A 112,371-nucleotide genomic window follows, 5' to 3' on the forward strand; every position below is an offset into this window, starting at 1 on the left:
TGACCGCAACGGCTTCTTCTACGTGCTGGACCGCACCAACGGCAAGTTCATCCGCGGCTTCCCCTTCGTCGACAAGATCACCTGGGCCACCGGCCTGGACAAGGACGGCCGGCCGATCTACAACGAGGCCAGCCGGCCGGGGGCGCCGGGTAGCGAGGCCAAGGGCAGCTCGGTGTTCGTGGCGCCGGCGTTCCTCGGTGCCAAGAACTGGATGCCGATGGCCTACAACAAGGACACCGGGCTGTTCTACGTGCCGTCCAACGAGTGGGGCATGGACATCTGGAACGAAGGCATCGCCTACAAGAAGGGCGCGGCGTTCCTTGGCGCCGGCTTCACCATCAAGCCGCTCAACGAAGACTACATCGGCGTGCTGCGCGCCATCGACCCGGTCAGCGGCAAGGAAGTATGGCGCCACAAGAACTTCGCGCCGCTGTGGGGCGGGGTGCTGACCACCAAGGGCAACCTGGTGTTCACCGGCACGCCGGAAGGCTTCCTGCAGGCGTTCAACGCCAAGACCGGCGACAAGGTCTGGGAGTTCCAGACCGGCTCCGGCGTGCTCGGCTCGCCAGTGACCTGGGAAATGGACGGCGAACAGTACGTTTCGGTGGTTTCCGGCTGGGGCGGCGCGGTGCCGCTGTGGGGCGGCGAAGTGGCCAAGCGGGTCAAGGACTTCAACCAGGGCGGCATGCTCTGGACCTTCAAGCTGCCCAAGCAGCTGCAAACGGCAAGCGCCAGTCGCTAAGCCGATAACCCGCCGCTTGCTGCAGCAGACCCTGCGGCAGGCATCCCTACTACCAAATGACGAGAGCCCCGCTGCCAACGATGCATTCGCCCGGCAGGCGGGGCTTTTTACCATCGGCCCATCGCCTGTCGCCGGACAGGCATCGACCCCCGCAGAGGCTCAGCATGATCTACGCACAACCCGGAACCCCAGGCGCCATCGTGTCCTTCAAGCCACGCTACGGCAACTTCATCAACGGTGAATTCGTGCCGCCGCTGGGCGGCCAGTATTTCACCAACAGCTCGCCGGTCAACGGCCAGCCGATTGCCGAGTTCCCGCGCTCCGGCGCCCAGGACATCGAGCAGGCCCTGGACGCCGCGCATGCCGCTGCCGAGGCCTGGGGCAAGACCTCGGTGCAGGACCGCGCCCTGGTGCTGCTGAAGATTGCCGACCGCATCGAACAGAACCTCGAAGTACTGGCCGTTACCGAAAGCTGGGACAACGGCAAGGCCGTGCGCGAAACCCTCAACGCCGATGTGCCGCTGGCGGCGGACCACTTCCGCTATTTCGCCGGCTGCATCCGTGCCCAGGAAGGCGGCGCCGCCGAGATCAACGAAGGCACCGTGGCCTACCATATCCACGAGCCGCTGGGTGTGGTCGGGCAAATCATCCCGTGGAACTTCCCGCTGCTGATGGCCGCCTGGAAGCTCGCCCCGGCCCTGGCCGCCGGCAACTGCGTGGTGCTCAAGCCGGCGGAGCAGACGCCACTGTCGATCACCATTTTCGCCGAGCTGATCGCCGACCTGCTGCCGGCAGGCGTGCTGAACATCGTCCAGGGCTTTGGCCGCGAAGCCGGCGAAACCCTGGCCACCAGCAAGCGCATCGCCAAGATCGCCTTCACCGGTTCCACCCCAGTGGGCTCGCACATCATGAAGTGCGCGGCCGAGAACATCATCCCGTCCACCGTCGAACTGGGCGGCAAGTCGCCGAACATCTTCTTCGAAGACATCATGCAGGCCGAGCCCGCGTTCATCGAAAAGGCAGCCGAAGGCCTGGTGCTGGCGTTCTTCAACCAGGGCGAAGTGTGCACCTGCCCGTCGCGGGCGCTGATCCAGGAGTCGATCTACGAGCCGTTCATGGCCGAAGTGATGAAGAAGATCGCCAGGATTACCCGTGGCAACCCGCTGGACACCGCGACCATGGTCGGTGCCCAGGCATCGGAGCAGCAATACGACAAGATCCTTTCCTACCTGCAGGTTGCCCGGGAGGAGGGCGCGCAGCTGCTCACCGGTGGCGCTGCCGAACGGCTCGACGGCGACCTGGCCAGCGGTTACTACATCCAGCCGACCTTGCTCAAGGGCAACAACAAGATGCGCGTGTTCCAGGAGGAGATCTTCGGCCCGGTGGTGGGCGTGACCACCTTCAAGGACGAAGCCGAAGCCCTGGCGATCGCCAACGACAGCGAGTTTGGCCTGGGCGCGGGGCTGTGGACCCGTGACATCAACCGTGCCTACCGCATGGGCCGTGGGATCAAGGCCGGGCGCGTGTGGACCAACTGCTACCACCTGTACCCGGCGCATGCCGCGTTCGGTGGCTACAAGAAGTCCGGGGTGGGCCGCGAGACGCACAAGATGATGCTCGATCACTACCAGCAGACCAAGAACCTGCTGGTGAGCTACGACATCAACCCGTTGGGCTTCTTCTAAACCAAGGATCAGCTTGACGCGATCAGCTGTAGGAGCGGCCTTGCGTCGCGAAAGGGCTGCAAGGCAGCCCCAGGTTTTCGGCCATGTGGCACAGATTGCTGGGGCCGCCATGCGGCCCTTTCGCGACGCAAGGCCGCTCCTACAGGTATCGCGCAAGCTTTTGGGTTTTTTGCTCCCCCTACCAACGCACCCCGCAAACCTGTCCCAAAGTAGCATTCGGCCCCGCCGCCGCCCGTGCATTAATGCCTCTACCGGAATCGCCCGGCACCAAGAAGAGGAATGCCCCATGTGGACTAAACCCGCCTTTACCGACCTGCGCATCGGCTTCGAAGTGACGATGTACTTCGCCAATCGTTGATGCCTGTCCGGCCATCACCGCGATGGCCGGGTCTTCACTGAGCAAACCTGTTGTGAACCTGATCGATCGTGAACAAGCCCTGGCCTTGCGCAAGGGCTTTCGCCTGCGCTGGGAGCCGCGCCAGGCGTGCCATGTGCTGCTGTACCCCGAGGGCATCATCGAGCTCAATGCCAGTGCCGGCTGGGTGCTCGAGTTGCTGGACGGCCAGCGCAGCGTGGCGGCTGTCATCGACCGCCTGGCACAGCGCTTCCCTGGTGTGCCGGGGCTCGACGAGGACATCCTGGCGTTCCTGGAGGTGGCCCGTGCCAAGTACTGGATCGAATGAGCCGTGGTCACGCTTTGGTCTGGTTGCTTTCGCTACGGGATGCTTTACGCTGGCGGTTACCTTCCAGAACAATAAGAACAGGCTTCCCGATGAGCCAGAGTTTCAGCCCGCTTCGCAAGTTCGTTTCACCCGAGATCATCTTTGGTGCCGGCTGCCGGCACAATGTTGCCAATTACGCCAAGACCTTCGGTGCGCGCAAGGTGCTGGTGGTCAGCGACCCCGGTGTGATTGCCGCCGGTTGGGTGGCGGACGTGGAGGCCAGCCTGCAGGCCCAGGGCATCGACTACTGCCTGTACAGCGCCGTATCACCCAACCCACGGGTCGAAGAGGTGATGCTCGGTGCCGAGATCTACCGGCAGAACCACTGTGATGTGATCGTCGCGGTCGGCGGCGGCAGCCCGATGGATTGCGGCAAGGCCATCGGCATCGTGGTCGCCCACGGGCGCAGCATCCTCGAATTCGAAGGCGTAGACATGATCCGCGTGCCCAGCCCGCCGCTGATCCTGATCCCGACCACGGCCGGCACTTCGGCGGACGTGTCGCAGTTCGTGATCATTTCCAACCAGCAGGAGCGCATGAAGTTCTCCATCGTCAGCAAGGCGGTGGTGCCGGACGTGTCGCTGATCGACCCGCAAACCACCCTGAGCATGGACCCGTTCCTGTCGGCCTGCACCGGTATCGATGCGCTGGTGCATGCCATCGAAGCCTTCGTTTCCACCGGCCACGGCCCGCTGACCGACCCCCATGCGCTGGAGGCCATGCGCCTGATCAACGGCAACCTGGTGGAAATGATCGCCAACCCCACCGATATCGCCCTGCGCGAGAAGATCATGCTGGGCAGCATGCAGGCGGGGCTGGCGTTTTCCAATGCGATCCTGGGTGCGGTCCACGCCATGTCGCACAGCCTGGGCGGGTTCCTCGACCTGCCGCATGGCCTGTGCAATGCGGTGCTGGTGGAGCACGTGGTGGCGTTCAACTACAGCTCGGCACCGGAGCGTTTCAAGGTGATTGCCGAAGTGCTGGGTATCGACTGCCGCGGCCTCAACCACCGGCAGATCTGTGCGCGTCTGGTCGAGCACCTGATCGCCCTGAAGCATGCCATCGGCTTCCACGAAACCCTGGGCCTGCACGGGGTGCGCACGGCCGATATCCCGTTCCTGTCGCAACATGCGATGGATGACCCGTGCATCCTCACCAACCCGCGTGCGTCGAGCCAGCGTGATGTCGAGGTGGTCTATGGCGAAGCCCTCTGACGAGCAGCAACGGGCGCTGGCCGGGCTGCTGGGGCTGGGCGACCACTCGGCGCGCAAGAGCCATTACCCGGAGCTGGCGGCGCGCCTGGACGAGCTGGAGGCCGAACGCAACCGCTACAAGTGGCTGTTCGAAAACGCCGTGCACGGGATTTTCCAGGCCAGCCTGCAAGACGGCATGCGTGCCGCCAACCCGGCGTTGGCACGCATGCTCGGTTACGACAACCCGCAAGCGTTGCTGTTTCCGCTGACGGACCTTGCCGACAACCTGTTTGTCGGCGGGGCCGAAGAATTGCACGCCATCACCGCGACCCTCGCCCGTGAACGCAGCCTGCACGGCTATGAAACCCGCTTGCGGCGCAAGGATGGCAGCCACCTCGATGTGCTGATGAACCTGTTGCTCAAGCCCGGCCAGGAAGGGCTGGTGGAAGGGTTTGTCGCCGACATCACCGAACGCAAGCTGGCCCAGCAGCGCCTGCAGCAACTGAATGACGAACTCGAGCAACGGGTGGCCGCCCGCACCGATGAACTGCTGGAGGCCAACCGCAATCTGCAACAGCAGATCGCCGAGCGCAAACAGATTGCCCGCGCCCTGCGCGATGCCCGCGACGCCGCGGAAACCGCCAACCGCAGCAAGGACAAGTACCTCGCTGCCGCCAGCCATGACCTGCTGCAACCGCTGAATGCCGCGCGGCTGCTGATCTCGACCTTGCGCGAAAGGCCATTGCCAGACGCGGAAAAGGTGCTGGTGGAGCGTACCCACCAGGCCCTGGAGGGTGCCGAAGACCTGCTGACCGACCTGCTGGACATTTCCCGGCTCGACCAGGCGGCGGTCAAGCCGGACGTGGCGCTGTATCGCCTCGACGAACTGTTCGGGCCACTGGTCTCGGAGTTTCGCACGGTGGCCGATGCGGCAGGCCTGAAGCTGCGCGCGCGCATTGGCGACTACGCCATCAGTACCGACCTGCGGCTGATGACGCGTATCCTGCGCAACTTTCTCAGCAACGCCTGCCGTTATACCGACGAGGGCAGGATCCTGCTGGGGGCCAGGCGCCGCGGCGATCACTTGCGCCTGGAGGTGTGGGATACCGGGCGTGGCATCGCGGCGGATCGGCTGCAGGCCATCTTCCTCGAGTTCAACCAACTGGACGTAGGCCGCGCCGCCGACCGCAAGGGCGTGGGCCTGGGGCTGGCCATCGTCGAGCGGATCGCCAAGATTCTCGGCTACCGCATCGAGGTGCGTTCGTGGCCGGGGCGTGGCTCGATGTTCAGCATCGACGTGCCGATCGGCGAAGCCATGCCGCTGCCTATCCACCAGGCCGCGCCGCAGCCGGGCGCCGGCAACCCGTTGCCGGGCCGCCGCCTGCTGGTACTGGACAACGAAGTGAGCATCCTCGAGAGCATGGGCGCGCTGCTCGGGCAGTGGGGCTGCGAAGTGGTTACCGCGACGGACCAGGCCGGGGCCTTGCTGGCCTTGCAGGGGCGGGCACCGGAATTGATCCTGGCGGACTTTCACCTGGACCACGGTGTTGTCGGCTGCGAGGTGGTCAGGCACTTGCGTGAACATTTCGGCGCCGCCATTCCCGCGGTGATCATCACCGCCGACCGCAGTGATCAGTGCCGACGCTCCTTGAACAAGCTCGGTGCGCCGTTGCTGAACAAGCCCGTCAAACCGGGGAAGTTGCGTGCGGTATTGAGCCAGTTGCTGGGCTGAAGCCTCAATCCCATGGCCTTGCGCGACAGATAACTGAATTCGCAAGCGATCCTCGTACCCTGTGGGAGCGGCTTTAGCCGCGAAGAATCCAACGCGGTGCATGGCACCGGCTGCGCCGGTGTTCGCGGCTAAAGCCGCTCCCACAGGGGCCCTGCTAATTCAATGAGTCATGTGCAGTTCTATGAGCGCAGCCTTGTGCTGCTCCTACAGGGGGGCGCGCAGTGCCAGGTGGCTGTTCCTGAAATGGGACTCTGTGTTGCGGATGTCAGCCTGTCACGGCTCTGCCTGGCTGGTTATCTTACCGGGGCGCCATTGTTTGGGCGAAGTCATACCAAACGCATCCAACCCGAGTAAGGAAAACATCATGGCCTTTCAATACAAGCGACTGGACAAGAATAACGCCGCCGTACTGCTGGTGGATCACCAGACGGGTTTGCTCTCTTTGGTAAGGGATATCGAACCCGACCGTTTCAAGAACAATGTGCTGGCCCTGTCGGACCTGGCCAAGTACTTCAAGTTGCCGACCATCCTCACCACCAGCTTCGAGAACGGCCCAAATGGCCCGCTGGTGCCCGAACTCAAGGAGCAGTTCCCTGACGCGCCGTACATCGCGCGCCCGGGCAACATCAATGCCTGGGACAACGAAGACTTCGTCAAGGCGGTCAAGGCCACCGGCAAGAAGCAGCTGATCATCGCCGGCGTGGTGACCGAGGTTTGCGTGGCCTTCCCGGCACTGTCGGCCCTGGAGGAAGGCTTCGATGTGTTCGTGGTCACCGATGCCTCCGGCACCTTCAACGAACTGACCCGTGATTCGGCCTGGCGCCGGATGGAAGCCGCCGGCGCGCAACTGATGACCTGGTTCGGCGTGGCCTGCGAGCTGCACCGCGACTGGCGCAACGACATCGAGGGCCTGGGCACGCTGTTCTCCAACCACATCCCGGACTACCGTAACCTGATGACCAGCTTCAGCAAGCTGTCGAAGTAATCCGGCCGGGGCGCCATGCGCGTGCATGGCTCCCCGATCGCTTGTGTCACACGTCAGTTTTGTGCCGCCGGTGCCTGCGCCTCGAGCAGGGCGGTACCCAACCTGTCGTCAGTTAATCTGCTTATATATCTTACGGTTGCTCGACTCGCGCACTTGAACGGTAATGTGAGTGTGCTCGCGGATGCGCAGAGACGCCTCCAGCTCATGAATCAACCCGGCCCGGAATGCCATGCGCCCATGCGCGGCTCCCTGGCCGTGTCCCGAGGTGCCGGATGGCTCCACTGATTTCCTATTTCAAGATGGCCTTGAACCCTGGCCGTGTGGTGCTGTTCTTCGCGCTGCGTACCATCGTTGCAGGCCTGTTGTGCCTCTACCTGGCGTTCATCTTCGACCTGGAACAACCGAAGTGGGCGCTGATGACCGTGATCATCATCAGCCTGCCGTTGGCCGGCATGACCCTCAAGCGCAGTTTCGCCCAGGTAGTGGGTACCGCAGCGGGGGCGGCCATGGCGGTGGTGATCATGGCCTTGTTCCCCCAGGCGCCAATGCCTTTCATCGTCTGCCTGGCCCTGTGGCTGGCGTTCTGCACGGCGGGCGGCACGCTGCTGCGCTATACCGACTCGCATGCCTTCGTCCTCAGCGGGTTTACCGCTGTGGTGGTCGCGATGCTGGCCGTGCCGGAACCGGACGGCATCCTCCTGCTGGCCATCACCCGGTTGACCGAAACCCTGCTGGCGGTGGCCTGCGTGGCCGTGGTCAGTTTGTTGAGCGCGCGCCCACAGGCAGTGGCGCAGGGCTACTTCAGCAAGGTCGATAGCCTGGTCAAGCTGATCGCCCGGCACGCCGCCGAGGTGGTGCGCAGCGAAGAGGACGAAGCCGCGCTGCACCAGCGGCAGGCGCAATTGATCAGCGAGATCAGTGCGCTGGAAGGCCTGCGCCGTCATCTCTATTTCGATGCGCCGCACCTGCGCAACGCCGATGGGCTGGTGCAGCTGCTGGCCAACCAACTGGTGCTGCTGGTGTCGCGCCTGCTGGTACTGCGCCAACAGCGGCAGTTGATCAAGCAGCACTGGCAAGGGCCGTTGCCAGAAGAAATCCAGCTGTTGCGCCAGGACGAGCTGGACAACCTGGAGGCACTGGCCCGTGACGGCGTGAAGTTGTCGGCGCAGCGCCGCGAAGCGATCCACCACCTGTACCAGCGCTTCGACGCCGCCGCTGACCGGGTCGAGTTTCTCGACGAGCCCTTGCCCCCGCGCATGCGCTCGCTGGCCTGGGCCCTGCGCTGGGAGCAGGCGCGCCTGCTGCAGCAGCTGAACGAACTGATCGAGCTCAACGAGGCGATCCAGCAGGGCAGGGGCGCCAGTTGCCCCCATGCCCAAGGGCAGGCCAGCGCGCTGCATCTGGACTTCCGCCTGGCCGGCATGAACGCCGTGCGGGCGTTCCTGGCGTTGTTTCTCGCCGGTTGGTTGTGGATCGAAACGGCCTGGGACGGCGCGCGTTCCGGGGTGATCCTGATCGGTGTCATGTGCTCGCTGATGGCGACGCTGCCGCGGCCGTTGCTGGCCAGCCAGAACTACAACCGCGGCCTGCTGGTCGCGCTGCTGTTGTCCGCCGTGTACCAGTTTGCCCTGCTGCCGATGTTCACCGATTTCGAAATGCTTGCCGTGTGCCTGGTGCCGTTGCTGTACCTGGCGGCCGTCGGCCTGGCCAGCCCCATGACCGCCGGCATCGGCATGGGCATCGGGTTGATCAGCCTGTTGATGATCGGGCCGCAGAATGTCGGCGCCTACCACAACAGTGCCATGCAGTGGTTCGAGTTTGCCGGCGGCTATGCGGCGGCTGGCGGGCTGGCGATGGTGGTGTTCGCCCTGGTGTTCCCGTTCAACCCGCAAAAGCGCATGGCCCGGCTGTTCCGCCAGACCCGCGAAGATGTGCATGAGTACGTGACGGCACCTGCCAGCGTGGCGCGTCAGTTCGATTTCGAGAGCCGCATGCTGGACCGCCTTTCGGCAATGATAGGCCTGTTGCCCGCCGCCACTGATGCGCGCTCCCGGGAGTTGTTCGATTGCAGCCTGGTGTGCCCGGCGCTGGCCATTGCGCTGGGCCAGGCGCATGCCCAGTGCGTCAACCTCACGGTGTTGCCTGAAGGCACGAGGGCGCGTTTGCGCCTAGGGTTGCAGGAGATGGCGGATCTGATCGGCGCACGCCGGCGGGTGGATGTGGACGGGCTGTTGCGCGAGCTGGCCGAGCTTGCCGAAACCCTGGATGCGCTGCACCAGGCACACGCCGAGGCGGGCCGCGAGACGCTGCGGCAGTTGTTCATCCTGCGGGTCGCGCTATCGGTTGCCGGCCAGTTGTTGCAGCGCTATCGACTGGTGCTGGCAGCGCAGACGTTGCCTGAGGAGGAGGGCGCCTATGCCCGTTGATTTCGAGTTTGGCGGGGTCTACCTGCCGCCGATTGCCCAGGCGTTGTTGCTGGGGTTGCCGTTGTTCCTGGTGCTGGACGCCCTGTTGCGGCGCAGTGGCGTGCTGGCGCGTGTGTGGCACCCGGCGCTGTTGCAGGGCGCCTTGTATGCCGCGATCTGCGCGGCGCTGGTGTTGTCGATGGGAGTGAGTGCCTGAATATGCCTGTGTTGAAACCTGTTCTTGCCAAGGCCGTGACCCTGGCAGTGCTGGCGCTTGCGGTGGTGCTGGGCTGGTTTGCCTGGGACTACTACACCCGTGCGCCCTGGACCCGTGATGCCCGTGTGCGGGCCGATGTGGTGACCCTGTCGGCCGAGGTGGCAGGGCGCATCATCGAGCTGCCGGTGCAGGACAACCAGTTCGTCAGGCAGGGCGACCTGCTGCTGCAGATCGACCCGGCGCGCTACGAGCTGGCCGTGCTGCATGCTGTGCGAGCCGTCGAAGTCGCGCGTGCGGCGCTGGGCCAGTCGCAGGCCGCCATCGTCGCCAACGAGGCGCAGCTCAAGCAGCGGCGCAGCGAAGAGCAACGCCGACGCAAGCTGCAATCGATGTTGGCAATCTCTGCCGAAGAATGGGAAAAGGCCGGCACCGACGTGGCCGTGGCCCAGGCCGACCTGCTGCGCGAACAGTCCAACCTCGGCCTGGCACAAGCCAACGTGCAACTCGCCGAGGCCACGCTGCAGCAGGCCCGGCTCGACCTGGAACGCACCCGGGTCAGCGCCCCGGTCAGCGGTTACGTGACCAACCTGCTGACCCGCCAGGGCGACTATGCCCAGCCGGGCATGCCGCTGCTGGCGCTGGTCGACAGTTCGTCGTTCCACGTCAGTGGCTATTTCGAGGAAACCAAGTTGCCGAAAATCAAGGTGGGCAGCCGTGCGCGCATCGCCCTGATGAGTGGCGAGGTGCTGGAGGGCACGGTAGAGAGCATTGCCTATGCCATTACCGACCGCGAGAACCAGCCGGGCAACCGCCTGCTGGCCAACGTCAACCCGAGCTACACCTGGGTCAAGCTTGCCCAGCGGATCCCGGTACGGCTGCGCCTGGAGCGCAGTGCCGATGCGCCACCCTTGCGTGCGGGTACCACTGCCACCGTGACCATTCTCGAATAGCTGGGGGTGGGCGATGAGCATGATGTTCGATTTGAATGAGCTGTACCTGTATACCAAGGTGGTCGAGTGTGGCGGTTTCGCATCGGCCGGGCGCGCGCTCGGCTTGCCCAAGTCGCGGCTGAGCCGGCGAGTCGCCAATCTGGAGGACCGCCTGGGAGTGCGCCTGATCCAGCGCTCCACCCGGCAGTTCGCGGTCACCGAAGTGGGGCTGGAGTACTACCATCACTGTATGTCGATGGTCGATCGGGCATTTGCTGCCGAGGACGCGATCCAGCGCAGCCGCGCGGTGCCCAGCGGCATTGTCCGGCTGGCCTGCAGCACCTCGCTGCTGGATGCACGCCTGGCGCCGATGCTTGGGCAGTTCATGGTGCAATGCCCGGCGGTGGAGTTGCTGGTGAAGAGCTACAACCGGCGGGTCGATGTGATCGGCGAGGGCTTCGACCTGGTCCTGAGCGTGCGCCATCAACCGCTGGAAAGCAGCGAGCTGGTGATGCGCAAACTGGCGCAGAGCCGCCAGTGCCTGGTGGCTTCGCCCGGCTTGCTGGCGCAGTACGACCGCCCTCTGCAGCCTGCCGACCTGTTTGAACTGCCCAGCCTTGGCTGGGGGGCGAATGTTCAGGAGTACGTCTGGGACCTGGACGGCCCCGAAGGCGGGGTGGCGTCCATTCGCTTCCGCCCACGGTTGGTCTCCGACGATATCGCGGTGCTGTACCAGGGCGCGCTCGCGGGCGTGGGCGTGGTGCTGCTGCCAGCGGATATGGTGAAGGATGACCTGGCCGCCGGGCGTTTGCTGAACGTGCTGGAGAGCTGGGTACCCAGGATGGGCGAGGTAATCGCCCTGTTTCCTTCGCGGCGGGGGCTGACGCCAGCGGTGCGGGAGTTGATCGACTTTCTTGCGGTGGCGTTCGAGCGGTCGGCTTAGCGCCTTTGACGGAGCGGCAGCGTTCACCAGGCAGAACGCTGCGGCGCATTTCATCACCTACCGTCCGTTGCGTCGTGCACCTATCATTCAAGCTTTGCAGCCTGTGCAGCAGGGTGGCCACAGGCAATCGTCAATCGGGAGTTTCAATGTCAGAGCGGCGCAGCGTTGCGCCTGCCGGCTGCCGGTTAGAGGAGCAGCACATGAGTACATGCGCTAACTATCCCTTGGCGGGCATGAGGTGCACGGCGATGGCGACCCTCGACGCGAATCGGCGCCTGCTGCTTTGCCCGTTGGGGCTTGGCCTGGTGCTTGCGGCGCCTGCCCAGGCTGACAACGCCCTGGGCCAGAAGGACAACATCTTCACCGGTGTCAATGACCGGCAGGCCGTGGAACTGGGCATCCCGCCCGGTCTGGTCGAAGGCGCGCGCCTGGATGCGCTGGTGAGGAACTACTATTTCCAGCGCGATAACCACTCTGACCTGGTACCCCGCGACCCGACCGAATGGGCCCAGGGTTTTCTGTTTTCGTTCCGCTCGGGCTTCACCGATACGCCTGTCGGGTTGGGCGTGGATGCGCACGCCTTCCTCGGCATCAAGCTCGATGGCGGCGGTGGAAGTGGCGGCGCTGGCTTGCTCCCGCTGGACTCATCGCTCAAGCCGGGTGACACGTTTTCCAGTGCCGGCGCGGCGCTCAAGCTGAGGTACCTCGACACGTTAGTGAAGGCCGGCGACCAATTGGTCGAGAACCCGGTGGTGGCGAGCGGCACAAGCCGCCTGTTCCCGCAGACGTATCGTGGCGTCACCCTGAAGAACCATGGCATCGACGACCTGTGGCTGGATGCCGGGTTCGTGGAATCTACCCGGCTGCGCAACCAGAGCGGCCACTCCCACCTGGTCACCGCCTATGGCGCGCGCAACAGCGCGGGTGTGGCGGCGGACCGCGAAAGCCCTCATATCGGCTGGCTTGGCGCGGTGTATGGCCGGCCGCAAGGGCTGCAGCTGACCGTTTATGGCGGCCAGCTGGAAGACATCTGGAATCAGTATTACCTGGGGGTTTCGCAGGTGTTTCGGGTCAATGATGCGCTACTGCTCAAACCCTACCTGCACTATTTCAAGACCCGGGACCAAGGGCGCAGCCAGCTGGGTGACATCGATAACGACACCTACAGCGCCGGTATCTCCGCGACAGCCTATGGCCAGACCCTGACCTTGGGCTTGCAGAAGGTCGACGGCCGAACGCCGTTCGACTACATCACGCAGAACGACCGTGTCTTCCTTTACCTGAGCAACTCCCAGCAATTTGCCGATTTCAACGGCCCCGGTGAAAAGTCCTGGCGCCTGCAGTACGAAACCAGCCTGGCGCCGCTGGGGGCGCCTGCGCTGCAGTTCATCGCGGCCTACACCCGGGGCGAGGCCGACCTCACCCGGGTCGACCCAGCAAGCGTCGGTTATGGCTATATCTACAACCCGGACGGCAAGCACGCCAAGCACTGGGAACGTGACCTTGCCCTCAAGTACCAGGTGCCAGCCGGCCCGGCGAAGGACCTGTCGTTGACCCTGCGCTGGGCAACGCACCGCGAGGGTGATGGCTATACCGCGCCCGGCAATACCCGCGGCAACTCCAGTGCCGATGAGTACCGCCTGATCGTCGATTACCCGATCAGCCTGTTCTGATTGCGTGATGTGCGTTGGCCACGACGCACAGGCCCGCTGAAGGGATGATGCTTGGTCATGCAAGCCAGCTCTCCTAGAACTGCACATAACTCGTTGAATTAGCAGGGCCCCTGTGGGAGCGGCTTTAGCCGCGAACACCGGCGTAGCCGGTGCCATGCACCGCGTTGGATTCTTCGCGGCTAAAGCCGCTCCCACAGGGTGACGCGGACTGCTTGCGAATTCAGTTCTCTACGCGACAGCGCAGCCGTACTTGTGGGAGCGGGCGTGCCCGCGAAGGGCCGCAAGGCGGCCCCGGCCTGACATCGGCCAGGCGCCGGCATAGCGCCGGTCATTCCCAGATATGTTCGGCCAGAAAGTCGATCAGGCTGCGCACTGAGGGCAACAGGCCGCGGCGGGAAGGGAACACCGCATGGACGATGCCGCAGCGCGGTTCCCATTGCGGGTTGAGCTCCACCAAGCGGCCGTTATCCAGGTCCTGGTCAACCACCATGAACGGCAATTGCACGATGCCTACACCGTCAAGCGCCGCCTGCCGCAGTGCGCTCATGTCATCGGTGATGTAGCGCGGCGTGTGGCGGATTTCGGCATGCGCGCCGTCGGGCCCTTCAAGTTGCCAGATGTGGTCCCTGGGTGGCCCCCAATCCAGGCTCGGCTGCTCACCCAGGTGCTCTGGTTCGACGGGCAGCTGCAGCGCCAGCCGCTCCACCAGCGAGGGGCTCGCGACCAGCCGCTGTGGGCTCCTGGCCAGTGTGCGCATGACCAGGTCGCTGTCCTCCAGCGGCGGGAAGCGCACCCGCAGCGCCAGGTCGAGGCCTTCGCCCAATACATCCACACGGCGGTTGGTGGGTTCCAGGTGCACCTTCACTTTCGGGTTTTCGGCCATGAATCGACTGACCAGCCCGCCAACCCGGTAATGCAGCAGGGTTGTCGGGCAGCTCATGCGGACGGTGCCCTGGGGCTCGGCGCGGGTGCGTTCGACCACCCATCGGGCCGCTTCCGCTTCCACCAGCATGGCCCTGCAATGCTGGAAGAACTCCTGGCCCGTCTCGGTCACCGAAAAGTGTCGGGTGGAACGCTGGAGCAGGCGTACGCCCAGGCGCTCCTCCAGCTGCAGGACGCGCCGGCTGAGTGTTGATTTCGGAATGTTCAGTGCCCGCCCGGCCGGCGCGAAACCGCCGTGCTCGACGACTTGGGCGAAGTAATACAGGTCGTTCAGGTCTTCCATGTTCGATCGTTCACCAGATGGAACTCTGTGACCAATCTATCAGCTCTATCGCATGCAGGGTGAGAGCACTAACGTTTCCAGATTGGCGTTGAAACATGAATGCCCACAGGAGACCTGGATGAGGCCTTACAGAAAGTCCGCTGCACTGTTGTCGCTGGCGACGGCACTGGGCAGCGCAGAAGTCGTGGCCGATGCTGTCAGCCTGCCGCCGTTGCCGCTGGGCAACACCAGCTTCCTGGATGGCGTCGTACGGCCAGGCATGCTGTTCGAACTGCCGATCCAGCACTATCGCGCCCAGGACGCCACGGACAGCCACGGCAGTGCGGTGCCGGGGCGTCAGAAAGTGCACAGCACCACGGTGCTGCCGCACCTGGCCTACATCACCGAGCACAAGCTGCTGGGCGCCAACTACGGTATGGAAGTGCTGTTGCCGCTGGTGCACCTGGAAGTCGATATCGACAACGGCCCGGACGGTTCACGCACGCGCCAGGGCGACCTGATCTTCAGCCCGTTGCTCCTGCAATGGGCGCCGGTGCAGCTGTTCGGGCGCCCGTACTGGCAGCGTTTGAACCTGGTAATCACCGCGCCCACCGGGGATTACGACCGTGATGCCAGCATCAACGTCGGCAGCAACCTGTGGGTGGTCAGCCCGCATTACGCATTTACCTGGGAGCTGACCGACCGGCTCGAGGTCAGTGGGCGCCTTCATTACGCCTGGTCGAGCCGCAACGAAGACCCGGCCAGGCATTTGCAGGCCGACGATATCCAGCCCGGCGAGGCGGTGCACAGCAACTTCTCGGTGTCCTACGCAATCTCCGATGCCTGGCGGGTGGGCCTTGCCGGTTATGACCTGGGGCAGATATCGGCCGACCGGATCGACGGCCACCGGCAGTCAGCGTCCAAGGAGCGCGTGCTGGCCCTGGGGCCTGGCGTGATGTACAGCAGAGGCAAGCAGGCGTTCTACGCCAACTTCTATGTCGAGCAAGGTGCAAGGAACCGGTCCGAGGGCAATCAGCTGACGTTGCGCTACCTGTTGCCCTTCTAGATCGGCACTGGTACGCCCGAATGAAAACCTGTGGGAGCGGGCAAGCCCGCGAAGGGCCGCAAAGCGGCCCCAATTGCCTAAACGACCGGCATTAGGCTACAGCCCGACTGCGTCAGCAACGGTAGGCGATACGCGCAGCTTGCAGAACCGCGCCTGGCGCAAGGCTTGCGCTGTACCTAATGAAATGGTCCTCCCAGGACTCCCCAGTGAAAGCTTAAGCTTTCACTGGGGGATCTAACTGGAGATCGCCGTTATGAATACTCAGAATCTTGCTCTTACCAGCTTGGATCTAGGCAAAAATTGTTTCCATTTCCACGGCCAGGATAGCCGTGGTCAGTACCTGTTCCGTAGCAAGATTTCTCGCAGCAAGGTTTTTTCCTACATCGCTCAACTACCACCCTGCACCTTGGCCATGGAGGCCTGTGGAGGCGCTCATTTCATGGCTCGATTCGCAGCCAGCTGTGGTCATCAACCCAAATTGATTGCCGCGCAGCATGTACGACCTTATGTCAAAAGTAACAAGAACGACTACACCGACGCCGAAGCCATTGGTGAAGCAGCCAGTCGTTCGGCGATGCGATTTGTTGCAATCAAAAGCGAAGCCCAGCAAGCGCTGAGCATGCTCAACATGACCCGTGAAGCTTTCATTCGGGACCGCACAGCGACGGTCAATCGAATCCATGCATTCCTGCTTGAGTGGGGCGTTAGCCTGGCGCCAACCTTCAAGTCGGTCAGAGAGTTACCGGAAACCTTGGAAAAACTTCATGCTCCTGGCTCGGTCATTCGCCTTTTCGAACAGTTTCATGCGCACTTCAACTACCTCGACGAACAGGTCAAGGCACTCACCAAAGAGCTGGAGAGCCAGGTCGCTGGAGATGATCTGGCAACCCGTTTGATGACCATACCGTGTATTGGACCGATCACCTCCAGCGCCCTGGCTGCAGAATTAGGTGACGGTAAGCAGTTCAAACGAGGACGTGACTATTCGGCCTCGATAGGCCTGGTGCCCAAGCAGCTGACCACCGGCGGGAAACCGCGCTTGCTGGGTATCAGCAAACGCGGTGATCGCAATCAGCGACGGCTACTGGTGCAGTGCAGCCATACCTTCATCAACCACCTGGATAAGCAATCTGGGCGATTGGCTGACTGGGTGAGAGTGTTGCTGACTCGTCATCACCCGAATGTGGTTGTGTGTGCCTTGGCGAACCGGTTAGCACGGATAGCTTGGGCAATCGCACATAGCCATGGCATTTATGAAGCAGGGCCAAGCGCACAGAACGCTTGACCCTGCGCTACCAAGCACCACCCAACGGTTTTTGCGATGCTGGATAACAGATGACGTAAACGGCCAACCGACCTGACGAAAAACCTGGGCTCCCACGCGGCTCTAAAGCCGATTTACCTAATCAGGATCGTCAGGCGCGATTTTCATCAAGGCGCGAACCTTAACCCTTCGACGCCGAATAGATTGCGGCAAGCCAACTACGCATCCAGATTCAGTATTGCAGAAACTGGGAGGACCATAGATGTGGGAGCGGCTTCAGCCGCGAACACCGGCCAAGCCGGTGCCAGACACCGCGGTTGCGCAATGCCTCACTGCACCTCGCACGCTTCCTGCGAAGGCACACCGTAGGACACGTAGTACGCCAACCCCACGAAGATCGCCCCACCCACCGCATTCCCCAGGAACACGGCCACCAGGTTCTCCACCAACTGCCCCCAGCTCAGGTAGCCGGCAAAGATCGCTGCGGGAATCAGGAACATGTTGGCAACCACGTGCTGGAAACCGATGGCGACGAACGCCATGATCGGGAACCAGATGCCGAGAATCTTGCCGCTCATTTCACGGCTGGCATACGACAGCCACACTGCCAGGCACACCAGCCAGTTGCAGCCGATTCCGGACACGAAGGCGTGGAGGAAGTCGGCGTTGGTCTTGCTGGTCGCAGCCGCCAACATCTTGTTCAGGTAGGCCCCCTCGGTCAGGCCCAGCAAGTGACCGAAGCACCCGGCAACGAACAGTGCACCGAACAGGTTGGCGACGGTCACCAGCAGCCAGTTGCGCGCCACGGCGCCTGGGCCGATACGCCGGGCGAACATCGCCAAGGGCAGGCTCATCATGTTGCCGGTGAGCAGTTCGCCACCGGCCAGGATCACCAGGATCAGGCCGATGGGAAATACCGCGGCGCCCAGCAGTGTGCCGAACGAGGCCCACTGTACCGGGATCATGGTGCTGACGTGGATAGCCAGGAGAAACCCCAGCGAAATGAATGCACCTGCGAGAAACCCCAGGACCAGTGTCGCATGGGTGGATAGATGGGCTTTTTTGACGCCGCTCTCGATGACGAGCTCGGTGATACGGGTGGGGCTATTGACGGACATTTCGCAAACTCGAACACAGTGACGGCGACGCAACTGGCAGGCACGCCGTGGTGGGGCTTGATCAGTACGGGTAGGCTGCGCAGCTGGCGCAAAGGTGTAACGCGCACCTTTGGGCCAGCGGCGAAGAGGGCGGCAAGCTACATGAGGCAATTTGACGCGGTCAAATCGATGGAATGGATGAGCTGATAGACCGCGTCGATGAGGCCCGCAGGTCAGCGCGCGTAGATCAGCTTCCCGGCAAACCAGGTCTGCAGCACTTGGGTATCGCGCAGCGTTTCGGCATCGACGTCGAGCACGTCGCGGTCAACCACGATCATGTCGGCTTGCTTGCCGACCTTGAGCGAACCGATCTGCTGCTCCAGGCGCATGGTGCGGGCGGCGTTGAGTGTATAAGCCTGGAACATCACCTGACGGTCGATGGCTTCAGCAGCGTTGAGCACACCTTTGGGCCCCTTGCGGCTGATGGCCTGGTAGATCGCCTGCCAAGGGTCCGGTGTGGTGATCGGCCAGTCGCTGGCGCCGGCAAGGGTGGCGCCATGCTTGAGCAGCGAACGGGCCGGGAAGGTGTGCATGAAGGCCATGGCGTTCACGTACGGCTTGACCAGCTCCATGTTCGATTGGTCGGCGCTGGCCCAGTACAGCTGCATTGCTGCAATCACGTCGAGCTGCTTGAAGCGGGCGTATTCCGTGGGGTTGACCATCTGCAAGTGGGTGATGGAATGGGGGATGCCGCTGTGGCGATCACGCCGTGCCTGCTCGATGCCGTTGAGCGCCTCGCGCACGGCGCGGTCGCCGATGGCATGCACGTGCACCAGCCAGCCACGGGCGTCGGCGGCACTGACCAGCTCGCCAAAGTGCTTCGGGTCCAGCAGCAGTTCGCCGTGCTTGCCAGAGTTGCTGTAGGGATCGAGCATCGCCGCCGTTTGCGCTGGCGCTTCGGCAACGCCGTCGGCAAACACCTTGATGCCTGGCAGGGTGAGGTTGTGCACGCCGAGAAATTGCCGGCGTACCTTGTCCAGTTCGTCCAGGTCGGCGGGGCGTGCCCTGGAATCGGCCATCAGCAGGGCGGCGACGTGGGCGGTCAGCTCGCCGCGCGCGGAGAGGTCCTTGTACACCGGCAGCACGCCCAGCGAATGGTTGTTCACATCGGCCCCCGGCAGCTCGTTGGCCAGCGGGTCCATCCAGCCGGTGATGCCCAGCTGCTTGTAATGGTCAAGGGCCATGCGCCCTGCGCTCAGCAGGGTGGCATGGGGCAGCGCGGGCAGCAGGTCGGTCACCGGGTAGTAGCTGGCATCGGCGAGGAAACCGTTTGGTGTTCCGTCCGGGTGTTGGCCGATGGTGTTGCGTGCCTCGGCAGGCAGGGCAGCGATGGTGTCGGCATCGATTGCGGCGCGCTTGAGCATGGCCTGGTTGGCCCAGCCGGTGTGCATGTCGTTGGCGGCGAACAGGATCGGTTGCTCGGCCCATTCGCCGTGGTTGAAGCGCTGTTCCAGCGCCGGAATGTCATTCCAGTAGGTGCCCGGTACACCACCGACGACAAGGAACTCGCCGCGCACGGCCTTGCCGTCGCTGCGCCACTGGCGCAGGCGCCGTTCCAGTTCGTCCAGGGCAACCTGCTCGCCGGCGAGGTCGGCCAGCACCAGTTGCAGGCCACCCTTTATGGCATGCGAGTGGGCGTCGAGCATGCCCGGCATCAGCACCTTGCCACCCAGGTCGATGACCCGGGTGCCTTCGGCCCTAAGGCGTAGCACGGCCTGGTCGGAACCTACCGCGACGATTTTCTCGCCCTCGACAGCCACGGCCTGCTGCAAGGGCTGGCCGGGCTCGGCGGTGTAGACCTTGGCGTTGTGCAGGATCAGGTCCACTGCCGCGAAACCCGGCATGCAGGTGCAGGCCAGGCCGGCGCTGATTGCCATCTTCAGGAGCTGCTTCATGCTGTGCCTCGTTCTTGTCGTGATGGCGCCGCAGCCTAGCCAGGGGGCCAGGGCGGATAAAGGCGAGGGCAGGCACAACTTTTTTCGTGATGAGGAAAGAATCCCGAGCCCGTATTTGCCAGGCTGCAAGCAGCGGACCTTGCCGTGCCTATTCAAATCGCCGGCATTTGCGGGTTTGATAGGAGGGGCAGATACTCGCCACCCTCGCATCACTCCCACCGTTTGTGCCGAACAGGAAGAAACCATGGACAAGATGATGGCCCTGACCATCTTCGTCGCTGCCGCCGAGCACGGCAGCTTCAGCCGTGCGGCCGAGCAACTGGGCAAGACGCCGTCTGCCATCACCAAGGCTGTTGCGCACCTGGAGAGCGAACTGGGCGTGCGCCTGTTCGAACGCACCACCCGGCGCATGGCGCTGACCGAGGCCGGTACCTTGTACCTGGAAGGCGCGCGCCAGGCGTTGATGCACCTGCAACGGGTGACCGAGGAAGTGGAGCAGTTGCAGCACGCGCTGCGCGGTACCCTGCGCATTACCGCGCCACCGTCGTTCGGCCCCGCGTTTCTCAACCAGGTGTGTTGCCGCTTCATGCGCGAGCATCCGCAGGTGCGCCTGGAGGTCAACCTCAACGATGCCAACGAAGACCTGATCGATGGCGGCTACGACCTGTCGCTGCGCGACGGCCCCACCGATCAGCCGGAGCTGATCGCCCAGCCGCTGATCGAGAACCGCGTGATCCTTTGCGCCAGCCCTGCCTACCTGGCCCAAAAAGGCGAGGCGATCACTCTGGAGAACTATGCCCAACACGACTGGCTGCTGTTGCGCCACCCGCTGCTCAACCGCAGCTTCTGGTGGATCGAACACGGCGGCCAGACGCTGCGTGTGCGTCAGCCCACCCCTCGACTGGTGAGCGACAACTTCGACTTCCTGCTGGCCTGCCTGCTCGATGGGCAGGGCTTGCAGTTCGTACCCACCTGGTGTGCCGCCCCCTACCTGGCCAACGGGCAGCTGGTGGAGGTGATGCCCGACTACTGGCGGGCGCTGAGCGCGTTCGGCCCGTGGGTGCACGTGCTGTATCTGCCGCACCGGCGCAATACCCGCAAGGTGCAGGCGTTCATTGCCTTGCTGCATGAGCACCTGCACGGGCAGGGCGCGCAGGCGCTGGCACGGAGCTGAGTTTTTCCATCGGGGCACAAAAGTTGTGCGGGTTGTGGCGATGATCGATTGGGGGAGGCCTCGTTAGGCTAGCGGTGCTTGCCTGACCACCGCGGCCTGTACCAGGAGTTCCCCGCCTTGAAGATCCACACCCATGTCAGCGACATCCGCAACCCCCTCGAGCGTGGCCACCAGATTGGCGCGCGCTTCGCCGAGCAGATCCGTACCACCACTGCACTGTACCTGGGCTTTTTCCCGCGGGTTGGCGTGCCCTTGAGTGAGGCGCAGCGCATCGGCGAAAACAGCTTGGCAGCCCTGGAAGCCTGGAGCCCGGGCCTGGCCGCTGAAGTGGCCGGCATGGCCAGCGGTGCCGAGCTGCCGCTATGGCAGCTGGCGAGCCTGAACGCCCGCACTGAAGTACTGGCGGCCCGAACCCGCCACAGCGAATGCTCCACCACCGTGCATGCACCCCGTGGCGCACGTGCGCCGCGGACCCTGCAGACCTGGGATTGGCATGACAGCCTGTGCCCCCATGGCCTGATGCTGGCGCTGCACACCGAGCGCGGCATGAACGTCAAGCTGTTCTGCGAGTTCGGCATGCTCGCCAAGCTTGGTGTGAACAGCGCGGGCCTCGGCCTGCACTTCAATATCCTCCACCACGCCAGTGACAACGACAGTGGTGGTGTGCCGGTGCACGCCATCGCCCGGCGTCTGCTGGAGGAGGCCAGCAGTGTCGAGGAGGCCATCGAGCTTGCCCGTTCGGCGCGGGTCAGTGCCTCCACCGTGCTGACAGTGTTCTCCCGCCAGGACCGCAGCCCGCGCGCGGCCAGCATCGAATTGAGCCCCGCGCGCACCGCCTTGGTCCTGCCACGGGAAGACGGCTGGCTGCTGCACACCAATCACTTCCTCGACCCAGAGCTGGGCCTGGGCGAGCAGGTCGCCGACCGTGCCGATACCCAATGCCGCCTGGGCCACCTCGAGCAGGTGGTCGGTCAGATGACCAGCGCTGACCTGCGTGCCCGGGCCGAGGCCATGTGCGGCGCCGAGGGCGACAGGGCGCCGATCTGCTTCCACCCGGACATGGCCATGCCCGATACCGAGCGCTGGGAAACCTTGCTCAGCGTCGGCATCGACACCGAACGCTGTGCCCTGCAGTACGTGGCCGGCACGCCTGTGCAACTGGCCAAGGCCGGCTTCGACACTTTCTGAGCCAACCCGGTGCCGCCAGCTCAAGGCGGCGCCGCTGAACGAGAACAACAACAATGCATGCGCAACATTCCCGCCCTGCGTCATCCCGTTCCGCCTTGCGAACCTTCTGCGTCTCCGGACTGGGGACGGCGCTGGAGTTCTATGACTTCATCATCTACGGCACCGCCGCCGCACTGGTGTTTCCCCAGGTGTTCTTCCCGCAGATGGACCACTTGACAGCCACGTTGGTGGCCTTCAGTGCTTTCGGTGCGGGCTTTCTTGCCCGACCGTTGGGTGGCCTGGTGTTCGGCCACTTCGGTGACCGCATCGGCCGGCAGAAGGTACTGGTTGCCACCTTGCTGTTGATGGGCATGAGCACCTTCCTCATCGGCTGCCTGCCCGGCCATGCCAGCGTCGGTGTGGCCGCGCCGATCCTGCTGGTGCTGCTGCGCCTGGTCCAGGGCTTTGCGGCTGGCGGGGAGTGGGGTGGTGCCGCGCTGTTCGGCATCGAGGCTGCGCCACCGGGGCGACGCGGGCTGTGGGGTAGCTTCACAAGCATGGGGATTGGCGTGGGTGGCATCCTCGGGGCTGGGGTGTTCGCCATCGTCAGCGCGGCGTTTGACGACAACCTGGTCGATTTCGCCTGGCGCATCCCGTTCTGGCTGGGCGGTACCTTGGTGCTGATCGGCCTGTACGCGCGCCTGAGGGCACCGGCAGCGGCCACCACGCCCGTGACCAAACCTGAACATGCACCGTTGGCCGCGGCCCTGCGCCAACGTCCGCGGCAGCTGTTGCTGTGCACCGGGATCGCCTTCGGTTACTGCACCATCGCCTACATCGGCAGCACCTTCTTCCTGACTTACGCCACACAGGTGGGCTTTGGCAGCACCGAGGCGTTGATGTTCGACCTGGCGATGTCGGTCGCCATCGTGCTGTCTGCGCCGTTGTTCGGCTACCTGTCGGACCGTTTGGGGCGGCGCACGGTGATGTGCTTCGGCGCAGTGGCAATGGCCGTGGGGCTGTTCGTGTTCTTTTCCCTGGTGGGCATGAAGAGTTTCGCCATCGCCTTGTGCGGCTACAGCCTGACCGGCCTGTTGATGGGCGCGACCCAAGGGCCTATTCCGGCCTTCCTCGGCGAGCAGTTCCCGCGCAGCATGCGCTACTCGGGTATCTCGGCCAGCTACCAGATTGGCGCCGCGCTGGGCGGCGGCACCGCATCGAGCATCGCCACGGCAATCCTGATCCTCACCAACCATGACCCGTTGGGCGTGGCGCTGTATGGCGCGGGGGCACTTGCACTGGTTGCGGTGTGTTCGCTCATGCTGCGCGAGACATCGCGGTTGAGCATGGCGCAGATCGATGAGGAGGTGCCGGGGCGCGTGGCGTCTGCGGCATTGGGCAGTCATTGAGGGTATTTGCGCTGCCTGCCATCACCCAGGACAAATTTGAGGGTGTTGGCAGGCTGAAGGCGACAGACGGGCTGCTGGCAGTGCGAGGCGATCGGAATGGGTCTGGTCTTGGCCTGACTGATGGCACTTCAGCCACGGCCACCGGCAAAACGAGATCTGCGAAACTGCGGAATAGAGCATTCAAAGTCACTTGCGAAGTTTGGATCCAGTTGTCGATAAAACTTTCCACTCGGTCAAATTACAACAACTTAGCAAACTAACTAACTTGACTTAGTGTACCGCCTGTCGGTCGTTTTGCTCGAGAAATGAACGATTTGGGCGACGCTGACTCCTATTTGCCAGCAGGTGCCTTCAATGTGATTGCACCTCGCGCCTTTCCCCCAGAACTTATGGACGTTCAACCTCATCGGCATCGCAGGGATGCTCATGGGGCTTTTTTTTTCCTGAATAGTGGAGCAATGCCATGCCCAACCGAGGCTCTTCGGGTGAGCCACCGTGTGTATTGAATAATGATCTGCTTTTTCATTTAACGATTCGAATTTGGCTTTGCCGCTGCGATTAAATCGTTCGCACGCCTATTGCAAGGTCATCTAGCGCTAACGCATTACGTGGAGAAAACGTCGTGGAGATTAATACAATTATTAGCCTGTTCGGGCAGAAAGAATCCATGGAGCTGGTGCGGTTGTCGGTGATTTACGTTCATTTACTGGCCTGTTGCATTGCCATTGGCCTGGTATTCGCCAGTGACGCCGAGATGGTCAGGAACTTGTTGAAAGGTCATAAAGAGGCCGGGCATGACAGTAAGCATATGACGAGCTTGCAGAAGTCCGTGGCCAATGCCCTGATATTCTTGTGGCTCTCGGGCGCCGCAGTGATTGGAATTGACTACCTCGATAAAGGTATGAACTATTTTGCCAATCCGAAACTTCAAGCGAAGGTCATTATTGTCATGTTGCTGACCTTCAATGGCATGCTGTTGCATCGTTATGTATTGCCTGCCCTGCTCAAAGCGGGCAACTTGCTGGACCTTAATTTTGGCGTGCGGATGTTCGCACTGTTCTCCGGCGCACTGTCGGGTGTGTCCTGGTTGTATGCGGCGATGCTGGGCGTTGGCCGGCCACTGGCCTGGAAATACTCGCTGACCGAGTTGCTGCTGGCTTATCCGGTACTGATCCTGCTTGGCTTTGCCATGATGGCTGCCCTGACCCAGTGGGCACGCAACCGTAGCCAGGCCGAACCGGTTCCGGCGCCTGTCTGGCGACTGGCTGGCATTCCTACCTGATTGCCTGAGTAACGCTTCAATTACGCCGCGAACCGGGAAACCTGGTTCGCGGCGAGCTCGTTTCATGCGCAGCGTCCGGGCGGTTCGGCTGGCGGTTGGTAAAGGCCCGAAGTGATGTGTCGCCTGATCCGGCCTCTTCGCGGGTGCGCCCGCTCCCACAAGGTCCCGCGCAGTTCTGTGGGATATCGCCCAGTCCTTTGGGCTGCGCTGTCGCGTAGAGAACTGAATCCGCAAACAGTGCGCGTATCCTGTGGGAGCGGCTTTAGCCGCGAAGAATCCAACGCGGTGCATGGCACCGGCTGCGCCGGTGTTCGCGGCTAAAGCCGCTCCCACAGAGTCCCCGTTGATTCAATGAGTTATGTGCTGTTCTCCCCATCCGCTGACGGCTCAGGCGCGAACCAATAGAAATATCGCCGGTAGCAGTTGCCCGCCGTCAGGCGGCAGGCCGCCTGCATTGGTTTTTTGCGCTCGTTGCAGCGTGGTGGCGATGGTGATTTCCGTTCGCGACTCGATACTCCGCGCCACACCTCCCACCGAGCCTTCACCGAAGCCTAGCAGCGAGCAGCCGTTGTTGATGAGCACGAAGAAAACGATCACCCAGAATGGGCCGCAGTTCATGGTGCAAGCCCCAGGGCGTCGATGGCTGCGCAAGAAACGATGGAAACGCTATCGCCAAGGTCCGCTGCATCAGCGCCTTGTCTCATTGAGTTGAAAATGGGGGAGGCCATGTACCCGCTCCAGATGTTGCTTGTGGAGCTAATGGTGACGGCGCGGTGATTCAATGAAAAACGATGCTCAGTGATCCAGGATATCGATCCGCTTGATCATTGAACGTAGCGATCAGCGTCGGATTTGAACGTCGCTGCATGGTTGAGGCTCTTAATGCAAAGGACACCGTGAGGGCTCCCTTATGAGCATTGAACGCAGCATCCCTGAGCTCGAGGCCTGGTACGCCCAGTACGACGACATCAGTTACCGCCGTGAGTCGCCGGATGCCTACCACCATGAACTGCTGCGCACCGCCGAGGCGCTGCGTGACGATGGCGCCATCGATTGGGACGACTGGCTGGCACTCAAGGCATTGGCCGATGACGCTCATGTGCGTGCTCTGGAAGATGCCGTGCAGGCCCACGTCAGCGACCCCGACGCATGAAAGCGCTGAAGATTGCCACGTTCAACATCAACGGCATTCGTAGCCGGCTGCCGGCACTGCTGGCCTGGCTGGAGCGGGAAAAGCCCGACATCGCCTGCCTGCAGGAACTCAAGGCGGCGGATCAGCAGTTTCCTCGCCAGGCGCTCGAAGCGGCGGGTTATGGTTGCCTCTACCAAGGGCAGCCTTCGTGGAATGGCGTGGCCATTCTGGCGCGGGGCAGCGAACCGCTGGAAGTACGTCGTGGCCTGCCTGGCATGGAGGACGACAACCAGAGCCGCTACCTCGAGGCAGCCGTGCAGGGAGTGCTGGTGGCATGCCTGTATCTGCCGAACGGCAACCCGCAACCGGGGCCGAAATTCGATTACAAGCTCCGCTGGTTCGAAAGCCTGATCGCCCATGTGAAAGGGCTGCATGACAGTGGTCATCCCGCGGTGCTGGCGGGTGATTTCAATGTGGTGCCTACCGACATGGATATCTACAACACGCGCTCCTGGATGAAGGACGCGCTGCTGCAGCCCGAATCACGTGCGTGCTACCAGAAACTGCTGAATCAAGGCTGGGTCGATGCCATTCGTCATCTGTATCCGGACGAACGCATCTATACCTTTTGGGATTATTTCCGCAACCACTGGGCCCGCAACGCCGGGTTGCGTATCGACCACCTGCTGCTCAACCCCGAGCTCGCGCCTTACCTGAAGCGGGCTGGTGTCGATGCCTGGGTGCGTAACGAACCCAAGGCCAGCGACCATGCACCAGTCTGGATCGAGCTGAGCACGCGTCGTCGGCCGTAGGGCAGTTCGAGCGAACCTTCAACTACCGGAACTACCGCTGGAGCCCGAACCACCGGAGCCTCCGGTCCCGTTGCCGCGTTCCGATCCATTGCTGTCACTACCCGATCGGTCGGTAGTGCCATCGCCACCGGTATTGTCAGTATCATTGCTATCGGTGCCGCCAGAGCCCGTCCCCATGGCATCCGCAGGCGTGCCGGAGCCGGTCGCTCCGCCTTGGCCGTTCATGTGCCCACTGTCATGCGGCTGCGTGCCAGGAGCACGCTGATCGTTCATGTCGGTGGCTGCCAGCACCACAGGTGCGCTGACCCCCAGGTACAGCGCGAGCAGTAACGAATGAGGCTTCATGATCTTCATGGCGATACTCCGTTGCGGGTTGGTCACCTTCTGTTCGGCCTGCATTACCCACGGCCGTGCCGTGAAAGCGACGGAATGCTTGGAGCGCTGACATGCATGGGTGCGGGTTACCCCACGTGAATACTTTGAGGCCCGCGCTTCGATTCCTCTGGCAAGGCCGTGACCTTGATCGCGCGTACCGGTACGGCGAATTTTGCACCCACCTTCGAGAAGCGCTCGAGCAGGTGGAAATTGATCGCTTGCTGGATGTCCATGTACAGGTTGTAGCCGGGGTCCTTGACGATATACACGCACTCGAATTCCAGCGCCTCCTTGCCGAAGCCGCGCAGGTGGGCACGGTCGAAGCGCACCTGCTGCTGTGCCTTGATCGCTTCCTCGACAATGGCGGGTGCTTTCTTCACGGCCTCGGTTGGCGTGTCGTAGGACAGGCCGAACTCGAACACGATCCGTCGTTCCTGCAGGCGCTTGTAGTTCTGGATGGTGCTGCTGATCATGCTGGCGTTGGCCATGACGATCTGCTCGCCGCCCAGGCTGCGGATGCGTGTGGTCTTCAGCCCCACGTGCTCCACCGTGCCGGCCAGCGGGCCGATGACGATGAAATCGCCCACTTCGAACGGCTTGTCGACGGCGATGGATAGCGAGGCGAACAGGTCGCCGAGGATGTTCTGCACGGCCAGTGCAACGGCGATACCGCCTACCCCCAGGCTGGCGACGAAGGCGGTGATGTTCACGCCCAGGTTGGACAGCATCGCCAGCAGCACCACTGACCACAACAGCACCCGCGCGCCCCATGCCGACAGCGTGGCCAGCGCGCTGCCCTGGTTCAAGCCGTCGGTGCGATGCCGGGCGAAGTAGCGACTCAGGCCCAGGCCGATGGCGCGGTTGGCCCACAGCCCGATCTGCAATGCCGCGACCACGAACCACAGGCTCCCGACCCGGGTCAGCCAGCGCTCGGGCAGGTCGAGCATGCTCAGGCCCACCAGCAGCGAGGCAAGGAACAGCAGAAAATTGCTGGTCCCGGCGAGCACCTTGGCCAGCACCTGGCTGAGCGCGCCGTCACGCTCGGACCAGCGCCTGACCCGATGCAGCATGAAACTGATGGCCGCCCGCGCCACGAGGAATGTCAACAGCGCTACCGTCAGTGCCAGCAAAAAATTGAGAACGGAAACTCCGAACAGTGTGGTATCGGTGAACAAGGCGATGATGCGATCACTCATGAGACACTTGCCTCCTTGCGCAGGATTGGTGACTGGGGGAGCGGCATTGCCGGCGAAGCAGGCAACGCCACTCGTCAGGTGAGCCTCAGCCGTCGGACTGCTCCTCTGGCGGCACCTGGCCTTCGGGCCAGTCGGGCGCTTCCTGCTCCTGTTCCTGTTCCTGTTCAGGCACAGGCTCGCCTGGGTTGTGGGGTACTTCGTCCACGTACGGGTCGGGTGTGTCGGGTTCGATCATGGTCTGGCTCCTCGCCGTTGGGCTTTCAGGCATGGAACCGGGCTTTCAGCCCGACTCCACGGCAGTGTTTTTCTTCCAGCCCCGCAGGTTCATGGCGCACAGGCAGCCCTGGAGGAGGATCAGCGCCCAGGCTTGCGCCTGCCACCCCCAGGCGGCCCACAGCACGTTGCTGGCAATGAAGCAGCAGAAACCCAGCTTGCGCCGGCCTGGGCGCCGTGAGCCGATGCACCAGGCGGCAAGTACCGTCAGGACCATGGCGGGCCATTCAAGAAAGTCGATCCAGGCCTCCATCACGCGGCACGCTGTTCGCCCTTGAGCAGTTTCTTCTGCGCTTCCATGGCTTGGCCGAGCTCATCCAGTTCCTGCTTGCCCAGCAGCTTGCGGGCGGTCGGGAACAGCTCGCTTTCTTCCTCCTCGATATGGTGTTCCAACAGTTCCTTCATCACCTTGACCCGCCCGGTGAACTCGACGGTACCGGTCTCGGTTTGCAGCAGGTCCGGCAGCACCAGCGAGTCGACGGTGCGGTGCTCTTCCTTGGCTTCGTAATACATCTTCGCTTCTTCCTTGCCGCCGGCCTGCTTGATGGCCGGGTACAGGATTTTTTCTTCCAGAGCGGTGTGGATGCTCACCTCCTGCTTGATGCGCTCGAGCAACTCGGCGCGCTTCTTCACTGCGCGCTCAGTGGTGGAGGACAGTTCCTCCAGCAGCTTCTTCACCAGCTCATGGTCCTGGATCAACAATTCGATAGCGTTCATGCAACACCTCTTCGGGGCTGGATAATTCACGATTGCCTTCGATGGAGTAGGGCCCGCGCGCCAAGGTTCAAAGCGGATGATCAACGTACTGGTGTCGCGAAAGGGCTGCACCCACAAGGATCCACACAGTTTGCACCGGCCCGGCCGGGTCACTCCTGCGGGATGATCGAGATCTTGCCGTTGCGCTCGACGATGGCGAACTTGATCTGCCCGACGCTTTCGATGCCCTGGCTGTCCCGCGCCGATTCGAGAATGTCGTCTTCGGTCAGCCGCGCCCGCCGCATTCGGTGGTGGAGAAAGCGCCCATGGTCCACGACCAGTGTCGCGTGGCCGTCGACCAGCCGGGCCAGGCGCCTGGAGTTGAGCTTGGCCAGCGAAAGGCCGACATCCAGGACGATCAGTGTGGCGATCACCAGCATGGCGTTGGTGAACGAGAAGTCCTCGCCGAGCAATGCCTGCTGGGTTGCTTCGCCGATGATCAGCAGTAGGACGAAGTCGAAGGTGGTCAAGTCTGCCAGCGAGCGCCTGCCAGCCACGCGAAACAGCAGCATCAGCGCGATGTACATGCCTGTCGCACGGAGAATGGAGTCCATGTCGCGCTCCTACGGGTAGAGAAAGGTCGAGAAATGCACTGCGCTGCCCGGGCCGGCGCTGACAACACCTTCGAGCGTGCCGACGTGTTCGCTGCGCAGGGTCAGGTAGAGGGTGGCGATACCCTCTTTGCTGGTGCCAAGCTGGAGCAGAAGCGACCTGCCATGGGAAAGCGATACTTGCGGCTCTGGCTGCAGCGTTTCGATGCTGGCTTCGCGTAGCAGGGTCCCCCCGAGCAACAACATCACAGGCTCCCCGGCAGTACCGCGAACCGTGATGCGCAGGTTGTCGGTGGTGCCGCTGCGGCTGAGGCGCTGATACTCCACATGCACCCGGCCGTCCTCACTCATGAGCTGGGCGTCACTGAGCGGACCGTTGCCGAACAACCCGGCCAGGCCCAGCAGCACGACCAGCACCAGCGCGTACCATCCTACCCGTTCGAAACGCCAGACCCGCTGCTGCATTCGCATGTCTTCTTCGACGGGGTGGTGCCTTGAAGCCAGCTCGTCTTCATCCATGCTCGTAGCCCCTCTTGTAGCCCCTCACGTAGCCCTCAGGCGCGCTCGCCGCGCAGCCAGCGTTGGTGGTAATGGGCCAGGTGCGACAACCCGTAAAGCGCGCCTTGGCGGATTACCTCCGCGCGCTCGCCAAAAAAGCGCTGGCTGCGAGTGAACACGGCCAAGGGCTCGCCGGCAAAGGCCCAGGCAAAGCACACCGTGCCCGGGGCGATGGCACCCTGCGGATCCGGCCCGGCAACACCCGTGCTGGCGATGGCGACGGTGGCGTCGCTGTCTTTCAAAGCGCCGAGCGCCATCTCCCAGGCTACCGCCTCGCTGGTCAGGCCGTAGCGCTCGATAGTCTGCGGGCTGACGCCGAGCAGACGTTTCTTGGCACTGGGCGAGTACACCACGTAGCCGCTTTCCAGTACCTCCCCGGTCCCCGGCACTGCTGCCAGCAGCGCAACCATGGCACCGGCCGTGCAGGATTCTGCCGTGGTCAGTACCAGCTTGTGGGCCTTGAGGTAATCAAGGGCCTCGAGTACGGGGTCGGTCGTCATGGATAGTCACTCGTGCGTTGTCTTGTGGTGGACGTGTTTCCTGCGGGATTGGTTCATTGCTTGTGCCACCGATCAATGGCGGGGAAAGCTTCCTGAACTTTGTTCCGCTTGCTGGCTTCCTCTGGGTAGGAGGGTAGTAGCGCGGGCCACGCGCTGCTGCCGGAACAACCGGAGGAGAAGTGATCATGACCGAGCCTGTGACGTATTTCTGGATCGCTGTTGCGGCGATCATCGTGTTGCTCGATCTGTGGGCCATCGTCAGTGTTTTCCGCAGTGACAAGAGCGACGTGACGAAGGCGATGTGGGCACTGTTGCTGTTGGCGCTGCCCATTGTCGGCCTTGCCATCTGGGGCGTGCTTGGGCCGCGTGGAATCAAACGCGGTACCGGGCCGTCGTCGCCTGAACATAGCAAGGGGTAGGAGGGGAAATGAAGAAAGGATCGGAGACACCTCGCAGCGGAACCCAAGGTGAAGAGGAACGGGACAATGACGCGCAGCGTCCTGATGGGTCAACTGGCACGTCCCATGATTCCACTGCGCAGAAAACAGCTCGTGATGAACGCAACGCAAGCGGTCCGCGTAACCTGTGGGAGCGGCTTTAGCCGCGAAGAATTCAACGCGGTGCATGGCACCGGCTGCGCCGGTGTTCGCGGCTAAAGCCGCTCCCACAGGTTCCCTGCTGATTCAATGAGTCATGGGCAGTTCGATCATCGCTGTATCCCCCCGAATGCATGGTCAGGTCCCAATGTACCGGCGGCAGCGCCCGGCACGAGGATGACCTTGCGGCAGTCGTCCTGCTTCTGGTCGAACAACTTGTAACCCAACGCCGCTTCTTCCAGGGCCAGACGGTGGGTGACGATCAGTTCCGGTTCCAGGCGCCCGGCCTCGATATGTTCGAGCAGTTCAGGAAGGAATTTCTGCACGTGGGTCTGGCCCATCTTGAACGTCAGGCCCTTGTCGAAGGCATCACCGAACATGAACGCGTGGATAAAGCCCGCATAGACCCCAGGCACGCTGACCACGCCGCCCCGGCGCACCGCGGCGATGCTCTGGCGCAGCGCCTTGCCGCTGCTGCCCTCGATCTTCAGCGTGGTCAGTACTGTTTCGGTGGTACTGCCCTTGGCCTCGAAACCGACCGCGTCGATGACGGCGTCCACGCCGCGCATGCCTGGGGTCAGGCGGATGATGCTGTCGGCCGGGTCATCATCCTGCTCGAAGTTGATCGGCACCACACCGTAGGCGTCGCGAGCGAACGCCAGGCGGTAGTCATTGTCGTCGACCATGAAGATCGTCTGGGCGCCCAGCATGCGCGCGCAGGCTGCGCTCAGCAGGCCGACTGGCCCGGCGCCATAAATGGCTACTGTCGAGCCGGGGCCGACCTGCGCATTGGTAACGGCCTGCCAGGCTGTTGGCAGGATATCCGAGAGGAACAGCACCTTGTCGTCCGGCAGGGCGGTAGGCACCTTGAACGGGCCGACGTTGGCCTTGGGCACCCGCACGAAATCCGCCTGGCCGCCGGGCACGCCGCCATACAGATGGCTATAGCCGAACAGTGCGGCCCCGGGCGGGATGCCTTTCTTGTTGATGATTGCACCGCGGCCGGTGTTGGTGGTTTCGCAAGCGGCAAACTGGTCGAGCTGGCAAAAGAAGCAGCTGCCGCAGGCGATCACGAAGGGAATCACCACGCGGTCACCGACCTGCAGGTTGGTCACCCCGCGGCCGGTATCTTCGACGGTGCCCATGAACTCGTGGCCGAAGATATCACCCGGCTCGGTCTGAGGAATCTTGCCATGGTAGAGGTGCAGGTCGGAGCCGCAGATGGCGGTAGCGGTGACCCGGAGGATGATGTCGTCCTCGTCCTGGATGATCGGGTCGGGGACATTGTCGACCCTGACGTCCTGGGTTCCGTGGTATGTCAGTGCTCTCATTGGTTCATCTCCTGCAGTGGCGGGTCCGGGTGGTCTATGCAGGGGAAGCCAAGGGGGGAGGTAAAGTTCAGGTGGAATCATCCAGTGGCAAGTTTCAGTGCCATCGGCGCCAGCCAAGGTAACGAAGTCGTTGGGGTGACATGGCATCAGCTGAAAACAGCTACCGGAGGAAACTTTAGCTGCCCTGTCAGGCTCAACCGTGCTCAAGCCGAGCGTAAAGCCATGAACAATAATCCAGCATCGCAAACAAGCTTTGCCCCGTCGGCCACGCCAAGGCAGGTTGCGGGCTTGCTGGTATCGGCCACGTTGATGGTGATTGCCTCGGGGGTTGCGCCGCATGACCGTGCAGATTGGTGGCTGGAAAACGTTTTGCCGCTGGCACTCCTGCTCACCTTGGCTGCAACCAGCCGCTATTGGCGCTTTTCGTGGCATGCCTACCTGGCAATCATGGTGATGCTGGCGATTCATGAGCTAGGCGCGCATTTCACCTATGCCAAGGTTCCCTATGACGCTTGGCTGCGTGCGCTTACCGATCACTCTCTGAATGCCTGGATGGGCTGGCAACGCAACCAGTTCGATCGTCTGGTGCATCTGAGCTACGGCCTTCTGTTCGTCTTGCCGATCAGGGAACTGCTCCAGCGCCAGGTCCTTTTGCGGGGCGGCTGGTTGGCGTTGTGCGCTGTTTCTTTCGTGCTTGCGACATCGGCGCTGTACGAACTGCTGGAATGGATAGGCGGCCAATACCTGGGCGATGACCGGGCACAAGCCTTTCTCGCGACCCAGCAAGACCCTTGGGATGCGCAAAAGGACATGGCCTTGGCTTTGCTCGGCGCACTTTTCACCTTGTTGATCCAGTGGTTTGGGTCACGCAAGCTTTGGGGTAGAAGAGTAGTGTGTGTGGAGGACAGGCACGGCTGACGGGGCAGGACTTATCGCAGTGTAGGAGCGGCGTTGTGTCGCGAAAGGGCTGCGAAGCAGCCCCAGGGTTTCGGCGCAGATGCATAAGTTGCTGGGGCTGCTTCGCAGCCCTTTCGCGACACAAGGCCGCTCCTACAGGGCCAGCAGGTAGCATCCAGCGCGACACTGGAAAGGCCTTTCGCAATCAGCCTGTGACCAGCGAAAATCCCTAAAGTTTCCGTTGGGAAAACAGTAACTTGGAGAATTTTTCCAAGTCGTGTCACTCGTCGGATTTCCATTGTAAGGCCCTGTGCAGAGCCTCAGGATCGCCTCCGTATCCCTCTGAGGCTTTCACATATGAAGTACTCCTCGATTCTCTTGTTGTCACTTGGCCTGCTGAGCGGCGTTGCGTCGGCAGGCGGCAATACCGAAGCAGGTATAGGTGGCGCATTGGGTGGAGTATTGGGCTCGGTCGTCGGCCAGTCGATCGGCGGCAGCACCGGCTCGGCAATCGGCGCGGGCCTGGGTGGCGCGGCCGGTGGGGCGGTGGGGGCCGACAAGCACAGCCGTGGCGAGGCGGCCATTGGCGGCGCACTGGGTGCAGCTGGCGGTAACGTGGTGGGTCGCAAGATGGGCGGCACCACTGGCAGCATGATCGGCGCAGCAGCCGGTGGCGGTGTGGGTGGTGCCTTGGGCAACCACATGGGCCGGGAATACGATGACGAAAGCGGGCATCGCTATCGTGATTATGACGACGATGACGATGATCGGGGCTGGCGTCGTCACCGCCACGACCGTGGCAATCACTACGGCTGGCGCAACAAACACCGCCACGACGACTGATCCCGCCGAGGCGGTTACGCTGTTTCTTTACCTGCTTGGGGCCGCTTTGCGGCCCTTTCGCGACACAAGGCCGCTCCCACAAAGGCTCTGTTCCATGCGCGACAGCGCAGCCGTGAGGTAGAGGGCTGTTGTGGCCTGCCGTGCCTAGTTCGCTGGCAAGAGGATCACGAAGTTCTTTTTCATGTCTTCCAGCACGGTCCATTTGCCCTTGGCGCCCGGTTCGATGATGAACGTGTCACCAGCGGCCAGTTTGACGGGGGCGCAACCCTCAAGCTCGATGACGCAGCATCCACTCAGGACATGGCAGAACTCCCAAACCTTGTAGTCGATGCGCCACGCTCCGGTGCTGGCTTCCCATTCTCCGGAAATGCGACCTTGCTGTTCATCGTGATAGTACTTGGACGTCAGCGTATGAGGGGTGCCTTCCACGACCTCTTCAAAAAAGGGAAGGTCGCGTATCGGTTGGATATCCAGTTCGCGGAACACGGTCAGTTTCTTGTTCATGGCTTTTTCTCGAGCACGTTTTGGTTAGGGCGATACATCAAATAGGCTTCACCGGTTACGCCCAGCATCGGGTGCGGAACGATCTGGCAGGTTTTAACAATTTGAAAACCGTGACGTTCGTAGAAGCGGCGTGCACCGTGGTTTTCTGCGTAATCGATCAGGCATAGCCCATTCAGGCCAGACTCCTCGGCGCGCTGCTGGGCGTGGCGAAGAAACTGGACGCCCAGCCCCTGGCTGCGCCAGGCTTCATCCAGGGCCAGGCTGGATATGTACAAGGTGTCGGGTATTTCCATGTCGGAATAAGGCGCGAGGACCGGGTCTGCCTCGACAGACCTGTCAGGGGTCTCGCGCAAGGCATAGCTATGCATCATGCCGATGACACGCCCTTCGAAAGTGGCCATCAGGCAGTTCTTGTAGGAAAAGTCGCCTTGTTCCCTGGCATAGCGAGACGCACCGACGCTCAGCAATGCTTCTCCAGGAGCGGCAAGCTTGCTCCATATGTAATCGGCCATGCCCTCCGATGTCAGTTGAAAGAAGCGCGCAATATCGTGCGCGTCCGAGGCTTGAGCGGGCCTGAAGTCGATAGGCATGTACAGTGCTCCCATGGGACCGGGTGGTCAGTTTTCAAGGATTACGCCTTTGGCAGGGAGGCAGGGTAGGCGGGTTGAAAGGTGCCCATCATGCTGTGGGCGAACACCGTCAGCACGGTGTGCGACGCTGTCCCATGCGCAAAGGCATGGCGGCATCTGTAACCGGGGCCGCTTCGCGGCCCATCGCCGGCAAGCGCGGCTCCCACAGGTACAGCGCATGCATGAAGGCTGGTGATATTCCCGAGGAAGATTGCCCAGCCCCTTTGGGCTGCGCTGTCGCGCAGAGAACAAATATCGCTCGTCTGACGCGTCCTTTGTAGGAGCATCCTTGTGCTGCGAAGAGGCCGGTACAAGCAACAGAGCGTGGATCAGTGTAAGCGCCGGGTCGTTAGCAGCCATCCGAGACCAACCGCTATGGACCCAAAGCGGACGCTAAAAGATAACTGATTTTGTAAGCGCGACGCGTACTCTGTGGGAGCGGGTTTACCCGCGAAGCAGGCGCCGCGGTGGATGGCACCGGCTGTGCCGGTGTTCGCGGGTGAACCCGCTCCCACAATGATTTCTGTTGGGCAGAACGACAGCCAAGGATCGATTGTGGGCAGCTGTGGATCACCCCTTTACCTTTTCCTCTTCGCTAGCCTGGAGCACCCCGGCAGCATGCCTTGGCAATGCGATAGAAATCAGGGCAGCCAGCAGAACAAACGCTGTGGAGATCCACAGGCAGGCTCCCAGCCCGTAAGCCTGGAATACCCAACCGGAAAGCAGCGTACCGACCAGCCGCCCTAGCGCGTTGGACATGTAATAGAAGCCCACATCCAGCGATACCCCGTCTTCCTTGGCATAGCTGACGATCAGGTAGCTGTGCAGCGACGAATTCACGGCGAACAGCACGCCGAACAGCATCAGCCCGCCCAGAAGCACCACCTGCGCCGACCAGCCTGCCGACAGGCCCAGGGCGATAAGCGCCGGCAGCCCGGCAAGGGCAATCGCCCAGATGAAGGCCGCGCGACCGTCAGGCACATGGCCGCGTTTCTTGCCAGTGATGTGGGGCGCAAGCGACTGGACGATGCCGTAGCCGATTATCCATGCAGCCAGGAAGCCGCCGACCAGCCAGAAGTCCCAGCCAAAAGCCGTGCTCAGGTACACCGGCAAAGCCACGACGAACCAGACGTCACGGGCGCCAAAGAGAAACAGCCGTGCGGCCGAGAGAATGTTGATGGCCCGGCTCTTGGACAGCATGTCGCGGAACTTCGGTTTGGCCTTGGCCTTGCCCAGGTCTTTCTTCAGCAGGATCAGGCTGCCGATCCAGATCAATGCCAGTACCGCCGCCATGGCCAGCACCGCCAGGGTGAAGCCGAGCAGGGCGAGCAGGGCACCACCAAGGAAGAAGCCCACGCCCTTTAGCGCGTTTTTCGAACCGGTGAGAATGGCTACCCACTTGTACAGGGTGCCTTGCTGGCTGTCCGGCACCAGAAGCTTGATGGAGCTCTTGGCGCTCATCTTGTTCAGGTCCTTGGCGATGCCGGACAGCGCCTGTGCCGCCATCACCCAAGGCACTGTCAGCCAGGCTGCCGGCACCGTGAGCATCAGCAAGGCCAGCACCTGCATGCCCAGGCCGATGTTCATGGTGCGGTTGAGCCCCAGGCGGGCGCCGAGGTAGCCGCCCACCAGGTTGGTGATCACGCCGAACACTTCGTAGAACAGGAACAGCGCCGCAATCTGTAGCGGCGTGTAGCCCAGCGAATGGAAGTGCAGTACCACCAGCATGCGCAATGCGCCGTCGGTGAGAGTGAAGGCCCAGTAGTTGCCGGTAACCAGCAGGTACTGACGCACTTGTGCAGGCAGGGCTGACAACGCCTTCATGATTGCCGGTTACTCCGCCATGCCGACCATTCGGGCCAGTTCCGCTGCGCGGTTGGCGTAGCCCCACTCGTTGTCGTACCAGGCGTAGATCTTCACCTGGGTACCATTGACCACCAAGGTCGATAGCGCATCGATGATCGAGGACCGCGGGTCGGTACGGTAGTCGATGGATACCAGTGGTCGCTCTTCGTAGCCGAGGATACCCTTCAACGGGCCTTCGGCAGCCGCCTTCAGCAACGCATTGACCTCTTCAGCCGTGGTCTCGCGCGCCACCTCGAACACGCAGTCGGTCAGCGAGGCGTTGGCCAGCGGTACACGTACGGCATGGCCGTTCAGCTTGCCGCGCAGCTCAGGGAAGATCTCGGCAATTGCGGTAGCCGAACCCGTGGTGGTCGGGATCAGGCTCATGCCCGAAGCACGGGCGCGACGCAGGTCCTTGTGCGGCGTATCGAGGATGCTCTGGGTATTGGTCAGGTCGTGGATGGTGGTGATCGAGCCGTGGCGGATGCCCAGGTGCTCGTGAATCACCTTGACCACCGGGGCCAGGCAATTGGTGGTGCAGGAAGCGGCGGTGACGATACGGTGCTGCGCCGGGTCGAACAGGTGCTGGTTGACGCCCATCACCACGTTCAGCGCGCCTTTCTCCTTCACCGGAGCGCAGACCACCACGCGTTTGACGCCCTGGTCCAGGTAGGCCTGGAGCACGGCTACCGACTTCATCTTGCCGCTGGCTTCGATGACCAGATCACAGCCCGACCAGTCGGTGTCGGCGATCGTCTTGTTCGCGGTGACCTTGATGCGCTTGCCCTCGATCACCACCGAGTCGCCTTCTGCCCCGGCTTCACGCTGCCAGCGGCCGTGGACCGAATCGAAGTTGATCAGGTGGGCGTGGGTCTCGGCGTCGCCGGCCGGGTCATTGATCTGGACGAATTCGAATTCCGGCCAGCCCCAGGACGCGCGCAGCGCCAGGCGACCGATACGGCCAAACCCATTGATGCCTACTTTGATTGCCATGATCTTGTTCTCGAGTTGTGACTTCAGATGGATCGTTGATTGACACGCCTGGACAGTTCCTCGGCCGACTCCTTGCGCTCGGAGTAGCGGTCGACGAGGTAGTCGGCGCGGTCGCGCAACAGCAGGGTGAACTTCACCAGCTCTTCCATGACATCGACGACACGGTCGTAGTACGGGGACGGTTTCATGCGGCCCGTTTCGTCGAACTCCAGGTAGGCCTTGGGTACGGACGACTGGTTGGGGATGGTGAACATGCGCATCCAGCGGCCAAGCACACGCAGCTGGTTGACCACGTTGAACGACTGCGAACCGCCGCATACCTGCATTACCGCAAGGGTCTTGCCCTGGGTCGGCCGTACGGCGCCCATGCTCAGGGGGATCCAGTCGATCTGCGACTTGAACACACCAGTCATCGCGCCATGACGTTCCGGGGAGCACCAGACCATGCCTTCCGACCACAGCACCAGGTCGCGCAGCTGCTTGACCATCGGATGGTCATCCGGCGCGTCATCCGCCAATGGCAGGCCGGACGGGTTGAAGATTCGCGTCTCGGCACCGAAGTGCTCCAGCAGGCGGGCGGCTTCTTCGGTCAGCAGGCGGCTGAAGGAGCGTTCGCGGGTCGAGCCGTACAGCAGCAAGATGCGAGGCTTGTGGGTGGACTGCTGCTCGATCGCCAGTTTCTCGGCTGTCGGCAGATCGACCAGGTCGTTGTCGATGTTGGGAATGGGGTGTTCGGTCATGGTTTCACTCCTGGGACAAGGCGCCAGATGGCTGATCGAACCAGCGACGCTTCAGCCACCAGGCCACGCCAACCAGCGAGATCAGTACCGGCACTTCCACCAAGGGCCCGATGACGGTGGCAAACGCGACCGGCGAGGCGAGGCCGAAGGTGGCGATGGCCACCGCGATGGCCAGTTCGAAGTTGTTGCTTGCCGCAGTGAAGGCCAGCGCAGTGGTGCGGGGGTAGTCGGCCTCCAGCAGCTTGCCCATCCAGAAGCTGATGAAGAACATCACCACGAAATAGATGGTCAGCGGGATGGCGATGCGCAGCACGTCCAGCGGCAGTTGCAGCACCATGTCGCCTTTCAGGCTGAACATGGCAACGATGGTCAGCAGCAACGCCACGAGGGTGAGCGGGCTGATTTTGGGAATGAAGTGTTCCTGGTACCAAGTGGCACCTTTACGGCTGATCAGGGTCTTGCGGGTCAGGAAACCGGCCAGGAACGGGATGCCCAGGTAGATCAGCACCGATTGGGCTATATCGAGGAAGCTGGTCTCGATGACGCTACCTTCCAGGCCGAACAGTGGCGGCAGCAGGCCCAGGAAGATCCAGGCGTACACGCTGAAGAACAGGATCTGGAAAATGCTGTTGAAGGCGACCAGGCCGGCCACGTACTGGTTATTGCCGCCGGCGATCTGGTTCCATACCAGCACCATGGCGATGCAACGCGCCAGGCCGATGAGTATCAGGCCGGTCATGTACTCGGGCTTGTCGGAAAGGAACACTACTGCCAGCCCGAACATCAGCACCGGGCCGATCACCCAGTTCTGGACCAGCGACAGGGCGAGGATGCGCTTGTCCTTGAAGACCTGTGGCAACTCCTCGTATTTCACCTTCGCCAATGGCGGGTACATCATGACGATCAGGCCGATTGCGATGGGGATGTTCGTCGAGCCCACCGACAGGCTGTCCAGCCACGCTGGCAACCCCTGGAACAGGCTGCCGAGAGCGATCCCCAGGCCCATGGCCAGGAAGATCCAGACCGTCAGGTAGCGGTCGAGGAAGGAAAGCCGGCTTTTGCTCATGGTGTATCTCCCTGAACGTCAGAGCGTTCCGATGCGCGCTGGTTCGGCCTTGAGCCGGGCGGCATCCAGTTGTTCGAAAGGCAATGCGAGAAATGCCTTTTTTCTCGGCAGTGGTCAGCAGCAGGCAGCGACGCGCTGAGGGCGGTCACCCATGGTGTCCAGTCGTTTGGAGCTGGTGCTCAACCATTCGCGATTGGCCTCCAGCGTGGTTACCAGGACATCGCGTACCCAGGCGGGCAGTTCTGGATGCAGGCGGTAGTAAACCCATTGGCCCTGCCTGCGGTCTTCAAGCAGGCCGCAGGTGCGCAGTTGTGCGAGGTGGCGGGAAACCTTGGGTTGGCTTTCTTCCAGGGCGCAGATCAGTTCACAGACGCACAGCTCTTCCTCACGAGTGATCAGCAGCATCATCCGAATGCGGTTCTCGTCGGCGAGGCATTTGAAGACCTGGGTCGGGGTCAGCGAGTCAGTCATGGGTGTTCTCGGTGCGGGCAACTGGTGCCTATGGCGGGGTATTCAATGTATATGTTTTTTCGAATATACGGATTTTCGAATGTATTGCAAGGCCGCCGGATCTGTTCTGCGCACCTTGTGAAAGCAACGGCCTTGCTCAATTCCCAAAGCTGGCGCGATCCCTGTGGGAGCGGCCTTGTGTCGCGAAAGGGCTGCAAAGCAGCCCCAGCAATTTCAACTTTTGCGCATCAAACCTGGGGCCGCTTTGCGGCCCTTTCGCGACACAAGGCCGCTCCCACAGGGTCCCCGTCAACTTGATGAGGCACGGTAGCGTTCTGTCGATCAAGGCTGTGCAAATACGTTTAACATGCTCCAGGCCTGCCCCCATCGTTGAAGAGATCTGTATGGAGTTACGTCAGCTTCGCTATTTCCTGAGTGTTCTGGAGTACGGCAGCCTAGGCAGGGCTGCGGTCGAGCTAGGGGTTGGCGCCTCGGCTTTGAGCCAGCAGTTGTCGAAGCTGGAGAGCGAGGTGAGTACCCGGCTTTTGACACGTTCGAGCACCGGCGTCGCGCCGACGGCGGCCGGGCTGGCCTTCGAATACCATGCGCGTCTGGCGCTTCGTCAGGCGGAGCATGCTGTCCTGGCGGCACAAAGTGGTCGCATGAGCGGCTATGCCAGCGTGGGGCTGGCACCGACCACTGCATCGATCCTTGGCTTGGCGTTGATCGACAGGATGCGCGAACGCTATCCCGACATCCGGCTGCACCTGGTGGAAATGCTGTCTGGTTATCTGATGAACCAACTCAATGCCCGGCACCTCGACCTGGCGGTGCTGTTCCAGGCAGAGACGGGGCCGCGGCTGGAGGTACGGGCGCTTCTGACGGAGCGGCTGTTCGTGCTGGTTCCCGCGCCACTGGTCAAGGACGGCTGGGGCGAGTCGCTCACGTTGCAACAGATCGCGACGCTGCCGTTGGTTATGCCAAGCACGCAACACGGTCTGCGAACGACGTTGCGCTCGATTTTCGAGCGGGCAGGGCTGGAGGCCAGCATCGTCATGGAAGTCGATGGTTTGTCGCTGTTGATGGATTGCGTGTGTGCGGGCCATGCCGCCACCATCCAGCCCGGCGCGACGGTGGCCCGGGCGCATCAGGCGGGCCTGCGCGTGTTTGCCATCGATGAAGCACAGGCGCAGCGTCGCAATGTAATTGTCAGCCTGACCGATGACGAGCTCTCGCCGGCAGCGTTGGCAACGCGGATCGTACTGCAGGAGGTCGCTCGGGATCTGGTGGAACAGGGCCGATGGCCTGGGGCCCGGCTGCTTTGACCCGGATTCTGGGTACGCTCATCCAGCCCCTTTAGAAAAACTGAATGCCTCCCCTCGACGATCGCGTTTCGCACCCTCCGGGCTCTCATTAAAGTCCCTGGTCACGAGGAGCAGCCGAACATTCGGCTCTTCGTGATCTGGAGGCGAAATGATCGATGTGCTAGTCATCGGAGGGGGCAATGCCGCCCTCTGTGCCGCGCTGATGGCGCGAGAGGCCGGAGCCAGCGTGCTGCTGCTCGAGGCCGCACCCCGCGCCTGGCGTGGTGGCAACTCACAACACACGCGTAACCTGCGGTGCATGCATGATGGCCCCCAGGACGTACTGCTCGAGGCGTACCCGGAAGAGGAGTTCTGGCAAGACCTGCTGAAGGTCACCGGTGGCCAGACCAACGAAAAGCTTGCGCGCCTGGTGATTCGCGCATCCTCCAGCTGCCGTGGGTGGATGCGCCGGCATGGCGTGCATTTCCAGCCCTCATTGTCTGGTGCGCTGCACACCGCACGGACCAATGCCTTCTTCATGGGCGGCGGCAAGGCGCTGGTCAATGCCTACTTTCGCAGCGCCGAAAACCTTGGCGTACAGATACGCTACGACACACCGGTAGCCGACATCGAACTGCGGGACGGACGCTTCGTTGCGGCCCATGTGCCGACACGTGAGGTTCAGGGTCGACAACTGCCTGCCGAGCGCATCGAGGCGCGTACCTGTGTGCTTGCCGCCGGTGGTTTCGAGTCCAACCGCCAATGGTTGCGCGAGGCGTGGGGGCAGAACGAGCGAGGGGAGTGGCCTTCGGACAACTTCCTTATCCGTGGTACGCGTTTCAATGACGGTGTGCTGTTGCGCCGCATGATCGAACAGGGCGCCGACACGATTGGCGACCCGACCCAGGCACATATGGTGGCGATCGATGCCCGCGCACCGCTATACGACGGCGGCATCTGCACGCGCATCGATTGTGTGTCGCTGGGCGTGGTGGTCAACCGCGATGGCCAGCGCTTCTACGATGAAGGCGAGGATTTCTGGCCCAAGCGCTATGCCATCTGGGGGCGCCTGGTGGCGCATCAGCCAGGGCAGGTGGGGTTTTCGATCATCGACCGGAAAGCCCTCGGGCGCTTCATGCCACCGGTTTTCCCGGGCGCCACCGCCGATAGCCTTGAGGCGTTGGCCGGCCTGCTCGGTTTGCCTGTGCAGGCCTTCCTCGAAACCGTGCATGCCTACAACCGAGCCTGCCAGGTGGGCACTTTCGACCACACCCGGCTGGACGACTGCCACACCGTTGGCCTGGAACCGGTGAAAAGCCACTGGGCGCGCCCGATCGATACACCTCCCTACTACGGCTACCCGCTGCGCCCTGGCGTGACTTTCACCTACCTGGGGCTGCGCACCGATGAAACCGCCGCCGTCCATTTCGACGGGCGTCCCAGCCCGAACCTGTTCGTTGCCGGTGAAATGATGGCGGGCAATGTACTAGGCAAGGGCTACACCGCAGGTGTCGGTATGTCCATCGGCACCGCTTTCGGCCGTATCGCCGGGACCAGCGCCGCTGCAGCGGCGGGTTACGAACATCCAGAAAAAGAGAATCGCCATGACTGCGCAACTGCCTGAACCACGCCAGCCTGATGCCGCCGGGTCGGCCCTCGAACTGATCCCGGTGTTGAACGTCGAGGAGCGGGAAGTGGACCGGCAAATGCGGATATGCAACGCCTGTCGCTACTGCGAGGGCTTTTGCGCAGTTTTCCCGGCAATGACCCGCAGGCTGGAGTTCGGCAAGGCCGACATCCATTACCTGGCCAACCTGTGCCACAACTGCGGCGCTTGCCTGCATGCCTGCCAGTACGCTCAGCCCCACGAATTCGCCGTCAACGTGCCGCAGGCGATGGCCAAGGTGCGCGGGCAGACCTACACCGAGTACGCATGGCCGGCCCTGTTCGGGCAGCTGTATCGGCACAACGGCGCCTATGTTGCCAGTGCCTTGGCAGTGGCCTTGTCGCTGTTCCTGCTGCTGGCGTTGTGGGTCAACGGCACGCTGCTACCTGGTCGGCTGGCGGGCAATTTCTATGCGGTCTTCCCGCACAACACCCTGGCGCTGATGTTCGGTAGCGTCTTTGTCGCTGCAGGCTTGGCTCTGGCGGTGGCGGTACGTCGCTTCTGGCGTTCGGTCTCGCCTGCCGAGGCGCTGGCGCAACCGGCAAAAGGAGCTGTGCTTGAGGCATCAAGCGCGGCGTTGACCCTGAAATACCTGGACGGCGGGCACGGCCAAGGTTGCAACAACGCCGATGATCGCTACACGCTCTGGCGCCGTCGCTTCCATCACTTCACCTTCTACGGCTTCATGCTGTGCTTTGCTGCCACGGTGGTCGCCACCGGGTATCACTATCTGCTGGGCCAGCAGGCGCCGTACCCGCTGCTGAGCGCACCGGTGTTGCTCGGAACCCTGGGCGGAATTGGCTTGATTGTCGGGCCTGCCGGGTTGCTGGCGCTGAACCTGCGCAGGGCGCCGGAGCAGGGCGATGTGGCCCAGCGCCCTATGGATCGGGCCTTCATCCTGCTTTTGCTGTTGGTCAGCGCCACAGGCCTTGCCCTGCTGGGGCTGCGTGATACCGCAGCGATGGCGATCGTGCTGGCGCTTCACCTGGGAACGGTGATGGCGCTGTTCATCACGCTGCCCTATGGCAAGTTTGCCCATGGCCTGTTCCGCAGCGCGGCACTGCTCAAGTTTGCAATCGAGAAGCGCCGCCCCAACAAGCTGGGCCTGGGCGGGGAGTGAACCATGAACTCAGCCCGTATTTCCCCCGCGCCGTGCCGAGCCGGAAGCAAGGCATTTCGTTCAGCGGTTGGGCCACTTGTCCAGCAGGATCGACACGAACTTCTCCGCTGCCGGCGACAGCGACGCCCCTCTGCGGTAGACCAAACCAAGGGTACGGGTTACCTGGGGTTCGATCAGCGGCACGCTGACCAGCGTCGGGTGGTCGGCGCTGGGCATGGCCAGGCTGGGCATGGCCGACACGCCCAGACCGGCCTCGACCATGCCCAGCGAGGTGGACAGGTGCTGAACCTCGTAGAACCACTTGGGCCGCAGGTTGAGACCGGACAGGGCATGGTCCAGCAGCATCCGGTTACCGCTAAGCCGGCCTACGCCAATCAGGCGGTAGTCGGCCAGTTCTGTCCAGGTGACGGCTTCACGGTTCGCCAGCTTGTGGTCCCTGCGGCAGGCCAGGACGAAATGTTCCTGTACCAGGGAGACGAACTCGATGTCCGGGTGCTGGCCGCTCATCATGTTGATGCCGAAATCGGCTTCACCGCGCAGTACGGCTTCGAGCCCGTCGTTGGCACTGAGGTCCAGCAGACGAATGCGGATCTTGGGGTATTGCTCGTTGTAGTCACGGATCACCGACGGCAGGAAATAGAACGCTGCAGTCGGAATACAGGCGAGGGTTACCTGACCGGTCTGTCGTTCTGCGAGTTCGCGAATGCTCAGGATCGAGTCTTCGAAGTCATCCAGCAGGCGCCTTGCCTTGGGCAGGAAGTCACGCCCGACGCTGGTCAGGCTGACGCGACGAGTAGTGCGTTCCAGCAACGAAGTGCCCAAGCCTTCCTCGAGCTTCTTGATCCGCCGGCTCAAGGCGGGCTGCGACAGGTGCAACGCTTCTGCGGCTTCGTGGAAGCTGCCGAGTTCGGCGATTTTCACGAAAGATCGTATGTCTTGCAGCTCATATTCCATCTCGGATCGCTCTTGGCAGTCAGTTCTGAATTGATGCTTGGATCGCAATAATAGCTACGATATTTGCATTGGATTGATTTATCCATCCCTGTCAATCTTTTGTCCACAGCATCAATGATGTCCATTGATCAACAAGAGTGCGAAATCATGCAACGAATTCCTTGCGTACTCATGCGCGGTGGCACCTCCAAGGGCCCCTTTTTCCACGCATGGGACCTTCCTGCCAATGTGGTCGAACGCGACGAATTGCTGATCAACCTGATGGGTTCCGGGCATGAACTGGAAATCGACGGCATCGGTGGCGGTAGCCCGCAGACCAGCAAGGTAGCGATTGTCAGCCCCTCGCTGCATGCCGACGCCGACGTCGACTACCTGTTCGTGCAGGTCATGGTCGCCCAGCGCCGGGTCGATACCGCGCCCAACTGCGGCAACATGCTGTGCGCCGTTGGCCCGTTCGCCATCGAGCAAGGTCTTGTCAAAGGTCAGGACGGCAAGACGCTGGTGCGTATTCGCAACCTCAACACCGGCACTTTCGTCAATTCGCTGGTGGAAACCCCCGGCGGCATCGTGCGCTATGAAGGCCGCACGGCGATCGATGGCGTACCGGGCACTGCCGCTCCGGTGCACCTGACCTTCCTCGATGCGGTCGGCAGCAAGACCGGCAAGCTGTTCCCGACCGGCAAGGCCAAGGATGTGATTGACGGCGTTGCGGTCACCTGCATCGACATGGCCATGCCGATGATGGTGGTGGAGGCCAGCCAGCTGGGCGTCACCGGCTCGGAATCCCCGGCCGAACTCGACGCCAACGGCGAACTGCTCGAGCGCCTCGAGGCGTTGCGGCTGAAAGCCGGCAAGGCCATGGGTCTGGGTGATGTCAGCGGTATGGTCATCCCCAAGCCTGTTCTGGTGTCCAAGCCCCGTTATGACGGCACGTTGCAGGTCCGCTACTTCATGCCGCACAACTGCCACCGAGCCTTGGCCATCACCGGAGCGATAGGGCTGGCGACTGCCTGCGTCAGCCCAGGTACGGTGATCGGCGAACTGCTGGGCGAGGGCGCCGAGCAACTGGCCGAGGTACGCCTGGAACACCCAAGCGGTGGTATCGATGTCGCGCTGTCACGAAGCGGCGCCGATGGCAAGACGATTCAGGCCTCTGTGGTGCGAACCGCCCGGCGGCTGTTCTCAGGCTTCGTTTACGCGCCTACATTCCGCAGGTTGGCGGGGTAGGCCCAGGCGGTAGTCCAGACCTGTACATTCGCAACAAGCGCATCCGCACAATTTCAACAATGGGTGATGCCTCATGAGACTCGCCAAATCGCTGTACTTCCAGATCCTCTGCGCCGTCCTGCTGGGCGTGGTGGTCGGTCACTTCTGGGCGCAACAGGCCGTTGCGCTCAAGCCCCTGGGTGATGCGTTCATCAAGCTGATCAAGATGATGATCGCGCCGGTGGTCTTCTGCACCATCGTCACCGGTATCGCCGGGATGACCGACAAGCGCTCCCTCGGGCGTTTGATGAGCAAGACCTTGCTGCTGTTCCTGGTATTGACCGTCATCAGCCTGATGATCGGCCTGGCAGCGGTTTACCTGTTCCGCCCAGGTGTCGGCATGAACATCGACCCTGCCACGCTAAGCACCGCGGGGCTCGGCCAGTACGCCGCGTCTGCGGCAAAGCTCAGCGTGGTCGACTTCTTCATGCACATCATTCCCGACACCTTCATCGGGGCGTTCAACAAGGGCGAAGTGTTGCCGGTGCTGTTCATCGCGGTGCTCAGCGGTTTTGCCCTGTCGTCCATGGGCGAGAAGGGCAAGCCGGTACTCGATGTGCTGGAGTCTGCCTCGACCATGGTGTTTCGCATCTTTGGCTACCTGATGCGCTTCGCCCCGGTCGGCGCCTTCGGTGCGCTGGCCTTTACCGTCGGGCAGTACGGCGTGACGTCCCTGGGGGCACTGGCCAAGCTGGTCGGTACGCTCTACATCGCCTGTGCGTTCTTCGTGCTGGTGGTGCTCGGTGGAATCTGCCGTGCTCACGGCTTCAGCCTGTGGAAGCTGCTGCGCTATTTCCGCGAGGAGTTTCTGGTGGTGCTCGGCACCTCGTCCACCGAGCCCGTGCTGCCACGCATGCTGGAGAAACTGGAGAAGCTGGGCTGCAAGAAAGGCGTGGTCGGGTTGGTGCTGCCAACCGGCTATTCCTTCAACCTCGACGGAACTGCCATCTACCTGTCGTTGGCGGCAGTCTTCATCGCTCAAGCCTGCAACATCGACCTGAGCCTGGGCCAGACGGTGACGATGCTGGCGATCATGCTGTTGTCGTCAAAAGGCGCAGCGGGTGTGACCGGTAGTGGCTTCGTTGCACTGGCTTCAACCTTGACCGTGATTCACGACATTCCGTTGGCAGGGCTTGCCTTGCTGATCGGCATCGATCGCTTCATGTCCGAGGCGCGTGCCCTGACCAGCCTGGCCAGCAACGCCGTAGCCACCGTGGTCATCTCGCTGTCGGAGAATGCCTGTGAACGGGAAACCTTGCTGCGCCGCCTGAACGGCATTCCGGCTGCACCGGACGAGGCGGATATTGCGCAGGCCGACTGGTCTGCCGAGCCTCGGCATCACAGCTGAAAGCCTCTTCCATCTCCCATTGTTGACTTAAAATCCCACTCAGCATCCTGGCGATGCCGAGTGGGCTAGGGGGCCGTCTGCCTTGCCGATGGCCGCAATAGAATAAAAACAAGAGAAAAGACCATGCTCGCACTCCTGGGCCTGATCATGGTGGTGACCTTCACCTACCTGATCATGAGCAAACGCCTGTCGCCAATCGTTGCGCTCACCGTGGTACCCATTGTCTTCGCTGTGATCGGTGGCTTCGCCCCCGAACTGGGCAAGATGATGCTCGATGGCTTGAAAATGGTGGCGCCCTCGGCAGCGCTGTTGCTGTTCGCCATCCTGTTCTTCGGCCTGATGATCGATGCCGGCCTGTTCGACCCGCTGATCCGCAAGATCCTCAAGCGCGTCAATGGCGACCCGGTCAAGATCGCCATCGGTACCGCGCTGCTGTCGCTGCTGGTGGCGCTCGACGGTGACGGCACCACCACCTACATGATTACCTGCGCGGCCATGCTGCCGCTGTACAAGCGCATCGGCATGAACCCGATGATCCTGGCCACGGTATCCATGCTGTCGCTGAGCATCATGAGTGGCATGAGCCCTTGGGGTGGGCCGGCCACCCGGGCCATTGCCGCGCTCGGGCTGGATGCGACCGAGTACTTCATCCCGATGCTGCCGACCGTGATCGGCGGTGCGGCCTGGGTGGTGTTCACCGCCTTCCTGCTGGGCCGTGCCGAGCGCCGACGCATCGGCAACATCGCCCTGGAGTCGGGTGGCGGCAACTGCTACATCAAGGAAATCCTCGGCGACAACCCGCACAAGCGCCCGCGCCTGGCGTATGTGAACCTGGTGCTGGTGATCGCCGTCATGACGGCGCTGGTGATGGGCGTCATGCACTCTGCTCTGTTGTTCATGATCGGTTTCGTTGCAGCGCTGATGATCAACTACCCACAACTGGATCTGCAGAAAGAGCGCATCCTCGCCCACTCCGGCAACGCCATGACAGTGGTACTGCTGGTATTCGCCGCAGGCATCTTCGCGGGGATCTTCTCGGGCACCAAGATGGTCGATGCACTGGCGCAGACCCTGGTCGACTGGATTCCCGAGGCTTGGAGCCACTGGTTCCCGCTGGTGGTGGCGCTGACCAGCATGCCGCTGACCTTCGTACTGTCCAACGACGCTTACTACTTTGGCGTGGTGCCGATCCTTGCCAACGCTGCGGCCGCCTACGGCATCGACCCGGTTGAAATCGCCCGCGCCTCGGTGCTGGGGCAGCCGGTGCACCTGATGAGCCCGCTGGTGGCCTCGACCTTGCTGCTGGTGGGCATGGTCGATCGCGACATCGGCGACTTCCAGAAGGCCACCGTGAAATGGGCGGTGCTGACATCACTGGTCATCACCGCACTGGCCTTGGTCACGGGTGCCTTGTCCTTCTTCGTCTGATCTGCCTCGGGCGCTGCTGGGCGCCCACCTCATCCAAGAACAACAACAGAGTATCGAAAATGTCCCGAACTGTTTTCCGTGGGGCCACCTGTGGCCTGCTCTGCGGCTGGCTGCCTGTGGCCGGCGCTGCCGGATTCATCGACGACGGCAAGCTCAAGCTGCAGCTGCGCAACGTTTACTTCAACGAAAACTTCCGCGACGAACAAGGCATGAGCGCCCGCGCTGCTGCAACTGCAAAGAGCGAGCGTGTGGAATGGGCACAGGGTTTTCTGCTCGACTACCAATCAGGGTTCACCCAAGGCCCGCTGGGGCTGGGGCTCGATGCCCTGGGGCTTGTAGGCGTACGGCTCGATTCGGGCCGCGGGCGCAGCGGTACCGGCTTGCTGCCGGTGCATGACGATGGCCGTGCCGCGGACGAGTTCGCCAGTGCCGGTGTGACGGCCAAGGCGCGACTGGGGCAGACCATCGTCAAGCATGGCACCTTGCTGCCCAAGACACCGGTGCTGGTGTACAACGATGCGCGATTGTTGCCGCAGACCTACCAGGGTACGCAGCTGACCAGTACTGATGTCGATGGCCTGACCCTGACCGCCGGCCACCTGGACCGTTTCAAGCAGCGGGACTCCTCCGACAGCACCGGCCTGTTCCTGGATGGTTACAGTGGCAGCGAGTCTGGCGATTTCAGCTTTGCCGGGGCCGACTATGCCGCCAGCAAGCAGCTGCGCTTGAGCTATTTCCACGGCCAGCTCGAACACTTCTATCGCCAGGATTACCTAGGCCTGATCCACGACCTGCCGTTGGCCGGCGGTGTATTGACCACCGACTTGCGCTATTTCAAGAGCCGCGACAGCGGGGCCGCTCATGGTGGTCAGATAGACAATGACATGTTCAGTGGGCAGCTGTCCTATACCCACTCCGGGCACACTGTCGGTGCCGGTTACCAGGTGCTCGACGGCGAGGCAGGGCTGCCATACATCAGCGGCGCGACGGTCTACTCGTTCAGTAACGTTGGCATCGGCAAGTTCATCGAGGAGGAAGAGAAAACCTGGATGGCCAGCTATGCCTACAACTTTGCTGCGGCCGGTGTCCCCGGGCTGACCTTCATGGCGCGCTACCTGAGCGGGGACAACGGTCGCTCGGCTGATGCCGGGCTCAGCGAGTGGGAGCGTGACGTGGAGCTTGCCTATGTGGTGCAATCCGGGCCTGTGAAAGGTCTGGGTGTGAAGCTTCGCAACTACGTCTACCGCTCTGACTTTTCCCGAGGGCGCGACAGCAACCGGATCTACCTGACCTACGATATTGCGATCTGGTAATGCGGCCGTGCGAGCATGCATGCCTCGAGGTGCTTGCTCGCACGCGTTTCATGCTTTGGACGGCTGTGGCGCTTTCTTGCCCAGTCGGATCAGCTCATTGGAGAAGCACAGGCCGAAGAGAATCAGCCCGGCCCCCAGGTACAACGTGTCCCGCGGTACTTCATTGAGCACCACGAACGCCAGCAGTGCGGCAAACAGCGGCTCGGTCAGCTCCAGCGCCTGGACTTGCGAGGGTTTCAGGTATTCGATGGCCTTGGTGGTACAGAAGAAGCCGAGGATGGTCGGCAACGCGGCCAGCGCCAGCAGTGCCATGACCGCCACCAGCGACAGCTCGCCAATGTTGAACCCATCGGTTGCAGCCGGCATCAGCAGGTAGAGGCTGCCGAAAAACAATAGTTGCCGAGTGAAATGCAGCCCCCCGGAAACGCCCATGCGCTTCATGGCAACCGAAAATGCGCCATAACCGCAGCCTCCGATCGAAGCGAGCACTGCACCTTGCAGCGTAAAGCCTTGTTCCAGGTCGGCGCCAAAAATCACGGCAATGCCAGCTATGGTCAAACCGGCGCCTACCGTCGCGTTGGCGGTGATCGGGTCCTTGAGAACTATTCGCCCCAGTATTATCGAAGATATGGACGCGCTTGCCATCAGGATCACCACGACGCCTGCCGCGGCGTAATGGCTATAGGCCGAGGTTTCAAAGTGGAACAACACAAAAATGCCGAGAAATGCGCAAACGGCAGCATGGAACCACTTGGCCGTATGCAGGGGCCGCTTTAGAAACAGGAGCAATGCTGACAGCAACAGGCAGCCGAGGACTGTTTTTATCAGGGCGATGCTGCTGGAGCTGAATCCACTGTTCATCAACACTTTGCTGAGTACGCCGATCGTTGCATTCAATGCAGCGGCGCAGAGTGCAAAGAGTACGCCTTTGCCGAAATGAGATTGCATTTGTACATTCCTTGTTATTGGCTTTATGCCTTCGCCCGGTCGACATGCAGGCGATTGCGGCCCGCCTGCTTGGCGATGTAGAGCGCCCGGTCGGCGCGTTCAATCAGCGATGGCGGGCTTTCGAGGGCCGCTCCATCGGCGCAGGCGATGCCGATACTGGCGGTCACATGCCCGAAAGGGCTGCCTTCGTGAGGGATAGGTTGCAAGGCCAGGCGCTCGAGCATCAGCCTGGCGACGACGACCGCTCCGTCGTTGTCGGTATCGGGCAGGATCACGGCAAGTTCCTCACCCCCGTAGCGTGCCAGCAGGTCGCGAGGGCGGCGGATGCAGGAAGAGAGCAGGGCAGCCATCTGCTGCAGGCAGGCGTCGCCAGCCGGATGCCCATAGGTGTCGTTGTAGCGTTTGAAATGATCGATGTCGATCATCAGCAAAGCCAGCGTGGTGCCGTTTCGATGGGCGGTGCGGATTTCCTGGGTCAGCGCCTCGTCAAAGCAGCGCCGGTTGGCAAGCCCCGTGAGCGCATCGTGCATCGCCAGGCTTTCGAGTTGTTGATTGCTCTCCAGCAACTGCTGCTGGGTCAGTCGAAGCTCGCTTTCGACCGCACTGCGCCGGCTCATGGCGCGAATCAGCAGCCAGCCAATGGCCCCGATCAGTACCAGCAGCGCAGCGACCACCAGTGACGACAGCAGCGCCTCGAGCCGCCAGGCCGAGAGTGCTTCCTGCTTGCCCAGCGCGACCGTTGTCACCAGGGGTAGCTTGTCGCTCTTGCGAAACGCATAGAGGCGCTCCACGCCGTCCAGGCTGGAGGTGAACGATGCGGTGCCCGCTGGCTGGTCAACGAGATACTTGGTAAAGATGGGCGACTTCGAAAAGTTGCGCCCCATGTCCTGTTCCCGAAATGGGTAGCGCACCAGCATGGAACCGTCGGTGTAGGCCAGCCCGATGGCACCGTCATGGCCGACATCCAGTTTGCCGAAAAGCTGCAGGAAGTTCTCCACGCCAAGCGTCATGGCGACAACGCCGGCGAACTCGCCGTGGTCATCGTTGAACCGCCGGCTGATGGTGATCACCCATTCCTGGTTGACGCGGCTACGGATTGGCAGGCCGATGAAGGGGTCGCGGGATGGGTCGTCACGGTGGTGGATGAAAAAGGCTCGATCGCTGCTGTTGGCACCGACGGGTGTCGGCTGGTTGGATGACATCAGCCAGCGTCCGTCCCTGGCGTAGATCATGATGCCGCTCATCGGCGGCATCAATGGTTGCTGGCGCTTTACCAGTTGATCCAGACGTTCGATCTGCGCAGGCCCGGCGCCCTCGGTTTCCAGGCGCTCGACCAGGCCGAGCAGCAGCATCGAGCTCTGCCGGACGATACCTTCCGAATAGGTGGACAGTGCCTGGGTCAGGTTCAGGCCATGGACATTGACGTCTTCCAGGGCGCGCTCGCGAGAAGCCATGACCTTCCACAGCGTTAACGATGCGAGAGAGCAACCGATGACCGATAGCAGTAGCACAACGAGGTGGATGTCACGCTTCACGTCAATTCACACGCCTTTTTCCCTAAAGACCAAGTTGAGCGTCGACACGCTTTAACTAACCAGACGGTCAGGAAGTAACCATCCGGTTCATGCGCAATAATATAACACCGAAGTTGCTGGAGTGTTCGACAGAATTACGCGCTCTGTAAGAACCCGTTTGTTATCTTCCGCCAGGTTTTGCAGAAGTGTGAACATGACGAGAGGGCAAGTAACCCTGGACGTAGCGCACGGTCTTTTCCAACGTTCGCGCCATGTCGGGATGTGCCAACTGATACTTTCGTTCCAGTTGCTGGCTGTCACTCATGTCGAAGCGCTGAGTCTGGATGAAGTTCAATGACTCGGTGCTGATCGAGAATCGGGTGGCCAGGCCGGGAATCGCCAATAGCCACTTCAGCAACCCTATGGGTACATGGCGGCGGGGGGGCTTTATATCCAGCGTTTGTGCCAATTGCTCGAGCATACCCTGCAGGTTCGGGGTGTGCTCATACAGCGCCAGGACCTGCCGGTTGGCCATCGACGGGTCGAACGCCACGCAGGTCATCATCTTTACCAGGTAATCGACGCTGACCAGTGGCAACCAGTGTCTGGCGGAACCAGGGACAGCCTTGAACCGGCCCAGTGCCAGGTTTCGAATGAGGTCGGCCAGAGGTTGCCCTTGAGGGATATGCCCGCTCTCGCTATGGCCACACACCGTAGCAGGATGAACGATCGTGTAATCCGCGCCTGCCTCCTGCATGTAGCGGATGACTGCAAAATGGGACTCCAGCTTGCTGCCTTCGTAGCCACCCACACGACCGTAGACTGCGGGCCAATTGGTGTTTTGAGGGCGCTCGTGATCAACCCCGATACTTGAAAGATGGGTAAGGTTCTGCAGCATATAGCCGCCCACCATCAGCAAGCGGATACGCTGGCTCGCCGCGAGCCTGGCGACTCTCAGCGCACCTTGTACATTGACTGCGCGGGCCTGCTCCATTGTCAGGCCCCAGGTAAACTGCGCCGCGAGGTGGAAGACCACAGCGACTGAAGCTACGCATTGCCTGCCTGTTTCGCTGAGTCCAAGTCCATCCCTGCTGATGTCTCCTTCAACTGCATTTATATATGCAGGGTTACCTCCCAGTTGGCCTACTTGCGCTTTGAGGTGTTCGATATTTTCAGGGTTGCGCATGAGCACCCAGGTCTTGTGCCCTGTCGCAGTAAGACGGGCCAGTAGGTGTTGGCCGACAAACCCACTGCCGCCGGTAACGAAGCATTCCACGCTCATATCTGAATCCTTGTCTGGATGATTGGCGCAGGCTAAGGTGTAGAGCGTACTCTACAGTCAAGGAATTTTTACTGTGAATGTTGGAGAGTTGGAGCGCCGGAGTGGCGTCGGCCGCCATACATTGCGTTATTACGAGCAACTCGGGCTTATCGTGGCCCACCGCCAAGCCAACAACTACCGCAGCTACAGCGACCAGACCGTTGTTGATCTGGCCTTTATTCAAAGCGCCCAGAGCGGCGGTTTCTCGCTCGCCGAGATCGGCGACATCCTTGCGGCCAAGCGGGGTAATACGATCGATTGCGCGCAAGGCGCGATGTTGGTAGCCAGCAAGATGGCCGACATTCAAGCGAAGATCACCACGCTGCAAGCCGCCTATGTCCTTCTGGACGCGGAGCGTGCAAAGCTTGAAGCCAGTGCCATTGCCAACGGGCTGACCATTCCTCACCTGCCTGCGATTTAGCGTGGCTCGACGCCGTAGCTTGTTTATTCGCAACTATTTCTCATTTACACTTGTGTCTTGTTTCGGGGCCTCCCTCTTATTCAGGATGCATCGTGTCGTTCGAACCCGCCAAACCGACGCTGCTGTCTACATTGGTACGTCACTATGACTATCTGGTGGACCACATTCGCCGACGCTTCGGCGACAGAAGCATGGCGCGCGATGTAGTGCATGACGTGTGCGTGCAGTTGCTTGAGCGCGGTGAGAAAGACGACGTCCGAACCCCACTGGCCTTGCTACGAAAAATCTCCCACGACACCGCCGTGAGTCGCTATCGTAGCGATCGCCGCCGAGGCGCCTGGGTAGAGGCTATCTCCGAGCTGCCTGAGGTGGCCTGCCCGGCAGCCACCCCGATGACCAGGTATGACAGCGAGCGCGAGTTTCAACTGCTCGTCGACGCTATCACAGACCTCCCACCTCGCTGTCAGGCTGTTTTCGTCATGCACAAGATTCACGAAATCCCCCAGGCAGAAGTAGCCGCTCGCCTCGGTATCTCCATCAAGACAGTGGAAAAGCACCTGCGCCTGGGGTTGGCTGCGTGCAGGCAACGGCTTGGGCGCGATGAGGTGCATCCGTGACCAAGCAGCCCGAACAGGCGCCGCTGGACGAGGCCCTGGGGCGACATCGTGAAGAGCTCAAGCAGCTGTTCCCCATGCCGCCGTCCAGGCCTGCGCCCTCGAAAGCGGTGAAGTCGGCAGGTATCACGCTGGCGCTTGCGATCGCCTTTGCAGCCCTGGCGTGGCTGAACCCTGCCTACAAGAGCGAGCGTTTCGCTACCGCCATTGGTGAGCGGCGCGCTGTGCTGCTGGGCGATGGAAGCAAGCTGCTGCTCGACAGTGGCACGCATGTCGATATCAGTTGGCGTCTGCTCAGCCGCGAAGTCGACCTGCGCGCAGGGCAGGCGCTTTTCGATGTGTCCTCGGCCGTGTACCGCCCCTTCGTGGTATCCGCTGGCCTGGCGAAAGTCGAGGTGCTCGGTACGCTGTTCAATGTTCGCCGCCTGGATAACGACGCGGTGCGTGTGTCCTTGGCCCGTGGGCGCGTGGACGTCACCGCGGCGGCTGCAGCACAAGCGCCTGTCACCCTCAGGCCAGGGCAACAGGTCGACTCGATTGGCGGGCAACTGATGCCGGTTGCGAAGGCTGACGCCTCCAGGGCGATGGCATGGAAAGATGATCGCATCGTGTTCGAGCAGACGCCGCTGGATGAAGCGGTGTCGTTGCTGCGCCTCTATCGCAAGGCCCCCATCGAGCTGAGCGACCCAAGCCTGGCCGCACTCAAGGTGACAGGGGTGTTCGAGGCGCACAATGTCGACCTGCTACTGGATCTGCTGCCAAGCATCCTGCCCGTCGCCGTGCTGCGAGAAGGGGATGGCAGCGTCCGGATTCAACCCAAATCGACAAGAAAATAATTCTCAGGCGCAGGTAGGGTTTCTCGATCCCCATGGCGGCTACTGGAAAAGCCCAACCATAAAAAGGAACTCGAGAAGTGCATTTTCCCCTCCGCAGTCGCCAACTACGCCTGTCATTGCTCGCCAGTAGCCTGCTCATCGCAATGTCGGCCCAGGGCCGGGAAAAGGTGAACGTCGATCTCCCCGCCGCGCCGCTGGGCGAGGCCATCAACGCGCTAGCACAGCAGTCTTCGGTGCAGATCATCTTTGCCAGCGATCTCGGTGCAGGCAGAAACGCGCCTGCGGTGAAAGGGCGGTTCACACCTGAGGAAGCACTTCAAACGCTGCTCAAGGACAGTGGCTTGCAGGTACAGGCCAAGGATGAGCGCACGTTCGTCATCGTCGCGCAGGGTACCCCTGCATCCAGCCCCGCACCCCACAGCGTGCCCGTGGAAATGGCGCAGATGGAAATCACCGCCTCGCGCACCAGCAGCAGCCTGGTTTCCGCAACGCGGCAATCCACCGTTCTGGAGCATGAACAACTGCAGGAGCTGCGCCAGGGTTCAGAAAGCCTGGCCACGGTACTCGCCAAGGCGATTCCTGGCATGTCCGACTCCAGCCGCACCGTCACCGAGTATGGCCAGACCCTGCGCGGGCGCAGCATGCTGGTCATGGTCGACGGGGTGCCGCTCAATACCAACCGCGACTCTTCGCGCAACCTGGCCAACATCGACCCGGCACTGATCGAACGGGTCGAAGTCATCCGTGGCAGCAGCGCCATCTACGGCAGCGGCGCCACGGGGGGCATCATCTCCATCACCACACGGCCTGCAGGTGGCGAAAATCGTGCCGAAACCAGCCTGAGCGCCACCTCGCCGCTCACCCGCCTGGGCAGCGATGGCCTGGGGGGGCAGTTCCAGCAGTATTTCGCAGGCTCTCAGGGTGCGGTGGACTACTCGTTCGACTTCGGTACCCGCCACATTGGTGCCTCGTACGATGCGCATGGCGACCGGATCGCCCCGGAGCCCAGTCAAGGCGACCTGTTCGATTCGAACATCTACAACATTGGCGGCAAGCTGGGGCTGCACATCGACGAGAACCAGCGAATCCAGCTTGCAGTCAGCCACTACGACGCCCGCCAGGACACAGACTACGCTACAGACCCAAGCGTCGCGAAACTCCCCGCAGGCTCTGTGCCGGCCAATGCCATCAAGGGCCTGGACCTCGACGAGCAGAACCGCATTCGCAACACCCTGGTGAACCTGGAGTACGAGAATCTCGACATTCTCGGAAGCCGGCTTTCTGCCCAGATGTACTACCGTGACTACTTCACCCGCTTCACCCCGTTCGACGCCCGGGCCGTTGCCACCCGTGGCGGCAACATCGACCAGATCATGCAGAACAGTGAAGTCTTCGGCAGCCGCCTGACCCTGCGCACGCCACTTGGCGACAGCGGCAGTACCGAGCTGGTGTGGGGTGGCGACTATAACCAGGAGCGCAGCGACATGCCGCTCGACGTCTTCGACCCGGCGGCTTATGACGCCAGTGGCGGTTTGGTTTTCGACAAGACCGGCAAGCTCACCTACATGCCCCCGCTGAGGACGCGAAGCGCCGGAGCGTTCGCCCAGCTGCAGCATCGCTTCGACGAGCATTGGTCTATCGACGGCGGCCTGCGCTACGAATACTCCACCGCCGAGTTCGATGACTTCGTTCCGTTGTCTGAATCCACGGCTGCCTCCCCGGTGGCGGTGAAGGGTGGCGACATTGATTACGATGCGGTTCTGTCGAACCTGGGCATCGTCTACTCACCGGTACTTGGCCAGGAAATCTACGCCTCTTTCAGCCAGGGCTTTCAATTGCCCGATGTGGGCATTCAGTTGCGCAATGCGCGCCGTGGTTTCGACATCGACGCATCGAACCTGGAACCGGTCAAGACCAACAACTATGAGCTTGGCTGGCGAGGAGAGCTGGGTAGCAACACCCTCGGCACCTTGGCGCTGTTCTACACCACCTCCAAACTGGGGGATGTGCAAAGTTTCAATAATGGCCTGATTCTGACCCGCACCAAGGAGCGCATCTACGGCGCTGAAGCCAGTGCCGATTGGCTATCGGACGATGCGGTGTGGGGCGCAGGGGGGAGTGCGACCTGGATGCGCGGGCGAGAAAAACCGGACGGCAAAGGCTGGCAAGACATGACCGGCTATCGCGTTCCGCCGCTGAAGCTGACCGCCTACGTGCAATACAAGCCGACCCTGGATTGGAGCAACCGCTTGCAAGCCACGTTCTTCGACGCCAAGGACTACAGGCTCGATGGCGTGGACAGCTTTGGTCGACATCAGGTGAGCAGCTATACGACAGTCGACCTGGTCAGCCAGTACCAGATCTCCACTGACGACAAGGTGAGCGTCGGCATCCAGAACCTGTTCAACCGCGACTACTACCCGCTCTACAGCCAATTGCTGCGCAATAACAACAACACCAGCCACTTGCCGGCACCCGGCACTGTGTTGACTGCCAGCTATACGCACAATTGGTAAGGTGCTGAGCAATCACCGGGCCGGTATCGAGCCCGGTGGTCATTTACATGTTTCGCTCTACCAGGCATGAGGAAGGTGGAGCGGACTATCTATATTTGGCAGATAGCGCTCAGTGCCAATGCTGTCGGCCTGGGGACAGTGTTCAGACAGTTTGCGTTGCTGCTGTACAGGACAAGCCTGAGGGCTACCCGCTGAAAGCGGCAGTTGATCGTTGCATGCCTGGTGGCATGGCAGGTGCAGTAACTGTGTTGAATACTTTTGAGGTCTGATCACATGGAACCCGTCAGCCTGCTACCCAAGCTCCTTGTTCGCAAGCCCGTCAGCGCTGATGCCGCTGCCATTGCCATCCTTCACATCCGCAGTTGGCAGAGCGCCTATGAAGGGCTGTTGTCGAGCCGTTACCTGAGCGCCCTGGACAGCAGTGTGGAACGCCGTGTGGGTTTCCTGAGGCAGGCAATCGAGTCTGGCAATCCTTCCATTCGCGTAGCCGAATTGAATGGGCAGGTGGTTGGCTGGGTTTCCTTCGGCCCTAGCCGCGATCAGGACGCTGTGGATGGCACTGCCGAACTGATGGCGATCTATTTGGCCCCGACCTTCTGGGCGCATGGCATAGGTACGGCTCTGTGGGCAGAGGCCCTGCAGGCGATAAGGAACAATGGGTATCAGCGGGTCTGCGCATGGGTACTTGATGGCAACGAGCGCGCCAAACGCTTTTACCTCAAGCATGGTTTCACTGCGCAGGCTGCAAGCCAGCGCGTCTTTGAAGAGAACAGTGAGCCACTTGCGATAACCCGCTTTGGCTTGATGCTCGAACCCTGACGAGGCTTTTTCGCTCTGCGTGCTTCAGGCCAAATGGCACGAACAAATGGCGAATCAAAGGAGAGCGCACATGGACTTGCTCATTGCCCCGGCAGCCCCTGAGGACCTGGCAGGCATCGCGGCCGTGACGGTGAAGGCCTGGCAGACAACGTTTCAGGGCATCCTGCCGGATGCATTTCTGGCCGGATTGACCACCGAGGCTCAGCAACAACGGCATCAGGCCCTGTTCGCTGTCAGTGGCGTGATCTACCACGTGGCCAAGGTAGCGGGCGAGATCGTCGGCTTCTGCTCGGGAGGGCCGAACCGAAGCCCGGGGTTCGGGGAGGCTAACGAGCTCTATGGTCTTTATCTGCTGCCGCATTGGCAAGGACAGGGCGTTGGGCGCCAGCTGCTGCTGGCCGTGGCGATGCAGCTGCAAGCGCCGGGCCGGCAAGGTTTGCTCGCCTGGGTGCTGACGGATAACCCGAATCGGTACTTCTACCGACGCTGCGGTGGCCGGGAGGCGTCTGTACGGTCCATTGAACTGGCAGGGCAATCACGGCCGCTGACGGGTTATCGTTGGTCGTCTGCCCCTCCAGCCGATACCCGAGTGTTCAATCCAGACCATTACCTTGAAACGCTCGGTGGGCGCGTGTTCAGCCAATCGCGCAACGCCGACGCTTGGCGGCTCACCCTGCTGGCGCTGGAGGCTGCGCTAACGCGCAGTGGCCCGAAAGCGCGATTGCTGTTTGTCGTGGGCATGCAAGCTGCGGGGAAAACCACCTGGATCGAGCAGCATCGTGGGGCAGGGGATGATAACGGTTGCCTGTATTTCGATGCAGCACTGCCGCGGCGCGTGCATCGTGCACCAATTCTGGCGTTGGCCGCGCGCGTTGGCGTGCCGGTCTCGGCGGTCTGGGTTCGTGCCTCGGTGGAGCAGGCACTGGCACGCAATGCGTTACGCCGCGCGGATCATCAAGTGCCGCGGGAGAGTATCGAGGCAGTTGCGGCTGCATTCGAGCCGCCTTGCAGGTCAGAGGGGTTTGTCGAGGTTGTCGAAGTAACGGGCAACGATTGAGATGGCCACTCCTCCAATCGCGTGAAGTAGAACCTGGCTTAACCTGGTTCGCCAGCATGGAAGCCTTCCTGGAAAACGGTATTGACCTCGAGTTAAGTGGAGGTTCTAGAGTGTCGTCCGGACTCTCTCGCAACTTCCGGAAACGAACTCACAAAGGACCAGGAATGGACACTCCGACCTCACTGCTGATTTTCCAGATCACCTGCTGCATTGGCTTGAGCCTGTGGCTGAGCATCAGTCTGATCAACAACCTGCATGCCTTTGCCAGTTCGGCCGGGGCGATCGGGGCGACCATGTCGATGGCGCCGCTGGCCCAACCGCCCGCAATCAGCCTCCCACTGCTGGGGCGAGCGATGACCTCTCCCTCTCTCCATCGCCTGGCCTTGTCGATCATCGTGCTGATACAGGCCGCCGCCGCCCTCACGGCCTGGGTCGGGTGCTATGAGCTGGTGCTTGGCGCCGGCCTGGAGGCTTCGCTGCCCTGGTTGAATCTGGCCTTGAGCGCAGCGCTCGGCTTCCTGCTCGCCATGCTGCTGGGCGGGATATGGTTCGGCTACTGGATCCGTCAGGAAGGGTTGCAACTGACCCATCTGCTGCTGATGGTCTGGGTCCTGCTGCACTTCGTTGTACTCAATGCCCGGTGGAGTTGATCGGTCGATGGATACTTGCAGGATGCCAGGAAGGAGCAACAGATGAAGACGATGATCGTAGGCGCCAGCAGAGGGTTGGGCCGTGCCTTGCTCGAAGGGCTCGGCAAGCCAGGGGACACGCTGATCGGCGTATCCCGCAAACAGCCGGTCGACCTGGCCCTTGCCTCGGGCATCGATCTGCACTGGATCGATGCCGACCTTGCCAAGCCAACGGCAGCTGTCGCACAGATCGCGGATCGAACACCTGCCGATCTGGATGTCCTGATCTGCAACGTCGGCATCTGGGAAGAACACGCCTTCAGCGAGCACTACGCATTCCTCGACGACAGCGACGAATCGATCACCAGGCTGGTCGAGGTGAACATCACCGCCACGCTGCTTCTGCTCAAGCGGCTGGTGCCGAAGTTGCTGGGTGCGCCCCGGCCGCAGTTGATCCTCACCGGTTCGACCTCGGCCCTTCGCCAGAGCGGGCGCCCGGAGGTGGCGTTCGGTGCCTCCAAGTTCGCCCTCAACGGCATGGCTGATGCGCTACGCGAAGGCTTCAGGGATGACAACCTGGCGGTGACCGTGCTTCAACTGGGTTACCTGAATACCGACGACTCCCTGAGCACACCATTGGCGCAAGCCGCAGCACGAGGCGAACGGCGCCAGGTACCCGTGCATGATGTGGTCACCATGGTCGACGCGCTGTTGCGCTTGTCCGAGGCTTCGTTCGTAAGGGAGCTGATCTTGCCGGCGATCGGCGATGAGCGCTTCTGACGCCAAAGCTGCCATTCAGCACTCACGTTTGGTGGCTGTGCTGCCTCCGGTACTCGCCCGGTGTCATGCCTGTCCAGGCTTTGAAGGCGCGCAGGAAAGAATTGGCATCCATGAACCCGATCAGGAACGCAATTTCCCCGGGGGACAGGGTTGAGCGAGACAGGTAATGGCAAGCCAGGCCCTGACGCGTGCCATTGAGTATCTCCTGATAGTTCAGCGCCTCGTCTGCAAGATGACGCTGGAGTGAGCGCTTGCTCATCGCCAGACGACTGGAGACATCATGGATGCTGCTCCGCCCGCTCGGCAGCATATCGAGCAGCGCGCTGTGTACTCGTTCTTGCGTGGTGGCGCCGGCTTCGAGCTTTGAAAGCCGCGTCCGGAGTTCCGGCTCGAAGAATTGCCACATGGCAACGTTCTCGGTAAGGAAGGGGCGCGCAGCATCTTCTTTGGAGAAGCGAATACGATTGCAGTTGCCTTGTCGCAAGATACATCCCAGGAACTCTTCGCACGGTTTTGCTGGTTCGGGCAGCGCAACCAGCTCTGCCTCCAGCGGGGTGATCGTTTGCCTTGTGGCGAGGCGCGCCAGGTGGGTAAGGAAAACCAGTTCCATCGCAAGGAGGCTGCGCGGGAGCGGACGGTCGTATCCGTAGCACTCGATAAAAACCTCGGTATAAGCGTCGTGGAAGACCACATCCAGTGCCAAGGGACCACACAGACGCTTGTACTCGGCAAGCCGGGTGAGCGCTACGTTGAAGTCCGGGCTGCACAGGCAAGCAAAAAGAGCCGGATCGAAGGCTTCGACTGAAACGGCACCACCGAGTCGCAGTGGTAGATGCGACTCTCCGACCAGCTGCTCAAGGCTTTCGAAAAGTCGAAAATACTCAGGTGGCGAGAGCACGGAGTCCTTGCGGCTGAATAGATCAGCCGGTAGCTCGGCCAAGGCCAGCAGGTCCCCAGGCGCTACTCCCAAATCAGCAATGATCACCTTCCACCCAGCATGCACGGCGAAGTTCTTGGCTTGTTTCATTATCGAGGCATCTCTTTGCAGCGCATTGCCTTGGCACGCAAGTCAGCAAGGCGAACGGGTAGGGCTTCTCTGGCGTTCTCAGGATGCCTTTTCCATTGCCTTGCGGGACATCCTGAGCACCAGTTTGCGAGGCAACAGCGGAACAATCCAGTCGAGCATGACGCGCAACTTGCCTTCATTGAACGCAACCAGTTCACCGCGCTCCATGGCCTGGTAACCGCATTGCGCCACGGATTGTGCCGTCCTGGCATTGTTCCAGGCATCCACACCCTGCAGATCACCTGCGGCGACGAAACCTGTTGCGACCGCGCCAGGGCACAGCGCAGTGGCGGTTACACCGTATTCCCGGGTTTCCTCGGCGATAGCCTGGGTGAAGGATGTCACGAATGCCTTGGTGGCGTAGTAAACCGCCTGCAGGGGGCCTGGTATGAACGAGGCGGTCGACGAGACGTTGAGAATACGCCCGCGTCGACGCAACACCATCGCCTTCAGATAATGATGGGTCAGAGCGGTAAGCGCGGCCATGTTCACTTGCATCATGGCTAGATCGGCAGCGATGTCGCGTTCGACGAACTTCCCGTGGCCACCGAACCCGGCGTTGTTGATCAGAACGTCGATGGACAACCCCAATGCTTCGGTGGCAGCGAATACCCGATCTGCTGCGCCAGGATCGGCCAGGTCTTCCACGATTACATACACTTTCACGCCGTATCGAGTCTGAAGTTCGTGCTTGATGGACTCCAGCTTGTCACGCGAGCGCGCTACCAGGACGACATCGCCACGCTTGGCCGCATGGAGGCGTGCCAGTTCCAGTCCGATGCCACCCGAGGCGCCAGTGATCAATGCGGTGTCAGTAACCATGTTTTCTCCTTGCTTGGTGCAATACGTTTGGGCAAGGAGATGCTACGGTGCGGGTTTGGGGATGGCACTAGCGCAAGATGCCATGGCTAATTCCGATTGCGCCAAGCTGTGGTTCGCGTAACGCGAGCCAAGCGTTATCCATTACTTGATAGCGACTGCTTTCTAGCCGAAGCAGACATCAGGTGTAGCCGCAGTCGAGCCGCAGCTGGCATGCTTGTTGATCGCTAGCGGGAAGACGCAGGGAGTCTACGATGGAACGGTCTTGCATTACTTATTACCTGGAAATGACCTCGGCTTCCGAGCTGCAGGAAAAACCACAGCGTCACGACCTTCAGATCATCGAATGTGAAGTGCCTCAGGCGGAATTCAATCGGTTTCTCTACAAGCTGGTAGGAACGCCCTGGGAGTGGGGCGATCTTGATAGCTGGAGCAGTTCCGAATGGCAGGCACTCGTTGAACAGGAGTGCCACCGTACCTGGGTTGCCTATCACCGCGGCGCGATAGCCGGCTATTACGAGCTTTATCGCCCCGATGGCTGTAACTGCGAAATCCGCTACTTCGGGTTGGCACCGCAGTTTCTAGGGTGTGGCTTCGGCGGGGCACTCTTGAGTCACGCTGTTCGATCTGCGTGGGAATGGCAAGGTACAGAGCGGGTGTGGGTACACACATGCACGTTCGACCATCCTGCCGCGCTTGGAAATTATAAGGCGCGCGGATTTCGTGTTTTCAAGCAGGAGGAGACGCAGCCAAGCCAATGAGCGCTGACGCCAGACTGCGAAAGCTCGCCATGGAAGAAGGCGGCCGTTCACGAGTGGCCGTTTTCGACCCATTGCGGTCATTTTGCCCCACAGCAATCATTGTGGGAGCGGGTTCACCCGCGAACACCGGCACGGCCGGTGCCATCCACCGCGGCGCCTGCTTCGCGGGTAAACCCGCTCCCACAGAGTACGCGTCGCGCTTACGAAACCAGTTATCTTTTAGCGTCCGTTTTGGGTCGAAAGCAGCCGGTCGCCACTGACCGCAATCGACCCATAGCGGACATCTGAAGGCCGGCACTGACTACAGTGCGTTGGTACGGTATCCGCTATGGGTCGAAATCGCTCCCTCATGAAACAACGCTGCCACAGACAATGACTGCCATATCCCAACCGATCGCCAGCCCCAACATGTCTGGGCCTTACGCCAGCCAATAAAGGTATGGCTCACATCTGAATCTTGTATTTCATCTGCACGCGTTCGCCTGATTAGCATCGTCGATGTCTTCCTGTCGACGAGAACAACAACGTGAACCTTGGAACGATCATTACCCGAAGTGCCCGCTACTGGCCGGACCACATCGCCGTGGCGGACAGCCAGACACGCGTCACATACGCCCAACTGGAGCACCGCAGCAACCGCTTGGCCTCAGCGCTGGGTACGCTAGGCGTGGGTGTCGGGGAGCATGTGGCGATACTCGCCGCCAACCGCGTGGAGCTGGTCGAAGCTGAAGTGGCGCTGTACAAGGCGGCGATGGTCAAGGTGCCGATCAATGCGCGGCTGTCAGTGGATGAAGTGGTGCGGGTGCTGGAAGACTCCTGCAGCGTTGCACTGATCACCGATGCCAGTTTTGCCCAGGCGCTCGCAGCGCGGCGCACGGAGTTACCGCTGCTGCGCCAGCTGATCGTGCTGGAAGACGAGGGCGGTGATCTGGGTTATGCCGCGTTACTAGAGCGCGGCAGTGAGGCACCGCTGGGCCTGGACCCGGCCGACGATGCGCTGGCCGTGCTGCATTACACCTCCGGCAGCTCCGGCGTGCTCAAGGCTGCGATGCTGTCGTTCGGCAACCGCAAGGCGCTGGTGCGCAAGAGCATTGCCAGCCCCACACGGCGCTCCGGGCCAGGCGATGTCATGGCCCACGTGGGGCCCATCACCCATGCCAGCGGTATGCAGATCATGCCGCTGCTGGCGGTGGGCGCCTGCAACCTGCTACTCGATCGTTATGACGACCGCCTGTTGCTCGAGACCATTCAGCGCGAACGGGTGACGCGGCTGTTCCTGGTGCCGGCGATGATCAACCGCCTGGTCAATTACCCCGGCGTCGAACGCTTCGACCTGTCGAGCCTGAAGCTGGTCATGTACGGCGCCGCGCCCATGGCACCTGCCCTGGTGAAAAAGGCCATCGAACTGTTCGGGCCGATTCTCGCGCAAGGTTACGGGGCCGGTGAAACCTGTTCGCTGGTCACGGTGTTGACCGAGCAGGACCATTTGGTGGAAGACGGCGATTATCAACGCCTGGCCTCGTGCGGGCGGTGCTACTTCGAGACCGACCTGCGGGTGGTCAACGAGGCATTCGAGGATGTGACCCCGGGTGAAGTCGGCGAGATCGTGGTCAAAGGGCCCGACGTGATGCAGGGCTACTGGCGCGCCCCAGCGCTCACCGCCGAAGTGATGCGTGACGGTTACTACCTTACCGGCGACCTGGCGACAGTCGATGCCCAGGGGTACGTGTTCATCGTCGATCGCAAGAAGGAAATGATCATTTCCGGCGGTTTCAACGTGTACCCCAGCGAAGTGGAGCAGGTGATCTACGGTTTCCCCGAAGTGTTTGAGGTGGCGGTGGTCGGCGTGCCCGACGCCCAGTGGGGCGAAGCGGTGCGCGCGGTGGTTGTGCTCAAGCCCGGGGCGCAACTGGAGGCCGCCGAGCTGATCGATCGTTGCGGCCGTGCGCTGGCCGGTTTCAAGAAACCGCGCGGCGTCGACTTTGTCAGCGAACTGCCGAAAAACCCCAATGGCAAGGTGGTGCGCCGCCTGGTCCGGGACACCTACTGGCAACACAGCGAACGTCGTATCTGACCCGGGAGCATCACCATGTATCAACCCAGTGCAAAGGCTGCGCAGATTATCGAAGCGATCGAGGGTTTCGTCCGCGATCACGTACGCCCGCTGGAACAGCAGGCACAGCTGGACTGGGCGCGCCCGCACCCCCAGCCGGTGCTGCGGCAGGTGTGGAAACTTTCCAGCGAGCAGGGCCTGTACACCGTCATGCTGCCCGAAAGCATGGGCGGAGCCGGCCTGAACGTGGCCGACCTTTGCGCGGTGAAGGAGGCCACGATGCTGACAGGCTCGATGCTTGCCTCACACGTGTTGGGCGAGCTGTCGGGGCCACCGCGCGTCGGCCACCTGTTCAAGGTGGCCAGCCCCTACCAGGTCGAGACCTTTCTCAAGCCAGTGTGCCGCGCTGAAAAGGCCGTGTGCTTTGCCCTGACCGAAGCCGAGGCAGGTTCCGATGCCACCGCCATTACTACCCAGGCGCGCCGCGACGGCGACCACTATGTGCTCAGCGGCTGCAAGCGTTACATCTCTGGCGCCTCCTACGCCGACCTGGCGGTGCTGCTGGCGGTGACCGGGCCGGGGAAGGGCGCCCAGGGCATTTCGGCGTTCTTCGTCGACCTCAACGCGCCGGGTGTGCGAATCGACAGCGATTACTCGGTGATGTCCGGTGGCGGTGCCCACGGCGACATCGTGCTTGACCAGGTGCGCGTGCCCGCGGCCAACCTGATCGGTGAAGAGGGACAGGGGTTCAAACTGGCCATGGGGCGCATCACCCTCAACCGTCTGCTGCATTGCCCGACCCTGCTGGGGATGGCCGGCCTAGCGCTGAACTTGTCGATCGAGCATGCACGCAGCCGCAAGCAGTTCGGCCAGCCGATAGCCATGTTCCAGGCGGTCAACCACATGATCGCCGACATGGCCACCGAGCTGCACGCTGCGCGCAGCATGGTCTACGCCACGGCCCAGGTGAACGACGCAGGGGGCGATATCCGCACCCAGGCGCCGATGTGCAAGCTGTTCGTATCCGAGGCTGCCTTCCGCATCGCCGACAAGGCGGTGCAGGTGCACGGCGGTGCCGGGCTGATGCAGGGCCATCCGGTGGAGTGGATTTTCCGCGCCACGCGGATGATGCGTATCCTTACCGGCACCAGCGAGATCCAGCGCAACACCATCGCCAAAGGCGTGCTGATGCCTGCCTGAACGACGGGCCGCCCTTGCGGCGGCCTTTTTGCAACACCTCACAACAATAACAAGAGTACTCGCCATGACTGCGGATTCTTCCCTGCCTAACCCCCGTACCGCCTGGCTGGTGGCCGCGCTGCTGGCCCTGCTGATGCTGGTCAACTTTCTCGACAAGGTGGTGATTGGCCTGGTGGCCGTGCCGATGAGCGCCGAACTGGGCCTGACGGCCACCGAGTTCGGCCTGATCGGTGGTGCCTTGCATTGGTTTTTCGCGATCTCCGCCGTGGTCGGTGGCTTCATGGCCAACCGGCGCCCCACGCGCACCTTGCTGTTGGGCATGGGCCTGTTCTGGGCGCTGATCCAGCTGCCGATGCTGTTCGCCACCTCACTGTGGACCATCGTCGCCTGCCGGGTGCTGCTGGGCATCGGTGAGGGGCCGGCATCGCCGGTGGCCACTCATGCACTGTACAAGTGGTTCCCCAACGACCGGCGCAACCTGCCGGTGGCCCTGCTGCATGCCGGCAGTGCCATGGGCCTGCTGGTGGCGGGGGCAATGATCCCCTGGATCAGCCTGCATTACGGCTGGCGCACCAATTTCATCATCCTTGCGTTGATCGGCCTGGTCTGGTGCCTGTTGTGGTGGCGGCTGGGCCAGGAGGGCACCCTCGAACGCCTGCGTGCCAGCCAGCTCAAGGCCGACGAATCGGCTATCCCCTATCGCAGGCTGCTGGGCGACACCAGCGTGATGGGCAACTATCTGTGCCACTTCGCCGCCAACTGGTCGCTTGCCCTCACCCTGACCTGGGTGCCCAGTTACCTGCAGGTGGGCCTGGGTATCGACCCGCTGCAGACCGGGCGCATCTTCATCATGTTCGTGGTCGTGACCACGCCGCTGAGCTTGCTGCTGGCCTGGTTTTCCCAGCGCCTGATGCGTCGCGGCGTGAAGTCACGGGTGGCACGTGGCGTGTTCGTTTCGGTGTGCCTGATACTGGGCGGGCTGTTGTCGGCTTCGTTGATGCTGCCTGGCTTGAGCACGGCCGTAAGGGTCGCCGCGCTGACTTTGAGTGGTGGCCTGGCGCTGGTGATGTATTCCGTGGGCCCGGCAATGCTCGCCGAGTTCACCCCGGCGGCCCAGCGCGGCGGCATCCTCGCCATGGGCAACGGCATCGCCTCGCTGGCCGGGCTGGCAGCGCCGGTGGTGACCGGCTTGCTGGTACAAGGTGCGGGTAGCGAACACCCGGCGGGGTATGCCCAGGGCTTCCTGGTGTGCGGCGCGGTGCTGGTGCTGGCCGGATTGGTGGGCCTGGCCACCATGAACCCGCAGCGCACCCAGCAGCGCCTGCGCGAATCTGCTGCCGCTGGCGGGCAGGTGTGCGCTCAGACCGCCAGCTGAACGCCGAGCACCGACTCCAGCGGCTCGGTCTCCTTGCCGATCAGTTCGCCCCGCCACCGGCCGCTGTTGACCAGGTCAATCAGCACGCTGCGCACCAGGTCGCGCAGGCAACCGGCAGCGAACGACAGGGGTTTGTGCTGGGAGTGCGCCAAGGCGATGGTGCGGCTGATGCGCGGTTCGACGATGCGCCGCGCCGCCGTGGGTTCGAGCAGTACGCTCAGCGGCGGCCAGTTGCTGATGGTCGCCGCCAGGCCGGCGCGCACCAGGCTGGCGATACCGGGTGCCGATTGCTGCTCGTAGGCAGCGGCCAGGGGGACGGCGGCTTCCATGGCGGCTTGCTCGATGCGTCGGCGCAGGTGCAGCGTCTTGGGCGGCAGTACCAGCCGGGTGGCGGCGGCTTCGGCTAGGGTGATGGTGTCGGGGGTGCCGGGGGCTGATGCGCCAACCCAGTACAGCGCCTCGGTGAAGATCGGCTCGGCCTCCACATGGTCGAGTTCCTCGGCATTGGGCACCACTCCGAAGTCCACCTTGCCCAGCTCGATGGCCTGGCCGCCTTCACGGCTGAGGCCGTCCCATACGGTCAGAGTGACGCCGGGGAAGCGCTGTTCGGCGCGCCTGACGATTTCTGGCAGCAGCAGGTCGGCGGCTGTGGCCGGGATGGAAATGGCCACGTGGCCCTTGGGGTCGCCGCGGCTGGATTTCAGCTCATCCTTTACCGAGTCGAGTTTCTGCACTACCTGCCGGGCCACTTCGTAGAGCTGGCGCCCGGCATCGGTCAGGGCAATGCCATCGTGCTGGCGGTCGAGCAGCTGCATCTCCAGTTCACTTTCCAGCAGGCTGATCTGCCGGCTCAACGCCGGCTGGGCAATGTAGGCGCGACGTGAAGCCGAAGAGAAGCTGCCGGCTTCGACGATGGCGATCAGGTAGCGGAGCTGTTTCAGGGTCATCGGAGCGGTTCCAAGGGTATGCCGAACTGATATGGCACGTATCCGAACACGTTATTTGTGGGGTTCGAAGCGCGGCTCCTAGTATCACCCCGAAAGGGCGTGCCAAGGCAAGCCCGGCCAGGACACCACAACAATAAGAGGCCAAGCCCGATGAAACCATTCGCTCTGCTGCGCAGCTTCCTGTTCGTCAACGCCAGCCTGCTGAGCCTGTACGTGGGGGCCACGCCACTGCCCGCAGACCTGACGCCGGTGGGGGCCGAACGCGGGCCCAGCGGCGACGGGCGCATACCGGCCTGGAACGGCGGTCTGCGGGCGGGGCAAGTGTCTCTGGCGGTCAACGGCACGCCGCTGGACCCGTACGCCGATGAGCAGCCGCTGTATGTGATCACCGCCAACAACTACACCCAGTACCGGGAGCAACTGACGGCGGGGCAGGTGGCCTTGATGCAGCGTTACCCCCAGTCTTTCCGTCTGCCTGTGTATCCCTCGCACCGCAGTGTCGCGGTGCCGCCACCCGTGGGCGAGTGGGCCCGGCACAATGCGGCCAGTGCCCGGCTGGTCAATGACGGCAACGGCGTGGCGGGCTTTGCCGGCGTAGTGGCATTCCCCAGGCCCGAGAATGGCCTGCAGGTGCTGTGGAACCACCTCACCCGGCCGCGCAACGGCAGTTACAGCCTGGCCTCGGACAGCATCACCCCGCGTGGCGATGGCCGCTTCGCGACGATGAGCCTGCAACAGAACTTCGCCCGCCCCGACGTACTGGAAGGCGGCCAAGCGGGCAACGTGCTGTATTACCTGAGTTACCGTATGACCGCGCCGTCGCGTCTGGCGGGCGATGCCGTGGTGCTGCACGAAACCCTCGATCAGGTCGCCCAGCCGCGCCTCTCGTGGCTGTACAGCAGCAGTCAGCGGCGGGTGCGGCGTGCCCCGACGCTGGCTTATGACAGCATCACCCCGGGCACGGCCGGCCTGCGCACCGCCGACAGCCGCGACATGTTCAACGGCGCCCCGGACCTCTACCAGTGGACCCTGGTGGGCAAGAAGGCCCTGCACGTGCCGTACAACAGCTATCGCCTGGCTTCGCCCGTGCTCGGTTATGCCGCGCTGATCGGGCCGGGGCACGTCAACCCGCAACCCACCCGCTACGAGCTGCACCGGGTGTGGGAAGTGGTGGGCACCCTCAAACCTGGGGCGAAGCACCTGTACGCCAGTCGCCGCTATTACCTGGACGAGGACAGCTGGGCAATCCTCGAGGCGGACTTTTTCGACCACAAGGGCCAGTTGTGGCGCACCGCCCAGGCCCACAGCTACTACCACGTGACTGGGCAGGCGCTGGTCAACGCCATGGAGGCGATCTACGACCTGCGCAGTGGCCGCTACCAGCTGTCAGGCCTGACCAACGAGCAGCCAAGGCCGTACGCCTTCGACGTGCGCACCAGTGCTTCCTACTTTTCCCCCGGCGCATTGCGCAGCCAAGGGCTGCGCTGACACAGGGCTCTCATGAATTCCGATCACCGTCGTACTCCTTGGGAGCGCTGGTTGCTGGGGCAGGGCAAGGCGCCCGACCCGCGTTTTACCTTGGCCAATGAGCGCACCTTTCTTGCTTGGATTCGCACCGCACTGGCCTTGCTCGGCGGCGCCATCGCCATCGAAACCTTCGCTGCCCATGCCTGGCCACCCTCTGGGCGCGTGGCGATGGAGCTGGCGTTGCTGGCCATCAGCTTGCTGGTGAGCCTGGGCGCCGGCTGGCGCTGGTTCGCGGTGGAGCGCGCATTGCGCCGCGAGGCGCCGCTGCCGTTCCCGCGCCTGGTGCCACTGCTGAGCGTGGCGTGCGGGCTTGCCGGTGTGGTGCTTGTCGGCGTGCTATGGGCGCGTTGGCATGGCGGATAGCGCCAGAGACACCGGGCTGCAGGCCGAGCGTACCGTGCTGGCCTGGCGGCGCACGCAGGTCTCGTTGCTGCTGGTAGCGTGCCTCGCCTGGCGTGGAGAGATGTGGATGGTGGCTGGCCTGGCGGCGCTGCTGGCGGTGTTGTGCCGGGCCCGTGACCGCCGGGTGTACCGCCGTGGGCTGGGCATGCTGCATCGCGAGCAGGGCCACGCGGCCGCCTGGAGTGTGCTGCTCTGTGCCCTGGGGGTGACGGGCCTGGTGCTGAGCGTGTGGTTGCGCCGCTCGCTTTAGGGCGGCGCTGTAGGTGATTTAGGGGGTGACGATATTGAAGCGCCCGTCCGGCTCGTCCAGCCCTGCCATGAAGCGCATGAACTTCATGCGCTCGCCACTGATGTCGATATCACCCACGGTCGCTTCCTTGAGAAAGCCGGTCTGCTTCAGGGCGATGCGGTCCAGAATAGCCTTGCTCATTTTCACCTCGACATCCGCCTGCCCGTGGCGGGTGTGGTCGCGGTGGGTGAGAACGCCGTTGCGTAGGGTCAGTGCATAGTCTTCGTTCAGGTCGGTGAAGTGCCAGTTGATGGTCAGGTCCTGCTCGGCGGCCTTGGCAGCATCCACGCGTACGCCCAGGTAATCGAAGAACAGCGTCGGGCTCAGGGCGCGTACCAGGTCGTCCGCGCTGCCGCCTTTGCTGGTGGTCGGCGCCACACCGTTGCGCAGCTCTTGCGCACCGGTCAGGTAGGCGTTGCGCCAGGTGGCGTTCTCGCTCTGGTAGCCCAGTTGCTCCAGGGCGTCGGCCTGCAGCTCGCGCGCTGCGCTGTTGTCGGGCTCGGCGAATACCAAGTGTCGGGTGAGCTCGGCAACCCAGCGGTAATCACCGCTGCCGTAGGCCTCAAGGGCCAGGGTCAGCACCCGCTCGGCACCGCCCAGGGCCTTGACGTAATGCGCACCGGCCTCGCTCGGCGGCAAGGGGTTGAGGGTTGCCGGGTTGCCGTCGTAAAAGCCCATGTAGCGCTGATACACCGCTCGTACGTTGTGGCTGAGCGAGCCATAGTAGTCGCGGCTGTACCATTTGCTGGCCAGCCGAGGCGGCAAGGTGGTCAGCTCAGCGGCGATCTCGGTGGGGCCAAGGCCACGGTTGATCAGGCGCAGGGTCTGGCTGTCGATGAAGGCGTACATGTCGCGCTGGTCAGCCAGGTAGTCGCGGATCGCCGCGCCGCCCCAGGTCGGCCAGTGGTGCTGGGCAAACACCACTTCGGCCTGCTCGCCATAGCGCAACAGCGACTGGTCGAGGTAGTGCGCCCACACCTTGGCATCGCGCACCTGGGCGCCGCGCAGGGTCAGCACGTTGTGCTGCACATGGGAGGCGTTCTCGGCCATGCACAGGGCCTTGAACTGGGGGAACCACAGGTTCATTTCAGCAGGCGCTTCGGTGCCAGGGGTGAGCTGGAATTCGATGTCGACACCGTCGATGCGCAGGGTCTCGAAGGGCTGTTCGATCAGCCGGGTCGGGGCAATCAGGCTAACCGTGGCATTGGTCGGCACACCCTTGCCCAGGCCGGCATCCACCTGGCCGCGTGGACCGCGTGGCAGTGGTGCGCCGTACATGTACTGCGCCCGGCGCTTCATTGCCGGCCCGGCCAGCACGTTTTCGCTGACGGCATGTTCGAAGAAGCCCTGCGGGGCGATGACCTGCACCTTGCCGGCCTTGACGTCCGCCTCGTCGATCACCCCACGCACGCCCCCGAAATGATCGACGTGCGGGTGGGTATAGATCACCGCCACCACCGGTCGCTGCGGGCGATGGCGAAAGTACATGGCCAACCCGGCCCTGGCGGTTTCCACCGACAGCAGCGGGTCCATCACGATCAGACCGTGCTCGCCTTCGATCAGGGTCATGTTGGCCAGGTCCAGGCCGCGCACCTGGTAGATGCCTTCGCTGACCTTGAACAACCCGGCAAGGGTGTTGAGCTGGGCAATGCGCCACAGGCTTGGGTTGACCGTGGCCGGTGCCTCGCCTTTCAGGAAGGCATAGCGCTGCAGGTCCCAGACGGTTTTACCGTCGGCATTGACCACCGGCTGGTCAACAGCTTCGAGCAGCCCGCGGCGGGCATTGTCGAAGTCGCTGCGGTCGCCGAAGGGCAGGCGCTGCAACCATTGCTGATTGCTCTGGCGGGTGAGGTCGCTGGCGTCCTTGGCCGGCCCGTCGGCCAGCGCCGCGTAGGGCAGGGCCAGGGCCAGCAGGCAGGGCAGTGTGCGTAGGCGCATGGGGTAGTCCTTGTTGTTCTGAGGGCGAACACTCTAAGGACAGAGCTCGCCGGCAAACCAATACCACTCTTGCATGGCCACCCATGCCCAAGTGCTATGGCTCAGCCGGCACCAATGTCCATGATGCGCGCCACCAGCCAGGCCAGTGCCGGGTCGTGCTGGCGATGGGCAAGGTACACCAGCTCCAGCTGGAAGGGCTCCAGGGCGAACGGCAGCTCGAATACCTGAAGCGGCAGCAGCCGGGCGAAATAGCGGGCCAGGGCGGTGGGCAGCACCACGCACAAGTCGGAGCTTGCGGCCAGGTGTGCGGCCTGCAGGTAATTGGGCGTGGTGTAGACGATGCGCCGGGCCAGACGCTGTTCCCCCAGCCATTGGTCGACCATGCCACGTGTCTGCCCGCCGTGCACCCACAGGTGGCGCAGGGCGAGAAACGCTTGAAGGTCGAGGGTGCCATCCACTTCGGGGTGGCCCTGGCGCACCGCCACGTGCAGGGTTTCGCTGCGCCAGTGGCGCCGCTCGTAGCGCGCGGGCACCTCATCGAAGCGCCCCAGCACCAGGTCGAGCTCGCCGCGATCGAGGGCTTCGGCGGGCAGATTGGGCGTCAGGTGCAGCACATCCACGCGCAAGTGCGGGGCCTGGGTTTGCAAGGTGGCCAGCAACTTTGGCATGCACAGCTGTTCGGCGAAGTCGGTGAGCGCGATACGCAGCTGGCGGTGGCTGAGCCGCGGGTCGAAGCTGTCGCCGGCGCCAAGGGTCTGTTCGATCTGCAGCAATGCCGCGCGAATCGGGCCTTCCAGGGCCAAGGCGCGCGGAGTGGGACGCATGCGTCGGCCCACGCGCACCAGCAGCGGGTCGCCCAGCAGGTCGCGCAGACGCGCCAGCGCATTGCTCACCGTCGGCTGGGTCAGCGCCAGGCGTTCGGCGGCGCGCGACACATTCTGTTCACGCAGCAGCATGTCCAGGACGCGCAGCAGGTTGAGGTCGAAGTTGGTTATATTCATGCGAAAAATACATGGGATGGAAAATGAGAATTTCAAAAATAGTAGGCGCCTGACTAGGGTGAGGGCAATGCCTTCACACCTTGAATCAGGAGCGTCACGCGTGATTATTTCCTACAACGTTCAACAGGCGGCGGTGATCGGCGCCGGCACCATGGGCCGCGGCATCGTCATCAGCCTGGCCCGTGCGGGCCTTGCGGTGCTGTGGCTGGACAACGACTCCAGCGCTACCGAAGCCGGCCTGGCGATGATCGCGCAAACCTGGGCACAGCAGGTGGCCAAGGGCCGTATCGATCAGGCCGAGGCTGACACCTGCCTGGCGCGGGTGCGCCAGGTAACGGCTTATGATGACCTCGCCGAAGCCGACCTGGTGATCGAAGCGGTGTACGAGAACCTGGCGCTCAAGCAGGCCATCTTCCGTACCCTGGACAGCACGCTCAAGGCCGACGCCATCCTTGCCAGCAACACCTCGGCACTGGACATCGACGCCATCGCGGCAGTCACCCGCCGGCCCGAACAGGTGCTCGGGCTGCACTTCTTCAGCCCGGCCCATGTGATGAGGCTATTGGAAGTGGTGCGCGGGGAGCGCACTTCGCCTGCGGTGCTCGAGGCTGCCCAGGCCCTTGGGCAGCGCATGGGCAAGGAAGTGGTGGTGGCCGGCAACTGTCCAGGCTTCATCGGCAACCGCATGCTCGCCAGCTATGTGGCCGAGGCGCGCAAGCTGCTGCTCGAAGGCGCCACGCCGCGGCAGGTGGATGAGACGTTGCAAAGGTTCGGCATGGCCATGGGCCCGTTTCGCATGTACGACGTGATCGGCATCGACCTGGAGTGGCGGGCCCGTCAGCTGGCTGGGAAAGGCATGGATGCGCCGTTGGCCCAGGTCGACAATAGCCTGTGTGCGCTGGGGCGCTTCGGGCAGAAGGCGGGCCAGGGTTACTACCGTTATGCCCCTGGCAGCCGTGATGCGGTGCACGACCCCGAAGTCGATGCACTGGTGCTCAAGGTCGCCCATGACCTGGGCGTGCGTCGGCGCCAGATCGACGACGAGGAAATCCGTGAGCGCTGCCTGCTGGCGCTGGTCAACGAAGGGGCAAAGATACTTGAGGAATCGGTGGCCAGCTGCAGCGCTGACATCGACCGTGTCTACCTGCATGGCTACGGCTTCCCGCACGAGGTTGGCGGGCCGATGCGCTGGGCTGACCAGCAGGGGCTGGGCTTGCTGCTGGCACGCCTGGAACGCTTGGAGGGACTGTTCGGCGAGCACTGGCGCCAGGCCGGATTGCTGAGGAGCCTGGTGGCTGAGGGTAAACAGTTGGCCGACGTTCGCGAGGGCCGCGCATGAACTACCGAGCCCCCCAGCGTGACATGCACTTCGTGCTGCATGAACTGTTCGATGTGACGGCGCACTGTGCCCGCCTGGGCAATGAGCTGGACCGCGAAACCATCGATGGCATTCTTGAGCAGGGTGCACGCTTTGCCAGCGAAGTGGTTGCGCCGCTCAACCGCCAGGGCGATGAGCAGGGCTGCCGCCTGGAGCAAGGCAACGTGCGCACTCCGGATGGCTTTCGCCAGGCTTACCGGCAGTATGTGGAGCAGGGCTGGGGTGGCATGACCGGCCCGCTGGAACATGACGGCCAGGGCCTGCCGCAAATGGTTTCGGCCTGCTTTCACGAAATGCTGATGGGCGCGTCGCTGTCGTTCCGGATCTATTCCGGGCTGACCGAGGGCGCCGTGCTGGCCTTGCACCGGCATGGCAGCGCAGCGATCAAGCGCGATTACCTGGGCAAGCTGGTCAGCGGCGAATGGGCCGGCACCATGTGCCTGACCGAGCCGCAGGCCGGCACCGACCTGGCGCTGCTGCGTACCCGTGCCGAGCCGCAGGGCGATGGCAGCTACCGCATCAGCGGTAGCAAGATCTTCATCAGCGGCGGCGATCAGGATCTCACCGACAACATCGTCCACCTGGTGCTGGCGCGGCTGCCGGATGCGCCGGTCGGTGTGCGTGGCATCAGCCTGTTCCTGGTGCCCAAGTTCGAATGCACAGAAAACGGAGGGCTGGGCCCGCGCAATGCGGTCGAATGCGGCGCGCTTGAGCACAAGATGGGCATCAAGGGCGCGGCGACCTGCGTGATGAATTTCGATGGCGCCCGTGGCTGGCTGGTGGGAGAGGCCAACCAGGGCCTGGCGTGCATGTTCACCATGATGAACGATGCGCGCTTCCAGGTCGGCCTGCAGGGGCTGGGCATCGCCGAGGCGGCCTTCCAGGGTGGCCTGGGCTATGCCCGCGAACGCTTGCAGTCGCGCAGTCTGGCAGGGCCGGTGGCGCCCGAGCGCAGTGCCGACCCGATCATCTGCCACCCTGACGTGCGGCGCATGCTGCTGACTCAGAAAACCCTCAGCGAAGGTTGCCGCATGCTGGCGGCCTTTGCCGCCCAAGCGCTGGACCTTGAGCACGGTGCTTTGCAGCCTGAAGTGCAGGCGGCCGCAGGGCGCCGGGCGGCGTTGCTGATCCCCATCGTCAAGGCCTTCCTCACCGATGTCGGCCAGGAGACTGCCAGCCTGGGCGTGCAGCTGTACGGCGGGCATGGCTACATCCGCGAATGGGGCATGGAGCAACTGATGCGCGACAGCCGCATCACCCAGCTGTACGAGGGCACCAACGGCATTCAGGCGTTGGACCTGATTCGCCGCAAGCTGCTTGGCGATGGTGGCGAGCAGTTGCGCCTGCTGATCGATGAGTTGCTTGAAGGGGCACGCAACTGCCGCGCAGACGCGCTGGCCGGGATGGCCCAGGCGGTTGCCCAGCGCCTGCAGGAATGGCGCAACCTGAGCGCCGAGGTGCTCGACGCCTGCCGCTGCGACCCGCAGGAAATCGGCGCGGTGTCGGTGGATTTTCTCGCCTATTCGGGCTACGTGCTGCTGGCCGCACTGTGGCTTCGGGCGGCCGAAACCGCCAGCGCGGCATTGACCGCCGGCAGCCAGGACAGCGCCTTCTACCAGGCCAAGTTGCAGGCTGCAGCCTTTTACTGGCGGCGGGTGTTGCCGCGCGCGAGTGCCCACTGCGAGGCCTTGCGCGGCGGCGCACAGTGCCTGATGAGCCTGGATGATTCGCACTTCGCCTTTTGACCTGGCCCTGCTGTTCACCCACAAGAACAAGAGGAACATGAGTATGCAGCCTTTCAGTTTTGCCACCACCCCCCACCTGCTTTGCGAACCCGGCGCGGCCGGGCGCCTGGCGCAGCTGTGCCAGCAACGCGGCGTGCGCCGCGTGCTGATCGTGACCGACCCGGGTATCGTCAGTCTGGGTATGCTCGATGACTTGCTCCCAGGGTTCACCCAGGCCCACTTGAGCGTGGCGATCTTCAGCGAGGTCAGCGCCGACCCCAGCCATGCCTGCGTGCTGTCGGCCGCCGCTCGGGCGCGGCATATCGGCGCCGAGCTGATCGTCGGCTTCGGTGGCGGCAGCTCCATGGATGTCGCCAAGCTGGTGGCGCTGCTGGCGCACCCGGCCTGTGACCAGACCCTGGAGGCGGTGTACGGCATCGACCGGGCCAAAGGCCAGCGCCTGCCGTTGATCCAGGTGCCGACCACCGCTGGGACGGGGTCAGAGGTCACTCCCGTCGCCGTGATCACCACTGGCGAGGCGGCCAAGATGGCGGTGATTTCACCCCTGTTGCTGCCCGACCTGGCCTTGCTCGACGCAGAGCGCACTCTGGGCCTGCCCCCGGCGATCACCGCCGCCACGGGGATCGATGCCATGGTCCATGCCATTGAGGCCACCACCAGCCAGTTCAAGTGCAACCCGCTGTCCAGCCTGTTGGCCCGTGAGGCGCTGGCGCTGCTGGCCGGCAACCTCGACCAGGCGGTGCACAACGGTGGCAACCTGATGGCGCGCCAGGCCATGCTGCTGGGCGCCTGTCTGGCCGGGCAGGCGTTTGCCAATGCGCCGGTCGCGGCGGTGCATGCGCTGGCCTACCCATTGGGGGCGCGTTACCACGTGCCGCACGGGCTGGCCAATGCGCTGGTGCTGCCCCACGTGATGCGCTTCAACCGTCGCGAAGCGTTCGCCGACTATGCCGCGCTGGCCCCGGCCCTGCTGGGCGATCGGCTGGTGCCTGGCGACCCCCATGAGCTCTGTAACCAGTTCATCGATGAGCTGGAGCAGCTGGCGCCACGCTGCGGCCTGCCCAGCCGGCTGCGAGATGTCGGGGTACCGCGGCACAGCCTGCCATTGCTGGCCGAGGATGCCCTGCAACAGCAACGGTTGCTGGTCAACAACCCGCGCAAGGTCACCCTTGACGACGCATTGGCCCTCTATCAGGCGGCGTTTTGAACATGGCCAGGGAACGCCCGCTGCGCGGCGCCTACCGCCACTTTCAGCCGATCACCACGCGCTGGCATGACAACGACCTGTACGGGCATGTGAACAACGTCGTTTATTACGGGTTTTTCGACAGTGCCGTGAATACCTGGTTGATCGAGCAGGCCGGCCTCGATATTCACAACGACCCGGTGGTGGCCTACGTGGCCGGGTCTGCCTGCGACTATTTCGCCGCCGTCGCCTTCCCGCAACGCATCGAGGTGGGCATTGCCGTCGAACGTTTGGGCAACAGTTCGGTGCACTACGCCCTGGCCGTGTTCGTCGAGGGCGAACCCGAGGCCTGCGCCGCCGGCCGTTTCACCCATGTGTTCGTCGATCGCCGCAACAACCGCCCGGCCAGTATTCCCGCCCAATTGCGCAGTGCCTACGAAAGCCTGCTGCCGGTGTAATTGCCCAAGGAGAGCCGTTTCATGCAAGACGCAGTCATCGTATCCACCGCGCGCACGCCCATCGCCAAGGCTTGGCGCGGCGCGTTCAACGACCTCACCACCCCCAGCATGAGCGCTATTGCCATCCGCGCCGCCGTCGAGCGCGCCGGCGTGGAGCCGGGCGAAGTCGAGGACCTGGTGCTGGGCACCGCCATGCAAAGCGGGACCGCCGCCATCAACCCGGCGCGCTTGTCGGCCCTGGCGGCCGGCTTGCCGCAGTCGGTGGCCGGGCAGACCATCGACCGCCAATGCGCTTCAGGGCTGATGGCAATTGCCATCGGCGCTCAGCAGATCCGCGGCGAGGGCATGCACGTGGTGGTCGGAGCCGGGCAGGAGCAGATCAGCCTGGTGCAGCAGGCACACATGCAGGCCGCCAATGCTGCCCAGGACGACACGGTGCGGCGCCTGTGCGAGCACGCCTATATGCCAATGCTGCACACAGCCGAGCACGTCGCCAAACGCTATGGTATCGCCCGTCACGCCCAGGACCGTTACGCCTTGCTGTCGCAGCAGCGAACAGCGGCAGCGCAGGAGGCCGGGCTGTTCGCAGATGAAATCGTGGCAGTCACGGCGCAGCGCAAGGTCGTCGACAAGGCCACTGGCGTCCAGTCCCACGAGCGCGTGCACCTGAGCCAGGACGAAGGTAACCGCCCGCACACCCGACTGGCGGACCTCGAGGCACTGCAACCGGTGATCGAGGGCGGCTGCGTGACGGCTGGCAATGCCAGCCAGTTGTCCGATGGTGCCAGCGCCTGTGTGCTGATGAGCGGTGCCCGGGCGGCACGCGCAGGCTGCCAGCCGCTGGGACTGTACCGGGGCATGGCGGTGGTCGGCCTGGCGCCGGAAGAAATGGGCATTGGCCCGGTGCTGGCGATACCGCGCCTGTTGGCGCGCCACGCGTTGCGGGTCGAGGACATCGGCTTGTGGGAGATCAACGAGGCATTCGCCTGCCAGGTGCTCTACTGCGCAGAACACCTGGGCATCGACCCGGCTCGGCTCAACGTCAACGGTGGCGCCATCGCTATCGGCCACCCCTATGGCATGAGCGGTGCGCGCATGGTCGGGCATGCCTTGCTCGAAGGCCGCCGGCGCAAGGTTCGCTACGTGGTGGTGAGCATGTGCGTGGGCGGGGGCATGGGCGCGGCTGGCTTGTTCGAAGTGCTCTGAAGCACTGCCATCGAGCCATAACGAACCGGCATGGCATTGATCCGAAGACGCTATTTGTGAGCGTAATCAAACCTCCCTGATACTGCTCGTCACCGACACCGCCGGCCTGGGCGGCCGGCGCGTCCGCGCTGAACCCATCATTTCCCTCTCTAATAAAACAACAAGAGGTTAAGAGTGAGCGCAACCCTTCTATCCTGCCGGCGCCAGGCGCCGCTGGCGGCCCTGTGCTGCCTGCTCGCCACTCCGGTGGCGGGCGTTCAATTCGACGTTGGCTCGCTGCAAGGGCGTTTCGACTCGGCGCTGTCATTGAGTACCGCCGTCAGCACTGCCAACCCCGATAAACAGCAGTTGCAGGCTGCCAATGGCAATGACGGGCGGCGCAACTACCGGTCGGGCGACATATTTTCGGCGATCTTCAAAGGCACCCATGACCTGGAGCTGCGCGGCGATAACGTGGGTGTATTCCTGCGTGGCACCTACTGGTACGACACCGCGCAACGCGACCACAGCCAGCGGGCCGTCGACATCGACGATCGCAACCGCCAGGTGTCGGCGAAAACCGCGGGGACGGAGCTGCTCGATGCGTTCGTCTATGGCCTTTACGACATTGGCGGTGAGCCCGGTTCGCTGCGGGTGGGCAAACAGGTGGTCAACTGGGGGGAAAGCCTGTTCATCCAGGGCGGGCTGAACGTGATCAACCCCTTCAGCCAGGCTGCGCTGCGCCGGCCAGGGTCGGAAGTGAAAGACGCCCTGGCGCCGGTCAACCTGCTGTATGTCACGCAGAACCTCAACCAGGCGCTGTCTTTCGATGCCTTGTACCAGCTGGACTGGGAGCAAACTCGGCTGGAGAACTGCGCAACGTTCTTTTCCGGCAACGACTTCATGCCCGAAGGCTGCCAGGGACTGGATGTCGGCGGGCAGATGGTGACCAATCCAGCCGTGTCGTCGGCCCTGGCCCCGTTTGGTGTGACGCTGACGGAGGAGGGTGTGCGCGTGCCTCGGGGCGCCGACCAGAATGCACGCAACGGTGGCCAATGGGGTTTTTCGCTGCACTGGTACGTTGAGCCACTGGATACCGAGTTCGGCCTGTTCGCAGCCAATTACCACAGCCGTTCGCCTTACCTGGGCACGGTCAGCAGCCGCTATTACGCCAATACGGGCTTTGCCCGTGAACTGTGCGGCAATGTCGGTGTGGCGCAGGCCAATTGCGGGGCCTTTCTGACTTCCAGCAACGGGCAGACCCTGGCTGGCGCGCTACGTATGGGCACCTCGCAGTACCGGGCGCAATACCCCGAGGACATCCGCCTGTACGGCCTGACCTTCGCCACCACCTTGCGCAACGGTGCCGCCGTGCAGGGTGAACTGAGCTACCGGCCGAACATGCCGGTGCAGCTCAACGGCAACGATGTGCTGCAGTCATTGCTCAATGCCCCGGGCCGCAGCCCGCTCAACGCCGACGGCCTGCGCCCTGCGACAGACAACACCCCCTTCGACGGTTACCGGCGCAAGGAGGTGACCCAGGCCCAGGTGTCGGCCGTGCAGGCGTTCAACCAAGTCATGGGCAGCAACCAGCTACTGCTGATGGGCGAGGTGGGCGCCACCTATGTAGGCGGGCTGGAGGGGCGTTTCGGGCCGCGCTATGGCCGCTCTGGTGCCTATGGCAACGGCGAGCTGGCCGACAACAGCCTGTGCCTGGCGATCTCGAAAAGCCCGGTCGACTGCAACGGCGAGGGCTTTGTCACACCCTTTTCCTGGGGCTACCGCCTGCGCGCGACCTGGAGCTACCCCAACCTGATCCAAGGCCTGGACATTCGCCCAGGCCTGGCCTGGGCCCATGACGTCAAGGGTTACTCGCCAGCGGACAGCTCGGCCTTCAACGAAGGCTCTCGCTCGATCAGCCTGGGCGTGGACGTCAGCCTGGCCAGCCAATACTGGGCCAGCCTGGCCTATACCGATTACCTCGACGGCGATTATGGCACCCGTGGCGACCGCGATTATGTGGCGTTCAGCGTGGGCGCCAACTTCTAAGGCAACCAAGGAGCAAGACCATGTCCAAGCGCAGCATGCACCCTTCATCCGCCAACCTGACTGGTATCGCCCTGGTGCTGGCCGGTGCCTTGGCCCCAACCCTGGCGGTCGGTGCACCGACCGGGCAGGGTGTGATGCAGGGGTTCCCACCGGCGCCGGAGTTGCGGGTCACCCAGGCCAATGCCTTTCAGCCACCGTACTTGCGCTGGTCGATGCGCCACGCCCGTGAGGTGTCGCCCACCCGTGGTATCGGTCGGGCAGCCACACCGCTGAGCTTGACCGAAGGCCGCGCGGTGGCGCTAGACCAACTGGCCTTCAGCGCCGGTGACCAGCCTTTGACCTTGGCCGGCTACCTGGAGCAAACCAGCACTGACGGGCTGATCGTGCTGCACCAGGGCAAGGTGGTGTACGAGCGTTATCTGGACGGCTTCCAACCTCGCCAGCCCCATATCTGGGCGTCGATGACCAAGTCGGTCACCGGCCTGATCGCTGCCCAGCTGATTGCCGAAGGTGCGCTGGACCCGCAGCGTACGTTGGCGCATTACGTGCCGGAACTGCGCGGAACGCCGTTTGGCGAGGCGACGGTGCAGGCCAACCTGGACATGCAGGTGGCGGTGCAGTACCCCGCGCAGATGCCGCCGGACCTCGGCCTGTTTGCCGCTACTGGCCTGATACCTCGGGGCGAAGGAATGCCGGGGGACATCTACAGCTTCCTGCGGCAGGTGCAGCAGGCGCCGAACCTCGGCCAAGCACCATTCTTCTACCAGAACGGCTCGCCGGAAGCGCTGGCCTGGGCGTTGCGGCGTGTCACCGGGCTGAATTGGGCGCAGTTGGTCGAACAGCGGTTGTGGTCACGCTTCGCCGAGGACGATGCCTATGTGCAGGTCGACCCGCTCGGTACCGAAATGGCCAGTGGCGGCATCAGCTGTAATTTGCGCGACACCGCCCGCTTCGCCGAACTGGTGCGCCGCGAACTGGCCCGTGATGCCAAGGGCGACAGCTTCAACCAGGCTGTGCACAGCACGTTCCAGCCTGCGGACCCAGCAGTTTTCGCCCAGGGCAGCCTTGGCCCCGGCCGTCCTGGCTACAGCTACCGCAATTACTGGTACCAGAAAAACGACGGTGACGGTTCGTTCGAGGCCAGCGGGCGCTTCGGGCAGAAAATCTACATAAATCCCCGCCGCGAACTGGTCATCGTAAAGCTCTCAGCCACCGCCGACCAAGCCCGTCGCGCCACGCGTGCTGACGGCGAAGCAAACGCCCCCGCGCGCGTTGTGGACTCGCCGGCTACGTTCAATCGCATGGTGGATGCGGTGTTGGCGGCACTGCCGGGTTAATGTGCAAAAGCGCAACTAGAGGCGGGTTTGATCATCCTCTTTTGGCCAATAGCTGCCCTCAGCGTATGGCTGCCATGGGGCGGAAGCAGTCGTTCGCGAGTGACCGCTTTCGACCCAAAACGGACATCTGTAATCGGGGCCGCTTCGCGGCCCATCGCCGGCAAGCGCGGCTCCCACAAGTACAGCGCATGCCTGAAGGCTGGTGATATTCCTGTGAGAGCCGGCTTGCCGGCGATGAGGCCTGCACTGACTACAGAGCTTTGGTACCTAGGTAGCTGCTTGTGCTCAGCAGTAAGTTTCGAACTAGTCACTGCGCCAAAGGCAGTTACTCACTGCCATTGCAGCCAGTGCCGCAAAGGTCACGGGGCTGCATTCGCATCCTACGGAAGCGTCCCGCGTAGCGACCTGCGAGTACTACGTGGCGCCGATAGCATCAGGACGTATGCGTCTTCACCGACAGTAATGCGCGAATTTTGTCTGGCGTGCGGTTCGACTTTATTCTGGTCACGTTCTCAAGGTGAATATGCCGGCTGGATATCCATAGCGCTAGGAACGCTTGATACCCCCTTCGAGCCGAAGCAGCAGAGACATGTGCACGTCGACTCCGCTGCGCCTTGGTACACACAGGCCAGCATTCGGATCCAGCTCGGTTGACCGACACAGGTTAATACCCGCCATCAACAGGAGCAGCCGATTTGCAACGGACGCCAAGAGCATAAGTGCGCTTGCAGTTGACCTCGTCGTCCATTGCCGTAAAATCGCGCGCCCGAAATTCCGCAGGCATGGCCAGAGGGAGCTTAAATGCAACGGGTGATGATCATTGGTCAGCCAGGGTCTGGGAAAAGTACCTTGGCGCGCAAACTCGGCGAACGAACAGGCTTGCCGGTCGTGCATATCGACACGATTCACTGGCAGCCAGGGTGGGTCGAGCGGAGTCGGGACGAGAAGACGCGTCTTTGTCATGAGGTCGAGGCCCGTGAGCGCTGGATATTCGAAGGTGGGCATTCGACCACATGGAACAACCGGCTGGCCCGGGCTGACATGTTGATTTGGATTGATCGCTCGGCACCGCTTCGATTCTGGCGCGTGCTCCTTAGAACAATGCTGAACCGCGGTCGATCCCGACCTGACTTGCCGGACAACTGTCCGGAATTGCTGGGCAACCTGCCGGAGTTCTTGAGGTTCATGTGGCGGACGAAAACCTCGTCGCGGGAGGCGATGAAGCGATTCGTGGTAACGGCCCCTTCGAGCTGTCGCGTTGTCTGCCTACGGACTAATCGGGATACCGATATTTTTCTCGCGAGTATGGGCACGCAGCCTGATCAGGTTATGCAAGGTCCTTAGATGCTGGATCGCGACTGATTGGCGGCAGGCGCCTTCGGTGAAGGCACCGCGGTCAGCAGGAGATGAACTACGCTTCTGTAATAACACCGCAGATCGAAGAAACATTGCACGAGGCCGATACGGCCGGATGCTGGTGGTAAGGGACTGGCCATTCTTCGGGACCCGGCACCCTCATCGCCATCACCCGGGGTAGCCTCCGTGAGAATCAAACAGCCCCTTCCTGCTCTGCTGTTACTTACCCTGCTGTTTGTTGGTTGTACCACACCCACGGTCTCTCACGAACCCAGTCAGGCCTTGCCTGCGAACGATTCGGCGTTCGGTCGTTCTATCCAGGCCCAGGCAGCCCCCCATCGGGGCCAGTCGGGCTTTCGCTTGTATTCCGATAGTGCCGAGGCTTTCGCCGCACGCGCCGAGCTGATTCGCAATGCTCAAAGCAGCATCGACTTGCAGTACTACATCGTTCACGACGGCATCAGTACTCGGATACTGGTGCGCGAGCTGCTCATCGCCGCCGACCGTGGCGTCCGCGTCAGGATCTTGCTCGATGACACCACCAGCGATGACCTGGAGCGAATTATCGCGACACTGGCGGCGCATCCGCATATACAGATCCGCGTGTTCAATCCACTGCACCTGGGCCGCAGTACCGTCGTGACGCGTACCATGGGCCGGCTGTTCAACCTGGCCCGGCAACACCGGCGCATGCACAACAAATTGTGGGTGGTGGACAACAGTGCGGCCATCGTCGGCGGGCGCAATCTGGGGGACGAGTATTTCGATGCCGAGCCCAACAGGAATTTCACCGACATCGACATGCTCGGTGTCGGGCCGGTTGCAGAACAATTGGGACATAGTTTCGACCAGTACTGGAACAGTGCCCTGAGCAAGCCCATCGAGCAGTTCATCTCGACCAGGCCGACGACCGGGGACCTTAAAAACCTCCGGACTCGGCTGGACGAGTCCCTGGAGAAAGTACGCCAACAGAATCATGCGCTCTATCAACAACTGATGAGCTATACCACCCGGCCACGCCTGAATGACTGGCGCAGGGAGTTGATCTGGGCCTGGAACAAAGCGATGTGGGATGCACCGAGCAAGGTCTTGTCGAGTGGCGAGCCAGCCCCGTACTTGTTGTTGGCCACCCAATTGGCACCCGAGCTCAAGGGGGTATCCAAGGAGCTGATCCTTGTCTCGGCGTACATGGTGCCCGGCCAACCAGGGGTGGTGTACCTGACCCGTCGTGCCGACGCTGGCGTGTCGATCAGCTTGCTGACCAACTCACTGGAAGCCACCGATGTACCCGCCGCGCACGGCGCTTACGCGCCTTATCGCAAAACCTTGCTGGAGCATGGTGTGCAGTTGTTCGAATTACGCAGCCAATCCGGTGACAATGGCGACAGCGACAGTGGGCTGGGCCTGTTTCATGGTGGATCCTCCAATAGCTCCGAGTCCAGCCTGCATAGCAAGGCGATGATATTCGACCAGCAGAAAGCGTTTATCGGCTCGTTCAATTTCGACTCGCGCTCCTTGTTGTGGAATACCGAAGTCGGCGTGTTGGTCGATGATCCTGAGCTTGCTGGACGGGTGCGCGAACTGGCTCTGGAGGGGATGGCGCCAGCTCTGAGTTATCACACCCGGCTGGAAAAGAATCAGCTGGTATGGGTCACCGAAGACGATGGCAAGCAACATACATTGACCAAGGAACCGGGGAGTTGGTGGCGACACTTCAATTCCTGGCTCAGCAGCGCGATCGGGCTGGAGAAAATGTTATAGCGTGGTTGTGTTGTAATTAATCGTCGGAGGCCACTCCGGTCATTCATTTCATTTTCAGGACCAGGATCATGCAGATGTTGATGAGGGACCCCGGGCGGCTTGTCAGCCAATCGATGATGGCGGTAGGGATTGGCTTCATCGCGATCATCGTGGGTAGGGAAGTATCTGCTACACCTCAAACCACTCAAGAGATAAGAGGCTTGCTGGACTTTGTCGAGCACAGTGAGTGCAGGTTCGTGCGCAATGGTACCGAATACTCTGGTCCCCGGGCTCGGGCGCATTTGATGCAGAAGCTGGATTATCTCGAAGGTAGGAAAATGGTGAAAAGCGCGGAAGACTTCATTGATCTTGCTGCCACCAAAAGCAGTATGAGTGGCCGCATCTATGAGGTGCGATGTCCAGAAGGCGCGGAGCCGGCGAGCATATGGTTGAAACGAGAGCTACAAAGGCAACGGCAATAGATCCAAGGCGCGACGATGATTAGCGCCACTGATCTGCTACCAGTGCTGCGACAAGCATGGTCATGAAGCGAACTACCTCACCATGAACAACCTGGTTGCCTCGACCAAGGCTACCGGTGGATTTCCCATCGTTTGACGCTTGCTGAAGGCCCCGATGCCTACAAGCACTTTGATGCGCGGGATGATGGCTGGACGAAGGTGGTGCTCAAGCCTGCTGCCTGACTCGCACCCCGATGCTTCCAGGCAAGGAAGCTCGGCGAGGGAGGCGTTCGTCTGGTGTGCTAACTGGCACCTGCTTGAAACAAGCCCCGAACCACCTCCCTCATCCAGCGATTCCCGCTGTCTTGCTGGTAGCGCGCGTGCCAATGCTGCTTGACCGTGAAGCCCTCCACTGCAAACGGGCAATCGTGCACCTGCAGACCATGCATGTCGGCAAGTGTCTGCCCGATGTGCCGTGGCAGCGTTGCCACCAGGTCGGTCGACCCGACGATCATCCCCAACCCTAGAAATGCCGGCAGCTCCAGCATGATCCTGCGTTCGATGCCGGCCCGCGCTAAACCAGCCTCCAGTAACTTTTGCCCGGTCCCGGCACTGATCTGTACATGCCCCTCGCCCTGGTAGCGCGCCACGCTCATGCCTTGGCCCAAACGAGGGTGTTGTGGGTTGCTCAGGCAGACCCAGTCCTGTTCGAACAACACTTGCTGATACATCCCCGCACCCAGCCAAGGCACAAAGCCGATGGCCAGGTCCGCCTCGCCGGACTCCAGCGCGCTTTCGGTATTGCCATCTATGCGCGCCGCCTCCAGGCGAATACCCGGCGCATGGGTACGCAGGTGGTTGAGGATGCTGGGCAGCAGGGTGATATGGCTGGCATCACTGACGCACAGGCGAAAGCGACGCTGGGCCGTGGCCGGAACGAACTGCGGCTCCCAGGTAGTCAGGCGCCGCAGCGATTCCAGCACCTCGCGGCATGGCCCGATCAACTGGTCTGCCCGCGGGGTAGGGGCCATGCCCCCGGGGGTGCGCACGAACAGCGGGTCGTTCAGTTCTTCACGCAAGCGCCCCAACCAGATACTCACGGTAGGTTGACTCTGGCCGAGCTGTTCAGCGCTACGGGTCACGCTACGGCAGTGGTAAAGCACATCGAACAGCTGCAGCAGCTTGGGATCAGGCAAGGCATCGAGCGTGCTCATTATTGCGAAACTCAATAAGTGTATTGACGCCATTGTATAGCCGAAATAAGCCTCGCTGCATAAGGTGGTCACAAACCACAGGAGGTCAGCGATTTGAAAATCTGCATTCTGGGCGCCGGCGCCCTGGGTTGCGCCATTGGTGCGGCCTTGAGCGAGGCGGGGCACGAAACCTGGTTGTTGAATCGTGGCCAGGCGCATGTCGAGGCGATGAATTTGCGCGGGCTGCGGGTGCAGGATGAACGCGGCGAGCGGCAGGTCCGGGTGAAGGCGGCTTGCGACGCGGCAACCGTGGGCGTGGCCGACCTGGTAGTGGTGCTGGTCAAGTCGTTCCACACCAGCGAGGCGATTGCCGGTGCCAAGGCGCTGATCGGGCCGCAGACGCTGGTGCTATCGCTGCAGAACGGTCTTGGCCACGAAGACATCCTGGCCGAGGCCGTGGGGCGTGAGCGGGTATTGGCCGGCAAGACCTACGTCGGTGGCGTGCTGCTGGCGCCGGGTTCGATCCGTGCCGGCGTGGCAGGCAAACACACCTTCATCGGCGAGCTCGACGGCCAACGGACCTCGCGTGTTCAGGCCATCGCCGAGGCTTTCAATGGCGCCGGGCTCGCCACCACGGTCAGCGACAACATTCTCGGCACCATGTGGGACAAGCTGCTGGTCAACGTCGCGACAGGCGCGCTCAGCGGCATCACCATGCTCAGTTATGGCCAGCTGTACAGCGAGCCGCTGCTGGAAAGCACCGCCAAGGCAGCGGTCAGCGAAGCCATCGCCGTCGCCGAGCGGGCCGGCATCCGCCTGAGCCTCACCAGCCCGGACGCTGCGTGGTGCCTGGCAGCTGAAGGCCTGCCGGCAAGCTTCCGAACCTCGATGCTGCAGAGCCTGGAAAAGGGCTCGGTCACCGAGATCGATTTCATCAACGGCTCCGTCGTGCGCTGGGGCCAGCGCCACGGCGTGGCTACGCCGGTCAACGCGACCCTGGTTGCCTGCATCAAGGGTATCGAGCGCGCCATGGCCGATCAGCAGAAGGGAAGTAATCCATGAGCCAGCCGAAAGCCTACCTTGAACACGTTGCGTTCTGGGTGCGGGACATCCAGTGGCACATCCGCTTTTTCAGCGAGGTGTGCGGCATGACCATGCGCGAGATGCAGGGTGACGCCGAGCAGCCTGCGCAGTACTGGACACTTGGTGGCCTGCAGTTCATCCACCAGCCGGACTTTGCCGGCCCGGAAGGGCGCATGGCACACCTGGGCATCATGTGCGAGGACCTCGAAGCCGCGTTGGCCGCCGCACAGCGTTTCGGCGTCAGCGAAATGCCTCAGGGCCGCAACTGGCTGCGCCTGCCTGACGGCCTGGCGGTCGAGTTCATTCAGGCATTGCCGGCGAAATGCGTCGCCCAGGCTCTGGCCATCGACCCACGTGCAGAGGTGGTGGCATGAGCGTGGTGGAAAAATACTGGGACGATGCCTGCGAAGGCGATGAATGCATCAGCCCCACCTACACCGTTACCCGCGAACGCATCCTGGCCTACGCCGAACTTACCGGCGACCACACCCCGGTGCATGTCGACGAGGCGTACGCCAACGCGAGCCACTTCGGCTGCCTGGTTGCCCATGGCCTGTTCGGCCTGTCGATCGCCGACGGCCTGAAGACCCAGAGCGAATACCGCTTTGTACCGGGCATGTCGCTGGGCTGGACCTGGGACTTCGTGCTGCCGATCAAGGTCGATGATGTGCTGCACGTGCGCATGCGCGTGGGGGCGATGCGCCCGAGCAACAGCCGACCGGGCTGGGGCATCGTGGTCTTGCCGTCGGAGCTGATCAACCAGCATGGCGAAGTCGTGCAGCGTGGCGAGCACCGGCTGATGGTGCCGAGGAGAGTGCAGGCATGAGCCAGGCATTGCCATTGGCGGGTATTCGCGTCATCGACTACAGCCACTTCCTGGCCGGGCCCTATGTGGGCCGTTGCCTGGCAGCACTGGGCGCCGAGGTGATCAAGGTCGAACGGCCGGGCAGCGGCGATGCCGGCCGCCAGCACGCGTTTACCCTTGATGAACAGCAGAGCGGTTACTTCCTGCAGCTGAACATGGGCAAGCAGGGCGTCAGCGTGAACATGAAGGACCCGCGTGGCAAAGCATTCATGCAGCGCCTTACCGACTCGGCCGATGTGTTCATCGAAAACTATCGCCCCGGCGCCCTGGACAAACTGGGCCTGGGCTATGCCGAGCTGTCAGCGCGCAACCCGCGTCTGGTGTACTGCTCCATCTCCGCCTACGGCCATACCGGCCCGGATGCCCACCGCGCCGGCTTCGGGCTGATCGCCGAGGCCAAGAGCGGGATCATGCAGATGGTCGGCGTGCCGGGCGAAGCGCCGCCGTTGCTGCGCATTTCCCTGGGTGACATGTACACCGGTATCCATGCCGTGGCGGCGATCAATGCGGCGCTGTTGGGCCGGGTGAGCAGTGGTCGTGGCCAGCACATCGACATGGCCCTGTACGACACGCTGGTGTCGATGCATGAATACGCGGTGCAGTGCTACACCTTGTCCGACGGCACCGTCCTGCCCGAGCAGACCGGCCATGACATGCCCACCTCCACCCTGTACGGCGTGTTTCGTGCGGCTGATGGCGACCTGGTAATCGCCGCCCAGGTCGACGACGCCTGGAAGCGCTTTGCCGCGATGCTCGAGGCCAACGGTTGCCCGCCCGGGTTCGGCAGCGACAGCCGCTACCACTGCCTCAATGGCCGCAACGCCCACCGCCAGGCGATCCTGGCCGTGGTGCGTGACTGGGTCGGTGCGCGCCGGGTAGCCGATATCCTGCAATTGCTCGATGACATCGACATCCCCAGCGCCAAGGTGCAGCGCATCGACGAGGTCGTGGCTGACCCGCAGATCCAGGCGCGCAACATGGTCATCGAGCAGCAGCACCCGCGCTACGGTACCTTGCGCCTGCCCAACCTGCCGTTCCGCTTTTCCGAGTGCGACACCACGATCCACCAAGTGGCCCCGGACCTCGGTCAGCACAATGCCGAAGTGGCCGCCGGCCTAGGTTTCAGCCCTGAAGAAATCACCGCCATGCAGGCAGACGGTGTGCTGTTCACCCATGGAGATGCACGATGAGCGACCGCTATGCAGTGATCGGCCGACCGATCAACCACACCAAGTCCCCGTTGATTCATGGCCTGTTCGCCCAGGCCAGTGGCCAGTGCCTGGAGTACGGCGCCATCGAGGGCGAGCTAGAGGGCTTCGAGGCCCAGGTGCTGAACTTTCGCAACGATGGCGGGTTGGGCATGAACATCACCGCACCGTTCAAGCTGCGCGCCTTCGAGCTGGCTGACCAGCGCAGCGAGCGCGCACAGCTGGCGCGGGCGGCCAATGCATTGAAGTTCGAGAATGGCCGTATCTTTGCCGAGAACTTCGACGGCATCGGCTTGCTGCGGGATATCGAGGAAAACCTCGGTGAACCACTGGCCAATCGGCGGGTACTGTTGCTCGGCGCCGGTGGCGCGGTGCGCGGCGCGCTGCTGCCATTCCTGAAGGCAGGGCCGAGCGAGCTGGTGCTTGCCAACCGTGACATGGCCAAGGCGCTCACCTTGCGCAACGAACTGGATCACCCAAGGCTGCGCATCAGCCGCTATGAGGAACTGGAGGGGCAGTCCTTCGACATCGTGGTCAATGCCACCTCCGCGAGCCTCACCGGAGAGCAGCCGCCGCTACCTGAAGGTGTGCTGGGCGAGACGCGGCTGGCTTACGAGCTGGCGTATGGCAAAGGCCTGACGCCGTTCCTGCGCATGGCCCAGGCGCAGGGTGTGGGTCGCCTGGCCGACGGTGTCGGCATGCTGGTCGAGCAGGCGGCGGAGGCGTTCGCCTGGTGGCGCGGGGTGAGGCCAGAAACCCGTGCCGTGATCGATCGCCTGACCATTCCACTGGAGTAGGATCCCGCTCCTATGGAACTCCACATAACTCCTTGATTTAGCAGGGACCCTGTGGGAGCGGGTTTACCCTGGTGCCAGTCAGTTGAGCGATTTGGGGCCGCTTTGCGGCGCATCGCCGGCAAGCGGGGCTCCCGCAGGTACGGCGCAGACCTCAAGATTTTCACGGTCCCTGTGGGAGCCCGGCTTGCCGGCGATGGGGTGCGCAGCAGCCCCAAAAGCTACGGGCCTGTTGATTTTGCACAGTTTCAGTTTAATGTAGAGATACAAACATATTGTGTTGAGTACTCTACATGCTCCACTGGTCGCTACTGATCCTCGGATTGCCGACGGCCAATGCCACCGAGCGCATGCGTGCCTGGAGAAGCCTGAAGGCCTCCGGAGCCGCAGTGCTGAGGGATGGTGTTTACCTGCTGCCCGAACAATGTGCGGGTCGGGAAGTTTTCGAGGCAGTCGAGCGTGACGTGCTGGCTATCAACGGCACCGCATTTCTCCTGTCGCTTCCTGAGCGTGAAGAGCGCTTCAGCAGGCTGTTCGACAGGAGCGACGAGTACGCCAGCCTGATGGAAGAAATTGCAGGCTGCAGGGCCGAGCTGGCGCCAGAGAATGCGCTGCAGACCGCACGGCAGGTGCGCAAGCTCAGAAAGGCCTTCAGCCAGCTGGCGGCGACCGATTTTTTCCCGGGCGTGCCCAAGGCACAAGCCGATGCGGCGCTGCAAGAGCTCGAAGCCGCGATTGGCCGCGCACTGTCTTCCGATGAGCCGAGTGCCCACGACGAGGCGATCACCCGACTGGAACGCAACGACTACCAGGGGCGCCTTTGGGCCACCCGCAAGCGCCCATGGGTGGATCGGCTGGCATGTGCCTGGTTGATTCGTCGCTTCATCGATGCCGACGCTCGATTCATCTGGCTGGACAGGCCTGAAGACTGCCCGGGCGATGCGCTGGGCTTCGATTTTGATGGGGCCAGGTTCAGCCATGTCGGCCAGCGAGTGTCCTTTGAAACCCTCATCGAGAGCTTTGCCCTACAGCAGCCGGGCCTGGCACGCTTGGCCGCGGTCATTCACTACCTGGATGTGGGAGGCAACCAGCCCTCGGAAGCACCAGGTATCGAACGTGTCCTCGCGGGCTTGAGACAGAGCATTGGCGATGACGATCAACTGACAACGGTCGCCGGGGGCATCTTCGATGGCCTTCTGACGGCTTTCGCGAGTGAGGAAGCGCAAAATGGTTGATAGCACCTCCGCAGTGGGCGAACAGCCACCATCGCAAGCGGTTCAGCGGCCGATCGGACTGTTCGAAGCATTCCTGTTCTGGCTCAAGCTGGGCTTCATCAGTTTTGGTGGGCCCGCCGGGCAGATCTCGATCATGCACCAGGAACTGGTCGAGCGCCGGCGCTGGATCAGCGAGAAGCGGTTCCTGCACGCGCTGAACTACTGCATGTTGTTGCCAGGCCCCGAGGCACAGCAACTGGCCACCTACATCGGTTGGCTCATGCACCGCTCCTGGGGTGGGGTGATTGCCGGCGTATTGTTCGTATTGCCCTCGCTGTTCATCCTGATTGGCCTGTCCTGGGTCTACATCGCCTTTGGCGAGGTCCCGGTGGTGGCGGGGGTCTTCTACGGCATCAAGCCTGCAGTCACGGCCATTGTCGTCCACGCGGCTCACAGGATCGGCTCGCGCGCGCTGAAGAACGGCTGGCTGTGGGCCATGGCCGCAGCGTCGTTCGTGGCCATCTTCGCCCTCAATGTGCCGTTCCCGTTGATCGTGCTGGTTGCCGGTATCGCAGGCTATGTGGGCGGTCGCTTCGCCCCCGGCAAATTCGTGATCGGTGGTGGTCATGGGGCTGCCAGGAACAGCTACGGCCCGGCCCTGATCGACGACGACACACCAACGCCTGAGCATGCGCGTTTTCGGGTGGGGCATTTGCTGCGTCTGGTGCTGATCGGCGCAGTATTGTGGACCTTGCCCATGGGGCTGCTGACACTGACGTTTGGCTGGGCCGGCACTCTGACGCAAATGGGCTGGTTCTTCACCAAGGCCGCACTTTTGACCTTCGGTGGCGCCTACGCCGTCCTGCCCTATGTGTATCAGGGCGCCGTCGGGCATTACGGCTGGCTGTCACCCACTCAGATGATCGATGGCCTTGCCTTGGGAGAAACCACGCCAGGACCATTGATCATGGTGGTGGCTTTCGTCGGCTTCGTCGGTGGCTACGTGCATCCGATGTTCGGTGAGCAAAACCCGTTCCTGGCCGGTGCAGTCGCGGCCAGCCTCGTCACCTGGTTCACCTTCCTGCCGTCGTTCCTGTTCATCCTCGCCGGTGGCCCGTTGGTGGAGTCGACCCACAACGAGATGAAGTTCACTGCACCGCTGACGGGGATCACGGCCGCGGTCGTGGGGGTGATCCTGAACCTCGCCATGTTCTTCGGCTATCACGTGCTCTGGCCAAAGGGTTTCAGTGGGGCGTTCGACTGGCCTTCGGCGTTGATCGCCATTGCTGCCGCAGTGGCCCTGTTCCGCTTCAAGCGTGGCGTGATCCAGGTACTGTTCAGTTGCGCCTTGGCCGGTGTGGCGGTCCATATGTTGCGTGGTTGATACCGGTTGCCGGCCGACATCGTCGGCCGGCTTGTCACGAATCAGAAGGTGTAGGTCACCCGCCCGAAGTAATACCCGCCGGTAAAGCCATAGGGGGAGTACACCCCGTATCCCTTGACCATGGTCTTGCTGCTCGGTGCCTGGCGCTCGGGGTAGATATCGAACAGGTTGCGCGCCCCGATCGCCACTTCCAGGTCCTTGGTCAGCTGGTAGCCTGCATCCAGGTCGGTGATCCAGCGCGCCTTGTACTCGCGGTCCAGCGAACGGTCGTTGGCGGCATTCACCTCGCGCCAGGATCCGTAGCGGGTCAGCCCCAGGTTGACCCGGTAGCGGTCCAGGCGCCAGTTGCCGCCAAGGATCAGCTTGGTGTGCGGTTGTACCTCGGTCAGCAGGTTGCGCGCCTGGCGATTCATAAGTTCGTAGGGCGTGCCAAGGATGTTCACGCTCTGCTTGTAGTCGAGGATCTCGGTGTCGTTCCAGTTGAAGGCCGCCGTCCACTTCACCGTCCCGGCACCACCCAGGTCCTGGTCGTAGCTGCCCACCAGGTCCAGGCCCTTGGTGCGGGTATCGGCGCCGTTGGTGAAGTACTGGCCGCCCGAGGTCGAGTCGATACCGTTGGCGAGCAAGGCCTGGGTGACCTCGGGGCCGAGCAGGGTACCGGTGAGGGTGATGCGGTCGCGCACGTTGATGAGGTAGGCATCGGCAGTGAAGGCCAGGCGCTCGCCGGGCTGCCAGGCCAGCCCCAGGCTGTAGTTGGTGGACTTCTCCGGTTTCAGTGGTTCGGCGCCCAGCGCCTTGGCGGCGGCCGAATCCACCGGCAGCACGCCATAGTTGATCGACTGGTACACGCCGTCGACCACGCCGTAGGTGGTGGAGCGGGCGCTGAACAGGTTGTTGGCCAAGGACGGCGCGCGGAAGCCGTTGCTCACCGTCGCCCGCACGGCCAGTTCGGGGGTCAGCTCGTAGCGGGTGGTCAGCTTGCCGCTGCGGGTGGCCCCGATGTTGCGATCATAGTGCTCGTAGCGCAGGGCAGCGCCCCAGTACCACTGCGGCAGCGGGTTGAAACCCACGTCCAGGTAACCGGCGTAGCTGTTGCGGCTGGCACTGGCGGCCTCGGCGGGGGAGATGCCGTTGGTGACCTGGGCGCCGGAGGCGGCGCAATTGCCGGGCGCCTTGCAGTAGCCGCCGTCGGCCCAGCTGGCCCAGTCGCCAGCCTGCACCTGGTAGGTATCGCGGCGCTGTTCCAGGCCCCAGGAGAAGTCCAGCGGCTTGGTCAGCCCAACTTCGAAGCTGCGGCGCAGGTCGAGGTTGCTGGTCAGTTGCGAGCTGACCCAGGTGCCGGATTCGAAATGGTTGGGCGTGGCCTCGCCCAGTGACGGGTTCTGGTTGTTCCAGGTGCCCTGTTCGGCCTCGTTGCGCCCGTAGGTACTGGACAGGTCCCAGTCCCATTCGCCGGCCAGGCCCCTGGCGCCAAACGCCGCCTGGTAGTCATATTCCTCGATGTACCAGGTGGGCGTGTAGCCCGAGGGGCGTCCGTTGGGCCCGGTGGTGATGGTGTTGACGATGGTCGGCAGGCGGAAGTTCTGGCCCTGCTCGGCCTTGCGGTACGACCAGGTGCTGAACGAGTAGAGCGTCAGGTCGTCCTGCAGCGGCAGTTCGGCGTTGTAGCCCAGGGTCAGAAGATTGATCTTCGGCGTGCCATAGCCGCCGTAGGTAACCTTGCCGGCGCGGTCCAGGGCTTCGGCCTGGCTGTAGCCATTGGCGCTGGCCTTGTTGTCGTCGTTCTGGCTGCGGGCGTCCAGTGCCAGCTGGACGATGCCGTCGCGGCCGATCTCGAAGCCCTTGTTCAGGCTTTGCTGCACGGTCTGCTTCTTGCCGTCGTAGCCCTGGCCTGCGGTGGTCACGGCAGTGCCGCTGGCGTCGGCCTTGAGGATCACGTTGATCACCCCGGCGATGGCGTCGGAGCCGTATTGGGCGGCCGCACCATCACGCAGCACCTCGACATGGTCGATGGCACTGATGGGAATCAGGTCGAGGTCGGCGGGGGCAGCGCCGGCGTTGATGCCGCTGATGTTGAGCGTGGCGCTGGTATGGCGGCGCTTGCCGTTGACCAGCACCAGCACCTGGGCGGCGTTGAGGCCGCGCAGGTTAGGGGCGCGGGCCATGCCGCTGGCGTCCCAGCCGGTCTTTTCCGGCAAGGTCAGCGACGGCACGCTGGCGCTGAGGGCTTCCATCAGGCCGGGCTTGCCGGTTTCCTGCAACTGCTTGGCGCTGATCACGTCGATGGGCACCGGGCTGCTGGTTACGGTGCGTTTCTCGCTGCCACGGTTGCCGGTGACGATCACCGTGCCCAGGGCCTGGGCGGCGGGTTCCTCGGCCAGGCTGGGTGCGTTGTGCAGCCCGGCGGCCAGGGCCACGCCGAAAAAAGAGGCAGTTTTAAAAGCTGGCTTCATGCACGCAGTTCCTTGTCTGGCATGGCTGGCGCACTTACGGCGCCTTGGCCGCGATCGCGTCGATTTCCACCAGCGCGCCCGGCAATGGCAGGGCCACCACCTGGATGGCGGTGCGGGTCGGTGTACGGGGTTGCTCGGCGGTGGCGAAGAACTCGGTGTAGGCCGCCTGCAGCCCGGCGAAGTCGAGGGCGCCGCCGTTGGCTGGGTCGCCTACCAGGAACACCCGTAACTGGACGATGTCGCCAAGGTCCAGGCCCTGGCTGCGCAGCGCCGTGCGCAGCTTGTTCAGCACCGAGCGGGCCTGGGTTTCGGTGTTGCCCAGCGCTGCAACGCTACCCTTGGGCGCCTTTGGGTCGGCTACGTCCGGCAGGGTGCCGCTGATGAACGTCAGCTGGCTGCCGGCCGGTACCGTGACCAGCTGCGAGATGGGGAAGTTCGAGCCGGGTGGCGCGACGCGCTTGATGCCGTCGGCGTGGGCGTTGAGGGTGAGCGACATGAGTACTCCGGCAAGCAGAAGAAGACGAGGCATGGGGGTGGTTCCTTGCAGGTCAGGCGGCAACGCCGCGGGTGGTCTGGCTGGCGTGTTTGGCAATCAGGCCGACCACCCGGCGGGCGGACTCGGCGGCACTGTTCTGCCAGATGCCCACGCCGCCATGGGCCAGGGCGTCGCTGGCCAGCCAGGTACGCCCCTGGGGCTGGTTGAGCAGGTCGTAGCCGGGCTGGGCGACTTCGTCGTGGACGATCCACGGCGCTTCGCTGAAGGGGATCTTCGACCAGTTCACCACCACCGGCCTGGCCAGCTTGTGGCTGTGGCCCGGATGCAGCGATTCCACCGCCTGGCGCGAGGAGGCGACCTGGGCCTGCAGCGGCTTGGCGGCAAACTGGTGGGCCACCGCGCCCGTGTTGTAGGTGGCGACCAGCACACCCTGGGCGCTGTTGAGGTGATCGCTGGGGTACCACAGGGTGCGGGCTTCGTGGTTGATGTAGCTGAGCCCACCATAGATCTGGAAGTCGGTTTCCCAGAAGCGCGGCGACTGCCAGGCCACCTTGTTGGCCTTGTCGCCTTCGGCGCTGGCGATGGCCTGCCTGAAGGCCTTGTCGAAGTTGTTCGGCAGCTTGGCCAGCAGCGGCAGGGGCAGGGTGACGATGGCGTAGTCGGCCTGTTCGACGTGCTGCTGGCCGCTCTTGCGGTCGCGCCAGACCACCTTGGCACCGTTGTCACCGGTATCCACCCCCAGCACCTCGGCGCCCAGGCGCACGCTGTCCTTGACCTGGCGATAGAACGCCTTGGGAATCTGGTCCATGCCGCCGACCGGCTGGAACATGGTCGAGGAGAACTCGGGGATTTCGTCGAACACCAGCGGCAGTAGCAGGTTGCTGTCCAGCAGCTGGTCCAGTGGCACCGGCTGGCGCTGGATCGGGGTCTGGTCGCCGGCGCCGGCGAAGCGGGTGTAGCCGGCGCGTACCGAACCGCGGTACTGCTGCTGGCTGTCGAGGTCGCCGTAGACCTTGAGGAAGTCCAGCAAGGCCTTGCGCTGGCTGCTGTCGAGCTCGGCATCGAGGGAGTTGCGGCTGACACTGCGCGCCAGCAGTTCGCTGAAGTGCCCGCGGGTGTCATTGACTGCCTGGCGCAGCAGCAGCGGTGGGCGAGCCAGGTCTGGTTGGGCCAGGGCGTTGCGGCTGCTGTTGACCAGCACCTGCAGCTCCACGCCCAGCTCACGGCAGTAGCCGAGGATGGTCAGGTGATGGCTGGGCAGGCGCGCGGCGCCGGCGTTGAAGAAGTGGCCCTGGTCGAACTCGACGGTTTGCGAACTGCCGTCGTTGTGCTCGACGCGGTCGCCCTGGCGCAAGGTCCAGACCCGGCCACCGACCCGCTCGCGGGCCTCCAGCACGGTGACCGAAAAGCCGGCCTTGCGCAGCTCGTAGGCGGATACCAGGCCGGAAATACCAGCGCCGACAATCACCACGCGCTTGCCGTTGCCGCCGCTTGCGGCCAGTTGCAGGGGTTGGAAGGTGGCAGCCAGGGCATTCTGCCCCAGCGCGCCCAGGGCTGCCGAATAGCCGCCAATGGCGGCGAGGCGGGTGATCAGGTCTCTACGGGACAATCCCATGTCGCATGCTCCGAGAAGGTTGGGTTCGGATGTGCGCAACGGGCGGATCGAAGGGAGGGACCCGACGGCGGCTGGCACAAATCCATTTGCCTCCGCCATGTTGGGGTCGGTTTACAGAACCTAATGGACTTTCACGGTGCTGTGAAAGGCTTTTTGGTTCTATGTTAATTATGTTTATTACTGATAAAGCTAATCAGTATAAATGCGTAATGCTGATGTTTTGGCGGGGACCCTGTGGGAGCGGCTTTAGCCGCGAACACCGGCGCAGCCGGTGCCATGCACCGTGTTGGATTCTTCGCGGCTAAAGCCGCTCCCACAGGGTACGAGGATCGCTTGCGAGTTCAGTTATCTGTCCGACAGCGCGGCCCAAAGGGCTGGGCGATCTCCCACAAGGTCCCTGCCAAGGCAACGAAAGGGCCTGCACAGGCGGCAGGGCCTATGCAGAACGCGTACTGCGTCCTGCCTCACGCTGGGCCACCAGTGCGCGGATCCGCGGAATCAGCTCCTGCCCGTACTCCACGGCATCGCGCAACTGCTCGAAGCCACGGAACAGGAAGGTGCTCACACCCAGTTCGTAGTAGGCCAGCGCCGCTTCGGCCACCTGCTCGGGCGTGCCCACCAGTGAGGTGGAATTGCCGGCCCCGCCGCCCAAAGCTGCGATTTCGGTCCACAGCCGGGTATCGTGCACCTTGCGCTGGCCGGCCAGCTGTACCAGGCGCTCGGAGCCGACATTGCTCTTGCCGAAATTCTTCTCGCGGCGGTTGCCCTGGCGGATGCCGATGCGCTGCCTGGCATCGGCCAGGATGCGTTCGGCCCGCGCCCAGGCCTCTTCCTCGGTGGCCCCCAGGATCGGCCGCAGCGACAGGCTGAAGCGGATGTGATTCTCCCGCCCGTGGCGAGCCGCGGCCTTGCGCACCTGGGCAATGCGCTCGCGCACCTGCTCCAGTGGCTCCCCCCACATCATGTACACATCGGCGTGTTTCGCCGCGACCTCCACCGCCGCGTCCGAAGCGCCGGAGAAGTACACCGGCAGCTTGCCCACCGGCTTGACCAGGGTCAGGTTGTCTTCCACCCGGTAATGCTCGCCGTGGTGGTCGAACGGTGTGGTCTGCGTCCAGGTATTGCGTAGTACCTGCAGGTATTCGTCGGTGCGGGCGTAGCGGGCGTCCTTGTCGAGGAAGTCGCCGTCGCGCTGCAGGTCGCCGCTGTCGCCGCCGGTGATCACGTTGATCGAGGCGCGGCCGCGGCTGAGCTGGTCGAGGGTGGCGAACTGGCGAGCGGCGAAGGTTGGCGCCTGGAACCCGGGGCGGTGCGCCACCAGCAGGCCGATGCGCTCGGTCAGCGCGGCTACGTAGCTGGCCAGTATCATCGAGTCCGGCGCGCTGGTGTTGACTGCCAGCAGGGCCTTGTCGAAGCCGGCGTATTCCTGGGCCTGGGCGAAGGCCTTGATGAAATCAAGGTCGACCAGCGGGCCGCGCGGGGCCTGTGATTCGCTGCTTTCCTGGGGGCCGATGAGGCCGATGAATTCTAGGCTCATGCAATGGAACTCCTTTTCGTGTGGGGCGGATTCAGGCAGCTGCGATCTGCCCGCGACGCAGCGTGTTGCGGTTGGTCGGAACGCTCAGGCCAAAGCTGTCGCGCAGGGTGCTGCCGCTGTATTCGCTGCGCACCAGGCCGCGCGCTTGCAGCAGGGGCACCACCAGCTCGGTGAAATACTGCAGGCCATCGGGCAGCAGCGAGTTGATGATGAAGCCGTCGGCGGCGCCGTCTTCGAACCAGTCCTGCAAGGCGTTGGCGACCTGCTCGGGGGTGCCGGTGAAGTCGCGTCTTGGGCGCGAGAAGCGCAAGGCCAGTTGGCGCAGGCTCAGGCTTTCGTCGCGGGCCAGTTGCTTCAACTGGTCGGCGGTGCCCTTGTGGCTGTTGTCGCCGAGGGTGCCCAGGTCGGGGAACGGTGCATCCAGCTCGTGCTGGCTGAAGTCATAGTCGTTGAACGGGCGGCCGAGGGCGACCAGGGCGTCCTCGATGCTCACCAGGTCGACGGCCTGCTGGTAGCGGCGCTCCACCTCTGCTTCGTCGCGGCCGACGATGGGGCGGATGCCCGGCAGGATGAACAGCTGGTCCGGGTCGCGGCCATGGCTTGCAGCGCGTTGCTTCAAATCCTGGTAGTAGGCGCGGGCATCGCTGAACGACTCGGGGTTGACGAAGATCGCATCGGCGTTCTGCGCGGCGAAGTTGCGCCCGTCCTCCGACACGCCGGCCTGGAAGATCAGCGGCTGGCCCTGGGGCGAGCGCTGGATGTTCAGCGGGCCCTTGACCTTGAAGAACTCGCCCTTGTGGCCCAGGGTGTGCAACTTGGCCGGGTCGAAGAATTCGCCGCTCTGCTTGTCGCGGGTGAAGGCGTCGTCTTCCCATGAGTCCCACAGGCCCTTGACCACTTCGACGTGCTCACGGGCGATGCGGTAGCGCACGGCGTGGGGCGGGTGTTGGTCCTTGCCGAAGTTGTCGGCGGTGCCCGACAGCCATGAGGTGACCACGTTCCAGCCGGCGCGGCCGCCGCTGATCAAATCCAGCGAGGCGAGCTGGCGGGCGACCTGGAACGGTTCGGTATAGCTGACCGTGACCGTGGCCACCAGGCCGATATGGGTGGTGACCGCCGCCAGTGCCGAGAGAATGGTCAGCGGCTCGAAGCGGTTGAGGTAGTGGGGGCTGGAACGGGCATGGATGTGCAGGCTGTCGGCGATGAAGGCGAAATCGAACTTGGCCGCCTCGGCCAATTGCGCCTGCTGCTTGTAGAAACCGAAGTTGACGCTGGCGTCGGCCAGCGCCTCGGGGTGGCGCCATTCGCCCCAGCCGTGGCCGACACCGTGGATCATTGCGCCAAGATGGATCTGTCTTTTGCTCATGTTCAATACCTCTTGCCAGATAAGCCTCAATGTCTGATCCGCGCGGCACGCCCGTGCCGCACGGCAAAACGGTCAAACCGCCACGGGCAGCACGCTGCGCGAATGCCCGGGTATCGCCTCGATCAGCGCCCGCGTATAGGCGCTGGCCGGCTGGCCGAACACCTGCACCGCCGGCCCTTGCTCGACCACCTGGCCGCGCTGCAGCACCAGCACCTGGTCGGCCATGCTCGCCACCACCGCCAGGTCGTGGGAGACCAGCACGTAGGCCATTCCCAGCTCGCGCTGCAGCTCATCCAGCAGGGCGAGGATCTGCGCCTGCACCGACACGTCCAGCGCACTGACCGGTTCGTCGAGCAGCAGCACCTCGGGCTCCAGGGCCAATGCCCGGGCGATCGCCACCCGTTGGCGCTGGCCGCCCGACAGCTCCCGGGGCAGGCGATCGAGGAAGTGCACCGGCAGCTGTACCCGCGTGATCAGTTCACGGGCCCTGCGCTCCAGGGCCTCGCCCTTGAGCAGGCCGAACGACACCAGCGGTTCGACGATGCTGTCGAACACGGTGAAGCGCGGGTCGAGCGCGGCGAACGGGTTCTGCTGCACCAGCTGGATGCGCCGGCGCAGGGGGCGGAACTGCCGCCAGCTGCAGGCACTGACGTCCACGCCAGCGAACTCCACCCGCCCGTGGCTGGGCTTTTCCAGCCCGAGGGCGATCCGTAGTGCGGTGCTCTTGCCTGAGCCCGACTCGCCGACGATGGCCAGGGTCTGCCCGGCATGCACCTCAAGGTTCAGGTCATGCAGGGCGGTGAAGTGGGCATCCTGCCCGGGCAACGCGAAGTGCTTGCCGACGTTGCTCAGGCGCAGCAGCGCTGCCTGGCCCCTCGGCGCGCCAGGCCTGCGCCGTGGCACGAAGGCCGGCGCGGCGTTGAGCAGGTCGCGGGTGTAGGGCTGCCGTGCGCCCCAGAGAATCTGCCTGGGCGAGGCCTGCTCGACGAGCTCACCCTGTTTCATGACCAGCAGGCGGTCGGCGCGGTCGCAGGCCATGCCCAGGTCATGGGTGATGATCAGCAGCGAGATGCCGCGCTCGGCCACCAGCTGTTGCAGGTGGTCGAGGATGCGCCGCTGTACCGTCACGTCCAGCGCGCTGGTGGGCTCGTCGGCGATGATCAGCCGCGGCTCGCCGGCCAGGGCGATGGCGATCAGCACCCGCTGGCGCATGCCGCCGGAAAGTTCATGGGGGTATTGGCGGGCGCGCAGCGCCGGGTCGTCCAGGCCGACCTGGGCCAGCAGCTCCAGCACATCGGCATCCACCGTCGGGTAGCGTCGGCCGCGAGCCAGCAGCAAGGCCTCGGCAATCTGCCGGCCGATGCGCAGGGTCGGGTTGAGGCTGACCATCGGGTCCTGCGGTACCAGGCCGATGGTGCGCCCGCGCACCTGGCGCCGGGTACGCTCGCTGGCCCGTGCCACATCCACGCCGTCGACCCACAGCTGGCCCTGCTCGATGCGGGCATTGCCCGGCAGCAGGCCGAGCAGGGCATTGGCCAGGGTCGACTTGCCCGAGCCGGACTCGCCGACGATGGCCAGCGTCTCGCCCTGGGCCAGGCTGAACGACAGCTGGCGCAAGGCCTGGATGGGTTGCCCGGCGAAGGTGTAGCTGACACTCAGGTCGCGGACCTCGATCAGGGGGCGCAGGCTCATCGGGCATGCTCCTCGGCGCTGCGCGCCAGGTGGTTGAGGCTGAACACCACGGCTACCACGAACAGCCCTGGCAGCAGGGAGACCCAAGGGGCGGTGATCAGGAAGTGGCGGCCGTTGGCGATCAGCGTGCCCCATTCCGCCGCCGGCGGCGCCGCGCCGAAGCCGAGGAAACTCAGCCCGGCGGTGGCCAGGATGGCGGCGCCGAAGTCCAGGGTGGCGAGCACCGCCACCGGGCCCCAGGCGTTGGGCAGCACATGGCGCAGCAGTGTGCGCGCCCAGCTGGCACCGCCCAGGCGGGCGGCCTCGACATAGGGTAGGGTCTTGATGCGCAGCACTTCGGCGCGGGTGGTGCGGGCAAAGCCCGGGATGATGCCGACGCCCACGGCGACTGCCACAGGCACCGTGCCGAAGCCGATCGCGGTGACGATGGCCAATGCCAGCAGCAGGCCGGGCAGTGCCAGCAACACGTCGATCAGGCGCATCAGCGCCGCGTCGACGCGCCCACCGGCAAAGCCGGCCAGCACGCCCAGGCCGAGGCCACCGAGCAGGGCGATGGCCACCGCCAGCAATGCGGCCAGCACCGACAGGCGCGCGCCATAGACCACCCGGGTATACAGGTCGCGGCCCAGCTCGTCGGTGCCGAACCAGTGCACCACGCCGGGGGCACTGAGCTTGTCGGCGGGCGAGGTGGCGTAGGGGTCGAAGCTGGTCAACAGCTGTGGGGCCAGTGCCGCGAACAGGGCGAACAGCACGATCAATAGCGCCAGGCTGAAGCCGGGCCGGCGCAGTAGCGGGATCAGGGCCTGACGGGCGCGCTGCAGGTACGTGCGCCGCTTCCAGGCGCTGGCAGGATGTGCCACCTCGCCCGTGGGCTGGGTGTCGATCGGGGTCAGGGAAAGGTCGATGGTCATCTCAGCTCACCTTGGCCGTGTGGGTGATGCGTGGGTCGAGGTACGGGTAGAGCAGGTCGACGATCAGGTTCACCACCACGAAGGCGGTGGCCGATACCGCGACGATCGCCAGCACCACCGGGATGTCCTGGCGCAGCACGGCCTCCTGGGCCAGGCGGCCGACGCCGTTGCGCGAGAAGATGGTTTCCACCAGCACCGCGCCGGAGACCGTATTGCCGACCTGCAGGCCGATCAGGGTCAGCAGCGGCAAGGCTGCGTTGCGCAAGCCGTGGCGCGCCTGCACCTGGGCCCGGCTCAGGCCCTTGGCGAAGGCGGTGGTGATGTAGGGTTCCTGCCATACGCCCTGAAAGCCGCGCTGCAGCACCTGGGCGTACACCGCGGCGCTGGGGATCGCCAAGGTGATCGCCGGCAGCACCAGGCTGGCCAGGCCCTGGCTGCCGGTGGCCGGGAACCAGCCGAGGGCGAAGGCGAATACCTGGATCAGCAGCAGGCCCATCCAGAACACCGGCACCGAGAAACCCAGCGACGGCAGGCGTGCCAGGGCGGTCTTCAGTGGCCGCCATTGCAGGTAGGCGGTCAGGTAGGCCAGGCCGACCCCGGCCAGCAGCGACAGGGCGATGGCCGCGCCGGCGAGGGCCAGGGTCTGCGGCAGGCGCTCGGCCAGCAGCGCGGTGACCGGCCGGCCCAGTGACAACGACTGCCCGAGGTCACCGTGCAGGGCGCGCCACAGCAGGTCGAAGTACTGCTCGAGCAGCCCCTTGTCCAGACCGTAGTAGGCACGGGCCTTGGCCAGGTCCTCGGGTGACAGGCCATCGGCCTCCATGCCCGAGGCGCTGAGCATGATCGCCAGGGTGTCGCCCGGTAGCAGGTAGAGGATGAAGTAGGTGATGGTGTAGGCGCCCCACAGCACCAACAGGGCCTGGCCGATGCGGCCGATCAGGTAGCGTTTCATGGCTGGCCGACCTGGATGTCACTGAGCAGCGCGAAGCCTTCTGCAGTCCAGCGGAAGTCCTTGACCCGCGGCGCGGTGGCGGCTTGCCAGACGCGCTCGTACAGCGGGAACGCCGACGCCTCGTCGACCAGCAGGTCCTGCAGCTGGCCATAGGCCTGGGCCCGTTGCGGTGTGGCGGTGGCGGTGATGCCGCTGTCGAACAGCGCCTGGGCCCTGGCCAGGGTGTGCGGTTCGTAGGTGTTGGTGGCCAACGTGGTGCTGCTTGCTGCCCGCGGGTCGAGGATGGTCTGCAGGATGATCGGGTCGGCGCGGGTCATGTAGGTGGAGGTCAGGTCGTAGTTGCCGGACGCGTTCCCGGCCACCCATTCGGCGCGGGTCAGCACATTGAGCTTCAGGTCGATGCCGACCTTGCGCAACTGGTCCTGCACCAGCACGTCACCGGCGCTTTCGGCCGGGGTCAGGTTGTAGCGCAGGGTCAGGCGCTGGCCGTTCTTGTGCCGGTAGCCGTCCTCGCCCTTGTGCCAGCCGGCGGCCTCGAGCAGTTGCTCGGCGCCCGTAGGGTCATAGGCGAGCTTGTCGGCCTGGGGCTTGAAGTACGGCGTGGTGACGTCGTAAACGCTGCTCACCACCGGGAACGCGGCGTTGTACACGGTATGCGCGTAGCTGGTGCGGTCGATGGCCTTCTGCAGTGCCAGGCGCACCTGGCGGTCGGCCAGCAGGCGGTCGTTGCGCGTGTTGGGGTAGAGGTTGAGCGCCGGGCCCGGCAGTGAGCGGCTCTGGATGGTCGCGCCCTTGGACTGGAACAGCTTCAGGTCGACTTCCGAGAACGGGTTGCGCGGCCACAGGATGTCGGCTTTGCCCTGCAGGAACAGGCCGTTGCGCACGCTTTCCTCGGGGATGTAGCTGATGTCCACGGCATCGAGGTGCGCCGGGCCCTGGTTGTGCATGTTGGCTGATGGCCAGGCGTAGTCGGCGCGCTTGACCAGCCGGGCGCCCACCTCCGGGGTGTAGTGCTCGAGGATGAACGGGCCGGTGCCGATGATGTTGCCCAGTGAGCGCGCCTGGGCAGTCAGCTTGTAGGAGGCCGGCGCAAGGATGGCCAGGTTGGTGGTCGAGGTGGCCTGCAGGAAACCGGCGTTAGGTTTGGCCAGGACCAGGCGCACGGTGAAGTCGTCCAGTACCTCGGCGTGGTCGTAGCCGGCCAGGTAGGTAGCACCGAAGGTGGCCGGCAGCTGCGTGGCGAAGGCCTTGTTGCTGTCGAAGGCGGTTTTCACGGCGTGGGCGTCGAAGCGTTCGCCGTTGCTGAAGGTGACGTCCTGGCGCAGCTGGAAGGTGTAGCTCAGGGTATCGGCACTGACCTCCCAGCTTTTTGCCAGCCAGGGGATGATGCGGCCGGTTTGCGGGTCCTGGTCGGTCAGGGACTCGGCGACATTGCGCAGCAGCACGCGGTGCTCCAGCCAGTAGACCTGGAAGGGGTCGACGCTGACCAGGGTGGTGTTGTCGCCCCAGAAGGCGATGCTCAGGGTGTTGCTGGCCGAGGTGTTGTCGGCTGGGGAGCAGGCGGTCAGGGCCAGGGCCAGGGAGCCGATGGCGAACAGGCGGTGCAGTGGGGGCATGGGATGGTCCTTCATTGAATTGGGGTTATCTGTGCCGGCCTCTTCGCGGGTAAACCCGCTCCCACAGGTACGGCGCTCCACTCAAGGGAGGTGAAATCCCTGTGGGAGCGGGTTTACCCGCGAAGAGGCCGGTACAGGCGACAGCTGCCTTCCAGTCAGTCCTGGTAATCGCGGCCCTCGCGGTCCAGCTGCCGGATCAACGCATCCCAATGCCGCTGGATGCCTTCCCCCTTGCCATCGGAAAACCGCTTCGACTGTTCATGCACCTTGGCAATCGCCGCCTGCGATGCATGCAGCAGCTGGTCATTGCCCCCGGCCTGGGCCGCCACCTGGATGTTGCAGGCCCGCTCCAGCCCATGCAGCTCACGGAACGCGTGCTCGACGCTGATCCCCCCGGTGAGCAACCCGTGGTTGCGCAGGATGAGGATGTTGCTGTCGCCCAGGTTGGCCACCAGCCGCTGCTGTTCGTCCAGGTCCAGGGCCACGCCTTCGTAGTCGTGGTAGACCACCCGGCTGTAGTAGGCCAAGGCGTGCTGGGAGATCGGCAGCAGGCCGTCGCGCTGGGCCGATACCGCTGCGCCATCGCGGGTGTGGGTGTGCAGCACGGCCTTCAGGTCGGGGCGGGCGCGGTGGATTGCGCTGTGGATCACGTAGCCGGCCTGGTTGATGCCCAGCCCCAGCGGGTCGTCGATGATGGTGCCGTCGACGTCGACCTTGACCAGGTTGGAGGCGGTGATTTCGTCGAACAGCAGGCCGAAGGCGTTGATCAGGAAGTGTTCGTCCGGCCCCGGTACGCGGGCCGAAAAGTGCGTGTAGATGTGGTCGGTCCAGCGGAACAGGGCGGCCAGGCGGTAGGCGGCAGCCAGCTTGACCCGTACCTCCCACTCTTCGGCGCTGACCCGGTCGCGCACCTTGTCGGTGCTGGTAGTGACGGCAGACAGTGAACTCATGGTGTGCTCTCCGGTAATCAGTAGCCGCGCGCGGTGTCGACCAGGTTGGCCAGGGGCGCCTGCTCGCGGTAGCGGTGGAAGTTGGCGATGAAGGCTTCAAGCAGGGCCGGGTAGCCGTCCTCGGAAATGGCCGAGGTGTGCGGCGACAGAAACACCCGTGGGTGGTGATACAGCGGGTGGCCGGCGGGCAGCGGCTCGGGGTCGGTGACATCCAGGCTGGCGCGGCCGATCAGGCCTATGTCCAGGGCCTCGAGCAGGGCCTGCTGGTCAAGCAGGCCACCGCGGGCGATGTTGATCAGGTGCAGGCCAGGGCGGGCATGGGCCAGCACCTGACGGTCGACCAGGCCACGGGTGGCGGCGGTGAGTGGGGCGGCCAGCACCAGGTGGTCGCTGCCGGCGAACAACTGCTGCAGGTCGGCGGCGCGCTCCACCCCGGGCACCTCGGCGATGGCCTGGCCGGGGCGGCTCAAGGCCAGCACCTGCATGCCAAGGGCCACCGCCTTGCGCGCCAGGCTCTGGCCGATACTGCCAAAACCGAGAATGCCCAGGGTGCGGCCGCGCAATGGCGCCAGCGGGGTCAGGCGCCAGTCGGCATCCTTGACCCACAGCCCCGGCAGTTGCTTGGCGGCGGCGAACACCAGGGCCAGGGCGAATTCGGCCACCTGCTCGGCATTGGCGCCCTTGCCGCTGGTGACCGGTGTGCCCTGGAACACCCAGTCGGGGTAGAAGTCGATGCCCGAGGACACCAGCTGCACCCACTTCAGGCCCCAGGGCCAGCCTGGCGGCGGGGTGTCGATGCGCTGCCCGCGCACGTTGATCGGGCGCAGGATGAATACATCGGCAGGGGCTTGCAGGGCCAGCTGGCCGGGGGCGATATCGATGACTTCATGGTCCGGCAGGTGTTCGCGCAGGTGCTGGTTGGCCTGGGCGTCGAGCTGGCTGGCGATGATCGAATGGCTCATGCCTGCACCTCCGCCAGCGCCGCGCGGCCGGCCTGGCCGAACACCACATCGTCCTGCGGGGTGTGGATGCGGCTGCAGAGCACGTCGCGGTAGTGCCGTTCCAGCGGATTGCGCCGCGACAGCCCGGGGTTGCCGGCGGCCTCGATGGCCAGCTCCACGGCCTGGATGGCATTGGCGCTGACCAGGTGCTTGAGCTGCCCGGCATGCTGCGCGGCGACCTGCCCGGCGGTGGCTGCGTCAAGCAGGCCCTGGTTGGCGAACAGCAGGGTGTCGATGCGCCCCAGCACATCCTGGAAGCGCGGCAGGCTGGCCAGCGGCGCGCCCAGGTTGGAGGGGGCACGCTGCTTGAGAAAACCCGCCAGCCAGTCGCGGGCGGCACGGGCCACGCCGTCGTACACCGCCGGCAGCAGTACGGCCATCCACAGCAGGCTCTCGCCGTCGAGCTCGGCCTTCGGTGCGCTTGCCAGGCTGACGCTGACGGCATGGTCGAGGGGGATCAGCACGTCATCGAAGCGCACTTCATGGCTGCAGGTGGCGCGCATGCCCAGGTGGTCCCAGTCATCGATGATGGTGATGCCGGGCGTGTCGCGATGCACCAGGAAGCCGCCGACCAGCGGGTCGGCGTCGTCGCTGCGGCCCCAGACCAGGTACCAGGTCAAGCCGTGGCTGCCGGTGGAGTAGATCTTGCGCCCGCTCAGGCGCCAGCCCTCGGCTGTGCGCCGCGCCACGGTGGCGGGCAGGCCGCCGCGGGCCGGGGTGCCGAGTTCGGGTTCAACGCGCAGGGCATTGATCAGTGCGCCCTGATGCACGGCATCGCGGGCCACGCGCTGGCGCAGGTGTTCGGGCCAGCGGGCCTCGTCCTGCAGGCGAAAGTGCTGCAGGTACTGCATCACCAGGATCAACGCGGTAGCCGGGTCGCCCTTGCCGACCGCGCCGATCACCCGACGGGCGCTGGCCAGGTCCGCGCCAGTGCCACCGAGTGCGCGGGGTACGGTGAAGGCGAGCAGGCCGTGGCGGTGCAGCAGGTCGAAATTGTCCTGGGGGAACTGCGCGCTGCGGTCG

106 protein-coding genes and 2 pseudogenes (2 of these 108 running past the window's edge) are annotated in these 112,371 nt (G+C 63.3%); 65 read left to right on the forward strand and 43 right to left on the reverse strand.

The window, feature by feature from the left end; genetic code table 11:
• The 12 genes from pedH to ABNP31_RS10995 all read left to right on the forward strand — a co-directional run.
• On the forward strand, positions 1 to 742 hold the final stretch of the coding sequence (gene pedH, locus ABNP31_RS10940) for a PQQ-dependent alcohol dehydrogenase PedH (RefSeq protein WP_025339553.1). 1,043 nt of this gene lie to the left of the window's left edge; only the last 742 of its 1,785 coding nucleotides appear in the window; the start codon falls outside the window, past its left edge; its stop codon occupies positions 740 to 742.
• A gap of 164 nt (positions 743 to 906) precedes the next feature.
• The gene (exaC, locus tag ABNP31_RS10945) at positions 907 to 2,427 is read left to right on the forward strand and encodes an acetaldehyde dehydrogenase ExaC (RefSeq protein ID WP_350013312.1); all 1,521 of its coding nucleotides are present in this window, start codon (positions 907 to 909) and stop codon (positions 2,425 to 2,427) included.
• Positions 2,428 to 2,713: 286 nt separating this feature from the next.
• Positions 2,714 to 2,785 carry a pyrroloquinoline quinone precursor peptide PqqA gene (pqqA, locus tag ABNP31_RS10950; protein WP_003253598.1) on the forward strand — a complete coding sequence of 24 codons (72 nt, stop codon included), beginning with the start codon at positions 2,714 to 2,716 and terminating at the stop codon, positions 2,783 to 2,785.
• A gap of 52 nt (positions 2,786 to 2,837) precedes the next feature.
• Positions 2,838 to 3,110 carry a pyrroloquinoline quinone biosynthesis peptide chaperone PqqD gene (gene pqqD / locus ABNP31_RS10955; protein WP_025339551.1) on the forward strand — a complete coding sequence of 91 codons (273 nt, stop codon included), beginning with the start codon at positions 2,838 to 2,840 and terminating at the stop codon, positions 3,108 to 3,110.
• Positions 3,111 to 3,199: 89 nt separating this feature from the next.
• Positions 3,200 to 4,363, forward strand: a complete 1,164-nt coding sequence (ercA, locus tag ABNP31_RS10960; RefSeq protein WP_025339550.1) for an alcohol dehydrogenase-like regulatory protein ErcA — start codon at positions 3,200 to 3,202, stop codon at positions 4,361 to 4,363.
• Entirely contained in the window at positions 4,347 to 6,074 is a 1,728-nt protein-coding gene (locus ABNP31_RS10965; RefSeq protein ID WP_350013313.1) for a PAS domain-containing hybrid sensor histidine kinase/response regulator, read from the forward strand. The genes ercA and ABNP31_RS10965 overlap by 17 nt, the downstream gene beginning before the upstream one ends.
• Before the next feature lie 364 nt (positions 6,075 to 6,438).
• A complete protein-coding gene (gene ycaC, locus ABNP31_RS10970) occupies positions 6,439 to 7,059 on the forward strand; it encodes an isochorismate family cysteine hydrolase YcaC (protein ID WP_046613875.1) in 621 nt (206 codons plus the stop codon).
• Between the two features lie 272 nt (positions 7,060 to 7,331).
• Positions 7,332 to 9,485, forward strand: coding sequence for an FUSC family protein (locus tag ABNP31_RS10975; RefSeq protein ID WP_350013314.1), 2,154 nt, complete (start codon positions 7,332 to 7,334; stop codon positions 9,483 to 9,485).
• Positions 9,475 to 9,681 (forward strand): DUF1656 domain-containing protein, encoded by a 207-nt coding sequence (locus ABNP31_RS10980; protein WP_046613872.1) that lies wholly within the window; start codon positions 9,475 to 9,477, stop codon positions 9,679 to 9,681. Before ABNP31_RS10975 ends, ABNP31_RS10980 begins: the two co-directional genes overlap by 11 nt.
• A gap of 11 nt (positions 9,682 to 9,692) precedes the next feature.
• On the forward strand, positions 9,693 to 10,631 hold the full coding sequence (locus ABNP31_RS10985) for an HlyD family secretion protein (protein ID WP_350013412.1): 939 nt from the start codon (positions 9,693 to 9,695) through the stop codon (positions 10,629 to 10,631).
• A 22-nt stretch (positions 10,632 to 10,653) separates the two neighbouring features.
• On the forward strand, positions 10,654 to 11,553 hold the full coding sequence (locus tag ABNP31_RS10990) for a LysR substrate-binding domain-containing protein (protein WP_025339543.1): 900 nt from the start codon (positions 10,654 to 10,656) through the stop codon (positions 11,551 to 11,553).
• Between the two features lie 248 nt (positions 11,554 to 11,801).
• Positions 11,802 to 13,226: an OprD family outer membrane porin gene (locus ABNP31_RS10995; RefSeq protein WP_350013315.1), complete on the forward strand. Its 1,425-nt coding sequence runs from the start codon at positions 11,802 to 11,804 to the stop codon at positions 13,224 to 13,226.
• A gap of 328 nt (positions 13,227 to 13,554) precedes the next feature.
• Here ABNP31_RS10995 and ABNP31_RS11000 read toward each other — a convergent pair whose 3' ends face one another.
• Positions 13,555 to 14,451 (reverse strand): LysR family transcriptional regulator, encoded by an 897-nt coding sequence (locus ABNP31_RS11000; protein WP_085663380.1) that lies wholly within the window; start codon positions 14,449 to 14,451, stop codon positions 13,555 to 13,557.
• Between the two features lie 118 nt (positions 14,452 to 14,569).
• On the opposite strand from ABNP31_RS11000, the gene ABNP31_RS11005 reads away from it, so the two are divergent.
• Both ABNP31_RS11005 and ABNP31_RS11010 read left to right on the forward strand, forming a co-directional pair.
• Positions 14,570 to 15,496 (forward strand): SphA family protein, encoded by a 927-nt coding sequence (locus tag ABNP31_RS11005; RefSeq protein ID WP_238066073.1) that lies wholly within the window; start codon positions 14,570 to 14,572, stop codon positions 15,494 to 15,496.
• Between the two features lie 253 nt (positions 15,497 to 15,749).
• The gene (locus ABNP31_RS11010) at positions 15,750 to 16,781 is read left to right on the forward strand and encodes an IS110 family transposase (RefSeq protein ID WP_085693505.1); all 1,032 of its coding nucleotides are present in this window, start codon (positions 15,750 to 15,752) and stop codon (positions 16,779 to 16,781) included.
• Between the two features lie 308 nt (positions 16,782 to 17,089).
• Here the strand turns inward: ABNP31_RS11010 and ABNP31_RS11015 are convergent, their stop codons facing one another.
• Both ABNP31_RS11015 and ABNP31_RS11020 read right to left on the reverse strand, forming a co-directional pair.
• Positions 17,090 to 17,878: a formate/nitrite transporter family protein gene (locus ABNP31_RS11015; RefSeq protein ID WP_046613854.1), complete on the reverse strand. Its 789-nt coding sequence runs from the start codon at positions 17,876 to 17,878 to the stop codon at positions 17,090 to 17,092.
• Between the two features lie 212 nt (positions 17,879 to 18,090).
• Entirely contained in the window at positions 18,091 to 19,812 is a 1,722-nt protein-coding gene (locus ABNP31_RS11020; protein ID WP_350013316.1) for an amidohydrolase, read from the reverse strand.
• 244 nt (positions 19,813 to 20,056) lie between these two features.
• Between ABNP31_RS11020 and ABNP31_RS11025 the strand changes: the two genes are divergently transcribed.
• The 4 genes from ABNP31_RS11025 to ABNP31_RS11040 all read left to right on the forward strand — a co-directional run bounded on the left by ABNP31_RS11025 (position 20,057) and on the right by ABNP31_RS11040 (position 24,844).
• The gene (locus ABNP31_RS11025; RefSeq protein ID WP_085663384.1) at positions 20,057 to 20,986 is read left to right on the forward strand and encodes a LysR family transcriptional regulator; all 930 of its coding nucleotides are present in this window, start codon (positions 20,057 to 20,059) and stop codon (positions 20,984 to 20,986) included.
• A 117-nt stretch (positions 20,987 to 21,103) separates the two neighbouring features.
• On the forward strand, positions 21,104 to 22,174 hold the full coding sequence (locus ABNP31_RS11030; protein ID WP_350013413.1) for a C45 family peptidase: 1,071 nt from the start codon (positions 21,104 to 21,106) through the stop codon (positions 22,172 to 22,174).
• A 53-nt stretch (positions 22,175 to 22,227) separates the two neighbouring features.
• Positions 22,228 to 23,562 (forward strand): MFS transporter, encoded by a 1,335-nt coding sequence (locus tag ABNP31_RS11035; RefSeq protein WP_085663386.1) that lies wholly within the window; start codon positions 22,228 to 22,230, stop codon positions 23,560 to 23,562.
• 667 nt (positions 23,563 to 24,229) lie between these two features.
• Complete coding sequence (locus ABNP31_RS11040; protein ID WP_350013414.1) at positions 24,230 to 24,844, forward strand: hypothetical protein; 615 nt, start codon at positions 24,230 to 24,232, stop codon at positions 24,842 to 24,844.
• A gap of 387 nt (positions 24,845 to 25,231) precedes the next feature.
• On the opposite strand, the gene ABNP31_RS11045 is transcribed toward ABNP31_RS11040, so the two are convergent.
• The gene (locus tag ABNP31_RS11045; RefSeq protein ID WP_085663389.1) at positions 25,232 to 25,462 is read right to left on the reverse strand and encodes a hypothetical protein; all 231 of its coding nucleotides are present in this window, start codon (positions 25,460 to 25,462) and stop codon (positions 25,232 to 25,234) included.
• A gap of 292 nt (positions 25,463 to 25,754) precedes the next feature.
• On the opposite strand from ABNP31_RS11045, the gene ABNP31_RS11050 reads away from it, so the two are divergent.
• Positions 25,755 to 25,997 (forward strand): hypothetical protein, encoded by a 243-nt coding sequence (locus tag ABNP31_RS11050; RefSeq protein WP_003257678.1) that lies wholly within the window; start codon positions 25,755 to 25,757, stop codon positions 25,995 to 25,997.
• Positions 25,994 to 26,788, forward strand: a complete 795-nt coding sequence (gene xth, locus ABNP31_RS11055; RefSeq protein ID WP_025339516.1) for an exodeoxyribonuclease III — start codon at positions 25,994 to 25,996, stop codon at positions 26,786 to 26,788. Before ABNP31_RS11050 ends, xth begins: the two co-directional genes overlap by 4 nt.
• An 18-nt stretch (positions 26,789 to 26,806) precedes the next feature.
• On the opposite strand, the gene ABNP31_RS11060 is transcribed toward xth, so the two are convergent.
• From ABNP31_RS11060 to ABNP31_RS11095, 8 genes are all read right to left on the reverse strand, one after another.
• Positions 26,807 to 27,142, reverse strand: a complete 336-nt coding sequence (locus tag ABNP31_RS11060) for a hypothetical protein (protein WP_025339515.1) — start codon at positions 27,140 to 27,142, stop codon at positions 26,807 to 26,809.
• A gap of 107 nt (positions 27,143 to 27,249) precedes the next feature.
• Positions 27,250 to 28,359, reverse strand: a complete 1,110-nt coding sequence (locus ABNP31_RS11065) for a mechanosensitive ion channel family protein (protein WP_085663392.1) — start codon at positions 28,357 to 28,359, stop codon at positions 27,250 to 27,252.
• 85 nt (positions 28,360 to 28,444) lie between these two features.
• Entirely contained in the window at positions 28,445 to 28,594 is a 150-nt protein-coding gene (locus ABNP31_RS11070; RefSeq protein WP_350013317.1) for a hypothetical protein, read from the reverse strand.
• A gap of 45 nt (positions 28,595 to 28,639) precedes the next feature.
• Entirely contained in the window at positions 28,640 to 28,885 is a 246-nt protein-coding gene (locus ABNP31_RS11075) for a hypothetical protein (protein WP_025339513.1), read from the reverse strand.
• Positions 28,885 to 29,349: a hemerythrin domain-containing protein gene (locus tag ABNP31_RS11080; protein WP_350013318.1), complete on the reverse strand. Its 465-nt coding sequence runs from the start codon at positions 29,347 to 29,349 to the stop codon at positions 28,885 to 28,887. The genes ABNP31_RS11075 and ABNP31_RS11080 overlap by 1 nt, the downstream gene beginning before the upstream one ends.
• A 149-nt stretch (positions 29,350 to 29,498) precedes the next feature.
• Positions 29,499 to 29,942 carry a DUF421 domain-containing protein gene (locus ABNP31_RS11085; RefSeq protein WP_025339511.1) on the reverse strand — a complete coding sequence of 148 codons (444 nt, stop codon included), beginning with the start codon at positions 29,940 to 29,942 and terminating at the stop codon, positions 29,499 to 29,501.
• A gap of 9 nt (positions 29,943 to 29,951) precedes the next feature.
• Positions 29,952 to 30,458, reverse strand: a complete 507-nt coding sequence (locus ABNP31_RS11090; protein WP_350013319.1) for a hypothetical protein — start codon at positions 30,456 to 30,458, stop codon at positions 29,952 to 29,954.
• A gap of 35 nt (positions 30,459 to 30,493) precedes the next feature.
• Positions 30,494 to 30,997, reverse strand: coding sequence for a CinA family protein (locus ABNP31_RS11095; protein WP_085663394.1), 504 nt, complete (start codon positions 30,995 to 30,997; stop codon positions 30,494 to 30,496).
• Positions 30,998 to 31,182: 185 nt separating this feature from the next.
• Between ABNP31_RS11095 and ABNP31_RS11100 the strand changes: the two genes are divergently transcribed.
• Positions 31,183 to 31,416, forward strand: coding sequence for a PLDc N-terminal domain-containing protein (locus tag ABNP31_RS11100; RefSeq protein WP_004376302.1), 234 nt, complete (start codon positions 31,183 to 31,185; stop codon positions 31,414 to 31,416).
• 66 nt (positions 31,417 to 31,482) lie between these two features.
• Complete coding sequence (locus ABNP31_RS11105; protein WP_176240845.1) at positions 31,483 to 31,653, forward strand: hypothetical protein; 171 nt, start codon at positions 31,483 to 31,485, stop codon at positions 31,651 to 31,653.
• A gap of 50 nt (positions 31,654 to 31,703) precedes the next feature.
• Here ABNP31_RS11105 and ABNP31_RS11110 read toward each other — a convergent pair whose 3' ends face one another.
• Positions 31,704 to 32,924 carry a zinc-dependent alcohol dehydrogenase gene (locus ABNP31_RS11110; RefSeq protein WP_350013320.1) on the reverse strand — a complete coding sequence of 407 codons (1,221 nt, stop codon included), beginning with the start codon at positions 32,922 to 32,924 and terminating at the stop codon, positions 31,704 to 31,706.
• Between the two features lie 84 nt (positions 32,925 to 33,008).
• On the opposite strand from ABNP31_RS11110, the gene ABNP31_RS11115 reads away from it, so the two are divergent.
• Positions 33,009 to 33,842, forward strand: coding sequence for a DUF2238 domain-containing protein (locus tag ABNP31_RS11115; protein WP_350013321.1), 834 nt, complete (start codon positions 33,009 to 33,011; stop codon positions 33,840 to 33,842).
• Positions 33,843 to 34,178: 336 nt separating this feature from the next.
• The gene (locus ABNP31_RS11120; RefSeq protein ID WP_025339507.1) at positions 34,179 to 34,664 is read left to right on the forward strand and encodes a glycine zipper domain-containing protein; all 486 of its coding nucleotides are present in this window, start codon (positions 34,179 to 34,181) and stop codon (positions 34,662 to 34,664) included.
• Positions 34,665 to 34,808: 144 nt separating this feature from the next.
• Here the strand turns inward: ABNP31_RS11120 and ABNP31_RS11125 are convergent, their stop codons facing one another.
• From ABNP31_RS11125 to ABNP31_RS11155, 8 genes and pseudogenes are all read right to left on the reverse strand, one after another.
• Positions 34,809 to 35,168: a cupin domain-containing protein gene (locus ABNP31_RS11125; RefSeq protein ID WP_085588129.1), complete on the reverse strand. Its 360-nt coding sequence runs from the start codon at positions 35,166 to 35,168 to the stop codon at positions 34,809 to 34,811.
• Positions 35,165 to 35,758, reverse strand: coding sequence for a GNAT family N-acetyltransferase (locus tag ABNP31_RS11130; RefSeq protein ID WP_176240846.1), 594 nt, complete (start codon positions 35,756 to 35,758; stop codon positions 35,165 to 35,167). The genes ABNP31_RS11125 and ABNP31_RS11130 overlap by 4 nt, the downstream gene beginning before the upstream one ends.
• Before the next feature lie 609 nt (positions 35,759 to 36,367).
• Positions 36,368 to 37,621, reverse strand: a complete 1,254-nt coding sequence (arsJ, locus tag ABNP31_RS11135; RefSeq protein ID WP_085663398.1) for an organoarsenical effux MFS transporter ArsJ — start codon at positions 37,619 to 37,621, stop codon at positions 36,368 to 36,370.
• Between the two features lie 9 nt (positions 37,622 to 37,630).
• Positions 37,631 to 38,635 carry an ArsJ-associated glyceraldehyde-3-phosphate dehydrogenase gene (locus tag ABNP31_RS11140; protein ID WP_238066077.1) on the reverse strand — a complete coding sequence of 335 codons (1,005 nt, stop codon included), beginning with the start codon at positions 38,633 to 38,635 and terminating at the stop codon, positions 37,631 to 37,633.
• 23 nt (positions 38,636 to 38,658) lie between these two features.
• Positions 38,659 to 39,375, reverse strand: coding sequence for an arsenical resistance protein ArsH (arsH, locus tag ABNP31_RS11145; protein WP_085588137.1), 717 nt, complete (start codon positions 39,373 to 39,375; stop codon positions 38,659 to 38,661).
• A 4-nt stretch (positions 39,376 to 39,379) separates the two neighbouring features.
• Complete coding sequence (arsB, locus tag ABNP31_RS11150) at positions 39,380 to 40,441, reverse strand: ACR3 family arsenite efflux transporter (RefSeq protein WP_085663400.1); 1,062 nt, start codon at positions 40,439 to 40,441, stop codon at positions 39,380 to 39,382.
• A gap of 18 nt (positions 40,442 to 40,459) precedes the next feature.
• A pseudogene (locus tag ABNP31_RS26200) lies at positions 40,460 to 40,546 on the reverse strand (arsenate reductase ArsC); the annotation flags it as partial.
• 9 nt (positions 40,547 to 40,555) lie between these two features.
• The gene (locus ABNP31_RS11155) at positions 40,556 to 40,912 is read right to left on the reverse strand and encodes a metalloregulator ArsR/SmtB family transcription factor (RefSeq protein ID WP_085663401.1); all 357 of its coding nucleotides are present in this window, start codon (positions 40,910 to 40,912) and stop codon (positions 40,556 to 40,558) included.
• Positions 40,913 to 41,295: 383 nt separating this feature from the next.
• Between ABNP31_RS11155 and ABNP31_RS11160 the strand changes: the two genes are divergently transcribed.
• From ABNP31_RS11160 to tcuB, 3 genes are all read left to right on the forward strand, one after another.
• Positions 41,296 to 42,216 carry a LysR family transcriptional regulator gene (locus tag ABNP31_RS11160; protein WP_025339500.1) on the forward strand — a complete coding sequence of 307 codons (921 nt, stop codon included), beginning with the start codon at positions 41,296 to 41,298 and terminating at the stop codon, positions 42,214 to 42,216.
• Between the two features lie 148 nt (positions 42,217 to 42,364).
• Entirely contained in the window at positions 42,365 to 43,819 is a 1,455-nt protein-coding gene (gene tcuA, locus ABNP31_RS11165; RefSeq protein ID WP_085663403.1) for an FAD-dependent tricarballylate dehydrogenase TcuA, read from the forward strand.
• Positions 43,800 to 44,981, forward strand: a complete 1,182-nt coding sequence (gene tcuB / locus ABNP31_RS11170; protein ID WP_085663404.1) for a tricarballylate utilization 4Fe-4S protein TcuB — start codon at positions 43,800 to 43,802, stop codon at positions 44,979 to 44,981. The genes tcuA and tcuB overlap by 20 nt, the downstream gene beginning before the upstream one ends.
• 60 nt (positions 44,982 to 45,041) lie before the next feature.
• Here tcuB and ABNP31_RS11175 read toward each other — a convergent pair whose 3' ends face one another.
• Positions 45,042 to 45,935, reverse strand: coding sequence for a LysR family transcriptional regulator (locus ABNP31_RS11175; protein ID WP_013972231.1), 894 nt, complete (start codon positions 45,933 to 45,935; stop codon positions 45,042 to 45,044).
• 147 nt (positions 45,936 to 46,082) lie between these two features.
• On the opposite strand from ABNP31_RS11175, the gene ABNP31_RS11180 reads away from it, so the two are divergent.
• The 4 genes from ABNP31_RS11180 (at position 46,083) to ABNP31_RS11195 (ending at position 51,290) form a co-directional block, all read left to right on the forward strand.
• Positions 46,083 to 47,162 carry a 4-oxalomesaconate tautomerase gene (locus ABNP31_RS11180; protein ID WP_003256767.1) on the forward strand — a complete coding sequence of 360 codons (1,080 nt, stop codon included), beginning with the start codon at positions 46,083 to 46,085 and terminating at the stop codon, positions 47,160 to 47,162.
• Positions 47,163 to 47,235: 73 nt separating this feature from the next.
• Positions 47,236 to 48,549, forward strand: coding sequence for a C4-dicarboxylate transporter DctA (gene dctA, locus ABNP31_RS11185; RefSeq protein ID WP_025339496.1), 1,314 nt, complete (start codon positions 47,236 to 47,238; stop codon positions 48,547 to 48,549).
• 123 nt (positions 48,550 to 48,672) lie between these two features.
• Positions 48,673 to 49,977: a CitMHS family transporter gene (locus ABNP31_RS11190; protein WP_025339495.1), complete on the forward strand. Its 1,305-nt coding sequence runs from the start codon at positions 48,673 to 48,675 to the stop codon at positions 49,975 to 49,977.
• Positions 49,978 to 50,036: 59 nt separating this feature from the next.
• Positions 50,037 to 51,290 (forward strand): OprD family porin, encoded by a 1,254-nt coding sequence (locus ABNP31_RS11195; protein ID WP_274078447.1) that lies wholly within the window; start codon positions 50,037 to 50,039, stop codon positions 51,288 to 51,290.
• A gap of 48 nt (positions 51,291 to 51,338) precedes the next feature.
• On the opposite strand, the gene ABNP31_RS11200 is transcribed toward ABNP31_RS11195, so the two are convergent.
• From ABNP31_RS11200 to ABNP31_RS11210, 3 genes are all read right to left on the reverse strand, one after another.
• The gene (locus ABNP31_RS11200; RefSeq protein WP_085663407.1) at positions 51,339 to 52,238 is read right to left on the reverse strand and encodes a DMT family transporter; all 900 of its coding nucleotides are present in this window, start codon (positions 52,236 to 52,238) and stop codon (positions 51,339 to 51,341) included.
• A 23-nt stretch (positions 52,239 to 52,261) separates the two neighbouring features.
• On the reverse strand, positions 52,262 to 53,773 hold the full coding sequence (locus ABNP31_RS11205) for a sensor domain-containing diguanylate cyclase (protein ID WP_176240847.1): 1,512 nt from the start codon (positions 53,771 to 53,773) through the stop codon (positions 52,262 to 52,264).
• Between the two features lie 160 nt (positions 53,774 to 53,933).
• Positions 53,934 to 55,034 (reverse strand): SDR family oxidoreductase, encoded by a 1,101-nt coding sequence (locus ABNP31_RS11210; protein WP_085663409.1) that lies wholly within the window; start codon positions 55,032 to 55,034, stop codon positions 53,934 to 53,936.
• 73 nt (positions 55,035 to 55,107) lie between these two features.
• On the opposite strand from ABNP31_RS11210, the gene ABNP31_RS11215 reads away from it, so the two are divergent.
• The 8 genes from ABNP31_RS11215 (at position 55,108) to ABNP31_RS11250 (ending at position 62,745) form a co-directional block, all read left to right on the forward strand.
• Positions 55,108 to 55,494, forward strand: a complete 387-nt coding sequence (locus tag ABNP31_RS11215) for a MerR family transcriptional regulator (protein WP_050706059.1) — start codon at positions 55,108 to 55,110, stop codon at positions 55,492 to 55,494.
• A gap of 92 nt (positions 55,495 to 55,586) precedes the next feature.
• Positions 55,587 to 56,111 (forward strand): RNA polymerase sigma factor, encoded by a 525-nt coding sequence (locus ABNP31_RS11220; protein WP_085663410.1) that lies wholly within the window; start codon positions 55,587 to 55,589, stop codon positions 56,109 to 56,111.
• Positions 56,108 to 56,944, forward strand: coding sequence for a FecR family protein (locus ABNP31_RS11225; protein ID WP_085663411.1), 837 nt, complete (start codon positions 56,108 to 56,110; stop codon positions 56,942 to 56,944). The genes ABNP31_RS11220 and ABNP31_RS11225 overlap by 4 nt, the downstream gene beginning before the upstream one ends.
• Before the next feature lie 77 nt (positions 56,945 to 57,021).
• Positions 57,022 to 59,460 (forward strand): TonB-dependent receptor, encoded by a 2,439-nt coding sequence (locus ABNP31_RS11230; RefSeq protein WP_350013322.1) that lies wholly within the window; start codon positions 57,022 to 57,024, stop codon positions 59,458 to 59,460.
• Between the two features lie 273 nt (positions 59,461 to 59,733).
• Positions 59,734 to 60,279 carry a GNAT family N-acetyltransferase gene (locus ABNP31_RS11235; RefSeq protein ID WP_085663413.1) on the forward strand — a complete coding sequence of 182 codons (546 nt, stop codon included), beginning with the start codon at positions 59,734 to 59,736 and terminating at the stop codon, positions 60,277 to 60,279.
• A gap of 70 nt (positions 60,280 to 60,349) precedes the next feature.
• On the forward strand, positions 60,350 to 61,336 hold the full coding sequence (locus ABNP31_RS11240; protein WP_350013323.1) for a GNAT family N-acetyltransferase: 987 nt from the start codon (positions 60,350 to 60,352) through the stop codon (positions 61,334 to 61,336).
• A gap of 164 nt (positions 61,337 to 61,500) precedes the next feature.
• Positions 61,501 to 61,986 carry a DUF2165 domain-containing protein gene (locus tag ABNP31_RS11245; RefSeq protein WP_350013324.1) on the forward strand — a complete coding sequence of 162 codons (486 nt, stop codon included), beginning with the start codon at positions 61,501 to 61,503 and terminating at the stop codon, positions 61,984 to 61,986.
• A gap of 42 nt (positions 61,987 to 62,028) precedes the next feature.
• Positions 62,029 to 62,745 carry an SDR family NAD(P)-dependent oxidoreductase gene (locus ABNP31_RS11250; protein ID WP_085616209.1) on the forward strand — a complete coding sequence of 239 codons (717 nt, stop codon included), beginning with the start codon at positions 62,029 to 62,031 and terminating at the stop codon, positions 62,743 to 62,745.
• A 22-nt stretch (positions 62,746 to 62,767) separates the two neighbouring features.
• On the opposite strand, the gene ABNP31_RS11255 is transcribed toward ABNP31_RS11250, so the two are convergent.
• Positions 62,768 to 63,772 (reverse strand): AraC family transcriptional regulator, encoded by a 1,005-nt coding sequence (locus tag ABNP31_RS11255; protein WP_350013325.1) that lies wholly within the window; start codon positions 63,770 to 63,772, stop codon positions 62,768 to 62,770.
• A 78-nt stretch (positions 63,773 to 63,850) separates the two neighbouring features.
• A complete protein-coding gene (locus ABNP31_RS11260; protein WP_075045483.1) occupies positions 63,851 to 64,633 on the reverse strand; it encodes an SDR family NAD(P)-dependent oxidoreductase in 783 nt (260 codons plus the stop codon).
• A 251-nt stretch (positions 64,634 to 64,884) separates the two neighbouring features.
• Here ABNP31_RS11260 and ABNP31_RS11265 point away from each other — a divergent pair, with 251 nt between their 5' ends.
• The 4 genes from ABNP31_RS11265 (at position 64,885) to ABNP31_RS11280 (ending at position 70,019) form a co-directional block, all read left to right on the forward strand.
• Positions 64,885 to 65,391 (forward strand): GNAT family N-acetyltransferase, encoded by a 507-nt coding sequence (locus ABNP31_RS11265; protein ID WP_350013326.1) that lies wholly within the window; start codon positions 64,885 to 64,887, stop codon positions 65,389 to 65,391.
• Positions 65,392 to 65,917: 526 nt separating this feature from the next.
• The gene (locus ABNP31_RS11270; protein ID WP_085616234.1) at positions 65,918 to 67,465 is read left to right on the forward strand and encodes an AMP-binding protein; all 1,548 of its coding nucleotides are present in this window, start codon (positions 65,918 to 65,920) and stop codon (positions 67,463 to 67,465) included.
• A gap of 15 nt (positions 67,466 to 67,480) precedes the next feature.
• Positions 67,481 to 68,644, forward strand: a complete 1,164-nt coding sequence (locus ABNP31_RS11275) for an acyl-CoA dehydrogenase family protein (RefSeq protein ID WP_350013327.1) — start codon at positions 67,481 to 67,483, stop codon at positions 68,642 to 68,644.
• A 64-nt stretch (positions 68,645 to 68,708) separates the two neighbouring features.
• Complete coding sequence (locus ABNP31_RS11280; RefSeq protein WP_350013328.1) at positions 68,709 to 70,019, forward strand: MFS transporter; 1,311 nt, start codon at positions 68,709 to 68,711, stop codon at positions 70,017 to 70,019.
• On the opposite strand, the gene ABNP31_RS11285 is transcribed toward ABNP31_RS11280, so the two are convergent.
• On the reverse strand, positions 70,004 to 70,966 hold the full coding sequence (locus ABNP31_RS11285) for a LysR family transcriptional regulator (RefSeq protein ID WP_085616240.1): 963 nt from the start codon (positions 70,964 to 70,966) through the stop codon (positions 70,004 to 70,006). The genes ABNP31_RS11280 and ABNP31_RS11285 overlap by 16 nt on opposite strands.
• A 150-nt stretch (positions 70,967 to 71,116) precedes the next feature.
• On the opposite strand from ABNP31_RS11285, the gene ABNP31_RS11290 reads away from it, so the two are divergent.
• From ABNP31_RS11290 to ABNP31_RS11300, 3 genes are read left to right on the forward strand one after another with little or no spacing between them, the layout of a single operon-like run.
• Positions 71,117 to 72,454 (forward strand): DUF1329 domain-containing protein, encoded by a 1,338-nt coding sequence (locus ABNP31_RS11290; protein WP_085663423.1) that lies wholly within the window; start codon positions 71,117 to 71,119, stop codon positions 72,452 to 72,454.
• 12 nt (positions 72,455 to 72,466) lie between these two features.
• Entirely contained in the window at positions 72,467 to 72,856 is a 390-nt protein-coding gene (locus ABNP31_RS11295; RefSeq protein ID WP_085663424.1) for a YidH family protein, read from the forward strand.
• Positions 72,846 to 73,145 (forward strand): DUF202 domain-containing protein, encoded by a 300-nt coding sequence (locus tag ABNP31_RS11300; protein WP_085663425.1) that lies wholly within the window; start codon positions 72,846 to 72,848, stop codon positions 73,143 to 73,145. The genes ABNP31_RS11295 and ABNP31_RS11300 overlap by 11 nt, the downstream gene beginning before the upstream one ends.
• An 18-nt stretch (positions 73,146 to 73,163) precedes the next feature.
• Here the strand turns inward: ABNP31_RS11300 and ABNP31_RS11305 are convergent, their stop codons facing one another.
• Both ABNP31_RS11305 and ABNP31_RS11310 read right to left on the reverse strand, forming a co-directional pair.
• A complete protein-coding gene (locus tag ABNP31_RS11305; RefSeq protein ID WP_085663426.1) occupies positions 73,164 to 75,122 on the reverse strand; it encodes an alkyl/aryl-sulfatase in 1,959 nt (652 codons plus the stop codon).
• Positions 75,123 to 75,223: 101 nt separating this feature from the next.
• The gene (locus ABNP31_RS11310) at positions 75,224 to 76,123 is read right to left on the reverse strand and encodes a LysR family transcriptional regulator (RefSeq protein ID WP_085663427.1); all 900 of its coding nucleotides are present in this window, start codon (positions 76,121 to 76,123) and stop codon (positions 75,224 to 75,226) included.
• Positions 76,124 to 76,190: 67 nt separating this feature from the next.
• On the opposite strand from ABNP31_RS11310, the gene ABNP31_RS11315 reads away from it, so the two are divergent.
• The 12 genes and pseudogenes from ABNP31_RS11315 to ABNP31_RS11370 all read left to right on the forward strand — a co-directional run.
• The gene (locus ABNP31_RS11315; RefSeq protein WP_085663428.1) at positions 76,191 to 77,462 is read left to right on the forward strand and encodes a 3-hydroxyacyl-CoA dehydrogenase; all 1,272 of its coding nucleotides are present in this window, start codon (positions 76,191 to 76,193) and stop codon (positions 77,460 to 77,462) included.
• Positions 77,459 to 79,246: an acyl-CoA dehydrogenase C-terminal domain-containing protein gene (locus tag ABNP31_RS11320; RefSeq protein ID WP_085663429.1), complete on the forward strand. Its 1,788-nt coding sequence runs from the start codon at positions 77,459 to 77,461 to the stop codon at positions 79,244 to 79,246. The genes ABNP31_RS11315 and ABNP31_RS11320 overlap by 4 nt, the downstream gene beginning before the upstream one ends.
• Positions 79,247 to 79,289: 43 nt before the next feature.
• Positions 79,290 to 80,453, forward strand: a complete 1,164-nt coding sequence (locus ABNP31_RS11325; protein ID WP_085663453.1) for an iron-containing alcohol dehydrogenase — start codon at positions 79,290 to 79,292, stop codon at positions 80,451 to 80,453.
• Between the two features lie 2 nt (positions 80,454 to 80,455).
• The gene (locus ABNP31_RS11330; RefSeq protein ID WP_085663430.1) at positions 80,456 to 80,890 is read left to right on the forward strand and encodes an acyl-CoA thioesterase; all 435 of its coding nucleotides are present in this window, start codon (positions 80,456 to 80,458) and stop codon (positions 80,888 to 80,890) included.
• Positions 80,891 to 80,911: 21 nt separating this feature from the next.
• The gene (locus ABNP31_RS11335; RefSeq protein WP_085616259.1) at positions 80,912 to 82,096 is read left to right on the forward strand and encodes an acetyl-CoA C-acyltransferase; all 1,185 of its coding nucleotides are present in this window, start codon (positions 80,912 to 80,914) and stop codon (positions 82,094 to 82,096) included.
• 174 nt (positions 82,097 to 82,270) lie between these two features.
• The gene (locus tag ABNP31_RS11340) at positions 82,271 to 84,124 is read left to right on the forward strand and encodes a DUF1302 domain-containing protein (protein WP_238066082.1); all 1,854 of its coding nucleotides are present in this window, start codon (positions 82,271 to 82,273) and stop codon (positions 84,122 to 84,124) included.
• Between the two features lie 20 nt (positions 84,125 to 84,144).
• Positions 84,145 to 85,461, forward strand: a complete 1,317-nt coding sequence (locus ABNP31_RS11345; RefSeq protein ID WP_085663432.1) for a serine hydrolase domain-containing protein — start codon at positions 84,145 to 84,147, stop codon at positions 85,459 to 85,461.
• A 234-nt stretch (positions 85,462 to 85,695) separates the two neighbouring features.
• On the forward strand, positions 85,696 to 86,115 hold the full coding sequence (locus tag ABNP31_RS11350; RefSeq protein WP_350013415.1) for a GFA family protein: 420 nt from the start codon (positions 85,696 to 85,698) through the stop codon (positions 86,113 to 86,115).
• 147 nt (positions 86,116 to 86,262) lie between these two features.
• Positions 86,263 to 86,805: an AAA family ATPase gene (locus ABNP31_RS11355; RefSeq protein ID WP_085663434.1), complete on the forward strand. Its 543-nt coding sequence runs from the start codon at positions 86,263 to 86,265 to the stop codon at positions 86,803 to 86,805.
• Between the two features lie 198 nt (positions 86,806 to 87,003).
• The gene (locus ABNP31_RS11360) at positions 87,004 to 88,578 is read left to right on the forward strand and encodes a phospholipase D family protein (protein WP_350013329.1); all 1,575 of its coding nucleotides are present in this window, start codon (positions 87,004 to 87,006) and stop codon (positions 88,576 to 88,578) included.
• 68 nt (positions 88,579 to 88,646) lie between these two features.
• On the forward strand, positions 88,647 to 89,039 hold the full coding sequence (locus ABNP31_RS11365) for a DUF5329 domain-containing protein (protein WP_139832713.1): 393 nt from the start codon (positions 88,647 to 88,649) through the stop codon (positions 89,037 to 89,039).
• A gap of 37 nt (positions 89,040 to 89,076) precedes the next feature.
• Positions 89,077 to 89,261, forward strand: a pseudogene (locus ABNP31_RS11370) (aldehyde dehydrogenase); the annotation flags it as partial.
• 59 nt (positions 89,262 to 89,320) lie between these two features.
• Here the strand turns inward: ABNP31_RS11370 and ABNP31_RS11375 are convergent.
• Positions 89,321 to 90,232, reverse strand: coding sequence for a LysR family transcriptional regulator (locus ABNP31_RS11375; RefSeq protein ID WP_075045463.1), 912 nt, complete (start codon positions 90,230 to 90,232; stop codon positions 89,321 to 89,323).
• A 93-nt stretch (positions 90,233 to 90,325) separates the two neighbouring features.
• On the opposite strand from ABNP31_RS11375, the gene ABNP31_RS11380 reads away from it, so the two are divergent.
• From ABNP31_RS11380 to chrA, 7 genes are all read left to right on the forward strand, one after another.
• Positions 90,326 to 91,273 (forward strand): ketopantoate reductase family protein, encoded by a 948-nt coding sequence (locus ABNP31_RS11380; RefSeq protein ID WP_025339476.1) that lies wholly within the window; start codon positions 90,326 to 90,328, stop codon positions 91,271 to 91,273.
• A complete protein-coding gene (locus ABNP31_RS11385) occupies positions 91,270 to 91,668 on the forward strand; it encodes a VOC family protein (protein WP_025339475.1) in 399 nt (132 codons plus the stop codon). The genes ABNP31_RS11380 and ABNP31_RS11385 overlap by 4 nt, the downstream gene beginning before the upstream one ends.
• Positions 91,665 to 92,120, forward strand: a complete 456-nt coding sequence (locus ABNP31_RS11390; RefSeq protein ID WP_350013330.1) for a MaoC family dehydratase — start codon at positions 91,665 to 91,667, stop codon at positions 92,118 to 92,120. Before ABNP31_RS11385 ends, ABNP31_RS11390 begins: the two co-directional genes overlap by 4 nt.
• Positions 92,117 to 93,349 (forward strand): CaiB/BaiF CoA transferase family protein, encoded by a 1,233-nt coding sequence (locus ABNP31_RS11395; RefSeq protein ID WP_350013331.1) that lies wholly within the window; start codon positions 92,117 to 92,119, stop codon positions 93,347 to 93,349. Before ABNP31_RS11390 ends, ABNP31_RS11395 begins: the two co-directional genes overlap by 4 nt.
• On the forward strand, positions 93,346 to 94,164 hold the full coding sequence (gene aroE / locus ABNP31_RS11400) for a shikimate dehydrogenase (protein ID WP_085663439.1): 819 nt from the start codon (positions 93,346 to 93,348) through the stop codon (positions 94,162 to 94,164). The genes ABNP31_RS11395 and aroE overlap by 4 nt, the downstream gene beginning before the upstream one ends.
• 290 nt (positions 94,165 to 94,454) lie before the next feature.
• On the forward strand, positions 94,455 to 95,396 hold the full coding sequence (locus ABNP31_RS11405; RefSeq protein WP_139832714.1) for a chromate resistance protein ChrB domain-containing protein: 942 nt from the start codon (positions 94,455 to 94,457) through the stop codon (positions 95,394 to 95,396).
• On the forward strand, positions 95,389 to 96,759 hold the full coding sequence (gene chrA, locus ABNP31_RS11410; protein ID WP_085616283.1) for a chromate efflux transporter: 1,371 nt from the start codon (positions 95,389 to 95,391) through the stop codon (positions 96,757 to 96,759). Before ABNP31_RS11405 ends, chrA begins: the two co-directional genes overlap by 8 nt.
• Before the next feature lie 41 nt (positions 96,760 to 96,800).
• On the opposite strand, the gene ABNP31_RS11415 is transcribed toward chrA, so the two are convergent.
• The 12 genes from ABNP31_RS11415 to ABNP31_RS11470 form a co-directional block, all read right to left on the reverse strand.
• A complete protein-coding gene (locus ABNP31_RS11415; RefSeq protein ID WP_085588196.1) occupies positions 96,801 to 99,212 on the reverse strand; it encodes a TonB-dependent receptor plug domain-containing protein in 2,412 nt (803 codons plus the stop codon).
• A gap of 34 nt (positions 99,213 to 99,246) precedes the next feature.
• Complete coding sequence (locus ABNP31_RS11420) at positions 99,247 to 99,741, reverse strand: RidA family protein (RefSeq protein ID WP_025339468.1); 495 nt, start codon at positions 99,739 to 99,741, stop codon at positions 99,247 to 99,249.
• A 19-nt stretch (positions 99,742 to 99,760) separates the two neighbouring features.
• Entirely contained in the window at positions 99,761 to 101,323 is a 1,563-nt protein-coding gene (locus ABNP31_RS11425) for a flavin monoamine oxidase family protein (RefSeq protein ID WP_085663441.1), read from the reverse strand.
• A 436-nt stretch (positions 101,324 to 101,759) separates the two neighbouring features.
• Entirely contained in the window at positions 101,760 to 102,860 is a 1,101-nt protein-coding gene (locus ABNP31_RS11430) for an LLM class flavin-dependent oxidoreductase (RefSeq protein WP_085691917.1), read from the reverse strand.
• A gap of 31 nt (positions 102,861 to 102,891) precedes the next feature.
• Entirely contained in the window at positions 102,892 to 104,226 is a 1,335-nt protein-coding gene (locus tag ABNP31_RS11435; RefSeq protein WP_075045455.1) for an LLM class flavin-dependent oxidoreductase, read from the reverse strand.
• A gap of 72 nt (positions 104,227 to 104,298) precedes the next feature.
• Positions 104,299 to 105,918: an ABC transporter ATP-binding protein gene (locus tag ABNP31_RS11440; protein ID WP_350013332.1), complete on the reverse strand. Its 1,620-nt coding sequence runs from the start codon at positions 105,916 to 105,918 to the stop codon at positions 104,299 to 104,301.
• Positions 105,915 to 106,829: an ABC transporter permease gene (locus ABNP31_RS11445; protein ID WP_085663907.1), complete on the reverse strand. Its 915-nt coding sequence runs from the start codon at positions 106,827 to 106,829 to the stop codon at positions 105,915 to 105,917. Before ABNP31_RS11445 ends, ABNP31_RS11440 begins: the two co-directional genes overlap by 4 nt.
• A 1-nt stretch (position 106,830) precedes the next feature.
• Positions 106,831 to 107,781: an ABC transporter permease gene (locus ABNP31_RS11450; RefSeq protein WP_075045452.1), complete on the reverse strand. Its 951-nt coding sequence runs from the start codon at positions 107,779 to 107,781 to the stop codon at positions 106,831 to 106,833.
• Complete coding sequence (locus ABNP31_RS11455) at positions 107,778 to 109,397, reverse strand: ABC transporter substrate-binding protein (RefSeq protein WP_350013333.1); 1,620 nt, start codon at positions 109,395 to 109,397, stop codon at positions 107,778 to 107,780. Before ABNP31_RS11455 ends, ABNP31_RS11450 begins: the two co-directional genes overlap by 4 nt.
• 155 nt (positions 109,398 to 109,552) lie before the next feature.
• Positions 109,553 to 110,347 (reverse strand): class II aldolase/adducin family protein, encoded by a 795-nt coding sequence (locus ABNP31_RS11460; protein WP_025339460.1) that lies wholly within the window; start codon positions 110,345 to 110,347, stop codon positions 109,553 to 109,555.
• A gap of 17 nt (positions 110,348 to 110,364) precedes the next feature.
• Positions 110,365 to 111,309, reverse strand: a complete 945-nt coding sequence (locus ABNP31_RS11465) for a D-isomer specific 2-hydroxyacid dehydrogenase family protein (protein WP_238066089.1) — start codon at positions 111,307 to 111,309, stop codon at positions 110,365 to 110,367.
• Positions 111,306 to 112,371, reverse strand: partial view of an acyl-CoA dehydrogenase family protein gene (locus ABNP31_RS11470; RefSeq protein WP_350013334.1) — the 3' portion only. It continues 68 nt past the right edge of the window; 1,066 of the gene's 1,134 nt are visible here — the last part of the coding sequence; the start codon falls outside the window, past its right edge; its stop codon occupies positions 111,306 to 111,308. The genes ABNP31_RS11465 and ABNP31_RS11470 overlap by 4 nt, the downstream gene beginning before the upstream one ends.

It is taken from the genome of Pseudomonas asiatica (assembly GCF_040214835.1).
Taxonomy (GTDB): domain Bacteria; phylum Pseudomonadota; class Gammaproteobacteria; order Pseudomonadales; family Pseudomonadaceae; genus Aquipseudomonas; species Aquipseudomonas putida_Z.

Excerpts from the sequence above, each read along its gene's own strand:
- exaC (WP_350013312.1), top strand. The coding sequence starts at position 907 with ATGATCTACGCACAACCCGGAACCCCAGGCGCCATCGTGTCCTTCAAG.
- ercA (WP_025339550.1), top strand. The coding sequence starts at position 3,200 with ATGAGCCAGAGTTTCAGCCCGCTTCGCAAGTTCGTTTCACCCGAGATC.
- ABNP31_RS10965 (WP_350013313.1), top strand. The coding sequence starts at position 4,347 with ATGGCGAAGCCCTCTGACGAGCAGCAACGGGCGCTGGCCGGGCTGCTG.
- ycaC (WP_046613875.1), top strand. The coding sequence starts at position 6,439 with ATGGCCTTTCAATACAAGCGACTGGACAAGAATAACGCCGCCGTACTG.
- ABNP31_RS10975 (WP_350013314.1), top strand. The coding sequence starts at position 7,332 with ATGGCTCCACTGATTTCCTATTTCAAGATGGCCTTGAACCCTGGCCGT.
- ABNP31_RS10980 (WP_046613872.1), top strand. The coding sequence starts at position 9,475 with ATGCCCGTTGATTTCGAGTTTGGCGGGGTCTACCTGCCGCCGATTGCC.
- ABNP31_RS10990 (WP_025339543.1), top strand. The coding sequence starts at position 10,654 with ATGTTCGATTTGAATGAGCTGTACCTGTATACCAAGGTGGTCGAGTGT.
- ABNP31_RS10995 (WP_350013315.1), top strand. The coding sequence starts at position 11,802 with ATGGCGACCCTCGACGCGAATCGGCGCCTGCTGCTTTGCCCGTTGGGG.
- ABNP31_RS11000 (WP_085663380.1), bottom strand. The coding sequence starts at position 14,451 with ATGGAAGACCTGAACGACCTGTATTACTTCGCCCAAGTCGTCGAGCAC.
- ABNP31_RS11005 (WP_238066073.1), top strand. The coding sequence starts at position 14,570 with ATGAGGCCTTACAGAAAGTCCGCTGCACTGTTGTCGCTGGCGACGGCA.
- ABNP31_RS11010 (WP_085693505.1), top strand. The coding sequence starts at position 15,750 with ATGAATACTCAGAATCTTGCTCTTACCAGCTTGGATCTAGGCAAAAAT.
- ABNP31_RS11015 (WP_046613854.1), bottom strand. The coding sequence starts at position 17,878 with ATGTCCGTCAATAGCCCCACCCGTATCACCGAGCTCGTCATCGAGAGC.
- ABNP31_RS11020 (WP_350013316.1), bottom strand. The coding sequence starts at position 19,812 with ATGAAGCAGCTCCTGAAGATGGCAATCAGCGCCGGCCTGGCCTGCACC.
- ABNP31_RS11025 (WP_085663384.1), top strand. The coding sequence starts at position 20,057 with ATGGACAAGATGATGGCCCTGACCATCTTCGTCGCTGCCGCCGAGCAC.
- ABNP31_RS11035 (WP_085663386.1), top strand. The coding sequence starts at position 22,228 with ATGCATGCGCAACATTCCCGCCCTGCGTCATCCCGTTCCGCCTTGCGA.
- ABNP31_RS11040 (WP_350013414.1), top strand. The coding sequence starts at position 24,230 with ATGGAGCTGGTGCGGTTGTCGGTGATTTACGTTCATTTACTGGCCTGT.
- ABNP31_RS11045 (WP_085663389.1), bottom strand. The coding sequence starts at position 25,462 with ATGAACTGCGGCCCATTCTGGGTGATCGTTTTCTTCGTGCTCATCAAC.
- ABNP31_RS11050 (WP_003257678.1), top strand. The coding sequence starts at position 25,755 with ATGAGCATTGAACGCAGCATCCCTGAGCTCGAGGCCTGGTACGCCCAG.
- xth (WP_025339516.1), top strand. The coding sequence starts at position 25,994 with ATGAAAGCGCTGAAGATTGCCACGTTCAACATCAACGGCATTCGTAGC.
- ABNP31_RS11060 (WP_025339515.1), bottom strand. The coding sequence starts at position 27,142 with ATGAAGATCATGAAGCCTCATTCGTTACTGCTCGCGCTGTACCTGGGG.
- ABNP31_RS11065 (WP_085663392.1), bottom strand. The coding sequence starts at position 28,359 with ATGAGTGATCGCATCATCGCCTTGTTCACCGATACCACACTGTTCGGA.
- ABNP31_RS11070 (WP_350013317.1), bottom strand. The coding sequence starts at position 28,594 with ATGATCGAACCCGACACACCCGACCCGTACGTGGACGAAGTACCCCAC.
- ABNP31_RS11075 (WP_025339513.1), bottom strand. The coding sequence starts at position 28,885 with ATGGAGGCCTGGATCGACTTTCTTGAATGGCCCGCCATGGTCCTGACG.
- ABNP31_RS11080 (WP_350013318.1), bottom strand. The coding sequence starts at position 29,349 with ATGAACGCTATCGAATTGTTGATCCAGGACCATGAGCTGGTGAAGAAG.
- ABNP31_RS11085 (WP_025339511.1), bottom strand. The coding sequence starts at position 29,942 with ATGGACTCCATTCTCCGTGCGACAGGCATGTACATCGCGCTGATGCTG.
- ABNP31_RS11090 (WP_350013319.1), bottom strand. The coding sequence starts at position 30,458 with ATGGATGAAGACGAGCTGGCTTCAAGGCACCACCCCGTCGAAGAAGAC.
- ABNP31_RS11095 (WP_085663394.1), bottom strand. The coding sequence starts at position 30,997 with ATGACGACCGACCCCGTACTCGAGGCCCTTGATTACCTCAAGGCCCAC.
- ABNP31_RS11100 (WP_004376302.1), top strand. The coding sequence starts at position 31,183 with ATGACCGAGCCTGTGACGTATTTCTGGATCGCTGTTGCGGCGATCATC.
- ABNP31_RS11105 (WP_176240845.1), top strand. The coding sequence starts at position 31,483 with ATGACGCGCAGCGTCCTGATGGGTCAACTGGCACGTCCCATGATTCCA.
- ABNP31_RS11110 (WP_350013320.1), bottom strand. The coding sequence starts at position 32,924 with ATGAGAGCACTGACATACCACGGAACCCAGGACGTCAGGGTCGACAAT.
- ABNP31_RS11120 (WP_025339507.1), top strand. The coding sequence starts at position 34,179 with ATGAAGTACTCCTCGATTCTCTTGTTGTCACTTGGCCTGCTGAGCGGC.
- ABNP31_RS11125 (WP_085588129.1), bottom strand. The coding sequence starts at position 35,168 with ATGAACAAGAAACTGACCGTGTTCCGCGAACTGGATATCCAACCGATA.
- ABNP31_RS11130 (WP_176240846.1), bottom strand. The coding sequence starts at position 35,758 with ATGCCTATCGACTTCAGGCCCGCTCAAGCCTCGGACGCGCACGATATT.
- arsJ (WP_085663398.1), bottom strand. The coding sequence starts at position 37,621 with ATGAAGGCGTTGTCAGCCCTGCCTGCACAAGTGCGTCAGTACCTGCTG.
- ABNP31_RS11140 (WP_238066077.1), bottom strand. The coding sequence starts at position 38,635 with ATGGCAATCAAAGTAGGCATCAATGGGTTTGGCCGTATCGGTCGCCTG.
- arsH (WP_085588137.1), bottom strand. The coding sequence starts at position 39,375 with ATGACCGAACACCCCATTCCCAACATCGACAACGACCTGGTCGATCTG.
- arsB (WP_085663400.1), bottom strand. The coding sequence starts at position 40,441 with ATGAGCAAAAGCCGGCTTTCCTTCCTCGACCGCTACCTGACGGTCTGG.
- ABNP31_RS11155 (WP_085663401.1), bottom strand. The coding sequence starts at position 40,912 with ATGACTGACTCGCTGACCCCGACCCAGGTCTTCAAATGCCTCGCCGAC.
- ABNP31_RS11160 (WP_025339500.1), top strand. The coding sequence starts at position 41,296 with ATGGAGTTACGTCAGCTTCGCTATTTCCTGAGTGTTCTGGAGTACGGC.
- tcuA (WP_085663403.1), top strand. The coding sequence starts at position 42,365 with ATGATCGATGTGCTAGTCATCGGAGGGGGCAATGCCGCCCTCTGTGCC.
- tcuB (WP_085663404.1), top strand. The coding sequence starts at position 43,800 with ATGACTGCGCAACTGCCTGAACCACGCCAGCCTGATGCCGCCGGGTCG.
- ABNP31_RS11175 (WP_013972231.1), bottom strand. The coding sequence starts at position 45,935 with ATGGAATATGAGCTGCAAGACATACGATCTTTCGTGAAAATCGCCGAA.
- ABNP31_RS11180 (WP_003256767.1), top strand. The coding sequence starts at position 46,083 with ATGCAACGAATTCCTTGCGTACTCATGCGCGGTGGCACCTCCAAGGGC.
- dctA (WP_025339496.1), top strand. The coding sequence starts at position 47,236 with ATGAGACTCGCCAAATCGCTGTACTTCCAGATCCTCTGCGCCGTCCTG.
- ABNP31_RS11190 (WP_025339495.1), top strand. The coding sequence starts at position 48,673 with ATGCTCGCACTCCTGGGCCTGATCATGGTGGTGACCTTCACCTACCTG.
- ABNP31_RS11195 (WP_274078447.1), top strand. The coding sequence starts at position 50,037 with ATGTCCCGAACTGTTTTCCGTGGGGCCACCTGTGGCCTGCTCTGCGGC.
- ABNP31_RS11200 (WP_085663407.1), bottom strand. The coding sequence starts at position 52,238 with ATGCAATCTCATTTCGGCAAAGGCGTACTCTTTGCACTCTGCGCCGCT.
- ABNP31_RS11210 (WP_085663409.1), bottom strand. The coding sequence starts at position 55,034 with ATGAGCGTGGAATGCTTCGTTACCGGCGGCAGTGGGTTTGTCGGCCAA.
- ABNP31_RS11235 (WP_085663413.1), top strand. The coding sequence starts at position 59,734 with ATGGAACCCGTCAGCCTGCTACCCAAGCTCCTTGTTCGCAAGCCCGTC.
- ABNP31_RS11240 (WP_350013323.1), top strand. The coding sequence starts at position 60,350 with ATGGACTTGCTCATTGCCCCGGCAGCCCCTGAGGACCTGGCAGGCATC.
- ABNP31_RS11245 (WP_350013324.1), top strand. The coding sequence starts at position 61,501 with ATGGACACTCCGACCTCACTGCTGATTTTCCAGATCACCTGCTGCATT.
- ABNP31_RS11250 (WP_085616209.1), top strand. The coding sequence starts at position 62,029 with ATGAAGACGATGATCGTAGGCGCCAGCAGAGGGTTGGGCCGTGCCTTG.
- ABNP31_RS11255 (WP_350013325.1), bottom strand. The coding sequence starts at position 63,772 with ATGAAACAAGCCAAGAACTTCGCCGTGCATGCTGGGTGGAAGGTGATC.
- ABNP31_RS11260 (WP_075045483.1), bottom strand. The coding sequence starts at position 64,633 with ATGGTTACTGACACCGCATTGATCACTGGCGCCTCGGGTGGCATCGGA.
- ABNP31_RS11265 (WP_350013326.1), top strand. The coding sequence starts at position 64,885 with ATGGAACGGTCTTGCATTACTTATTACCTGGAAATGACCTCGGCTTCC.
- ABNP31_RS11275 (WP_350013327.1), top strand. The coding sequence starts at position 67,481 with ATGTATCAACCCAGTGCAAAGGCTGCGCAGATTATCGAAGCGATCGAG.
- ABNP31_RS11280 (WP_350013328.1), top strand. The coding sequence starts at position 68,709 with ATGACTGCGGATTCTTCCCTGCCTAACCCCCGTACCGCCTGGCTGGTG.
- ABNP31_RS11285 (WP_085616240.1), bottom strand. The coding sequence starts at position 70,966 with ATGACCCTGAAACAGCTCCGCTACCTGATCGCCATCGTCGAAGCCGGC.
- ABNP31_RS11290 (WP_085663423.1), top strand. The coding sequence starts at position 71,117 with ATGAAACCATTCGCTCTGCTGCGCAGCTTCCTGTTCGTCAACGCCAGC.
- ABNP31_RS11295 (WP_085663424.1), top strand. The coding sequence starts at position 72,467 with ATGAATTCCGATCACCGTCGTACTCCTTGGGAGCGCTGGTTGCTGGGG.
- ABNP31_RS11300 (WP_085663425.1), top strand. The coding sequence starts at position 72,846 with ATGGCGGATAGCGCCAGAGACACCGGGCTGCAGGCCGAGCGTACCGTG.
- ABNP31_RS11305 (WP_085663426.1), bottom strand. The coding sequence starts at position 75,122 with ATGCGCCTACGCACACTGCCCTGCCTGCTGGCCCTGGCCCTGCCCTAC.
- ABNP31_RS11310 (WP_085663427.1), bottom strand. The coding sequence starts at position 76,123 with ATGAATATAACCAACTTCGACCTCAACCTGCTGCGCGTCCTGGACATG.
- ABNP31_RS11315 (WP_085663428.1), top strand. The coding sequence starts at position 76,191 with ATGCCTTCACACCTTGAATCAGGAGCGTCACGCGTGATTATTTCCTAC.
- ABNP31_RS11320 (WP_085663429.1), top strand. The coding sequence starts at position 77,459 with ATGAACTACCGAGCCCCCCAGCGTGACATGCACTTCGTGCTGCATGAA.
- ABNP31_RS11325 (WP_085663453.1), top strand. The coding sequence starts at position 79,290 with ATGCAGCCTTTCAGTTTTGCCACCACCCCCCACCTGCTTTGCGAACCC.
- ABNP31_RS11330 (WP_085663430.1), top strand. The coding sequence starts at position 80,456 with ATGGCCAGGGAACGCCCGCTGCGCGGCGCCTACCGCCACTTTCAGCCG.
- ABNP31_RS11335 (WP_085616259.1), top strand. The coding sequence starts at position 80,912 with ATGCAAGACGCAGTCATCGTATCCACCGCGCGCACGCCCATCGCCAAG.
- ABNP31_RS11345 (WP_085663432.1), top strand. The coding sequence starts at position 84,145 with ATGTCCAAGCGCAGCATGCACCCTTCATCCGCCAACCTGACTGGTATC.
- ABNP31_RS11350 (WP_350013415.1), top strand. The coding sequence starts at position 85,696 with ATGAGGCCTGCACTGACTACAGAGCTTTGGTACCTAGGTAGCTGCTTG.
- ABNP31_RS11355 (WP_085663434.1), top strand. The coding sequence starts at position 86,263 with ATGCAACGGGTGATGATCATTGGTCAGCCAGGGTCTGGGAAAAGTACC.
- ABNP31_RS11365 (WP_139832713.1), top strand. The coding sequence starts at position 88,647 with ATGCAGATGTTGATGAGGGACCCCGGGCGGCTTGTCAGCCAATCGATG.
- ABNP31_RS11375 (WP_075045463.1), bottom strand. The coding sequence starts at position 90,232 with ATGAGCACGCTCGATGCCTTGCCTGATCCCAAGCTGCTGCAGCTGTTC.
- ABNP31_RS11385 (WP_025339475.1), top strand. The coding sequence starts at position 91,270 with ATGAGCCAGCCGAAAGCCTACCTTGAACACGTTGCGTTCTGGGTGCGG.
- ABNP31_RS11390 (WP_350013330.1), top strand. The coding sequence starts at position 91,665 with ATGAGCGTGGTGGAAAAATACTGGGACGATGCCTGCGAAGGCGATGAA.
- ABNP31_RS11395 (WP_350013331.1), top strand. The coding sequence starts at position 92,117 with ATGAGCCAGGCATTGCCATTGGCGGGTATTCGCGTCATCGACTACAGC.
- aroE (WP_085663439.1), top strand. The coding sequence starts at position 93,346 with ATGAGCGACCGCTATGCAGTGATCGGCCGACCGATCAACCACACCAAG.
- ABNP31_RS11405 (WP_139832714.1), top strand. The coding sequence starts at position 94,455 with ATGCTCCACTGGTCGCTACTGATCCTCGGATTGCCGACGGCCAATGCC.
- chrA (WP_085616283.1), top strand. The coding sequence starts at position 95,389 with ATGGTTGATAGCACCTCCGCAGTGGGCGAACAGCCACCATCGCAAGCG.
- ABNP31_RS11415 (WP_085588196.1), bottom strand. The coding sequence starts at position 99,212 with ATGAAGCCAGCTTTTAAAACTGCCTCTTTTTTCGGCGTGGCCCTGGCC.
- ABNP31_RS11420 (WP_025339468.1), bottom strand. The coding sequence starts at position 99,741 with ATGCCTCGTCTTCTTCTGCTTGCCGGAGTACTCATGTCGCTCACCCTC.
- ABNP31_RS11425 (WP_085663441.1), bottom strand. The coding sequence starts at position 101,323 with ATGGGATTGTCCCGTAGAGACCTGATCACCCGCCTCGCCGCCATTGGC.
- ABNP31_RS11430 (WP_085691917.1), bottom strand. The coding sequence starts at position 102,860 with ATGAGCCTAGAATTCATCGGCCTCATCGGCCCCCAGGAAAGCAGCGAA.
- ABNP31_RS11435 (WP_075045455.1), bottom strand. The coding sequence starts at position 104,226 with ATGAGCAAAAGACAGATCCATCTTGGCGCAATGATCCACGGTGTCGGC.
- ABNP31_RS11440 (WP_350013332.1), bottom strand. The coding sequence starts at position 105,918 with ATGAGCCTGCGCCCCCTGATCGAGGTCCGCGACCTGAGTGTCAGCTAC.
- ABNP31_RS11445 (WP_085663907.1), bottom strand. The coding sequence starts at position 106,829 with ATGACCATCGACCTTTCCCTGACCCCGATCGACACCCAGCCCACGGGC.
- ABNP31_RS11450 (WP_075045452.1), bottom strand. The coding sequence starts at position 107,781 with ATGAAACGCTACCTGATCGGCCGCATCGGCCAGGCCCTGTTGGTGCTG.
- ABNP31_RS11455 (WP_350013333.1), bottom strand. The coding sequence starts at position 109,397 with ATGCCCCCACTGCACCGCCTGTTCGCCATCGGCTCCCTGGCCCTGGCC.
- ABNP31_RS11460 (WP_025339460.1), bottom strand. The coding sequence starts at position 110,347 with ATGAGTTCACTGTCTGCCGTCACTACCAGCACCGACAAGGTGCGCGAC.
- ABNP31_RS11465 (WP_238066089.1), bottom strand. The coding sequence starts at position 111,309 with ATGAGCCATTCGATCATCGCCAGCCAGCTCGACGCCCAGGCCAACCAG.